The organism is Enterobacter cloacae complex sp. IR5384 (genome assembly GCF_049237265.1).
GTDB classification, from domain to species: Bacteria; Pseudomonadota; Gammaproteobacteria; order Enterobacterales; family Enterobacteriaceae; genus Enterobacter; species Enterobacter cloacae.
The window spans coordinates 1-85116 of sequence record NZ_JBMKHJ010000019.1 but is presented as its reverse complement, the minus strand read 5'-3'; the positions used below and the strand labels follow the sequence as shown (position 1 = coordinate 85116).

Sequence of the window (85116 nt, the reverse complement as noted above, 5' to 3'; positions counted from 1 at the left end):
CAGACACCGTCTGAATTTGCAGCGGGCTGGAGAAAGGGTCATTCTGAGAATGAAGATTCCGACGTTACTAACTGAGTGTTGTATCTAATCGTGGGGGCAGGTCAGTATACCTAATTAATGTGTTTTTTTGTGGCCTTACGTTATCTCCTGGCAATAAAAAAGCCCGAAATAATCGGGCTTTAAGATATACATGATAGTTAGTGATTCATCATGAAAACTTATTTGCTTTTCTTAATGTGCTTAATCAAACGCTTACGCTTACGCATCTGGTTTGGCGTCAGGGTGTTACGCTTGTTAGCAAACGGGTTATCCCCTTCCTTGAACTGGATACGGATAGGGGTGCCCATCACGTCCAGCGATTTACGGAAGTAGTTCATCAGATAACGCTTGTAGGAATCCGGCAGGTCTTTCACCTGGTTGCCATGAATCACCACGATTGGCGGGTTATAGCCACCGGCGTGGGCGTATTTGAGCTTCACGCGACGGCCACGTACCAGCGGCGGCTGATGGTCTTCTGCTGCCATGTTCATGATGCGGGTCAGCATAGCGGTGCTCTGACGACGGGTGGAGCTGTCATACGCTTCACGCACGGAGTCGAACAGGTTACCCACACCGCTGCCGTGCAGCGCAGAGATAAAGTGCACGCGAGCAAAGTCGATGAAGCCCAGACGGAAGTCCAGCGTCTCTTTCACCTGCTCACGAACTTCATTGCTCAGGCCATCCCATTTGTTCACCACGATAACCAGTGAGCGCCCACTATTGAGGATAAAGCCGAGCAGCGACAAGTCCTGATCGGAGATACCTTCACGCGCATCGATAACCAGCAGCACAACGTTGGCATCTTCAATCGCCTGCAGGGTTTTAATGACGGAGAATTTCTCCACCACATCGGTGATTTTTCCGCGCTTACGCACGCCCGCGGTGTCGATGAGTACATACTCACGCTCATCACGCTCCATCGGGATGTAGATGCTGTCACGGGTGGTGCCCGGCATGTCGTATACCACCACACGCTCTTCGCCCAGAATACGGTTAGTGAGCGTAGACTTACCTACGTTTGGACGCCCCACAATGGCCAGTTTAATCGGCAGATCCTGCGGGTTGAATGTCTCTTCAGGCTCTTCTTCTTCGCCTTCTTCACCGTCTTCAAACTGCGCCCAGTATGCCGCGTCTTCGTCCACCTCTTCCGGCGGGTTCACTTCGTCAACCCACGGCAGCAGAACGGTTTCCAGCAGGCTGGTCACGCCGCGGCCATGCGATGCGGCGATCGGGTAGATATCACCCAGACCTAAAGACCAGAAATCGGCGATCGCCTGATCGGCATCGATACCATCAGTTTTGTTCGCCACCAGGAAGGTCGGTTTTTCACGCGAACGCAGAAGTTTAGCAATGGCGGAATCCGCAGGCATCAGGCCAGCACGGGCATCCACCATAAACAGCACGACGTCTGCCTCTTCGATGGCCAGCAGAGACTGCTCCGCCATGCGGGTTTCAACGCCGTCTTCTGTCCCGTCGATACCACCGGTATCAATACAGATGAACTCGCGTCCTTCCACCTCTGCACGACCGTACTTACGGTCACGCGTCAGCCCCGGGAAATCCGCAACCAGCGCATCACGGGTGCGTGTTAAACGGTTAAAAAGAGTGGATTTTCCAACGTTAGGGCGCCCGACAAGCGCGACCACAGGTACCATGTTTGAAGCCTCATAAAATTCAAAATAACGTCGCTTTCGCAGCGTTTTTAAAAATGTCAAAACGGCTCCTGAGTGAACAGGAGCCGTTTAGTATACTACAACCGCCGGGTAATTAACGCGTGATCGCGTACAGCGTGCCGTCTTTTGCCTGAATCAGCAGTTTACCGTCAGCCACAACCGGGTCGGTGAGGAAGCCAGAGCTGTCGACTTTTTGCTGCGCAGTAAAGCGGCCCGTCTCCGGATCGATCCAGTGCATGTAGCCTTCGCTATCACCCACCACCAGGCTACCGTTGTACAGCGCCGGTGCGGTCAGCAGACGGTGCAGCAGATCGCTTTGCGTCCACAGCGTCACGCCGCCATCGGTGCTCAGCGCCAGCAGACGGTCGTTCTGGTCAACCATATAGATACGGTTACCATCAACAATGAAATCATTCACTGAGCCCAGTTCACGTTTCCACATGATCTGGCCACTGCGCAGATCGAGCGCGGTCAGGTTGCCGTTGTACGCCAGCGCATAAACCACACCGTTGACGATAACAGGCGTCGTGTCGACGTCGTTCAGACGGTCGATTTCAGTTGACCCCGTCGCCTGAGATATACGCTGCTGCCAGATCATCTGACCTTGCTGCATCAGCACCGCGCTCACGCGACCGTTATCACCACCCACAATGGCAGCACCAAAGGCTGTCGCCGGGGCAGATTCGCCGCGCAGGGAGAGTGATGGCATATCCAGGTTGACGGTCCACTTCACCAGACCATCGGCTTCGTTCAGCGCCTGCAGCTGGCCGTTGCTGGTGTGGATCAGCACCAGGCCGTCGCTCACCACCGGACGAGACAGAGACTCACCGGCAACCGTGGTTTGCCAGGCAACAGAACCGTCGCTGGTGTTCAGGGCATAGACCTGTGCTTTTTCGCTTCCCACGTATACATGACCACCGGCAACGGTCAGGCCGCCAGACAGCAGTGCAGGTTTACGGGAGAACCAGCCGTCTTTTTCTGCCAGGTTAACGGACCACACTTCTTTTCCGTCATCGGCGTTAAGCGCTTTTACGGTACCTTTACGGTCAGCCGCATAGATAACGCTGTCAGCAAAAGCCGGGTGCAGGTTGGAATAGAAATCACCAATTCCATCCCCCACGGAAGTACTCCACGCGGTTGACGGGGTAAACTGGTTTTCAACCGTCGGCAGCGGGGACATTTTCACAACGTCTTCTTCGCCACTGAACAGTGAACAGCCACTCAATAACGTAACAGAAAGCAGTCCTGGCAGAAGTAATTTACGCAATTGCATCGGGTCCCTCTCAGACGGACAAATTATTTATTTTCATCTGCATCATTTCGCTCAGCGCAGGGGATGCATTGCTATCTACACCGGCTTGCCACGCTTTACGCGCGCCCGCTTTATCACCTTTGCTCAGCAGTGCTTCACCGCGCAGATCGGCAACGATGGCAGCAAAACCTTCGCCTTTGATGGTATCGAGCGTTTTCAGCGCTTCATCAGCTTTTTTCTGCTGAACCTGGATACGGGCCAGGCGCAGATTGATAACCGCTTTCAGGTTGTCATCGCTGGCAGCCGCAAGCCCCTGCGACAGCTGGGCAGCCGCTTTATCCAGTTCGTTCTTGTCGATGTACTGCTGAGCCACTTCCAGCGCGGCCAGCGCACCGTAGGTGTTTTTGTTGTCAGCGGCAAATTTCTCTGCTGCCGTCAGCGTTTGCGGCTGATCGGCACGAATGGCGCTCACGGTATTTTCATAGGACAGAGACGCGCCGCGCGCGGAATCCGCCTGATGATTGTTCCAGTAGCGCCAGCCAATCAATGCACCTACACCTAAAATCACCCCAACAACCAGCGCTTTGCCGTTTTCAGCAAAGAAGCGTTTGATCGCGTCGACCTGGTCGTGTTCGTTCTCGTAAATTTCCACGCAGTCCTTCTCCTTAGCCCAATAGAGTGCGCAAGTGCGCCGCAACGCCGTCCTGCGTTACCGTTGTCTGCTCACCAGAGCGCAGGTCTTTCACTACCACTTCGCCGTTGGCCACTTCGGACTCACCCAGCACCAGTGCAATACTTGCGCCCCACTTATCGGCACGAGCAAACTGTTTTTTGAAGTTGCCGCCGCCATGGTTGGTCATCAGTTTAACCTCCGGCAGTGCATCGCGCACGCGTTCAGCAAGCTGCATCGCCGCAGACTGCGTTTCCGCGCCTGAGGCCACCAGGTATATATCGACAACGGAATCTGCTTTAAATTCCGGATTAACTGCCTGAACCAGCAAAACAAGTCGCTCAAGGCCCATTGCGAAGCCAACCGCAGGCGCGGCACGGCCGCCAAGCTGCTCAACCAGACCGTCATAACGGCCGCCAGCACACACGGTGCCCTGCGAACCGAGGCTGGTAGTAACCCACTCAAACACGGTACGGTTATAGTAGTCCAGACCGCGCACCAGGCGCTGATTAACGGTATAGGCAATGCCTGCTGCTTCGAGCAGTTTGCAAAGACCAGCAAAGTGTTCGCGAGACTCGTCGTCCAGGTAATCGCCTAATGCAGGCGCATCGTTCAGCAGCGCCTGCACGTCCGGATTTTTGGAATCAAGCACGCGCAGCGGGTTGCTGTACATGCGACGTTTGCAGTCTTCGTCCAGCTTCTCTTTGTGCTCTTCAAGGAACGCCACCAGCGCATCGCGGTAGTTGGCACGCGCTTCCAGAGAGCCGATAGAGTTCAGCTCCAGAGAGACGTGCTCAGAGATGCCCAGCGCGCGCCACCAGCGGGCGGTCAGCATGATCAGCTCAGCGTCAATGTCGGGTCCTTGCAGGCCAAACACTTCCACACCCAGCTGGTTGAACTGGCGATAACGACCTTTCTGCGGACGTTCGTGGCGGAACATCGGGCCGATATACCACAGGCGCTGCTCCTGATTGTACAGGAGACCATGTTCGATGCCGGCGCGTACGCAGCCCGCCGTACCTTCAGGACGCAGTGTCAGGCTGTCGCCGTTGCGGTCCTCAAAGGTGTACATCTCTTTTTCAACCACGTCGGTCACTTCGCCGATCGCGCGTTTGAATAACGGGGTCTGCTCTACAATCGGCAAACGGATTTCGCTGTAACCGTAGCTGCCGAGCACCTGTTTCAGTGTGCCTTCAATGCGCTGCCAGATGGCGGTTTCGCCAGGCAGATAATCGTTCATGCCGCGGATGGCTTGAATGTTTTTTGCCACGTTTATTCTCTTTCTATATACAAAAAAGAACCCAAAGAATGGGTTCAATCATACATGGGAAGCACTTCGCTTCCCATCACGTTATTTTTCAACCTGCTGAACGCTGATGCGCTGCGCTTCGTCCATCATCGACGCTTTGGCACGAATGCGCGCTTCAAGCTGATCGATCATATCACTATTATCCAGACGATCTTTACGAACGCCATCTTCATAGAGACCACTTTTCTTGTTACCGCCGGTGACGCCCAGCGTTGACACCAGCGCTTCACCCGGGCCATTCACCACACAACCGATGATGGAGACGTCCATTGGGGTGATGATGTCTTCAAGACGTTGCTCCAGGGCATTCACGGTTCCGATGACGTCAAACTCCTGACGTGAACAGGTTGGACAGGCAATGAAGTTGATCCCACGGGCGCGGATACGCAGTGATTTCAGGATGTCGAAGCCAACTTTGATCTCTTCGACCGGATCGGCCGCCAGCGAAACGCGCAGGGTGTCGCCGATCCCTTCCGAGAGCAGCAGGCCCAGGCCAATGGCTGATTTGACAGAGCCACTGCGCAGGCCACCTGCCTCGGTGATCCCAAGGTGCAGGGGCTGATCGATCTGCTTCGCCAGCAGACGATAGGACTCTACCGCCAGGAAGACATCGGAGGCTTTTACGCTGACCTTGAACTGATCGAAGTTAAGACGATCCAGATGATCAACGTGGCGCATCGCGGATTCAAGCAGCGCCTGCGGCGTGGGTTCGCCGTACTTTTCCTGCAGATCTTTTTCCAGAGAACCGGCGTTCACGCCGATACGGATGGGGATGTTCTTATCGCGTGCGCAGTCCACCACCATGCGGATACGCTCTTCGTTACCGATGTTGCCTGGGTTGATACGCAGGCAGTCGACGCCGTATTCGGCAACTTTAAGCGCAATGCGGTAGTCGAAGTGGATGTCTGCAACCAGCGGCACACTGACCTGCTGTTTGATCAGTTTGAACGCCTCTGCGGCGTCCATGGTCGGCACGGAGACGCGAACAATGTCCGCGCCTACGCGTTCTAAGGCTTTGATTTGGTTGACCGTCGCTTCCACATCCGTGGTGCGCGTATTGGTCATCGACTGGACGGCGATAGGCGCCCCATCGCCGATTGGCACATTCCCAACGTAAATCCGTTTTGATTTTCTACGTTGAATCGGAGCCTGGTTATGCATGAAAAATCTCCCGCGTAGCCCGTCTGTTACTGTGCTGCTGATTGTTCGGCATTAACGGTAAGACGTGCAACCTGGTTAGTTCTGATAAAGCGGCTCAGATCGACAGGTTTTCCTTGATACTGGATCTGTACCGCTGCCGGTGCGCCGATTTTAAGTTTATACGGTGCCTGACCGGTTAGGTTTAACGTGCCATCTTTACGCTGCAGGCCGCTGAACAGTTTTTTACCTGTTGCGTCAGTGACTTCTAACCAGCAGTCAGCAGTGAAATTCATCACCAGCGCGTTAGGGTCAACCGCGGGCGTTGCGACACCGGCCTGATCGGTCGGCAGAGGTGCAGCGGTGTTCGCCGCCGGTGCGTTCGTTGCGGTATCCACAGGAGCCTGAGAAGGTGCAACCACCGCGTTTTGATCCTGCGCTGGAGCCTGCGTCTGAGGCGCTGGCGTGTTAGCTGTTGCCGCTGGGGTCTGCGCAGCGTCGGTAGCTGGCGTATCGGTCGTCGCGGTTTGTGGCTCGCTGGTCGTTGCCGCGCTGTCGGTGCTCAGTGGAACGCTCTGCGCGTTACCGTTTCCGGCCTGGTTAAGTTCGGCAGAGGATTGATCGGCCATCGTGGTGATCTCTTCCTGCTGCGCCTTGTGGTTTTGCCACCACCATGCGCCGGTCAGGCCGACCACCACAAACAGCACCAGCCAGGTGAAGCTCATCAGCCAGCCATCACGTTTTTTACGACGTTTGCCCAAAGAGAAGCTCTGCATCGGTGCAACTTTGGCTGCACGAACCGGTGCCTGCTTCTCCATCATTGGCAGTAATTCGTCTTCGGGGATGTGCACCAGTTTTGCGTAAGAGCGGATATACCCGCGCAAGAATGTTGAAGCCAGATCGGCAGGTGCCTTATCTTCTTCAATATCGCGAACCGTGGAAACCTTCAGGCACAAGCGTTCTGCAACAGCTTGCTGGCTGAGTCCGAGTTGTTCACGGGCGTTGCGAAGACGAACGCCAGTGGAGAGTGCTTCATGTTGGTCGTGAGTGGCTTCAGTATTCATTCGCTACAACTACTGGTACGTGAAAAATAAGGGTTCAGGTGCCGGTGAGTCACAATGCCACCCGCACCGCGAAACTTCTGGTCAGTTAACCTTGAACAGTCAGTATAAGACTGTCAGCCCGGAGATGACAGTACGCCCTGCCCGTGAAGCTAAACTGTTGTTACGTCGTTACATACTGCCCGAAAGTCGTATGAAACGCACCGTAATTATTACTCAGTCATCACGAATCTGACTGATTATTCAGTAAGATTATGCTTCACGGCGCAATAATGCGCCGTGATTGCATAATAATCAAACAGCTTTGACCGCAATCGTCTCGCCCTGCATGCGTTTACGCAGGGTACGTTTGGTTCGGTCAATCACATCACCCGCCAGCTGACCGCATGCGGCATCGATATCATCACCACGGGTTTTACGCACGATGGTGGTGAAACCGTACTCCATCAACACCTTCGAGAAACGGTCGATACGGCTGTTCGAGCTGCGGCCATACGGCGCTCCCGGGAACGGGTTCCATGGGATCAGGTTAATTTTGCACGGCGTATCTTTCAGCAGTGCAGCCAGTTCATGCGCATGCTCGGTACCGTCGTTCACGTGGTCGAGCATCACGTACTCGATGGTTACGCGGCCCTGGTTGGCGTTGGATTTTTCCAGGTAGCGACGCACCGCCGCAAGGAAGGTTTCGATATTGTACTTTTTGTTGATCGGCACAATTTCGTCGCGGATTTCATCGTTTGGCGCATGCAGAGAGATGGCCAGCGCCACGTCAATCATGTCGCCCAGCTTATCCAGAGCCGGAACCACGCCTGACGTAGAGAGCGTCACGCGACGTTTGGAGAGGCCAAAACCGAAATCGTCCAGCATAATTTCCATTGCCGGAACCACGTTAGTCAGGTTCAGCAGCGGTTCACCCATCCCCATCATCACCACGTTGGTAATTGGGCGGGTTCCGGTCACTTTCGCCGCGCCAACGATTTTCGCGGCACGCCAGACCTGGCCAATGATTTCCGATACACGCAGGTTACGGTTAAAACCTTGCTGCGCGGTTGAGCAGAATTTGCACTCCAGCGCACAGCCAACCTGAGAAGAGACGCACAGCGTGGCGCGATCGTCTTCCGGGATATACACGGTTTCAACACGCTGATCGCCAACGGCAATCGCCCATTTGATGGTGCCATCTGAAGAGCGTTGTTCTTCCACCACTTCCGGTGCGCGGATTTCAGCCACTTCTTTGAGCTTGTTGCGCAGCACTTTGTTGATGTCAGTCATGTCATCAAAGTTGTCGCTGCAATAGTGGTACATCCATTTCATGACCTGATCGGCACGAAACGGCTTCTCGCCCAACTCTTTAAAGAACTCGCGCATCTGCTGACGGTTCAGATCCAGCAGGTTAATTTTTCCATTTTTATTTGGAACCGCAGGCGTGGCGACTTCGGAGGTATTCACTAATTCAGACATAATATTTTCCGGCCTCGTTGTTACACGTTATGGCCCATGGAGGGTTGAAAAGAAACGCCCCGGAAAGCGTTCTGCTCGTCCGGGGCGTTGCATTGTACAAAGTCTGGCGCAGGGATGCCACGTTTGCACGTGGCATTTACGAAAATAATGTGTAAACGAAACCGTTAAATTAACGGGTACGTGGACACACTTCGCCTTCTGCGAAGAAGAAAGCGATTTCGCGCGCTGCAGATTCAACAGAGTCAGAACCGTGGGTGCCGTTCTCGGTGAAGCTGTCAGCGTAGTCAGCGCGCAGCGTACCTGCCAGCGCGTTATCCGGGTTGGTTGCACCCAGCAGGTCACGGTGACGCTGTACCGCATTTTCGCCTTCCAGCACGGATACCACGATCGGGCCAGAGGTCATGAACTCAACCAGACCGTCAAAGAATGGGCGACCTTCATGCTCAGCGTAGAAACCGCGAGCCTGCTCAACGGTCAGATGCAGCATTTTGGTGCCAACGATCTTAAACCCTGCTGATTCAAAGCGAGCGAAGATGCTGCCAATAACGTTTTTTGCCACCGCGTTTGGTTTGATGATGGAAAAAGTACGTTCAATAGCCATTGATAACCTCTGTAAAATGTTCTGTTGTTTTTGCATACCTGAGTATGGTGTGGCGCGGATTATAAAGAGCAATAGCGCCATTGCCTATGGTTATACATAACATTTTTTTAAAATGAGACGAAGATTAGCAACAGGACAGATTTCGCATCCCGTAGTGATGGTGGAAACAGAGAGGGCACTGCTTTTCTTCAGGCGTAAATGACCAGAACTGACGGCGGCACGTCTGGCAAATGGCCTCATATGCGGGCATGGTTACCGTTTTCGCTGTTCCCTCTGTTTGTGTCACTTTTATCGCCGCATGCTGGCAAACCGCTTCACAACCACCGCAACCGGTGCAATATTCGGTTTCCACCCTCAGACTGGCGTTCTCAAAACGAATCGCCTTTTCCTGACAGCTTCGCCAGCACGCCCCGCACAGCACGCACTTTCCGGCGTCGAGAGCGATCTCTGCCTCGCTAAACGCGGGAAAAGCCCTTCGCAACTCACGCAGGCCAGGCATGACGCGACAGGCACGAACATCCTCGCGGGGAACGTGCATTAGCGCACGGCGGGCGAGATTCACCTCGTTGTGCGGGATGAGCTTAAATGCCCACGCCGCTTCACCGCGTCGGCGAAGCGTAAGATTAAGCCGGGCAAGCGCCAGCAGCCAGTCAGGATGGTGCTCCACCTCAATACTGATAAAACGAACGCGGTATTGCGCGTGCCACAGTAGCAGCTCATTCACTCCAGGTGCGCGCTCCGCAAACGGCCCGACAAGCGTATCTCCACGCAAAAAGCGTTTTCGCGGTACGATGCCGGTAATGGCTCCGGCTGGGCAGACAAACAGGCAGTCACCGCATTCAATACATCGGCTGTCATCAATCAGAACGCCCGAGTCCGTAAAAGAGAACGCCTGCACAGGGCAAGCGTCCGCACAGGCGTGGCAGGAGGTATGGCGGAAACGGCGACGAACGCACGCATGCGTCACGTCCATCGCCGGGATAAGCGTTAATCCGGCCATCAGCCAATACTGAAGAAAACGAAGCGCAGCATTAGCTCACCCACAATCAGTAATGCGCTGCCCAGCAGCACCGGGCCTCGCGCGGCCTTCAGACCGCCCGCGGCAAAACACAGCATGCCCGCAACGGAAACGCACCAGCTCAGCAGATGCACCGTGCGCAGTTGCTCCAGCATCCGTAACGGAGCGTGAGGGAATGTCACCACGGTGTTGTCCATGGCTGTAATGTCGGCCAGCCAGACGGGCTGCATCACCAGACGCACAAGCACCAGCAGCGTAATAATCACAACCGCCGCGCGCAGGTTAATCCGGGAAGGCGCCCCAACGGCCACGCAGGCTGAGCCAATGATTCCCACCGAGCCGATGAACAGCACCAGCGTGTTGATGTGCTGCCAGGTGACAACCGACGTATGGATATAAATCTGCGCCATGCAGAACACGTCCACCAGCCCGACAAGACCCGCCACCGCCAGAAGCGGCTTCCAGCCTGGTTTTTTCGCGAACATCAGCAGCGTCGCAAGACCAAGCGCCGCAAGGTAAAGGCTGGCAAATACGATCTCACGGCTCAGCCAGGAGCTGGATACGTGGCGCAGCGCGTTGAGAGCATTGAGCGGGTAGCCCATATGCAGCGTCGAGGCGAGCAGCCCCAGGCAGGCCAGCACGAATGCCCCGGCAGCAGGCAGCAGCGCGTTACGCGGCAAAGCCTGCGCGCCTCCGAGCGCCAGCCAGAGCGTAACGCCTACCGATCCCTGAAGAAACAGGGTAAAAATCAGCAACGGTAACTCATGCATGACGTGTCCCCTCTTTCTCTGCGCCCTGATGTGCTTTGATCACCAGGTTCGGTTTGGTGATGGAGGAATCAGGCAATCCCTTCACGTCACAGACCATTCCGTATTTCGCCCGAAGTTCATCAATCGGCCCGAATTTGATCGCTTCAAGGGGACAGGTTGCCACGCAGACAGGTTGTTCGCCTTTCGCCTGCAGATCCACGCAAAAATCGCATTTGGACATCTGCCCGGTCTGCTCGTTGAGCTGCGGCGCGCCATAGGGGCATGACCACGCACAATATCCACAGCCGACGCACTTATCCGTATCGACGCGCACGATGCCGTCACCCGGACGCTTATGCATCGCGGTGGTCGGGCAGTTTTTGGTGCAGACAGGATCCGCACAGTGGTTGCAGGAGACAGAAAGTGTGTAGGCAAAAACGTTATTGCTGACGCCGCCCTGGCCGGTTGGGATGAAATTCCCGCCGTTGATTTCGTACACACGACGGAAACGACGCCCGGGTTCAAGGTTGTTTTTATCTTTGCACGCCACCTGGCAGGCCTTGCAGCCCGAGCAGCGGGATGAGTCGATATAGAAGCCCAGCTGTTTGTCGCTCACCGGCGCGTAGTGTTTAAACTGACTCATGCTTTTGCTACCTCCACCAGCATGGTTTGATGAGAATTCCCTTTCGCAAGTGCGGTAATACGGGCGGAGCTGAGCACGTTCGCGCAGCCACCTTTATCAATGCCCCGCTCGTCCGGCTGCCACCAGGCGCCAGCCTGCATGGCAACAACGCCAGGCATGATGCGCGGCGTGACTTCGGCCGGGATTTCACAAATGCCCCGAGCATTGTGAATACGCACGGTATCTCCCTGCGCAATACCGCGTTTTTGCGCGTCTTGTGGGTTAATCCATAACTTTTGCTGCTGAACCTCAATCAGCCATGGGTTGGCATACTGAGTGGAGTTGGCGCGGTTTTTCCCCTTCCAGGTAATGAGCTGTAGCGGGAACGTCTTCGCCAGTTCATCCTCCGGTCCTTCATGGGCTGGCACGTAATGCGACAGCGCAGGGATTTCCGGGTGATGCATGTCGTAAAGACGCTTCGAGAAGATCTCAATTTTTCCGGAGGGCGTCGGGAAGGGATGATTTTGCGGGTCGCGAATATTGTCCTCAAAAGCGACATACGGGGCGCTTTTGAAGAGATGTTGCCGCGTCTTTTGCAACGTCGTGAAGTCAGGCAAGTTTTCCTCTGGCATCGCCAGGCGTGTCTGCTCCCATATGTGTTCAATCCACGCCTTTTCATCCCGCCCCTGACTGAAGGCCGGTTCGATACCCAGCTTAGCGGCTACTTCGCGCAGCCAGTCATAGTCTGAACGGCGTTCAAATTCGGGTTTGATCAGCTTTTCCGAGAGGATCAGATAGCTTGCGGTCCCCCAGGTTTCACCGATATTCCAGCGTTCCATAAAGCTGGTTTCCGGCAGCAGAAGATCGGCATAGCGGGCGCTCGGCGTCATGAAGAGATCGCTTGCCACGATGAACTGAATTTTCGACTCGTCTTCCAGTACCCGTGTCGCCTGATGCAGATCGGGGTTCTGGTTAGCAAGATAGTTACCCGCCAGAGAAAACAGAATGCGGATATTACTGTCGAGCTTTTCAGCATCCTTCAGGCCGACATCCGGTGTGACCTGTGAGGCATCGTCAGCGGCCTGAACCCAGTTCATCACCGATATTTTTGCTTTGACCGGGTTATCCGGCATGTCAGGACCGACCGCAAATTTCCGGTTGGCACAACCACCATATCCTGCAGCCCACCCACCTTTTACGCCAACATTGCCCGTCAGCGTTGCCAGCAGCGTAGAGCCACGCGCGGTGCGTTCGCCGCAGTTGTGGCGCTGTGGACCCCAGCCCTGAATTAACGCGGCAGGTTTTGTTGTGGCATAGTCGCGTGCCAGCTGCCGGATGGTCTGCGCTGGCACATGGGTAATTTGCTCTGCCCATTCGGGAGTTTTCACCACTCCATCTTTCGCACCGGTCAGATAGGCGACAAGAGACTCGTTGGCGGGTACACCTTCAGGCATTGAGGCTTCATCGAAGCCCAGCGTATAGCGCTGAATAAATTCACGATCGTGCAGGTTTTCCGTGACGATAACGTACATCATCGCGTCCATCAGCGCGTTATCGGTCGTCGGTAATAAGGGGATCCATTGATCGGCAAGGGATGAAACGGTATCTGAGTAGCGTGGATCAACCACGATAAAACGCGTGCCGTTTTGCTTCATCCTCTGGAAATAGTGGTTGCTGTGACCAAAAATGGTCTCCGTTGGGTTATGACCCCAGAGGATCACCAGCCGGGTATCCTGCAGTGTATCCAGCGAACTGCCGCTGGCGGCGGTGCCGTAGGTGTAAGGCGTCGCGGCAGCTGTATTGCCCATACTGACCGAATGATAGCTTTCAAGGTATCCGCCGGTTAAGTTGAGCAAACGACGGACCATCTTATCCCCGGAAAAGGTGCCCCCGGAAACCGCCGTACCCACATGAACATAGCGCGAGGCTGCGCCATATTGTTGCGTGATCGTTTTTAACCGTTCGGCAATAAGCGTGGTAGCTTCATCCCACGAAATACGTTCAAATTTACCTTCACCGCGCTTACCCACGCGTTTCATCGGATATTTTAAACGGTCAGGATGGTAAACAAATTTCCGGTAAGCCCGGCCACGAACGCAGGCGCGCATCACCGGCATTTGCGGATCCAGCTCATTATCCGGGCGCGTGGAAATTCGGGTCACCACGCCATCGTTGACGTGGGCCCGAATATCACACTTTCCCCCGCAGTCAAATGTGCTGCAGGTCTGAATAATGTTTTCCGCAGGCTCGTCTTGTGCGGCGGTGCCTTCACTCGCTTCTGCTTTGCCAACGCGGGCGACAAACGGCAGGGCAGCAAGCGCCGACCCGGCCTGGATAAACTGACGTCGGGATACAGCGGGTAAAAGGCCGTCTCCCTGGCTTTTTATTTTTGTCATTGCTCATTCCTTCAAATAAAAACGCATTCTCGTTTTTTCGCAGGAACGAACATTGATTATTATCAAGCTAATTAATAGGGAGTAGGGGTTAGCGGCTTAATTCAAAATTAAGCGTAGCCAATTTCCCGGCCTCATCCATTGCAACTAATTGATATTTACCGGGCAAAGATAACTGCATTGAAAAATTCCGATTTTTATGTTCAAGAGGCTCGCCATTTAAAAACCACCATCGCTGCCCTTCTCCCCCGCTGGTCGTGACGGAAATTGTCACATTGTCCTCACCCGGAAGACGTTTAATGACCGCCCCCTCTCTGACACCCGAAATCATTAGCGGTGCCGCATTGTTATCATCCAGCGGTGGACAAACCGTTGAAGGTGCCGGAAGACGTGCCGCTCTTTTTTCCGCTGCCGGTAGCCAGGGCTCCAAGGGTAGCGGCCAGACGTCCAGCACTTTCTCTGTGTCATCCGGGCAATCTGCCGCCACACGTTTGCCGGTTTTATCCAGCCAGATCGGGAAACGGATCCCGCGGATGCCCTCCTGCTCCGGCAGCAACAGCGTCGGCGGCTCACTACCTTCCAGCAGCCAGGTCGACAGGCGTCGACGGCAGTTTTCACTGCCCTCCGGCAACGATTGCCCGCCAGGCCAGCAGATCACGCCTCGCCCGACGCTTTCCGGGCGCGGATCGCGTGGCAGGCGCGCTTCGTCTATCGTTGAGCGCGACTGAAGCAGGTTATTCACCTGATTTAACAGCGGCACGGCACTGGCAAAACCAAACTGTCCCGCCACGGGCGTGCCGTCCGGCCTTCCGGTCCAGATGCCAATCACGTAACGCGCATTCAGGCCAATGGCCCAGGCATCGCGATAGCCGTAGCTGGTGCCCGTTTTCCATGCCAGCGGCGCAACCTGCGGCAGTGCGTTATCCGGTAACGGTTGGGCTTCATTCGCCAGAATACGGCGAATAATCCAGGCCGAGCCGGGTGACAACAGCGGACGTTCAACCAGCGCATCACCTGGCTGTAAGCGCAGCCTTCCCGCTTTACCGTGGCGGGCAAAAGCGCTGTAGGCAGCAGTAATATCTGCCAGCCGCGCTCCCGCCCCGCCCAGGATCAACGACAGATTTGGCTGCGCCCCCGCAGGCAAAATAAGCGGCAACCCTGCGTTGCTGAGCATGCCGGCAAAACGCTTAGGCCCGTACGCCTCCAGCACCTGCACGGCAGGCAGATTAAGGGAGCGCACCAGCGCTTCGCTCATGCTCACCGGCCCATGGAATCCGCTGTCAAAGTTACCGGGACGATAATCACCGGTTTTCCTGGGGACATCCTGAAGCAGCGAAGCGGGATGAATCAGCCCATCGTCGAGCGCCATACCGTAGATAAAAGGTTTCAGTACCGATCCCGGGGATCGGATCGCATTCACCATATCCACATGGCTGAAGCGGGTGTCATCGTTAATATCCACCGAACCGACCCAGCCGCGCACTTTCATATTGGTATGATCCACGACGATCATCGCCAGTGAACTGCGCGCCGGCAGGCGGGATTTCCAGTTCATTGCCAGCTCTTCCAGCTGCCGTTGTAAGGCGGCATCCAGAGTGGTGACAATTTTGGTATCACGGCTTTTTCCCAGCATCATGCGTGCGAAGAGCGGCGCCAGCTGGGGCATCTGCCGGGGAGCCAGCCATACCGGCTCTTCACGGGATTCGTTAACCTGTCGGGCTGACCAGACACCCTGCGTTACCATCCGGTCGAGCACTTTGTTGCGCGCCGCTTCCGCCCGCGCCGGCCAGCGGTCCGGGCGTAAACGGCTGGGGGCCTGAGGTAGCACCGCCAGCAGGGCCGCTTCGGAATAGCTGAGCTGTGATGGCGGTTTACCCAGATAGGTCCAGCTTGCGGCACCTATTCCCTGGAGCGTCCCGCCAAACGGGGCGCGGTTGAGGTAGAGGGTGAGGATCTCGCGCTTGGAGAGATGCCATTCAAGCTGCATCGCCCGCCAGAGTTGACGAATTTTACCGCCAAAGGTGCGCGGATGCGGATCCAGCAGACGCGCAACCTGCATGGTCAGTGTACTGCCGCCGGAGACAACCTTACCGGACGTCAGATCCTGCCAGGCAGCGCGCAGCACAGAGAAAGGATTCACGCCTGGATGCTCCCAGAACCAGCGATCTTCATACTGGATCAGGGCCTCAAGATAGCGAGGAGAGACCTCTTCAATCGTGACCGGATAACGCCAGATCCCTTCGCTGTCGGCAAAACGCCAGAGCGGCGTGCCCTTCTCATCCACCACCACCCGGGCGGGGTTAACCTCTTTCAGCGGCAACGGCCAGAGGCGGTCGGCGGCAACGATCAGCCCCCATAAAATGAGAAGCGCCCCCGCCAGCCACAGCCAGCGGGAGCGTATCAGACGTGCAACTGACATATTACGGTACAACAATCAGCGGGCCACTGGCCGCACCCGTTGCCCGCCACTGCGGAACATACATGGACTCCACCAGCGGCACCGGTACCTGGTACGTTCCCGGCGTCACGGCGCGCGCCAGATAAACCAGCGTAACCGGCTGCCCTTCGTTTACCGGCACTGCGGCCACAAAGCGGTCGTCGCGAAACTCCATATGCTGAATATCCGCCTGCTGCATCTGGCTAAGCAGGTTCTGCACTTCGCTGCCGCTGTCCTGCAGGCTGGCGCTGCTGCTCGCCAGGTTCTGGTTCTCCAGCTCCAGACCCGCCGGGAGGAGATCCACCACCAGCGCATCCGGCACGTCCTGGCTGGCCTTCACTTTCAGCCATACCAGCACCAGCTCACCGCTCTTCAGCGAAGAGAGCGATTTCGAACTGCCGTCGGTTGCCAGAATATGGCGTTCAATCTGCAGAACATTCGAGGATGGCTGAGGGGCTGAGTCCGGGTAACCGGTGCTATCCAGACGCACCCACAGCGGTGTCGTGCCGGTGTTGGTCACCTGCAGCGCACCAAGCTGATCGCCATTCATATTCTGCACCAGCGCCTTGTCACCGCTCAATGCGGTACCCGAGAGTGAGGTTTCCGCCTGCCATGCTCCGGACAGAGTTTGTAGCGAACGTCCGGCCAGGAATAGCGCGTTACTCTCCTGCGTAGACAGCCAGCGCTGGCTGAAGGCCTGTTCAGACAGGGCATTCAGCAGCGTATTTTGCGCATCCGGCAGCAGCTTGTACTCCTCCAGAAGGGAGAGCATCAGCGCGTTATCACGAAGCGCGCTGCCATAATCCGCCATCCAGTGTCTGCTGTCGTTGCGCGGTGTTTTGAGGGCAAGATCCAGCGCCTGCTGGCTGCGCGGGGCATCCCCCATCAGTTTGAGTGCCATACCGAGCTGCATCAGCGGCAGACCGGAAGCCGCCTGCCCGTGACGATCCCAGACTTCACGCAACGCACCCAGCGGGGCTTTTTGCTGGCGCGCCAGTACCAGTGCGGCATAGGCCTGCACGGCAAATTTGCTGGCCTGAGTATCGTCGCTGTAGCGGATGGACATCATGCCCGGATCCTGCAGGTAGCGGAGCAGTCGGCTATTGGCATTATTGACCGCATCCGTCGGCACGCTGTAGCCCTGCTCACCGGCACGCACCAGGAAGTCCGTGACATAGGCAGTCAGCCAGTACTCTTCCGGACCGTTTTTATCCCAGAGCGCAAAACCACCGTCATCACGCTGCATCTGCAGAAGGCGGGAGATGCCAATATCAATGGCAGCACGACGTTTGTCGTCCGTGTCGCCTTTAATGCCAAGCGCCTTCAGCTGTGACGCGTTGGTATAGAGCGACGGGAACAGGCCACTGGTGGTTTGTTCAAGACAGCCATAAGGATATGCCTGCAGCTCACGGATATAGCGCGCCAGATTAAGCGGCGGTTTGCCGCTAAGCAGCAGTTGTCCCTGCAATGTAGCGGGAGAGAAGCCGTTGATATGCTGCCCTGGCGCAGTCCAGGACTCACCCGGGTTCAGCATGGCCCCGGTATTCACCGTCTGCGCCGGGAACGCAGGACGGACGCCGATTTTCCAGCTCTTCTGCTGCGGAGCGAAGGTCTCGCCAGGCAGCTGAAGTCCTGTTACCTGCGCCGTCACTTCGCCGTCACCGTAACCTTCCAGTGCACGCACCGGAATAAACAGCGTGCTGCGCGCACCCGGTGGCAGTTTGACAGGCTGCGGCTGCGCCCCTTCCAGCAACAGCTTGCCGGTCGCGGTTAAGGCCACATTTAGCGTTTGCGGCTGATCGGTCAGGTTAGTGAGATCCAGTGTCAACCGTGAGGTATCGCCGCTTGCCAGGAAGCGCGGCGTATTAAGCTCGGTAATGACCGGCGCGGCCACAATCACTTTGCTTTCGCTGCTGCCGAAATCCTCTTCCGTCCAGGCCTGCGCCATCAGACGCAGCTCACCGTTGAAGTCTCCAATTGGCAGGGTGATGGACCCTTCACCATTCGCATCAAGCGTCACTGGCTGTGCCTGCTGGGCGATAATGGTGACATGGTTCACCGGCGGCTTACCGCCGCGTTTAAGCTCATCGCCGTCACCACCAAAACGCAGTGCGGCCATACGTCCCTGGCCTTCAATCACCTGGCCGTAGATATCGTAGATATCCGCGCCATAGCGCTTCTGACCAAAGAAGGCCTGCCACGGATCCGGCGTGACGTAATCGGTAATGTTCAGCACGCCGCTGTCCACCGCGGAGACCAACACGTTCACTTTTTGTGGTACCGGGCCCTCTTTCACGCTGGCTTTTACCTTCACGGAAAGCGTCTGGTTAGGTCGCATTTTTTGCGGGATATCCAGCGCGATATTCAGACGGCGATTTTCATCCCCCATCGGCAGATGCAGCAGGCCAACCGCCCGCTTCGGCGTGGCGGATTTGGATTTATCGCCAGGGCGAACCACCAGCGTGCTGAGATAGAGGTCGTGGCGTTTCCAGGCTTTGTCTACCGGAATAGCAAGATCCAGTCCGTTGGCCGGGACGTCGATCTCTTTCCACCACAGTGGCCCTTCGCTGGATTCGATCATCGCATAGCCTTTACCCGCGGCAGGTGCGGCGATATGCAACTGGATGGTGTCACCCGGCTGGTAAGAAGGCTTATCCAGTTTCAGGGTCACGCGGTCGGGGCGCGCGGCTCCCGTGCCGTCACTGTTATCCTGCCAGCTGTACCCGGCCCAGAAACGTACGCTGCTGACCATGTCATCAGGCGCTTTCACTTCCAGACGATAGGAGCCCCACTCTACCGGGAACGTCACTTTACCCGTTTCATCGGCCTTGAGGGTCAGCTCCTGCTCGCCTTCAATGAGATCTTTTTGATCAAACTGGGACTGCCAGCCATCGCTTTCTGACCAGTTCCAGTAGTAGTCGCGGCGTTCGCGGATCAGGCGCACCTGTAATCCGGAAACAGCCTTTTTCGCCCCACTGGCATCGGCATAGACAATGTCGAAACTGGCGTTGCCGTTTTCATCGACGATAGGCTGGTTAACGGTGGTATCGGTGCGGTAATCATACACCGCCTTGCTGGCGAACTGAGGACGAATACCCGGTAATTCGGCTGCTGGCCAGATAGCCTGTTCAGCACGACGCGTCACCGGACGACCGCCTGATTCCAGCAGGCTGGCCTGCAGGATCAGCTGAAGCGGAGAGTGCACCTCTTTCCACTGGCTTTCTGTAGAGACCTGCCCACGCCCATGTTCATCAAGCGTAAGCTGCACTTCATCCAGGCTGCGACTCAGGTTGTCTTCGGCGATATCGCCAAACTGGAAGCCAGGCAGCGCCGGAACCGCTTCACGCAGTGGACGCAAAAAGAGCTGCCCCTGCAGGGCATTACCGTTGGCCGGTGCGCCGTACAGGTAATATCCCACCACGTTAAAGTCGACGTTATCCTGCGGCGAAACCGGCGTTTTTTGTCCGCTCAGATTCAGCGCCATACGCTCTGGCATAAAATCTTCGACATGGAAGTCCCACAGACGCTGCTGGTTATCGCCCGTATTGGCGCGGATATGCCACATGCCGGTTTGCGCCCCGCTGTCCAGCAGATAGTTAAAGCGATAGAGACCATTCTCCGGCTGGACGACGACGGTACGCGCTACCTGCCCGTCCGGGCGAAGCACATCCAGCTTCACCGGCTGCGCAGGCAGCGGTTTACCGTCGCTGTCGCGCAGTAAGCCGTTCAGGATCACCGTTTCGCCTGGGCGATAGAGGTCACGCGGGCCAAACATAAAGAATTGTTTGCTGTAGCCCGGGCTACCAGCAATGTCGAACTCCGCCAGATCGAGCGCCGGCAGCTTGAGGTCAAGTAGCGTAGTCTGGCCATCTTTACTGGCAAGGATCAGCGCGGCTTCTTTGTCAGTTTCGACCTTTGCATGGCCGTCGGCATCGCTGTTCGCCTCAGCCAGGGTCTGCCCTTTATCGTTTAACAGCGTGACGGTTACACCGGATTGCGCCGCACCGTTTTCCAGGCTCTGGGTGAAGATATCGAGACGGTTATGATAACGGTGAGCGGACAGCCCAATATCGCTTAAGGTGAAGAGCGTGGCGGCATTGCTGTAGTTGTAGTGCCCTGCCTGATTCATCACTGCGATATAGACGCCCGACTGCTGGAGCGGCTTGATATCTTTCAGCGGCAGCAGCAGTTTTTCACGCGTGTTACGTGCCGGGTTAAGATCGAAACGACCGGTATAAACCAACTCGGCCATCTTCAGCAGATTGTCAGATTCCCAGTTGGTCAGCGAGTTACGGTACTCCCACTGGCTGACGAATGAAGCCAGCGACTCCGGTTTCACGCGATAGAAGTTCACGTCCACGTTATTGACGTTGAGCGCCATGACAGGCAAGCCTTCCACGACTTTCCCCGGCAGCAGTGACCCGCGGCTGGCGAATCCGACCGTCGGCTCGACATCCCGGGTGGTCAGGGCTTTTTCGTAGTCGATGCCAAAAGTCGCTTTGTTTAACGCCTGCAGATCGCGTTCCACGGTGACGACCAGATTGCGGTTAGGCTCCAGATGGCGCAGACGAAGCTCTTTCAGGTTCGGCGCCAGTTCCCACGCCCCGTCAACCTTGCCGCTTTTCTTATCCACGACATGCACGGTTTTCGAGAAATCCTGATCCGGATTCAGTGGAACAGAAAATGTCAGCACCAGCGTGGCGGCGCCGTCCAGCTGCACTTCAGAGGCATCAAGCAGAGTGAACGCTTTGCCCTGACTTTGTGCCGCCAGTTTTGCCAGCTTGTCAGCGTCTGGCTTTTCCGCCGCTTTTGGTGTGGTTGCTGTAGATGCCGCGGGAGCCGCAGCCTGAGGTTTATCGTCGCTGTTATCACAGCCGACAAGCGTAAACGTGGTGAGCAGCGCAAGAGAGAGCGCGGCTAAGCGAAACGGTTTCATCCTTTGTCCCTGGCCCATGGAGCCTGTTGGTCGTCTTCCGGATAAGTATTATCCGCAAGTTTCGTTAATACAAAAAGTCCATTTTTAGGATCTGGAAGGCGGCTCGCATCGTCAGCGTGGTGATGTTACGCCGATCACAACGTCAAACGTCACATGTTACCTTTCACGTCATTTGTTTTTAAAACAATTAGATAGCTGGATAAGCTCGCCGGGAGCCTGCTAGTTTTAAGCTCAAGACGCACCCCGAGTGCGCGGTTCAATAAGAGAGAAAGCCATGAAACGAGCCGTGAACGCCCTACAAAATTTCGGAAAATCATTGTACGGACCGGTACTTATTTTACCGATCGTCGGTCTGTTTATCGCCTTTGGCAATGTGCTGGGCAATGGCAACCTGGCCGAGTATCTGCCGTTTCTCGGCCATCCGCTGATCCAGAATATCGGCCAGCTGATCGCCAAATCTGCCGTGTCGGTGCTGGTTAACCTGGCCCTGGTGTTTGCCGTCGGCATCCCGATTGGTCTGGCAACACGGGACAAAGGCTACGCGGCGCTGATTGGGCTGGTGACGTTTGTGGTGTTTATCAACGCCATGAACGTCACGCTACAGCTTCAGGGCGAACTGGCAAACGCAGCACAGATGAAAGTCGCCGGGCAGACCATGGTGCTGGGCGTTCAGGTGCTGGAGATGGGTGTGTTCGCCGGGATCCTGACCGGCGCGCTTTCCGGATACCTGTACAACAAATACTCCGGCGTACAGTTTAACGGCGCGATGGCGATTTACTCTGGTCACTGTTTTGTCGCCATTGTGATACTGCCCGTTTCCATGCTGCTCGGCGTAGTAATGAGCGAGCTGTGGCCGTTTGCCCAGCACGGCATTAGCGCAATGGCGCTTGCCATCAAAGGTTCTGGTCCGTTCGGCGTGGCGATCTACGGCTTCCTTGAGCGCATTCTGGTGCCCACCGGCCTGCATCATCTGGTCTATACCCCGTTCCTGTATACCGAACTGGGCGGCACGCAAGAGGTGTGCGGTACGGTTTATCAGGGCGCGCGCAACATTTACTTCGCGGAAATGGCCTGCCCGGAGGTGAAACAGCTCAGCAGCACGGTGGTATGGGATGCGCGCGGCATCAGCAAGATGTTTGGCCTGCCGGCGGCGGCGCTGGCGATGTACATGACCGCAAAGCCGGAGCGTAAAGCGGCAGCAAAAGCGATTCTGATCCCGGCGGCGCTCACTTCGCTGCTGGTCGGCGTCACCGAGCCCATCGAGTTCTCCTTCCTGTTTGTCGCCCCGCTGCTGTTCGTGGTGCACGCGGTGCTGACGGGTATCGGGATGATGCTGTTCTCCCTGCTGGGTGTTCACGCCATCGGCGCTAACGGGATTATCGATTTTATTCTCTACAACCTGCCGCTCGGTACGGAAAAGTCCAACTGGCCGATGTACATCGTGGTCGGGCTGATCATGTTTGTCCTCTACTTCGTGGTGTTCCGCTTCCTGATCCTGCGTTTCAACATGAAAACGCCAGGCCGTGAAGATGAGGACCAGGAGACGCGCCTTTACAGCAAACAGGAGTACCAGGCGAAGGGCAATAACGACGGGCTGGGTGAATCCATCGTCGTCGGTCTGGGCGGCCGGGAAAATATTGAAGTGGTGGATAACTGCTACACCCGCTTACGTGTGACGGTGAAGGATGTCGCCATCATTGATGAGCCGCGCCTGAAAGCGACCGGCGCAAAAGGGATTATCAAACAAGGTAACAACGTTCAGGTGGTCTACGGGCTGCATGTCAAAAAAATGCGAGAAGCCGTTGAGACGTTTCTCTGAAAGGAGCTAAAGATGTTTACACCCCCATTCATTCTGTCGATTGCTGGCGGCGGTAGCACCTACACGCCAGGTATTGTGAAAAGCCTGATGGTGCGTCTGCAGGACTTCCCACTGGCCGAAATCCGCCTCTACGACATCGACGAGGCGCGTCAGAACACGATTGCCCCGGTGGTGGAAAAAGTGATCCGCGACCACAGCCAGAGCATCAAATTTACCGTCACCAATGACCCGGAAGTGGCCTTCAGCGGCGCACACTTCGTCTTCGCCCAGATGCGCGTTGGCCAGTATAAAATGCGCGAGCAGGATGAGAAGATCCCGCTGCGCCACGGCGTGGTTGGTCAGGAGACCTGCGGCCCCGGCGGGCTGGCTTATGGGCTGCGTACGATCCTGCCAATGGTCGAGCTTATCGATCTGGTGGATCGCTACGCGCATGAAAAAGCATGGATCGTAAACTACTCCAACCCGGCGGCAATCGTCGCAGAGGGGGTGCGTCGCCTGCGACCGAACGCCCGCGTGCTGAATATTTGCGATATGCCGGTTGCTGCAATGCGTAACATGGGAGCCATTCTGGGGGTCGATCGCCGCAAGCTGGAGGTGGACTACTTTGGGCTGAATCACTTCGGCTGGTTTACCCGTGTGTTGGTGGACGGCGAGGACAAGCTGCCGGAGCTGCGTAAACATATCGCGAAGTTTGGTCTGCTGACGGAAGATGCCGCCAAAACCGACCCGCAGCACTCCGATCCGTCGTGGGTGAAAACCTGGCGCAACATCAAGCCGATCATGGATAACTTCCCGGAGTATCTGCCGAACCCGTATCTGCAGTACTACCTGATGCCGAACCAGATTGTCGAGCATCAGAAGCCGGACTACACCCGCGCTAACGAAGTGATGAACGGACGTGAGAAAAAGCTGTTTGCCGCAGCCGAAGAATATAAGCGTACCGGGATCCTGCCGGACGCCTTCCACGTTGGCGTTCACGGCGAGTTTATCGTCGATGTCGCCTGCTCGCTGGCCTTCAACCTGCGGAGCCGTCATCTGGTGATGGTGGAAAACCGCGGGGCAATTACCAATGTGCCGTACGATGCGGTCGTCGAGGTTCCCGCTTATATCACATCCGAGGGGCCAGAGCCTGTCCGCGTGGGCCAGGTGCCGCTGTTCCATCAGACGCTGCTACAACAGCAGCTCGCCTCTGAACAGCTGCTGGTGGAAGCAACCATTGAAGGGAGCTATGAGAAAGCGCTGCAGGCATTTACCCTGAATCGCACCGTGCCGACCATGGAGCACGCGAAAGCGATTCTGGATGAGATGATCGAGGCTAACCGTGAGTACTGGCCTGCGCTGCAAAAAGCCTGGCTGAACGGCGAAGCGGTGAAAAAATAGGGGCTTGCTCGCGAGTTGAACGTGGTTTGCTTGTCGGTGTCAGAAAAAACATCGACAATCCTTTTTTACGGAAAAGAATGGAGGCAACCCATGTCCACCTCATATTTTGTCGCCGCCGACTGGCTGATTGAGCACGGCGACGATCCTGAAGTGCAGATTATTGACGCGCGTATGGCTCCTCCGGGCCAGGAGCATCGTGACGTTCCCGGTGAATACCGCGCAGGGCACCTGCCGGGCGCGGTATTTTTTGATATCGAAGCCCTCTCCGATCACACCTCCCCTCTGCCGCACATGCTGCCGCGCCCGGAAGCCTTCTCCGTGGCGATGCGCGAGCTGGGCATCAGCAAAGACAAACACCTCGTTGTTTATGATGAAGGTAACCTCTTCTCTGCCCCGCGCGCGTGGTGGATGCTGAAAAACTTCGGCGTCGAGAAAGTCTCGATTCTGGCGGGGGGTCTGGCTGGCTGGAAGCGCAACGAACTGCCGCTGCAGCAGGGGGACGTGACGCTGCCGGAGGGGGATTTTGACGCGACGTTTGACGCAAATGTGGTGAAACGCCTGACCGACGTGCTGGTCGTCAGCCATGAAAACACTGCTCAAATCGTCGATGCGCGTCCTGCCGCACGTTTTAACGCTGAAGCGGACGAACCTCGCCCTGGCCTGAAACGCGGACACATTCCGGGGGCGTTGAACGTGCCGTGGGGCGATCTGGTGTTTGAGGGCGAACTGAAAACCACCGATGAGCTACGCGCGATTTTTGATCGTCAGGGCGTGGATTTACACCGTCCGATTATTGCCAGCTGCGGTTCCGGCGTAACGGCCTGCGTGGTGATCCTGGCGCTCGCCACGCTCGGCGTAAACGACGTCACGCTGTACGATGGCGCCTGGAGTGAGTGGGGTGCGCGGGACGACCTGCCGGTTGAACCCGCGAAATAATGGATAACCGCCTGGCCACGCTGTTAACGCGCGGGGAATCGCTGACCCGCGCGGAATATCGCGTACTCGCCCACCTCACGGAGCATCCACTGCTGGTGGGTAACATCACGGTGCGGGAACTGGCGCAGGCGACATTTGTCTCTACCGCGACGATTATGCGGCTGTGTCAGAAGCTGGGGTTCAGCGGGTTTAGCGAGTTTATCTGGCACTGCAAACAGCTCCTCACCGACACGCCGCATATTACGACTCAAGGAAACGCCCTTCCGCAGTTGCCCGCGCTGTTCAGCCAGTTTATTGCCAACTATCAGCAGACATTCCAGTGGGTGACCGATGAGAAGCGTCTGCAGTTTGCCGACCTGCTGCGTCACAAAGAGAGCTTCTTTCTCTACGGTGCCGGGTTTTCCTATCTGTTTGCCGAATACCTGACCAAAAAACTGCAGGTGCTGGGGAAAACGGCGTTTATCTCCGGGCCGGGTGACAGCCGGAACATTTTCCTCAGCAACGCCGCCCGTTATCAGGTATTTATTGCCGTCTCGCGCAGCGGCGAAACAGAGCAGGTGCTGGATAAAGCGCGGATCGCCAAAAACGTCGGGATGACGATTGTCGCGTTTACCCGCGCCTCGGCCAATACGCTGGCGGGCATGGCGGACGTGCACTTCGCTCTCTATGACGAGGCGGTGCATTACGCCGCGGAAGCCGCAGGGGTGACGTCGTTTGAGTCGAATCTGGTACTGCTGATGGATTTACTGCTGCTGGAAGCAACGGGGTGACAGTCACCCCGCTGTAATCAGATGATGCGGTTGGTTTTGAGATCGCGCAGGAAACCGCCCCAGCGACGCTCATAGAACGGTGTGATGTGCTCGGTAATAAAGTGACTGATGCCCTTCTCACCGTTCTTCACCTGGCAGATATCAATTGGCTCATCGCCCGGCAACGTATCAGTGGCCACACTGCCCGCCGCCTGGATGATCTCATCAATATCACCGTCAGCTTCAATACCAATCAACAGTACCGGCTGTTCATCCGCTTGCTCTTTAATCGAACAGAGGAACGCGCGTCTTACCGGCTTCAGGGTTTTGAACAACGTGGTCAGGGAATCGATCATCTGCGCTGGCGGTTCGGCCACTTCAGAGAGCAGCAGCGTTTCGCCCCCTTCCAGCACTTCCTGGGTGCTGAGCGGGTTACCCTCTTCACCAATCAGATGGCTGATTTCACGCGGCGTGAATTCTTTCCCGGTCGGCAGTTTCGCATTAAGGAACAGCGTCTGGCCCAGCGTCATTTCGAACAGCGTGCGTACCGGCATCACCACGAACGCCTGTTCATCTTCAACGGCGGTCTGCAGCGCTTCCAGCGAGGTAAAGAACGGGATCACCGAGGTGCCGTCGTCTTTCTCCCAGTGCAGCAGATCCAGCGCGCTGTCTTCAACAACCTGCTCACCTTCCGCCGCGGTTCCTGGCACCCAGACGGTGGATTCCAGCAACGTGCGGAAAAATGCCGGACGGTGGGCGGGCTCGGTCGCCGCCTGTTCCAGCAGGGTTTCTAATTCGTTTTTGGTTTCGGACATAACAATTCCAGATGTCGAATTTCCCCCTCACCCCGGCCCTCTCCCTCAAGGGAGAGGGTTAGGGTGAGGGCAAAAAGCATTACTCAGCCGTCAGCAGGTTCGCCACGGTACGCACGCCCAGGCCGGTCGCGCCCGCAGACCACTGCTCAACTGCCGCTTTACGGTAGGTTGCGGAGCAGTCGATATGCAGCCAGCCTTCGTGATAGTTCTCAACGAAGTGGGACAGGAAGCCTGCTGCGGTGCTTGCACCCGCCGGGTATGCCGCGCTCGCGGTGTTATTCAGTTCGGCAAAATTAGACGGCAGCTGGCTGCGGTGGAACTCCGCCAGCGGCAGACGCCAGAACGGTTCGTTTTCTGCCGCGGCGCTTGCCAGCAGGCGGGCCGCCAGCTTGTCATCAAAGCTGAACAGCGCATGGTAGTCGTTACCCAGCGCCGTTTTTGCCGCGCCGGTCAGGGTGGCCATATCGATAATCAACTCTGGCTTCTGGGCAGAAGCGTCGATCAGGCCATCGGCCAGCACCAGACGGCCTTCTGCATCGGTGTTCATCACTTCAACATTTTTGCCGTTGCGGTAGCGAATGATGTCGCCGAGCTTGAAGGCATTACCGCTTACCATGTTGTCCGCGCAGCACAGGTACAGCTTCACGCGTTTTTTCAGGCCACGGGTAATCGCAAACGCCAGCGCACCGGTGATGGTTGCCGCCCCGCCCATGTCGGATTTCATGGAGTCCATGAACGCGCTCTGCTTCAGGCTGTAGCCACCGGTGTCGAAGGTGATACCTTTCCCGACCAGGCAGGCAAACACTGGCGCGTCTTTATCGCCGGTTGGGTTGTAGTCCAGCGCCAGCAGCACCGGTGGACGCTCAGAGCCACGACCCACGGTGTGAATGCCCATGTAGTTCTGCTCGCGCAGGTCTTCACCTTTGGTGATGCGATAAGACATGTTGTCGCCGGCCACGCCGCACAGCAGGTCAACGGCGCGCTGTGCCAGCTGTTCCGGCCCCAGCTCTTCAGCCGGTGCGTTAATAGTGTCACGTACCCAGTCGATAATGGTCAGGCGGCTTTCCAGCTCTTTTTGACCGGCTTCGTCAAGGTTGGCCCACTCAATTTTGCGGGTGCCTTTTGGCCCTTTATAACCGGCCCAGAACGCCCAGCTGCGGTCGGTGTCCCAGCCCTCGCCTGCCAGAGAGACATGCTTAATGCCGAGCCCATCAATTTTACGCGCGGCGCGCTGGATCAGGCCCAGATCGTCGTTGCCCGTCAGGTGCAGGGTAATACCGTCGTTGTTGATACTGTAAGTGGCTTTTTCGCCCCAACGCGCATCGGCGGGTTGCGTAGAGAGCGTAATCTTCATCGCTTCGGTCATTTTATTTATCCTTATTAGCAAACGGGCCGCCTGAAGGCAGCCCGTTACGTGATTTACTCTGCTTCATCTAACCAGACTAACAGAATCGCCTCCAGAATTTTTTCATTGGATGCGTTGGGATCGTCGTCAAAATCCTCTAAATCGCAGATCCACTGATGCATATCGGTGAAGCGTACGGTTTTTGGATCGAGATCCGGGTTAGCGTCGTAGAGCGCTTCGCCGATTTCACGGCTGTCTGTCCATTTCAGTCCCATATTAATGCTCGCGTGCGTGGTTGATGGTGTAGCGTGGGAACTCCACGACCAGATCCTCGTCGGTCACCGCTGCCTGGCAGCTTAAGCGGCTGTCGGGCTCCAGACCCCATGCTTTATCCAGCATGTCATCTTCGTCTTCTGTGCTCTCGGCAAGCGAGTCGAAACCTTCACGCACGATACAGTGGCACGTCGTGCAGGCACAGGATTTTTCACAGGCGTGTTCCACTTCGATACCTGCACGCAGGGCAACATCGAGAATGGTTTCACCGGTCTTCGCTTCCAGAACAGCGCCATCCGGACAGAGGTCCGCATGAGGCAAAATAACAATCTTTGGCATATTAAACCTCGTCCACGGACTGGCCTTTCAGCGCGACGCGGACAGATTTGTCCATGCGGCGAGCAGCAAAGTCCTGGGTTTGTTTATCAACGTTTTTAATGGCTTCTTCTATTGTGTCAGCGTCATTGCCCTGGGCGACCACGCTTAAGTGCGCAGCAGCCTCGTCAATCACCTGACGCTCAGCGGCGCTTAACAGCGCGGCATCGGCAGCGAGCGCGCCGTTCAGGCTTTCCAGCACGCGTGCGGCTTCCACTTTTTGTTCGGCCAGCATACGCGCCTTCACATCCTGCTCGGCGTAGCTCATTGAGTCCTGAATCATGGAGGCGATTTCGCCATCGGTCAGACCGTAGGACGGCTTCACCTGAATGGACGATTCGACACCAGTCGATTTTTCCATCGCCGTGACGCTCAGCAGGCCGTCTGCATCCACCTGGAAGGTGACGCGAATATGCGCCCCGCCCGCAGGCAGCGCCGGAATGCCCCGCAGCGCAAAGCGCGCCAGAGAACGGCAGTCCTGCACCAGTTCGCGTTCGCCCTGCATCACGTGAATGGACATGGCCGTCTGACCGTCTTTAAAGGTAGTGAACTCCTGCGCACGTGCCACCGGAATGGTGGTGTTGCGCGGAATGACTTTCTCCACCAGTCCGCCCATGGTCTCTAAACCCAGCGACAGCGGGATAACGTCCAGTAGCAGCATTTCACTGTCCGGCTTGTTGCCTACCAGAATATCCGCCTGAATCGCCGCGCCCACGGCAACCACTTTGTCCGGGTCAATGGAGGTCAGCGGCGTGCGGCCAAAGAATTCACCTACACGCTCACGCACCAGCGGTACGCGGGTGGAACCACCCACCATGACCACTTCCAGCACCTCATTCGCCTCAACGCCGGCATCTTTCAGCGCACGACGGCAGGCTAACAGTGTGCGTTTCACCAGGGGGGCGATCAGATCGTTAAACTGTTCACGGGCGATCTCACCCTGCCAGCCCGCCACGTTCACACTGACTGACCCAGCATCGCTTAGCGCAATTTTGGCCTCGATGGCCGCATCCAGCAGTTCACGCTGTACGCGGGCATCGCTGCGATCGCTGATGCCCGCCTGCTCGCGAATGTAATCCGCCAGCAGATGGTCAAAGTCATCGCCGCCCAGCGCGGAGTCCCCGCCGGTCGCCAGCACTTCAAACACCCCACGGCTTAAGCGCAGGATCGAGATATCAAAGGTACCGCCGCCGAGATCGTAAACCGCAATCACCCCTTCCTGACCGGAGTCGAGGCCGTAGGCAATCGCTGCCGCTGTCGGTTCGTTCAGCAGGCGCAGCACGTGCAGGCCCGCCAGACGCGCGGCGTCTTTGGTGCCCTGACGCTGTGCGTCATCAAAGTAGGCCGGAACGGTAATCACCACACCGTCTAAATCGCCGCCGAGCGTTGCCGTGGCACGCTCCGCCAGCGCTTTAAGGATGTCAGCGGATACGCGAATCGGGTTCAGCAGCCCGGCCGCAGTCGCAATCATCGGCAGGCCGTTTTCACTGGCCTGCAGCTGATACGGCAGATGCGGGTAACGGGTCTGAATATCGGCCAGCGAGCGGCCCATCATCCGCTTAACGGAGCTGATGGTATTCGCCGGATCGCGCGCGGCGTTAGTGCGGGCATCAAAGCCCACCGCGTGGCCCTGCTGCTGGTAGTGGACCACGGAAGGCAGCAGATGGCGGCCCTGCTCGTCAGCCAGCGTCTCCGCCTGGCCGCTACGCACGGTTGCCACGAGGGAATTGGTGGTGCCGAGATCAATACCCACCGCCAGACGACGCTGGTGCGGTGCGGCACTTAAGCCAGGCTCACTAATTTGTAATAAGGCCATAATTGCTTCCGAAATTAAAAATCGAGCAGCTTTTCTTCGAGTTGTTCAGCACTGCTTCGCAGTTTATCGAGAAAACGGAGTTTGCGCACAGTGTCTGCCGCCACGTCCCAGGTCTCATTGTTCAGTTGCGCCACCATCTGCTGATGGCGGGTATCAAACATGCCCTTCACGCGCGTGATGAACCTTTCCAGACGCGCTTCGTCTTTGGCCTGTTCAATCTCATCCAGCTCTTCGCGAAGCGTAAGCTGTTCCATCAGAAACGCCGTGTCGCGTACGGTGTGTTGTTCGCTCGCCAGATCAAAGCCGTGGAGCGAAAGCAGATATTCAGCACGCGCCAGCGGATGGCGCAGCGTCTGCCAGGCCTGGTTGATGGTCGCGGATTGCGACACCGCAGCCAGTTGTTCAGCCTGAGTACCGCTGGCGAATTTGTCCGGATGATACTGACGCTGCAGGTCCTGAAAACGGATCGTCAGCGCCTGGAGATCAATCGGGTATTGAGCGGGTAAACCGAAGAGAGTGAAGTAATCCATAACAATCTCAGGGGTAGCCTGTTAGAACAAACCCCACGCGTAGCAAATAAAGCCACGGTGGGGTTTCGGATGACGCGCGATTAAACGTGGAAGCTTTCGCCGCAACCACACTCGTCTTTGACGTTCGGGTTCGTGAATTTGAACCCTTCGTTCAGGCCTTCTTTTACAAAGTCCAGCTGAGTGCCGTTGAGGAATTGCAGGCTTTTGCCATCGACCACCACCTTCACGCCCTTGTCTTCAAACACAGTGTCATCGGACGCTGGTTCGTCAACAAACTCCAGTACGTAAGCCATACCAGAACAGCCGGAGGTACGTACGCCCAGTCGCAGGCCAAAGCCTTTACCACGGTTCGCCAGAAAAGAGCTTACTCGCGCGGCAGCGCTGTCGCTAAGGGTAATCGACATACTCAAACCTCAATTATTTTGCTTCACGTTTGCTTTTGTAATCCGCAATGGCGGCTTTGATCGCGTCTTCTGCCAGGATAGAACAGTGAATTTTCACCGGTGGCAGTTCGAGTTCTTCAGCAATATCCGTGTTCTTGATTGCCTGTGCTTCGTCCAGAGACTTGCCCTTCACCCACTCGGTGACCAGGGAGCTGGACGCGATAGCAGAACCGCAGCCGTAGGTCTTGAAGCGCGCGTCTTCAATGATACCTTCATTGTTGACTTTAATCTGCAACTTCATCACGTCGCCACAGGCTGGCGCGCCAACCATACCGCTACCTACGCTCTCGTCGCTGTTGTCAAAAGAGCCAACGTTGCGCGGGTTCTCGTAATGATCGATGACTTTTTCGCTGTATGCCATGATTGAATTCTCCTTATGTACCGATTAGTGATGTGACCATTCAATGCTGTTCAGATCCACGCCCTGCTTGAACATTTCCCACAGTGGAGAAAGGTCACGCAGACGGCCGATGGAGTTGCGAACCAGCTTGATGGTGTAGTCAATCTCTTCTTCGGTAGTGAAACGACCTAAAGAGAAACGGATAGAGCTGTGTGCCAGCTCGTCAGTCATACCCAACGCGCGCAGCACGTAGGATGGCTCCAGGCTTGCAGACGTACAGGCAGAACCGGAAGAGACCGCCAGGTCTTTCAGCGCCATGATCAGCGATTCGCCTTCAACATAGTTGAAGCTCACGTTGAGGATGTTGGGTGCGCCCTGCTCGAGATCGCCGTTCAGATACACTTCTTCCATATCTTTCACGCCGTCCCACAGACGGTTACGGAGCGTGCGCAGGCGCGCCATCTCGGTTTCCATCTCTTCTTTCGCAATACGGTAAGCTTCGCCCATGCCCACGATCTGGTGAACAGGCAGCGTACCGGAACGCATGCCGCGCTCGTGTCCACCACCGTGCATCTGCGCTTCAATGCGGATACGTGGCTTACGACGAACGTACAGCGCGCCAATGCCTTTCGGGCCATAGATTTTGTGGCCGGAGAAGGACATCAGGTCGACTTTCAGCTGGCTCAGGTCGATAGGCAGTTTGCCCACGCTCTGGGTCGCATCAACGTGATAGATGATGCCGCGCGCACGGCACATTTCGCCGATGGTCGCAATATCCTGCACCACGCCGATTTCGTTGTTTACATGCATGATGGAAACCAGGATGGTGTCATCACGCATCGCCGCTTCGAGCTCTTTCAGGTCAATAATACCGTTGCTCTGTGGCGCCAGGTAAGTGACTTCAAAGCCTTCACGCTCGAGCTGACGGCAGGTGTCCAGCACAGCTTTATGTTCGGTTTTGCTGGTGATGATGTGCTTGCCTTTTTTCTGATAAAAGTTGGCTGCACCTTTGATCGCCAGGTTGTCGGATTCGGTCGCACCGGAGGTGAACACAATCTCACGCGGGTCGGCACCCACCAGGTCAGCAATCTGATTACGGGCGATATCCACCGCCTCTTCAGCATGCCAGCCAAAACGGTGTGAACGGGAAGCTGGGTTACCAAAGTTTCCGTCCAGGGTCAGACACTGCATCATTTTCTCGGCAACACGCGGGTCCACCGGCGTGGTTGCGGAGTAGTCGAGATAAATCGGTAATTTCATTGCTCTATAAACTCCGTACATCGCTTCAATGCAAGGAATCAGGCAACCGGCTGGATGTACGACCGAGTACACGGGGCAGCTTCGCCCCGGCCTGATTCTGAAATACTTATCTTTTTATTACGCGCGTAATTTAACGTCGATAGCGTCCTGCGCGCGGGTGCTGCGTTGAGATTCCTGGCTGTGCTGACGGCCCGATACATCCAGAACTTCCTGGTTATTCACCAGTTCACCAAGGGTGATGTTGTTCAGGAAGCCGGTCAGGCGGTCGCTCAGATCGCGCCACAGCGCGTGGGTCAGGCACTTATCGCCGCCCTGGCAGCCACCTTTCCCCTGGCAACGGGTCGCGTCAACGGATTCGTCAACCGCACTAATGACTTCGCCAACCGCAATACTGCCCGCGTCTTTACCCAGCAGATAACCGCCGCCTGGGCCACGAACGCTGGAAACCAGTCCATTTTTACGCAGTCTGGAGAACAGCTGTTCCAGATAAGAGAGGGAGATCCCTTGTCGTTCAGAAATATCAGCCAACGGAACCGGGCCCGCTTCGGAGTTGAGCGCAACGTCCAGCATCGCGGTTACGGCATAACGCCCTTTAGATGTCAGTCTCATGTCTTACTTAACCTCAAACTCGCCCCTGCCCGGGGTTTTTTATAGTAAAATGGGGTATTGCATAGCAGGGCCAAGTCTGACATTCCTGACTAAATTGGTCAACTATTTACTTGACTGTTTTAGTCAGGTATTTAACCTTCCGTGCTCTCATTGTTTTTGTCGGGTGGCGCTACGCTTACCCGACCTACAAAACCGTAGGCCTGTGCAAGCGCAGCGCCGCCAGGCAACAACGCGCACCGTTATTCTTTATTCTTCTGCTCAATCGACGCCAGAATTCCACGCAGGATGTTCAGCTCCTGGCTTTCCGGACGCGCACGGGTGAACAGACGACGCAGCTTATTCATCACCTGCCCCGGATGGCCTTCGCGGATAAAACCGGTAGAGAGCAGCGTCTGCTCCAGGTGACCATAGAAGCGCTCCAGATCGTCCACCAGCGGATAGGCGGTCTCTTCTTTCGGTTCTGCCACTTTCTCCTGGGTCGCCAGCCAGGCCATCCGCACTTCGTAGGCAATGACCTGTACCGCCATCGCCAGGTTCAGCGAGCTGTATTCCGGGTTCGCCGCAATCGCGACGTGGTAATGGCACTTCTGCAGTTCGTCATTGGTCAGGCCGACGCGCTCACGCCCAAACACCAGCGCCACAGGCGCCTGTTCCGCTTCTGAGACACTTTTCAGGCCGCATTCGCGCGGGTCCAGCATTGGCCACGGCAGCGTACGGGAACGCGCGCTGGTACCGACGACCAGGCTGCAACCCGCCAGCGCTTCGTCCAGGGTATCAACAATTTGCGCGTTGCCAATCACGTCGCTGGCACCGGCGGCCAGTGCGATGGCCTGAGAGTCCGGTTTCACCAGCGGATTAACCAGCCATAGATTCGTTAAGCCCATGGTTTTCATAGCGCGGGCAACGGAGCCCATATTGCCGGTATGCGATGTTTCGACCAGCACGATTCGAATGTTTTGCAGCATAGTTTTGGATGTCTGAATTCAGTGTCTAAAGAATATTCGGGCATATTATCATAAACGAGAGACATATTCCGATCCCGCTGCTATACTCTGCGCCGATTTTCCTGTTCTTTAACATCCAGTGAGAGAGACCGATGCATCCGATGCTGACCATCGCCGTGCGCGCAGCGCGCAAGGCGGGTAATGTAATTGCCAAACACTACGAAACGCCAGACTCCGTAGAAACCAGCCAGAAAGGCAGCAATGATTTCGTGACTAACGTCGATAAAGCCGCAGAAGCGATTATTATCGAAACGATCCGCAAATCTTACCCACAGCACACCATCATCACCGAAGAAAGCGGTGAACATGAAGGTACCGATCAGGATGTTCAATGGGTTATCGATCCACTGGATGGCACCACCAACTTCGTTAAACGCCTGCCACACTTCTCTGTGTCTATCGCAGTACGCATTAAAGGCCGTACTGAAGTTGCCGTTGTTTATGATCCAATGCGTAACGAACTGTTCACCGCTACCCGCGGTCAGGGCGCGCAGTTGAACGGTTACCGTCTGCGCTGCAGCAATGCACGCGATCTGGACGGCACCATTCTGGCGACCGGTTTCCCGTTCAAGGCGAAACAGCACGCAACCACCTACATGAATATCCTCGGCAAACTGTTCACCGAATGCGCGGACTTCCGTCGCACCGGCTCAGCCGCGTTGGATCTGGCCTACGTGGCGACCGGCCGCGTTGACGGTTACTTCGAACTGGCGCTGAAGCCGTGGGACTTTGCTGCGGGCGAGCTGATCGCGCGTGAAGCAGGCGCACTGGTATGCGATTTCACCGGCGGCCATAACTATATGTCTACCGGCAACATCGTTGCAGGTAACCCACGCGTTGTTAAAGCCATGCTGGCAAACATGCGTGATGAACTGAGCGATGCGCTGAAGCGTTAATCCCGGTAACTGCGCTCAGCGGTTATTTCCCCAATGCTGTTTGTACATAAATCCCCGATATTGATCATCGGGGATTTTTTATTAGCCGTTCCTTTTACGCCTAAATAATCATCAGTATTTACTCTGTAATTTGATTTATAGCAGATTGCCTTTTCAATTTTTTCATTACGATACTTTCTGACTAAACGCCCCACTCAGGAAAAATAAATGAGCAACCTTATTTATTTAACGCTTGAGGGCGATATTCAGGGACGGATTTCTGCTGGCTGTGGTTCTCTGACTTCAGTCGGCAACCGCTACCAGCTGGGGCATGAAGATGAAATCTTTGTTTTCAGCCTGATGCAGGAAGCGAGCGGTACCGGTGGTCGGCTTCACCATCGCGGACTGCAATTCTGTAAGCTCCTGGATAAAAGCTCTCCGTTATTCAGTAACGCCATCAATAATAATGAACGTCTTAAGCTTACCTTTGATATTTACCGCACTAATCGATACGGTCATATGGAAAAGTATTATCTTATCGAATTACGTGGTGCATCAATACGGTCCATTCAGCTTCATTCAAAGATGAATGATATGGACTATGAATATATTTCGATTAACTATGATTATATTCTGAGTCGCCATCTTATCACCGGTACCGAATTTGATTATCTGCTGACGCCGGAAAATTACAGCCGTCTTTTTCCGGTGGTGCAGAAGACTCTCCTCCCCGAAGAGCAGCCTGAACGGAGAGTAACGCTGGTGCTGGGGATATTTTTCGATGGCACCGGCAATAATGCGGTGAACACCCGGAACATGCTTGAGGCTCTGACGGCACAGCACTTTGATATTAACAGCCCGGATGCGGCAACCATTCTCGCCAGAAATGCATCGGAGAAGATGGGGATTAGTGGGGTCGGGGCGGGCAGCTATCTGGGGTGTTACACGAATATTCACTGGTTGAATGAACTGTATGAAATAACTTTTCCCCCAGAGAGTAGTTACATTCAAAATACTGTTTATGTCGAAGGCATTGGAACTCGAGCTGGAGAACCCGATAATCCGATAGGGCTTGGATTGGGTACGGCAGAGACTGGGATTATCGCCAAAACTGATGATGCGGTAGCGCAGCTGGCGACAGCCATAGATGCAGCGCTTGGTTTACTGAAAGGGAAGTTTGTCGTCGATACCCTGCTGTTTGATATTTTCGGCTTCAGCCGTGGTGCGGCGGCGGCTCGTCACTTCGCCAACCGCGTCCAGTCAGAAGACCGTACCATTATCAAGGCAATTCAGACTGGGATGGACGAATATATATACCGTGGAGCTCCCGCAGGTAAAACCCGCTTCCTTGGCATTATGGACACCGTGGCAGCCGTCGGTACGGTAATGAATGGCCTAAATCCACACAGTGCGAATACCGGTAGCGTCGACATACGCCTGCGTCCCGGCGTGGCGGAAAAAGTATTCCACATCACAGCCCAGCACGAATGCCGCTATAACTTTGCCCTCAACAGCGTCGCCCCTGCCTGGCCGGAGCTCACGCTTCCCGGCGCTCATTCTGATATCGGCGGCGGCTATCTGCCCCAGTTGCGGGAAGACCTCTTTCTCACCCGCCCGCTGGTGGAAACCCTGCCTCACAAGCAGCCCGGTCCGCAATCGCATGTTTACAAGCAGACGATGGCGCAGCTACGCGTGCTTGAGCATTCACCGGCCATCATGCCCGTCATTCGAACCAATGCCATCACTCCGGACGTCTGGGAAGATGATTTCGCCCCGCCAGATCGCTACAGCCAGCCGCAAAAACGGACCTTTTCCGCCCTGACGCTGCGTCATCGCACGGTCTTTTTTGACTGGTCAAAGGTGGTGCTACGGGTCATGGTTGATGCAGCGATTGAGGCCGGGGCGTTATTTGCTGACGTAGACAATATCAAAACACACGCCTTACCAGATGAACTGAAGCCGTTGAGCGAACGCGCCCGGCAGATGGGTAAAGCGGCCCGTCAGCACCGATGTGTAACCGGTTTTACGCCTGAAGACGTGGACGTGATTGCCAGAAGATACATCCACTGCTCAGCTCACTGGAACGCCGTGGAGCTTAAACAGTCCGGTGAATTACAGGGTGGAGCCTCTGCGTCCGAAACCATCGGTTTTGTTAACAGGCCGGACGAGAACTGGATCAGAACGATTTACAACATGGATGGAAACAAACGATGAAAAAACGCAACGTGCTGGCGCTTGCCCTGCTGCTTACGGCTGCAGGCTGCAGCCCACAAAAATTTCATCCTTTACAGTCAAAACAGGCCGCCAGAGGGGACTGGACGCTTCCCTATGACAAGTGGTTTTTTTTATTTATAACCCCCAGAGAATTACCGTCTATGGTAAATCACGCCAGAGTCATCGACACGGATGGTTATCTGTATACGTTCAATACTCTTGATCCGACGTCCAGGGATCCTGGCTCTGTTGATAGATGGCCTGAGAATGCACATGGCTTTGGCGGTCAATTTAACAAAGCCAAAGCCCCCCCGCAGTATATTGTCTTCTGCTGGGAATCCTATATTGACCAGCAAACTTACGAAACCAGTGCCGTGTTCGGACCGGAAACCTGGCTGCGAATGAAAACACCCGCCGAACATACCCGCCCATCTGGCGCTCCAGTCTGGTACAACAGAATGGTGTTTGGCCTCTCCCCCGGAGGCAAAGTCAAAATCTGGTTTTCAGATTTCGCCGGACGCCCCAGCCTGCCCGTCAAACCCTTGAAGATGTGGACCCGCTCCGGCAACGCTCTAACCCTGTGCAAAGACTACATCGTTCCCGGCGGTACGTTTAACGTCATCCAGTCAACGCAGGATTTCATCAAAGGTAAAACCTACCCCTATGGTAACTGGGATTAACAATAAGCGACAGCACCCGTGGTTGAGGAGGATCAGACCGTACGTCGCTAAAACGGCCGCAATCCCCTTCCCACCGGCACCGCACTCATCCACATCGTCACCGCCGCTACCAGCAGAATCACCCCGCCCGCCAGCGCGAGCGTCGTCCAGCCAACCTGTCGCCACAGCACCGGCGTCTTATTGCCGCTGAGTTTTACCGCCAGTTGACGGAAGCTGTGAACCAGTAATGCCAGTGACGAAATGGTCAGGGACGTTCCTGCCGCCATAGCCAGCGCAGAGAGCATGCCCCAGCCGAATACGCCAATCACTTTGCTGAACAGCAGCACCATGATCGCGCCTGAACATGGTCGCATCCCCATTGAAAGAACAATCATCACCCGCGCACGCCAGTCGTCGCCGCTCTGCAACTGCGCCTGCGTAGGCAGATGCTGATGTCCGCAGCCGCAGTGGGCATCATGGACATGATGTGGCGTAAAGGATTTGAAGGTTGGCTTTTGCAGCAGTACGCGCAGTTTTTTCAGCGCCCGCCAGCAGAGGATCCCCCCCAGCACGCCCACCAGCGCATAACTTCCCTTCTCCAGCCAGAAACTGCTCAGGTGCAGCTGACGAGCGGGAAGCTGTAACAGCGAGAGGACGACCACTACCAGCCCGATAGCGACGCCGCCCTGCAGCAGCGAAGAGGCCAGCGTCAGACCGATGCTCGATTTCAGCTTCGAGGGATGCGTGGCAAGCCAGGTAGCGATCACAATCTTGCCATGCCCCGGCCCCAGCGCATGCAGCACCCCGTAGACAAAACTGAATGCCAGCAGGGAACCACCTGCTTTTGTCGGGTTATCCGCCACCGCCTTGAGTAACCCGCTCATCTGCTGGTTAACGTCACGCTGCCAGAGAATGCTTTTCATCATAACCTGCGGCCAGGCCTGCCATAACCACAGCGCGCCGCACACGGCCAGCAATAAAAAGAGCGCCAGCGGCCAGAGATGAAGCCAGCGACGTGGTTTGCGGGCGGAAGAGGCGATCACTGACATTGTAACGTCACCTGCTGTGCAAACTGTTTACCCAGTTCCATATCTTCAGGAGGGGCATCCTCTTTATCCAGAGAGACGGCGAAGTTGAGCGTCTCTTCGCTGGGTTTTGGCGTATGAACAGCGAGTTTGCAGGATTTTTGCAGGGTAGTCGGTAGCGTCACGTCACTCTCCTTCGCATAGCTCATATCGACGTAATAGGTGGGGTCGAAGGTGGAAAAGGTATACGTCTGTCCTGCCAGCGGCTGAGGATGCGCCAGCGGGAGAACAAACGTCAGCACCGCCTGATGACCGTCGCGCGACATGCCGTACTCCGTCGGGCGATTCATAAACTTCACCTTTTGTCCGTTATGCCAGAACTCGGTGAAGTAGTGCTGTCCCAGCACGTTGGCCATGACCTCCGCCGCCAGCTTTTTCCAGATCTCATCGCCTGGCTTTGCATTTCCCGCGTCATACAGGAGATCGGCCGAGGTGATTTCATCCATCGTCCAGCGCATTTTCAGGCCACTCAAGTGGGTTCCGTCAGTCACCAGCTCGGTTTTGAGACTGATAAAACTGTGAGGATGCGCGCCGGCGGTGAAAGTGATAACCGCCAAAAATAACGCCATCGCGCTGTGTTTAACTGTTTGCATCAATTCCTCACGTCAAAAATTCTGTGATGTTCGCCAGCAATCCTGAGTGAAAGGGCTGCCGGTACGCTTTTCAGCGTCGATCCTTTAGCTATTCTTACCAGACATTCACACTGGATACCCAACAGATGATGACAACGCTTGAAATTCCATCTGTGCTTTCCAGTTCGCAGCGCCGCTGCCAGGTGCTTTTGATGCTTTACCTGCCCGATGCTGCCGTCACCGCACAGAGCATAATCGCAACCAACGGCGTGGACGACGCCATGGCACGGCAAGATATAGCCGAGACGCGCGATGAAATCCAGCGCTATCACCGGCTGGACATTGTCACGCACCATGACGGCAGCTACCGGATTGAAGGCACGGTCCTGAATCAGCGTTTATGTCTGCTGCACTGGCTGCGCAGGGCGCTCCGCCTGTGCCCACATTTTGTTTCGCAACAGTTTACCCCGGCGCTTAAAACCGCGCTTAAACAGCAGGGCATCGCGCGTCCGCTTTATGACGATACGAATCTGCGGGCGTTGATCAGCTTCTGTTCCCGAAAGCTACAGCGCCCCTTTGACTGCCGTGACGTGCAGTTTTTACAGCTCTTCTTGCAGTATTGTCTGATCCAGCATCACCTGGGCAATACGCCGCAGTTTTCCCCCGTTCAGCGCAACTGGACACAGTCGCGAGGGGAATACTTTACGGCGCAGGAAATTGTGCGTCACTGGAAACGCCGCGTGCCGCAGGGAACCCACAGCGACGAACAACTGTTCCTCGCGCTGCTGTTTATGATGCTGCGCACGCCCGATCCGGTGCTCGATAAACATCAGCAGGATCAGCGTCTGCGCCGGGCCATCGTGCGGATGATTGCCCGTTTTCGCGCCCAGACAGGAATGAACTTCAGCGATGAACAAGGGCTGACCGATCAGCTCTACGTTCATCTGGCACAGGCGCTGGACCGGTCGCTGTTTGAGATCGGCATCGACAACAGCCTGCCAGAAGAGATCCATCGCCTTTACCCCCGTCTGTTACGCACCACCAAGGAGGCGTTGTTTGAGCTGGAAGCGGAGTTTGGCCTGCGTTTTTCTGATGAAGAGATGAGTCTGGTGGCGGTGATTTTTGGCGCCTGGCTGATGCAGGAGACCGATCTGCACGAAAAACAGGTGGTGTTATTAACCGGAGAGGACAAATCCTGTGAAGAGGTGATTGAACAACAGCTGCGCGAACTAACGCTGCTGCCGCTCAATATTCGTTATCTGACGCTGCAGGCTTTTCAGAAAGAGGGGGCTCCGCGCGAAGCGGCGCTGGTCATTACCCCTTACCCCACCGCCCTGCCCCTGTTCTCACCGCCGCTGATCCACGCTGTGGAATCGCTGAACGCACAGCAGCAAGAACATATTCGCGCCATGCTGGAATCGTAGTCAGGCGCGCGCGGCCACTTTCGGGCGAATAAACATCGCCGGTAGCGCGACCAGTGCCATTACCCAGAACACGCCGTGTCCCAGATGTTGATACAGGAAGCCCGCAAAGACCGTCATCACGGCAATGCTGCCGCCCATCGCCACCGCAGAATAGACCGCCTGCAAGCGAATCACATCCCCGCCTTCACGCGCGGCGATATAGCGCATGGCCGCCAGATGGCAGACGGTAAAGGTGCCGCAGTGCAGAATTTGCGCCACGATCAGCCAGGGCAGTTCGGTCGTCCAGCCCATAATGCCCCACCGCGCCACGCCACACACGGCGGAGAGCAGCAGCAGGTCGCGCGCGCCGAAGCGGCGGAACAGTTTCTTGCTGAGCGCAAAGATAATCACTTCGGCCACCACGCCAAGCGACCACAGGTAGCCCACGGCAGAGGCAGAGTAACCGGCGCCCTGCCAGTAAATGGCGCTGAAGCCGTAATACGCCGCGTGCGCCCCCTGAAGCAGGCAGACGCAGGCCAGAAAACGCCAGCTTTGCTCCACCAGGCTTCGCCAGGCGGGCCAGCCTGCGCTTTCCTGATGGCGACTTTCGCCTTGCGGCATGACTGACGGTCGCAGCAGCATGCCCAGCAACATCGAGGCGATACCGATGCTTAGCAGGGCCAGAATGGCGTGGTAATCGTAAAGGCTGACCAGTTTCCCCACCAGCGCAGAGCCAATCACAAACGCAATGGAGCCCCACAGGCGCACGCGACCGTAGTCCATGGTGATCTGCTTTTGCCAGGTGTTTGCCAGGGCATCCGTCAGGGGAACCAGCGGGGAGAAGAACAGGTTAAAGCCGACCATCACCACCATCAGCCAGGCAAACTGATGGCTGACCCAGAAGCAGGCCACAAAGACCAGCGTTAACAAGGCAAGAATACGCACCGCTTTGATGAGTAAGGAGGGATCGCTGACGCGCGGTGCAATCAGCAGGCTGCCAAGGAAACGCGCCACCAGCCCCGCCCCCAGCAGGACACCGATGGTTTCCGGAGTAAGGCCAATTCCCTTGAGCCAGACGCTCCAGAAAGGCAGAAAAATACCGTAACTAAAGAAATAGGTGAAATAGCTGAGCGCCAGCCAGCGCGTGGAATGCAAGACCATGAATCCCTCCCGAAATGGAGGCCATAGTCTGGCGAGAATATAAAAATTAAGCAAGTAGATAGCCTGCTATAAATTAACGAAAAATTAACATTCAGTGCAGTCGTCTGGCTTATGGCAGGGAACGAAAATGTGTATTACGTTTAAATTACTCCACTTGCAGAGGTTTTCTGCCATGAACTCACTTCGCTATTTCGATTTCGGTCAGTCACGCCACCTGTTGTTGTTGATTGCCCGTATCGCGCTTGTCGTACTCTTTATTATCTTCGGCTATCCAAAACTGACGGGGTTTAACGGCACCGTACAATATATGACGTCGCTTGGCGCGCCAATGCCCATGCTGGCGGCCATTATCGCCGTGGTGATGGAAGTTCCTGCCGCCATCCTGATCGTGCTGGGCTTTTTCACCCGACCTCTCGCCGTACTGTTTGTGTTCTACACGCTGGGCACGGCAGTTATTGGTCACCATTACTGGGACATGACCGGGGATGCGGTTGTGCCGAATATGATTAATTTCTACAAGAACGTCAGTATTGCTGGCGCATTTATCCTGCTGGCCATTGTGGGACCGGGAGCAATATCCCTCGACCGACGCTAAGACATAAAAAAAGGCCGCGAACGCGGCCTTTTTTAGTTCTGCTAAGCAGAAGAATTATGCGTATACCGGGAAGCGTGCGCAGATATCCAGAACTTTCGCTTTTACGCGCTCAATAACCGCTTCGTCATTGATATTGTCCAGAACGTCACACATCCAGCCAGCCAGCTCTTTCACTTCCGCTTCTTTGAAACCGCGGCGAGTAACAGCCGGAGAACCGATACGGATACCGGAGGTCACGAACGGACTCTTCGGATCGTTTGGTACGCTGTTTTTGTTCACGGTGATGTTGGCGCGGCCCAGAGCGGCGTCAGCTTCTTTACCGGTCAGGTTCTTATCAACCAGATCCAGCAGGAACAGGTGGTTTTCAGTACCGCCGGACACCACTTTGTAACCACGGTTCAGGAACACTTCCACCATCGCTTTGGCGTTTTTGGCAACCTGCTGCTGGTAGACTTTGAACTCTGGCTCCATCGCTTCTTTCAGCGCGACGGCTTTTGCCGCGATCACGTGCATCAGCGGGCCGCCCTGTGCGCTTGGGAACACAGCGGAGTTCAGTTTTTTGTACAGCTCTTCATCGCCGCCTTTCGCCAGGATCAGGCCACCGCGTGGACCCGCCAGGGTTTTGTGCGTGGTGGTGGTCACAACGTGAGCATGAGGTACCGGGTTCGGGTAAACGCCCGCGGCGATAAGACCGGCAACGTGCGCCATATCCACGAACAGGTAAGCACCGATGCTGTCTGCGATTTCACGCATTTTTGCCCAGTCAACGATACCGGAGTAAGCAGAGAAACCACCGATGATCATCTTCGGCTTGTGCTCTTTAGCCTGCTTCGCCATGTCTTCGTAGTCAATTTTGCCTGACTCATCAATACCGTAAGGGATGATGTTGTACAGTTTGCCAGAGAAGTTTACCGGGGAGCCGTGAGTCAGGTGACCGCCCTGCGCCAGGTTCATACCCAGAACGGTATCGCCCGGCTGCAGCAGCGCGGTGTAGACCGCGAAGTTTGCCTGAGAGCCGGAGTGCGGCTGGACGTTAGCGTAGTCAGCGCCAAAGAGTTCTTTCGCACGGTCAATCGCCAGTTGCTCAACGATATCAACGTACTCGCAACCGCCGTAGTAGCGCTTGCCCGGGTAACCTTCAGCATATTTGTTGGTCAGCTGAGAACCCTGCGCCTGCATGACGCGCGGGCTGGTGTAGTTCTCGGAGGCGATCAGTTCGATGTGCTCTTCCTGACGTACTTTTTCCTGCTCCATAGCCTGCCACAGTTCGGCATCATAATCGGCAATGTTCATTTCACGCTTTAACATCCGCATCTCCTGACTCAGCTAACAAGTAAAATTTGGCCTGAAAAGGCAGTCCTGTTGGACGACGGGCAACAGTATAACTGAATAGTTCTGTGATAACAGGTCTTGACAAACGAATTTACGCAAACGTTTTCCTTTACGCCACACAAGGGTTTGAGGAATAAAGCCCTCGTCATTTTCAACGGATTTCTTTTCAGGTTTGTGATGCATATATTTCATCTTGCAAAGAACCATTTACATCGCAGGGTTATTTTTATAAGATGCATTTAAAATACATCATTAAGTTCACATCAGAAGGACGCGCTCATGCTCGACGCTCAAACCATCGCTACCGTTAAAGCCACCATTCCCCTGCTGGTGGAGACAGGCCCTAAGCTCACCGCTCATTTCTACGACCGCATGTTCGCGCACAACCCGGAGTTGAAAGAGATTTTCAACATGAGTAACCAGCGTAACGGCGATCAGCGGGAAGCGCTTTTCAATGCCATCGCGGCCTACGCCAGCAACATAGAAAATCTGCCAGCCCTGCTGCCTGCGGTGGAGAAAATCGCGCAGAAGCATACCAGTTTCCAGATCAAACCCGAGCAGTACAACATTGTGGGCGGTCACCTGCTGGCGACGCTGGACGAGATGTTCAGCCCGGGCCAGGAGGTACTGGACGCCTGGGGCAAAGCTTACGGCGTGCTGGCAAACGTCTTTATCAACCGAGAAGCGCAGATCTACAGCGAAAACGCCAGCAAGAACGGTGGCTGGGAAGGGACCCGTGCCTTCCGCATTGTTGAGAAAACGCCGCGTAGCGCGCTGATTACCAGTTTTGAGTTCGAGCCGGTGGATGGTCAACCCGTTGCCGATTATCAGCCGGGGCAGTATCTCGGCGTCTGGCTGAAGCCTGAAGGTTTCCCGCATCAGGAGATCCGCCAGTACTCCCTCACCCGTAAGCCAAACGGCAAAGGCTACCGTATTGCTGTGAAACGCGAGGACGGCGGTCAGGTTTCCAGCTGGCTGCATAACGAAGCCAGCGTGGGCGACGTGGTTCATCTGGCTGCGCCGGCGGGCGATTTCTTTATGGCCGTTGAGGTAAATACCCCGGTGACGCTGATCTCTGCGGGTGTGGGTCAAACGCCAATGCTGGCGATGCTGGACACGCTGGCGAAATCCAGCCACAGCGCGCAGGTTAACTGGTTCCACGCCGCTGAAAACGGGGATGTGCACGCCTTTGCTGATGAGGTGAAAACGCTGGGTGCTACCCTGCCGCGTTTCACCGCGCACACCTGGTATCGTCTGCCAACGGATGCCGATCGTACAGCGGCCCGCTTTGACAGCGAAGGGTTGATGGATTTACGCCAGCATGAAGGCGCGTTCAGCGCGCCGGAGATGCAATTCTACGTCTGCGGTCCGGTGGCGTTTATGCAGTATGCCGCGAAACAGCTGGTTGAACTGGGCGTCAATAAAGACAACATCCATTACGAATGTTTTGGACCGCATAAAGTGCTGTAATACAAAAGCCCCTCGTTCGAGGGGCTTTTTTTTTACCAGATGGCGGTTGCGCCTGACCCGGTCTGCAAAACTGCTGGCAATGTTAAATCGCGGCGTCGTCTTCTTCGCCGGTACGGATACGGATGACACGCGCCACGTCAAAGACGAAGATTTTACCGTCGCCAATTTTACCCGTTTGCGCCGTACGGATAATGGTATCCACACAGGTATCGACAATATCGTCGCTTACCACGATTTCAATTTTCACTTTCGGCAGAAAGTCCACCATGTACTCTGCACCACGGTAAAGCTCGGTGTGGCCCTTCTGACGACCAAAACCTTTCACCTCGGTCACGGTCATACCGGTGATGCCCACTTCCGCCAGCGCTTCACGTACATCATCCAGTTTGAAAGGTTTAATAATCGCATCAATCTTTTTCATGGTGGGTCCTTAAACTCTTGCCTGTAAGCTGCGTCGTAATCGATTGCTCACAGTATCATATTCATTCGAAGTTTGCGGTACTACTCTTTAAAATCGTTGGCTTCCAGTTCATGGCGTGACAGCAGCTTATAGAACTCGGTGCGGTTGCGTCCGGCCATGCGTGCCGCGTGGGTCACGTTACCTTTGGTGATCTGCAACAGCTTACGCAGATAGTTTAGCTCGAACTGGTTACGCGCTTCGGCAAACGTCGGCAGTGCCGTGTTCTCGCCTTCCAGCGCCTGCTCCACCAGCGCGTCACTGATGACAGGTGACGACGTCAGCGCCACGCACTGCTCTATCACGTTGACCAGCTGACGCACGTTTCCCGGCCAGCTTGCGGCCATCAGCCGCTTCATCGCATCGGTGGAAAACGCCCGCACAAACGGTTTGTGGCGATCCGCAGACTGGCGCAGCAGGTGATTCGCCAGCAAAGGGATATCTTCCGCACGTTCGGCCAGCGCCGGAATTTTCAGGTTCACGACGTTCAGGCGGTAGTAAAGATCTTCACGAAACTCATTGCGCGCCATTACCTTTGGTAAATCACGGTGCGTGGCGGAGATGATGCGCACGTTAATGTCGATATCGCGGTTGCTGCCCAACGGGCGCACTTTTCGCTCCTGCAGCACGCGCAGTAATTTGACCTGCAGCGGCGCAGGCATGTCGCCAATCTCGTCCAGGAAAAGCGTACCGCCTTCCGCCGCCTGGAATAGGCCTTCCCGGCTGCTGACTGCACCGGTGAACGCACCGCGGGCGTGGCCGAACAGTTCAGATTCGAGCAGTTGTTCAGGCAGTGCGCCGCAGTTAATGGCAATAAAGGCGTTTTTGCTGCGCGGGCTGGCATTATGGATGGCCTGTGCCAGGATCTCTTTCCCGGTGCCACTCTGCCCGTTAATCAGGACGCTGACGTCAGACTGCGCCACCATCCTGGCCTGTTCCAGCAGACGCAGCATGATGGGGCTACGCGTGACAATCGGCTCCCGCCACGCCTCATCGCTCGACGGGGCAGCATGTTCCAGCGCACTGTCGATGGCCTTATACAGCGCGTCTTTGTCCACCGGCTTGGTCAGGAAGCTGAATACCCCCTGCTGTGTCGCCGCGACGGCATCCGGGATCGAGCCATGCGCCGTCAGGATAATCACCGGCATGCCCGGCTGCTGCTTCTGGATCTCTGCGAACAGCTGCAGGCCATCCATTTCATCCATCCGCAGGTCGCTTATCACCAGGTCAATTTTCTCCCGGGCGAGAATTTTCAGCCCCTCCAGCCCGCTTTCAGCCGTCACGACGCTGTAGCCTTCACTGACCAGACGCATTCCCAACAGCTTGAGCAAACCGGGATCGTCATCCACCAGCAGGAGATGGGCAGGTTTACGGCTCGTCATGCTTCACATCCTCTTGTTTCGGTGTATCGCTGTCCGGTGCAGCAGATGAACTCCCAGGCTGATATTTACGCGACGAGAGCTGTCTTTCGATATCGGTCAGGTTCTCCAGCTTACGGGTCGTGGTATCCAGTTGCGTACGCAAATGTTGTTGCTGTTGACGCAGGGTATCCAGCTCGCTGTCGGTTGACTGTTGCAGCTTGCTGTAACGGGAGCGCTCTTCAGACAGCTGAAGTTGTAATGTCTGCCCATCGCGCCAGAGCTGGTAAATCGGGCGTACCTGAGCGGGAAGCGTTGCGACAAAGGTGTCGAGCCGCGTGACGTTCGTGCGTCGTTCGACAGGGGTAATTTTGGCATCTCCAAGCAATATTCCGCGCTTGAAGGCGTCCTGCCAGGTATCGTCGTCCAGCATCGCCGCTTTTGAGCGGGCTTCAACCGGAGCCAGACGCTGCGCGCAGTCTATTCCGCGTAGCCAGAACAGAGGATTGGTTTCGACGTCATGCCCCGACAGGTTCCAGATGTCGTCGCAGCGGGTTGAGAGAAAATCTGCCAGCTGATTCTCTGGCCATTTATCTTCCTGTTTATCGCTAATGGCACTTTTTGGCACATGGGAAACACACCCCGCCAGCAATAAACAAGGCAGACTCAGGCGCAACGTTTTACGGGAAAACACCGCGCGTATGGCGCGGAAAAAGACGTGTGACATACTCACCAGACATAGCTTCATTTTATTGGTTTTTCCGGCTCAGGGGCAGTTCGATACGGAAGCAAACATCGGAACGTTCATCCGTGACAATGTTTAGCTCCCCCTGCATGCGTCGTATACAGTCCCGGGCGATACTTAACCCCAGACCGCTTCCTTTAACCGCACCTTTTCGCTGATGACTTCCCTGGAAGAAGGGTTCAAATATCATCTCTCTTTCGTCATCGGGGATCGGGGTGCCGGTGTTGGCGACATCAATAAAGACCCGTGAACCATTCGTATAGCTTCGGATATAAATGTTACCGGATTCAGTACCATAGTGCACCGCATTGGAATAAAGATTATCCAGAACGCTCATCAATAACATCGGTTCAGCCAGGCAGGTTGGCTCATTCAGCGTCACCCCGGTATGCATCATTTTAGCTCTTGCAGGCAAGCTGTGGGCAGAGATCACCATATCCACCAGCGGCTCAATCTCGACATTTTCGAGGACGACCGCCCCATCCGCCAGCTTGCGGTTGTAATCGAGCAGTTGCTCAATTAATTTCTGCAGATTGCGGCTACTGGCGTCGAGGATCTCAACAATCTCTTTCTGCTCCACCGTCAGCGGCCCCGCCACTTCGTCTGCCAGCAATTCCGTGCCTTCGCGCATGCTGGCCAGCGGCGTTTTGAGCTCGTGGGAAATATGACGTAAAAACTGATGACGCTGGGATTCCAGCCACGACAGGCGCTCCGAAAGCCAGATAATCCGCTGCCCCACGGAACGCAACTCGCGCGGGCCTTTAAAGGCCACCGTATCGCCCAGTGATTTCCCCTCCCCCAGACGATTGATCATCCGCTGGATGCCCTTCACCGGGCCGATGATCATTCGGGTAAAAAGTAACACCAGCGCGAGGCTGACCAGGAACAGCACCAGCGCCTGCCAGCCAAAGAACTGACCGCGTTCGGCAATCTCCTGCTGCAGTTGCTGACCGCGAGAGAAAATCACCGCACGGGTAGACTGCACCATCTCAGCATTGGCATTGGCAAAGGCTTCAAGGCGAGCGGCTGCGGCGGCATCAGGGCCACTGTTCTTACACTGCAACTGGGCCAGATCGTTCAAATCCTGACGTAATGCCTGGTAGAGCTTATCGTCCGGCAACACGCCGGCATGCGCATCCAGCATCTCGCTATAGCGTTTACGCTGATTCTGGTAGACCTTTTCCAGCGTGCGATCGTCAAGCACGCAATACTGACGATAGCTACGCTCCATCTCCAGCGCGGCGTTGGTCATCGCCTCACTGCGTCTGGCGTCAATGAGCGTCGTGCGGTTAGTCAGTGCCGCCTGAGCACTGAGCGCGTTCAGGCTTTGCCACGCCTGCCAGGCCAGGATCAGTAAAGGCAGCAGGATCAGCAAAAAGGCCATCATTACGAGTTGACGCAGGGAACGGGGGAAAACGGGCCAGCGTTTCAACGCATTACTCTCTTTGAATGGGTTTGAGGAGAGCGTAACTGAGTCTGCCCTTCAGATACAACAAAGCCGGGTAAAAACCCGGCTTTGTCATGGAATGAGGCGGTGCCTAACTCGACGTTTCGCCCTGTCCTGATAAAGCAACGCTATGATCAGTAGTTGGACGGCAGGCACCTTTTTGTGCGTCATTCGAAGTTTATGTAGCACGTCCCGAAGGGGCTGACATAAGAAGGTGAATGAGCCACTGATTAATATTATGCAATAGATGTGCCAGAATGCAAATAAATATATTATCGCATTGATATTTATATAATTTATGGGTTTCCACCGTTAATTGCTCGCTGAATGATTTCCAGGCTAAGTGTCGCTAATCAGCAACACCTTAACGGGAACCGCCCCTGCCATATATAAATCAATGAGTTAAATGTCTCCTTTTGGAGACAGTGGCATGACGGGTCTGTCGCGAAATTGCGACACACATAAAAAAGCCCGGTAGCGCTTTCGCGTACCGGGCTTTAAAGGGCAATATCGATTAACCCAACTGTTTACGTGCGTTGCGGAAGATACGCATCCACGGGCTGTCCTCACCCCAGTTTTCCGGGTGCCAGGAGTTGCTCACGGTGCGGAACACGCGCTCAGGGTGTGGCATCATGATGGTCGCACGGCCACTTTCGCTGGTGACCGCCGTGATCCCGTTCACCGAGCCGTTCGGGTTAGCCGGATAGGTTTCCGTCACCTTGCCGAAGTTATCGACAAAGCGCAGCGCCACCAGTCCTTCGCTCTCAAGCTGAGCCAGATGGGCAGCATCACGCACTTCTACCTGACCTTCACCGTGAGAAACGGCGATTGGCATCTGCGACCCTACCATTCCCTGCAGCAGCAGAGACGGGCTCTGAGTCACTTCTACCAGGCTGAAACGTGCTTCAAAGCGGTCGGACTGGTTACGCACAAAGCGTGGCCACGCTTCACTGCCCGGGATCAGCTCGCGCAGGTTAGACATCATCTGGCAGCCGTTACACACGCCAAGCGCCAGGGTTTGCGGACGATGGAAGAAGCTTTCGAACTCATCGCGCACGCGGTTGTTGAAGAGAATGGACTTCGCCCAGCCTTCACCGGCACCCAGCACGTCACCGTAGGAGAAACCGCCGCACGCCACCAGCGCATGGAAATCTTCCAGACCGGTGCGACCTGCCAGCAGGTCACTCATATGAACGTCGATGGCATCAAAGCCCGCACGGTGGAAGGCCGCAGCCATCTCAACGTGGGAGTTGACGCCCTGCTCACGCAGCACGGCGACTTTCGGACGCGCGCCGGTCGCAATGTACGGTGCAGCGATGTCTTCGTTGATGTCGAAGGAGAGCTTCACGTTCAGGCCAGGATCGTTGTCGTTGGCCTTGGCGTTGTGTTCCTGATCGGCACAGTCCGGGTTATCACGCAGGTGCTGCATCTGCCAGGTGGTTTCGGCCCACCACATACGCAGCGTGGTGCGGCTTTCGCTGAACACCGCATGGCCATCCGCTTCAATGACGAAACGGTCACCCTGAACGGCTTTACCCAGGTAGTGTACGCAGTCTGCCAGGCCGTGCTGAGCCAGCAGGGCTTCAACCGCGTCACGATCGGCCGCGCGCACCTGAATCACCGCGCCGAGTTCTTCGTTAAACAGTACCGCCAGACGATCTTCGCCAAGCGTCGCGATGTTCGCTTCAACACCGCAATGTCCGGTGAAGGCCATCTCCGCCAGGGTCACCAGCAGGCCGCCGTCGGAACGGTCGTGGTAGGCCAGCAGTTTACGCTGCGCCACCAGCGCCTGAATGGCATCGTAGAAACCTTTTAACTGTGCCACATCACGCACGTCCGCCGGTTTATCACCCAGCTGACGGTAAACCTGTGCCAGCGCGGTGGCACCCAGCGCGTTGTGACCTTTACCCAGGTCAATCAGCAGCAGGGCGTTGTCTTCGGTCGAGAGCTGTGGGGTCACGGTATGGCGCACGTCTTCCACACGGGCAAACGCGGAGATGATCAGCGACAGCGGCGAAGTCATTTCGCGCTGCTCGTTGCCTTCCTGCCAGCGGGTTTTCATCGACATGGAGTCTTTACCCACTGGAATGGTCAGGCCGAGCGCAGGACAGAGCTCTTCACCCACCGCTTTCACAGCTTCATACAGGCCCGCGTCTTCGCCCGGGTGACCGGCAGCGGCCATCCAGTTCGCGGACAATTTGATACGTTTGATATCGCCAATCTGGGTCGCGGCGATGTTGGTCAGTGCTTCACCGACGGCCAGACGAGCAGAGGCCGCGAAGTCCAGCAGCGCTACCGGTGTACGTTCGCCCAGCGCCATCGCTTCACCGTAGTAGCTGTCGAGGCTCGCGGTGGTCACGGCGCAGTTCGCCACCGGGATCTGCCATGGCCCCACCATCTGATCGCGCGAGACCATACCGGTCACGGTACGGTCGCCGATGGTGACCAGGAAGGTTTTCTCCGCCACCGCAGGCAGGTGCAATACGCGATTCACCGCGTCTGCTACGGTAATGCCCTGACGATCCAGCGCGTTGCCCGCCGCTTTGCGAGTCTGCACGTCGCGGGTCATCTTCGGCGTTTTGCCGAGCAGCACGTCCAGCGGCAGATCGATTGGCTGGTTGTCGAAATGGGTATCGCTCAGGGTCAGGTGTTTCTCTTCGGTCGCTTCACCGATTACCGCGTACGGCGCGCGCTCGCGGCGGCACAGCTCGTCAAACAGCGGCAGTTGATCGGCTGCGACGGCCAGCACATAACGCTCCTGAGATTCGTTACACCAGATCTCCAGCGGGCTCATGCCCGGCTCATCGCTCAGAATGTCGCGCAGGTTGAAACGACCACCGCGACCACCGTCACTCACCAGCTCCGGCATGGCGTTGGACAGGCCGCCCGCGCCAACGTCGTGGATAAAGAGGATTGGGTTTGCATCACCCAGCTGCCAGCAGCGGTCGATCACTTCCTGGCAACGACGCTCCATTTCCGGGTTGTCACGCTGAACGGAGGCAAAGTCGAGATCGGCGTCAGACTGACCGGATGTCATTGAAGAGGCCGCACCGCCGCCCAGGCCGATGTTCATCGCCGGTCCACCGAGGACGATCAGCTTCGCACCGACGACGATCTCACCTTTCTGCACGTGATCGGCGCGAATGTTGCCGATCCCACCCGCCAGCATGATCGGTTTGTGGTAGCCGCGCAGCTCTTCGCCGTTGTGGCTGTCCACTTTCTCTTCATAGGTACGGAAGTAACCGTTCAGCGCCGGACGACCAAATTCGTTGTTGAATGCCGCGCCGCCCAGTGGACCTTCGGTCATGATGTCCAGCGCGGTCACGATACGCTCTGGCTTGCCGAAATCTTCTTCCCACGGCTGTTCAAAGCCCGGGATACGCAGGTTAGAAACAGAGAAACCGACCAGGCCCGCTTTTGGTTTCGCACCACGGCCCGTCGCCCCTTCGTCACGGATTTCACCGCCGGAACCGGTCGCCGCACCCGGCCACGGAGAGATCGCCGTCGGGTGGTTGTGAGTTTCCACCTTCATCAGGATATGCGCCGGCTCCTGATGGAAGTCATAGCGCCCCGCTTCGCGATCGGCGAAGAAGCGGCCCACCTCGGAACCTTCCATCACCGCGGCGTTGTCTTTATAAGCAGACAGCACGTGGTCAGGGGTTTTCTCCATGGTGTTTTTGATCATTTTGAACAGCGACTTCGGCTGCTGTTCGCCGTCAATAATCCAGTCGGCGTTGAAAATCTTGTGGCGGCAGTGCTCAGAGTTAGCCTGCGCGAACATATAGAGTTCGATGTCGTTTGGATTGCGGTTCAGCTTAACGAACGCATCCTGCAGGTAGTCAATCTCATCTTCTGCCAGTGCCAGGCCGAGACGCAGGTTAGCGTCAATCAGCGCCTGACGGCCCTGCCCCAGCAAATCCACGCTCTGTACTGGCGCAGGCTGATGGTGGGAGAAAAGTTTCTGCGCATCATCCAGAGAAGCAAATACGCTCTCCATCATGCGGTCATGCAGCTCTGCGGCCACCGCCTGCCACTGGGCGTCGCTCAGGGTGGAGGCTTCAACGTAATACGCCACGCCGCGTTCCAGACGGTTAATCTGGTTCAGACCACAGTTGTGAGCGATGTCGGTCGCTTTGGAAGACCAGGGGGAGATGGTGCCTGGACGAGGCGTCGCAAGGATCAGTTTACCGGTTGGGGTATGGCTGCTCAGACTTGGGCCATACTTGAGCAGGCGTTCCAGCTGTACGCGCTCCTCTGCATTCAGGGGGGCATTCAGGTCAGCAAAATGGACATACTCAGCGTAAATATTGCTTACCGGAAGGTCGGCTGCCTGAAAACGTGCCAGCAGTTTGTTAATACGGAAGGCAGACAGTGCAGGCGAACCACGCAGAATTTCCATCATAAGTCTCTCGTCTTCGAAGCGCCGGGGCGCTTACAGTGTGCGCAAGGGGGGAAAACGGGCGTCATTATAGAGAATCCTGAGCGTCGACGAAACCGTTTGCGTCGAAATAAAATCGACGGCGTCGTTTAACAATAGATGTGACCTCTCTCTCTAATTTGTTGCCAAGTGGCGTAACTTTACGCAAAATGCCGCTCAATCAATGGCAAACCTTATTTTTAACATGGCTACAGCATACTAAGGCAACCGGCGTCGCAGAGAATTAACTAATTGAAAAAATTAAAGATTAATTATCTGCTCATCGGCATTGTAACGTTGCTGTTGGCAGTGGCCCTCTGGCCTTCCATCCCCTGGTTCGGCAAAGCCGAAAACCGTATCGCCGCCATTCAGGAGCGGGGGGAGTTGCGTGTAAGCACGCTTAACTCTCCGCTGATTTACAGCGACATCAACGGCAAAACCATCGGTCTGGACTATGAGCTGGCTCAGCAGTTTGCCGATTACCTCGGCGTGAAGCTCAAAATCACCGTACGCCAGAACATCAGCCAGTTGTTTGATGACCTGGATAACAACGATGCCGATATCCTCGCCGCCGGGCTGGTGTACAACAGCGAGCGCAGCAAGAATTACCAGCCGGGCCCGACCTATTACTCCGTTTCACAGCAGCTGGTCTATCGCGTCGGTAGCCTGCGCCCGCGTACGCTGGCCTCGATCAACGCTCAACAGCTGACGATTGCCCCTGGCCATGTGGTGATTGACGATCTGCGTGAGCTGAAGGAGAAGAAATACCCTGACCTGAGCTGGACCGTTGACCCTAAACTCGGCACAACGGAGCTGCTGGACCAGGTCAAAGATCAGAAATTGCCTTACACCATCGCCGACTCCGTGGCGATCAGTCTGTTCCAGCGCGTGCATCCTGAAATCGCCGTGGCGCTGGACGTGACGGACGAACAGCCCGTGACCTGGTTTACTCATCTTGATGACGATCAGACCCTCTCTGCGGCCATGCTCGATTTTTATAACACCATTAATGAAGACGGTACCCTGGCACGCCTGGAAGAGAAGTACCTCGGCCATGGTGATGACTTTGACTACGTTGACACCCGCAGCTTCCTGCGCGCGGTAGACAGCGTCCTGCCTGACCTGCAGCCTCTGTTCGAAAAATATGCGCAGGAGATTGACTGGAAACTGCTGGCGGCTATCTCGTATCAGGAGTCCCACTGGGACACCCAGGCCACTTCCCCCACCGGTGTGCGCGGCCTGATGATGCTGACTAAAAATACCGCGCAGAGCCTCGGGCTGACCGACCGTACCGATGCGGAACAGAGCATCAGCGGCGGCGCGCGCTACCTGCAGGATATGATGGCCAAAGTGCCCGAGACGGTGCCGGAAGAAGAGCGTATCTGGTTCGCGCTGGCCGCCTATAACATGGGCTATGCCCACATGCTCGACGCCCGGGCCCTGACGGCAAAAACAAAAGGCAACCCCGACAGCTGGTCTGACGTAAAACAGCGTCTGCCGCTCCTGAGCCAGAAGCCGTGGTACAACAAGCTCACCTACGGCTATGCGCGCGGGCATGAGGCTTATGCCTACGTGGAAAATATTCGTAAATATCAGATTAGCCTGGTGGGGTATCTGCTGGAGAAGGAAAAAGAGGCGACAGAGGCGAAACAGCTGGCGCAAAGCTATCCGGTTGTGGCACCGGACGAAATTAATCGCCCGACGACTTCAATTCTGCCTTTTGTTGCTTTTTCTGCTGACGGCGCATTCGAAAGAAATCACTTAATAGCCCCGAACACTCTGGTGCAAGCACCCCACCGATAGTCTTCACCTGATGGTTCATTCCCGGGTGTCCAAGCACGTCCATCAGCGAGCCCGCAGCACCGGTTTTTTCATCCCGCGCGCCAAAGACCAGCGTACCGATACGGCTGTGCACCATCGCGCCGGAACACATGACGCATGGCTCAAGCGTGACGTACAGCGTGGTGTCGAGCAGACGGTAGTTTTGCAGTACCAGCCCACCCTGACGAAGCGCCATGATTTCTGCGTGAGCGGTAGGATCGTGGCGACCAATCGGGCGGTTCCACCCCTCTCCAATCACCTGGTTGTTATGGACAAGCACCGCACCCACGGGCACTTCTCCCTCGTCCCAGGCGCGCCGGGCAAGGATGAGCGCATGGCGCATCCAGTATTCGTGTGAGAATTCGGGGTTGGACAACGGTTGATACTCCAGTCGAAAAGCGGGCGGCATTATACACACCCGCTATGGATAAAACTATTCGAGTTGCTGAAGTTCACCCGCAGGCGTGACGCGCCAGCGGTGCTGGCAAAAATAGAGCAGCGGGTTGTCCTGCTTACTGTCACTGTAACCGCTGTACAGGCGCAGCGGCGTGCCAATGCGCATCTCCAGCTGGGCCACCTTTTCATGCCCCAGACAGCGCATGCTCAATACCCACCCGCCGTAACCACGAGAGATCTGCGTGGCGATCAGGTTCACTCTCGGCAACCACGGCGTATCAAAATAGACCTGCTCTACCAGCGACTGCGGCGAGCCGGTAATCAACCAGATATCGGCGTCGTTCGCATCGAGGTAGCTGGTCAGCCGCGCCTGCACAACCGGAAACGCCGTCACATGATCGCGAAACCAGTGCGCAAAGTCTTGCTCAAGCTGTTTGAGCCGGGCTTCACTGTGGCCAAAGGTACAGCCCCAGAGCAGCAGGCTCATTGGCCAGCGCGCTGCCCGGCCTTTCACCAGCAGCGCAAGGCCAATCACGGGTAACAAAGGTAAGACGAGCAGTGCGTTCAGGGGCTGACGCCGCAACAGGTAGCGCATAAACGTACCGAACATATCCTGCTGATGCAGCGTTCCATCCAGGTCGAAAAAGACAACACGACGCTCGTGATTAGCCAAACCTTACTCCTCTGGGTCGTTGAATCCTGCCAGCCAGGTAAACAGGAACCCGGCGATCACCGCTACCAGATAGCCTAACAGATAGAGCATGACTTTTCCGGTCACGATGGTGAGCGCCAGCGGTAAACCGGAGAGACCAAAGGTGATAACAGTGGCAACCTTCCAGTAGCTGATAAGCGCCCCGCCCACCGCCCCGCCCAGACAGGCCGCGAGGAAAGGCTTACCGAGTGGCAGCGTGACACCAAAAATCAGCGGCTCGCCAATGCCCAGCAATCCGACCGGTAGCGCCCCTTTAATCACTTTTTTCAGGCGCGCGTTACGGGTTTTCATCAGCACGGCAATCGCCGCACCAACCTGACCTACCCCCGCCATCGACAGAATGGGCAGTAGCGCGTTATAACCATGAGCCTGCACCAGCTCCACGTGGATCGGCACCAGCCCCTGATGCAGGCCGGTCAGCACCAGCGGCAGGAAGGTCCCTGACAGCACAGCGCCCACTAATAACCCGCCGCGATCGATAGCCAGAGAAGCGCCGTGGGCAATCACCTCAGAGATCCAGCCGCCCAGCGGCTGCAGGGCCACAATCGCCACACAGCCGGTGATAAGCGTGGTCAGCAGCGGATTGAGGATCAGCTCAATGGAACCGGGCAGAACGGCGCGCAGCTTTTTCTCAATCCAGCACATCAGGATGACCACCAACAGCACCGCAATCACCCCGCCGCGCCCGGGCTGGAGAGCCTCACCAAACAGGGTTATCTGCGCAAGCTGCGGGCTGGAGAGAATACCGGCCATCACCCCGCCCATCGCCATTGAGCCGCCAAACACTTTGGCGGTGTTAACCCCAACCAGAATGTTCATGATGGCGAAGACAGCGCTACCAAAGATCCCCAGAATGCCGAGCAGGTTCGGATAGTGCGTGGCAAAATCGCCGACAATATCCGGCCGCTTGAGGATATTGATGATCCCGGTGATCAACCCGGAGGCAATAAACGCCGGAATAAGTGGAATAAAGACGTTTGCCAGCTGTCGCAGCGCATCGCTCATGGGGGCTTTGTATTTGGCCTTTGCCTGCGCTTTGGTGCGCTCGGCATCGTCAACCGGCACGGCCGCCCCTCCGCCCATCAATGCGCGCATGGCATCAACGACCTGCGCCGCTTTTCCCGGCCCGACGATCAGCTGATGCTGCTGCCCCTGCTTTACGTATCCGCTGACGCCAGGAAGCTGCTTAAGGTGCGCGATATCAAGCTGGTCTTCGTCATGCACCTCGACACGCACACGCGTCATGCAGTTTTCCAGACGCTGAATGTTCTTCTCTCCGCCGATCCCCTGCAAAATATGGCTGGCGAGCGCTGCTGTTTTTTCCATACACGCCTCTGTGTTAGTTTTCTAATGCCGCCCGTAAGAATCCATTATGCTCGGCAAGCCTGGCTCGCGCGGCGGCGGCATCCAGCCCGCTCAGGATCATCAGAATGGCCGGTTTCACATCGTGATCGGTTTGTTTGAGTACGGCTTCCGCCTCTTCGCGGCTCGCACCGGTCGCTTCCATTACCATGCGACAGGCCCGGTCCACCAGCTTGACGTTGGTGGCCTGCATATCCACCATCAGGTTCTGATACACCTTACCGAACTTCACCATCGCGCCGGTGGAGATCATATTGAGCACCAGTTTTTGCGCGGTCCCGGATTTAAGGCGCGTGGAGCCGGTGAGCGCTTCGGGCCCGACAACCGGCGAAATAGCGATGTGGGCCACCTGCGCAATGGGCGAGCCTGGATTACAGGAGATAGCCACGGTAGTGCAGCCCGTCTGATTGGCATATTCCAGGCCACCAATGACGTAAGGTGTGCGCCCGGAAGCGGCCACTCCGACCACCAGGTCGTTTGCGTTGAGGTTAAGCCCTTTCAGGTCATCTTCACCGAGCTGTTTGTTGTCTTCCGCCCCTTCTACCGCCTTCAGCAGTGCGCCAGGCCCACCGGCAATGAGACCGACCACCAGCCCGTGCGGAACGCCGAACGTTGGCGGACATTCAGAGGCATCCAGCACGCCGAGTCGTCCGCTGGTTCCGGCACCCATATAAATAATGCGGCCCCCCGCCTTGAGCGCCTGTGCCGCAGCATCGACGGCCTTTGCCACCTCTGGTAATGTCTCTTTCACTGCCAGTGCGACCAGCGTATCCTGTTGATTAAAACGGTTAACCAGCTCAAGGGTGGAAAGAGCATCCAGATCCATGGTTTGCGGGTTACGCGTTTCTGATACAAGTGAGCCAAGATTCATCTTTTTTACCTCTGGAATTTTTAATTCATAATAATCGCACTATAATGGAATATAAAATTCATTCAGGCGAGCAAAATTCGTATTTGCGCAGACAATCACATTTTCGCCAGGAGAACGTATGAACTGTTTAATTCGCATTCGCCAGCGTTATGCAGGCTTTGCTCAAAGCGACAAAAAGCTGGCGGATTTTTTGCTTTCTCAGCCCGACCATGCCCGCCATCTCAGCTCTCAGCAGCTGGCAAGTGAAGCGGGTGTGAGCCAGTCCAGCGTGGTGAAGTTTGCCCAGAAGATTGGCTTTAAGGGCTTCCCGGCACTGAAACTGGCAATCAGCGAAGCCCTGGTGAGTAACCCCAATCCGCAATCCATGCCAGTGCATAATCAGATCCGTGGCGATGATCCCATGCGTCTGGTGGGCGAGAAGTTGATCAAAGAGAACGTCGCGGCCATGCACGCCACTCTCGATGTCAACACTGAAGAAAAATTACTGGAAAGCGTGGCAATGCTGCGTGCGGCACGACGGATCATTTTGACCGGCATCGGCGCGTCCGGGCTGGTGGCGCGTAATTTTGGCTGGAAGCTGACGAAAATCGGGTATAACGCCATCGTCGAACAGGATATGCATGCCCTGCTGGCGACAGTGCAGGCCATGGATCCGGACGATCTGCTGCTGGCGATCTCCTATACCGGGGAACGCCGTGAAATCAACATGGCCACCGACGAGGCCCTGCGTGTGGGTGGTAAAATTCTGGCTATTACCGGTTTTACGCCCAATGCACTGCAACAGCGGGCAACGCGCTGTTTGTATACCATTGCCGAGGAGCAGGCCACGCGCAGCGCGGCTATTTCGTCCACCAGCGCGCAAATGATGCTGACGGATCTGCTGTTTATGGCGCTGGTGCAGCAGGATCTGGAGCATGCGCCTGAGCGGATTCGTCACAGCGAAGAGCTGGTAAAAAAACTGGTTTGAACAACGAATGAGCGTATAATGCCCGCCCTGTTTGTGTTGTTTCTGAGAATTTCCTGATGGCGCTGTTAATCACCAAAAAATGCATCAACTGCGATATGTGCGAACCGGAATGCCCTAACCAGGCCATTTCGATGGGCGACAGCATTTATGAGATTAACAGCGACCGTTGCACCGAGTGCATTGGCCACTATGAAACGCCGACCTGCCAGAAGGTGTGCCCGATCCCCAATACCATCCTGAAGGATCCGGCACACGTCGAAAGCGAAGAGCAGCTGTGGGATAAGTTTGTCCTGATGCATCACGCGGACAAACTTTAACTCTCGATAATCACCGTTGCGCTGGCATAGTGCCGTTCATCCGCGATTGTCACGTGCATGTGCGCCACGCCGAGTTTCTCTGCCAGCTTCAAGGCCTCGCCCCATAAACGCAGGCGCGGCTTACCCAGCTCATCGTTAAACACTTCAAACTGGTTAAACGCCAGACCGTTACGAATACCGGTGCCAAAGGCTTTGGCCGCTGCCTCTTTAACGGCAAAGCGCTTGGCCAGGAAACGTACCGGCTGCTGATGCGCTTCCCAGATGGCCCATTCGGTATCGCTCAGCACGCGCCTTGCCAGACGATCGCCACTACGGGCGATCACCGCTTCAATGCGGGCTATCTCGACGATGTCGGTACCTAAGCCCAGAATAGCCATTACTGACGCGCTTCCAGCATCAGGCGTTTCATTTCCGAAACCGCCTCTTTCAGGCCACTCATCACCGCACGGCCAATAATGGCGTGGCCGATGTTCAGCTCATGCATTTCCGGCAGGGCGGCGATGGCTTTAACGTTGTGGTAGGTCAGCCCATGCCCTGCGTTAACCTTCAGACCCAGGCTCGCGGCGTAAGTAGCCGCTTTCGCGATACGCTCCAGCTCTTTAGCCTGCTCGGCATCGTTTTTGGCATCGGCGTAGCAGCCGGTGTGAATTTCAATATACGGCGCGCCCACGTCAGCCGCCGCTTTGATCTGCTCCGCATCAGCGTCAATGAACAGAGAAACCAGGATACCCGCGTCCGCCAGGCGTTTGCAGGCATCGCGCATTTTGTCACGCTGCCCCGCCACGTCCAGACCGCCTTCGGTGGTCACTTCCTGACGCTTTTCCGGTACCAGGCAGCAGAAATGCGGTTTGGTGTCACAGGCAATCGTCAGCATCTCTTCCGTGACCGCCATCTCCAGGTTCATCCGGGTATCCAGCGTCTGTCGCAGAATACGCACGTCACGGTCAGTGATGTGGCGGCGGTCTTCGCGCAGATGAACGGTAATGCCATCGGCGCCAGCCTGCTCAGCAATAAACGCCGCCTGAACCGGATCGGGATAAGCCGTACCGCGAGCATTACGCAGCGTGGCGATGTGATCGATGTTGACGCCTAACAGTAATTCAGCCATGACAATCCTCGGTATTTTGATTCATTTTCCTTCCCTCTCTCCCTCCGGAAGAGGGCTGGGGTGAGGGATAAAACGTTAACGTTTCGGCATAAACTGCCTGAACAATTCGCGGCTCTTCAGGGGTTTGCCCCCAAGATACGGCTTGAGCGCAATCCGGGTAAAGCGTTTTGCTGCACGAAGGGTATCCTGGTCCGGAAATTCGCGCTCATACAGCGCCCGGAGCTGGCGTCCGGTAAAGGTGTTGTTATCAATCACGACGCTGGCGATAAACCCTTTTTCTTCCCGATACCGGTAGGTCATCCCGTCTTCGACCTCGTCTCCACTCCCCGCACAATGCAGAAAATCGACGCCATATCCCAGGTGACCCAGCAGCGCCAGCTCGAAACGGCGCAGGGCGGGTTCAGGCGAACCGGTTGCGCCAGCAAGGGCCTGGATACAATGCAGATAATCGAAGAAAAGTTCAGAGAAGCGAGTCTCATGTTCAAGAACGCGTGAAATGAGTTCATTGACGTACAGACCGCTGTAAAGCGTGATGCCAGAAAGGGGAAGCGCCAGAGAGACGGCTTCAGCGCTGCGCAGGGTTTTGACTTCCCCTCGCCCGCCAAAGCGGACCAGCAGCGGCGTAAAGGGCTGTAAGGCGCCTTTGAGGTTGGAACGTTTGGAACGTGCGCCTTTTGCAACAAGGCGCACGCGACCCGACTCTTCCGTGAAGACGTCCAGCATCAGGCTGGTTTCGCTCCAGGGACGACTATGCAGAACAAAAGCGCGCTGCCAGCCTTCCATTCGTGCGTCGTCTTGGTTTACTGATCTTCGCCGTAACCGAGGCTGCGCAGAGCACGCTCATCATCGGCCCAGCCAGATTTCACTTTCACCCACAGCTCCAGGTGAACCGGTGCTTCAAACATCTCCTGCATGTCTTTACGGGCTTCGATACCGATGGTTTTGATCTTGGCGCCTTTGTTGCCAATGACCATCTTCTTCTGCCCTTCACGCTCAACGAGGATCAGGCCATTGATGTCGTAACCGCCACGCTCGTTACTCTGGAAACGCTCGATCTCGACCGTCACGGAGTACGGCAGTTCTGCGCCAAGGAAACGCATCAGCTTTTCGCGGATGATTTCAGAAGCCATAAAGCGCTGAGAACGATCGGTGATGTAATCTTCCGGGAAGTGGTGAGTCGCTTCCGGCAGATGCTTACGCACGATACCGGCGATGGTATCCACGTTCAGACCGGTCTCTGCAGACAGCGGAACGATGTCGAGGAAGTTCATCTGGCTACCCAGCCACTGCAGGTGCGGCAGCAGATCGGCTTTTTCCTGTACGTTATCCACTTTGTTGACCGCGAGGATCACCGGCGTTTTACCGTCGCGCAGCTTGTTCAGGACCATTTCGTCGTCCGGCGTCCAGCGGGTGCCTTCCACAACGAAAATAACCAGCTCCACGTCACCAATCGAGCTGCTCGCCGCTTTGTTCATCAGGCGGTTAATGGCACGCTTCTCTTCCATGTGCAGGCCTGGGGTATCGACGTAGATCGCCTGATACGCGCCTTTAGTATGGATACCGACAATGCGGTGACGCGTGGTCTGTGCCTTACGCGAGGTGATCGAAATCTTCTGCCCAAGCAGATTATTCAGCAGGGTGGATTTACCCACGTTCGGACGTCCGACGATGGCAATAAATCCGCAATAGGTTTTTTCTTCGCTCATTCCAGCTCCAGCATTTTTAACGCCTGTTCGGCGGCAGCCTGTTCAGCCTTACGACGGCTTGAACCTGTGCCCACCACCGGTTCACTCAGGCCACTGACCTGGCAATGGATGGTAAATTCCTGATCGTGCGCTTCACCACGCACCTGCACCACCAGATAAGATGGCAGCGGGAGGTGACGACCCTGCAAATATTCCTGCAAACGCGTTTTCGGATCTTTTTGTTTATCGCCCGGACTGATTTCATCCAGACGGGTCTGATACCAGTTCAGGATCAGTTTTTCTACGGTCTGGATATCGCTGTCCAGGAACACGCCACCGATTAATGCTTCAACCGTATCGGCAAGAATAGATTCACGACGGAAGCCGCCGCTTTTCAGTTCACCCGGCCCAAGACGCAGACATTCGCCCAGTTCAAATTCGCGTGCGATTTCCGCAAGGGTGTTACCCCTTACCAGCGTGGCGCGCATGCGGCTCATGTCACCTTCATCCACACGCGGGAAACGATGATAAAGCGCATTAGCAATCACGAAACTCAAAATAGAGTCACCTAAAAATTCGAGGCGCTCATTGTGTTTGCTGCTGGCACTGCGATGGGTTAATGCCTGTTGCAACAGCTCCTGATGATGAAAAGTGTAGCCCAGCTTCCGTTGAAGCCGATTAATTACGATGGGGTTCATGCGATACCAATAAATGAATGCGTCAAAAATGCAGCACACGAAACCGACCTGAGAAAACCAACGCGGTTTCGTGTGCCGTGGCACCCTTGCAGGGCCAACCTTAAACTTCGGGGGAATATTCTATACACAACGACAGGGGATGTCGTTAGTTCGAAGAGATTTATCGCTGAAATAATTCACGTAGCCGCTAATTAAAGCGACTACGTGTTCAATTATTGAGAATTAATGGATCCCGCCAATACGATTCAGGCGTACCCCGGTCGGCCATTCGCCTTCCTGTTTCTCGAAACTCATCCAGATTGCGGTTGCTTTACCCACCAGATTCGCTTCCGGCACAAAGCCCCAGTAACGGCTGTCCGCGGAGTTATCGCGGTTATCGCCCATCATGAAGTACTGTCCCGGCGGTACGATCCAGGTGGCCAGCTGCTGACCTGGCTGTTTGTAATACATCCCGACCTGATCCTGCGCAATTGGCACGGTCAGGATCCGGTGCGTCACATCACCCAGCGTCTCTTTACGTTCGACCAGACGAATACCGTTCTCTTTGGTTTCATCTTTCGGCACCTGGAAGAAACCGTTGGTCGCTTCGCCGCCGTTACGACGGGCAAAGGTCTGCACAAAATCACTTGGCTCAACGTTTGAGTAGGTGATTGGCAGCGCGTTTTCACAGGCGGTACCGGAGCTGCAGCCAGGCTGAACGGTCACTTCTTTGGCAACCGGATCGTAGGTGACTTTATCACCCGGCAGACCCACCGCGCGCTTGATGTAGTCAAGGCGTGGATCGTCCGGGTATTTAAACACCACAATGTCGCCACGTTTCGGATGGCCCGTTTCGATCAGCGTTTTCTGGTAGATCGGATCTTTAATGCCATAGGCAAACTTCTCGACCAGAATAAAATCACCAATCAGCAGCGTTGGCATCATGGAGCCTGACGGGATCTGGAAGGGCTCGTAAATAAACGAACGCACCACCAGCACAATCGCCAGCACCGGGAATACCGATGCCCCGGTCTCCAGCCAGCCCGGTTTCGGGCCAACTTTCTTCAGGGTTTTCGCATCAAGCCCATCACCTGTGGCTGCCTGCGCGGCAGCCTGACGTTCACGGCGTTTTGGGGCGAAAATAAACTTATCCAGACACCACAACAGACCTGTCACCAGGGTAGCGATGACCAGGATCAGGGCAAACATGTTCGCCATGCCAACTCCTTAGGGTTATTTGCCGTCTTTACCAACATGCAGAATGGCAAGGAATGCTTCCTGCGGCAGTTCGACGTTACCGACCTGCTTCATACGCTTCTTACCTTCTTTCTGCTTCTGGAGCAGCTTTTTCTTACGGCTGACGTCACCGCCATAGCATTTCGCCAGAACGTTTTTACGCAGCTGTTTCACGGTAGAGCGGGCGATAATGTGGTTGCCGATGGCCGCCTGAATCGCGATATCAAACTGCTGACGCGGGATCAGATCTTTCATCTTCTCAACCAGCTCACGGCCACGGTACGGTGCATTGTCGTTGTGGGTGATCAGGGCCAGCGCATCAACACGTTCGCCGTTGATCAGCACGTCCACACGTACCATGTTCGAAGCCTGGAAGCGTTTGAAGTTGTAATCCAGTGACGCATAGCCACGAGACGTAGACTTCAGACGGTCGAAGAAGTCGAGAACCACTTCCGCCATTGGGATTTCGTAGGTCAGCGCGACCTGGTTACCGTGGTAAACCATGTTGGTCTGAACGCCACGTTTCTCCACGCACAGCGTGATAACGTTACCCAGATATTCCTGCGGCAGCAGCATATGACACTCTGCGATTGGCTCACGCAACTCATCGATGTTGTTCAGCGGCGGCAGCTTGGACGGGCTGTCGACGTAGACAATCTCTTTGTTGGTGGTCTGCACTTCGTACACTACGGTCGGCGCGGTGGTGATCAGATCCAGATCGTATTCACGCTCCAGACGTTCCTGAATGATCTCCATGTGCAGCAGACCAAGGAAGCCGCAGCGGAAGCCGAAGCCGAGCGCCGTGGAGCTTTCTGGCTCGTAGAACAGCGAGGCATCGTTCAGGCTCAGCTTGCCGAGCGCATCACGGAAGTTCTCGTAGTCGTCAGAGCTGACCGGGAACAGGCCGGCATAAACCTGTGGTTTCACCTTTTTAAAGCCTGGCAGCGCTTTTTCTGCCGGGTTACGCGCGCCGGTCAGGGTATCGCCCACTGGCGCACCGAGAATGTCTTTAATGGCACAAACCAGCCAACCCACCTCGCCGCATTTCAGCTCGGTACGGTCAACCTGTTTTGGTGTGAAGATCCCGAGACGGTCTGCGTTATAGACCTGGCCGGTACTCATCACCTTAATTTTGTCGCCTTTACGCATGGTGCCGTTTTTAATACGCACCAGCGAGACAACGCCCAGATAGTTATCGAACCAGGAGTCGATAATCAGCGCCTGCAGTGGGGCATCCGGGTCACCTTCTGGTGGCGGAATATCACGCACCAGACGTTCCAGCACATCGGTAACGCCCACGCCGGTTTTGGCCGAGCAACGCACGGCATCGGTCGCGTCAATTCCGACGATATCTTCAATCTCTTCCGCCACGCGCTCAGGGTCAGCGGCTGGAAGGTCGATCTTGTTCAGAACCGGCACCACCTCGAGATCCATTTCCATCGCCGTGTAGCAGTTTGCCAGGGTCTGGGCTTCTACGCCCTGCCCCGCATCCACCACCAGCAGCGCGCCTTCACAGGCTGCCAGCGAGCGAGAAACTTCATAGGAGAAGTCAACGTGGCCTGGGGTGTCGATAAAGTTCAGTTGGTAGGTTTCACCATCAGCCGCCTTGTAATCGAGCGTGACGCTCTGCGCTTTAATGGTGATACCACGTTCGCGTTCCAGGTCCATGGAGTCCAGAACCTGGGCTTCCATTTCACGATCAGACAGGCCACCGCAAATCTGGATAATACGGTCAGACAGCGTCGACTTACCGTGGTCAATGTGAGCAATGATCGAAAAGTTACGTATGTTCTTCATATAGTTAAATAATTATGCCTTACGAATTCCTGGAGGCCGCTGTTCTTAGCCTGACGTTTTTCAGTGCGAAAACGCAGCATTCTACACTACATCTCCGTTACCTGGAAATGCACTTAGCGCCAGGTATAGCGTGAAGAAATGGCGTTTTCTTTTTTAAGATGTAAATGATGATAAAGCCCGATGGATCACCGGGCCTCAGAGGAGAGCGTCTCAACACGAAGTTGGTCTGGTGCCAGCCCTACGCTGAGAATAACAGGCTGCCACGCTTCGCGGGCTGCGAGCCTTGGGGAGAAACCTTTGGCAAGCCAGAAACCACCCATACCTCCCAATGCAGCGCCGCACATGGCCGCCGCATCGGTACCAAACAGCATCTGAAACACGCCGCCCATCACAAAGAGCCCCACCAGCGGGGAGAGATAAACCAGCATTGCGGAACCCAGCAGGCTGCCTTCGGCAATGCCCAGTTCCACCTTCTGTCCTGCCACCAGCGGTTGCTCACTTGGCACGGAAAGCGTGTGCGAGGTTTGCGGCCCGAGCTTATTTAGCACGCGGCTGCCGCAACCCGCCCGGGATGCACAACTGTTACAGGAGGCCTTTACATCACAGCTTACCAGCGCAACACCGTCCTGCCATGATACAACCGTAGCCCACTCTTTAATCATTGTGCAGCCCTGAATTTGATGCTGTCAGAAATACGCTTCGCCGTTTGCGGGGGTAATTCGCCGACGATGGTGATCTCCGCGTTGTCGCGTACCGTGGTACTGACTGTTCGACGTCCGGTACGCAGCATTTGTTCGGCACTGTTTGCCGTCGCGCGATTGATGTTCACCGAGAAGCTGAACAAGCCATCGGAGTAGAGGCGCGATTCAACCGGCGTTTCAATGGTAGGCAGTTGTCGGCGGCTGCTTGATACTTCCGTAAAGCCTTGCGGGATCCAGGAAGGAACCCAGTTGAAATTCACGGAATCTCCCGCCGGAACAGAAAGCAGCGGCGGCAGGCTGGCTTTCGCCAGATTCTGCATGCTATTACCCACCTGATTATTAACGCTAAAGGAGATAACGCGGAACTGTTCCAGCGTTTCGCCATCGCGATCAAGCAGGTCTACACGCATAGGGAGCTTGGTTTCGGCATCAATCCAGACAATGTAGCTGTAACGCGTCCCGTCGCGGGCGACAACGCGGATCACTTCACACAATCTGTCAGCGATGCGCGTACGCCCTACCGAAATAAAATCGTAGTAAGGGGCAAGGCGCTTGAAGTCGGTGTAGATGAGCGATGGCAGAGAATCAACGATATAGTCGCCATTGAGGGTAAAAGGCTCCAGGCCTGGCTCGAAATAGCTGATTTCGTTACCACGCTGAACCACTTCCCGACGCGGGCCATCCATCTGTAAAAGTTGCGCGAGCGGCTGATTATCAAGACGGGCATGGCGATAGCGTAACGACTCGACGCCCTGCTTATTGATGCTGATAAATGCCAACTCGTAATTGAGTGACTGGCTGGCCAGATTCATTTGCTGCAACAACGCCCCGGATGAAACATCAGCCGAGGCGTTGGCAGAGAAGAACAGGCTACCCGCCATCAGAGACATGGCGAACCAAAGTTGCTTCATTACTGCGATTGCGTTCCTAAAGTTTGGTTTCCTGGCACCTGCACAGCAGCCTGCTGGGTTTGTGCCTGCTCAAACTGAAGCTGTTCTGAGTGCAGACGACGCTGCAACTCATAATCCTGCAACATCGCATTAATGCGACGGCGCTGCTCCTGAACCTGCTGTTGCTGACCGCCACTGGCGGAGGCATCAGCCGGTACACCCAAACTTACCGGGCTGGCTTTGCCCATCATCGGCAGTGTATTGAACACTGGCGCTTCTGGCTGCTGATTAGTTTCAGACTGAGTATTATAGTGCTGGACGCCAACGATAACTGCAAGCGATACGCATGCCGCCACACCCATTTGGGTAAGTTGACTGGCCCACGGACGCACCTTCTGCCAGAACGGCATTTTCTGCCACTGGTGTGGTGCAGGTTGAGCTTCAGGAATCAGCGGAGTGGTCTGATGAACAGGCTCATTCTCAATAGCCGCCATCACGCGGGCTGAGATATCGAAATGGATAACCTCGCTGGTGTCACCACGAAGGGTGTCACGGATGAGATGGTAACTCTCCCAGGTCTCTTGCATTTCGGGAGAATGAGACAACTCATTGAGCAGCTCACTATCCAGCGTTTCACCATCCATTAAAGCGGAAAGTTTTTCTTTCTGCATGCCTAATACCTTTTCCAGTATCCCGCTATCGTCAACGCCTGATAAGCGGTTGAACTTTATTATCAATAGCTTCTCGCGCACGGAAAATTCGTGAACGTACCGTGCCGACCGGACAATCCATGATAGCGGCTATCTCTTCATAGCTCAGACCATCAAGCTCCCGTAACGTAATTGCCATGCGTAAATCTTCCGGGAGCGACTCGATCGTGCGAAAAACAATTTGTCTCAGTTCTTCTGACAACATTAAGTTCTCAGGGTTCGAAATTTCTTTCAGCGCACCGCCACTTTCGAAGTTTTCGGCGTCGATTGCGTCCACATCACTTGAAGGCGGACGACGGCCCTGAGCGACCAGATAATTCTTTGCCGTATTGACCGCAATACGGTACAGCCAGGTATAAAAAGCACTATCTCCCCGGAACGAGTCCAGCGCGCGATAGGCCTTAATAAAAGACTCTTGTACAACATCAGGCACATCACCTGACGGTACATAGCGGGAAACCAGACTCGCCACCTTATGCTGGTAGCGCACCACCAGTAGGTTAAAGGCTTTCTGATCTCCCTTCTGGACCCGTTCAACCAGGACCTGGTCCGTTAACTGCTCGCTCATCCGAGGTAATGTCTCCCCAAACCAAAATTCCACGCGTTATCGAAACGCCACTCTACAAATCCCGCACTTTTGAGCAAGCACCGAGTTGGAGTGTCTATTCTTCAATAAGTTCCGTAACGCCTTTGTTTTTGTTCATCGCGTCACAGACTGTTTATTTTCTCTCATTATAAGTCTGTTCACGATACATACCCACTTTCTGACTTCAAACATCTCTTATCCGGTCAGAAGAGTAACGCAACCCAGGCTTTATTTCACCACAAAATCTGACGCTAACGACCTGCTTCGCAAAATATTTTCCTTCTTTTACATGCCGGAAATCCGCGCATGCGCGTTTAGTCACTGCAACTGAGAATAAAAAAAACGTGCGATATCTCGCACTGAGGTGCTATTCTGCCCAAACACTGTTTAGTAAATTAAACAAAAATCATGAACACAACACCTGAACTACATTGTGATGTACTGATCATCGGTAGCGGTGCGGCAGGACTCTCGCTGGCGCTGCGTCTGGCTGAGCATCAGAGCGTAATTGTTCTGAGTAAAGGACCGATGAGCGAAGGCTCCACATTTTATGCCCAGGGCGGAATTGCCGCCGTGTTTGATGAAACAGACAGCATTGCGTCACACGTCGAAGATACGTTGATTGCCGGAGCCGGGATCGTCGATGAACATGCTGCGGAATTTGTCGCCAGCAATGCGCGTCACTGCGTCCAGTGGCTTATTGACCAGGGTGTACTGTTTGATACTCAGGTTCAGCCAAACGGCGAAGAGAGTTACCACCTTACCCGCGAAGGCGGACACAGCCATCGCGGGATCCTGCACGCTGCAGATGCCACCGGTAAAGCGGTGGAAACCACCCTGGTCAGCAAGGCGCTCAGCCATCCTAATATTCGGGTGCTTGAGCGCAGTAATGCCGTTGACCTGATTATTTCTGACAAAATCGGCCTGCCAGGCACGCGCCGGGTGGTGGGAGCCTGGGTCTGGAATCGTAACAAAGAAAAGGTCGAAACCTGTCAGGCGAAAGCCGTGGTGCTGGCAACAGGTGGCGCCTCCAAAGTATATCAATACACCACCAACCCGGACATTGCCTCTGGTGATGGTATCGCCATGGCCTGGCGCGCCGGGTGTCGTGTTGCCAATCTTGAGTTCAACCAGTTTCATCCAACCGCACTGTTCCATCCGCAGGCGCGCAATTTCCTGCTGACGGAAGCCCTGCGTGGTGAAGGCGCGTATCTGAAACGACCGGACGGCTCACGTTTTATGCCGGACTTTGACCCGCGAGGCGAGCTCGCGCCGCGTGATATCGTCGCCCGCGCTATCGATCACGAGATGAAACGTCTTGGCGTGGATTGCATGTATCTGGATATCAGCCACAAACCGGCTGAGTTTGTCCGTCAGCATTTCCCGATGATTTATGAAAAGCTGCTCAGCCTTGGGATTGATCTGACGCGCGACGCGGTACCGATTGTGCCAGCCGCTCACTATACCTGTGGTGGCGTCATGGTTGACGATCATGGCCGTACGGACGTGGATGGTCTGTATGCCATCGGCGAGGTGAGCTATACCGGGCTGCATGGCGCGAACCGCATGGCATCCAACTCGTTGCTGGAGTGTCTGGTTTACGGCTGGTCCGCGGCGGTGGATATAACCAAACGCATGCCGTATGCCCGCCACGCTGAGCACTTACCGGCCTGGGATGAGAGCCGCGTGGAAAACCCGGATGAGCTGGTTGTGATCCAGCATAACTGGCATGAGCTTCGGCTATTTATGTGGGACTACGTTGGCATTGTACGCACTACGAAGCGTCTTGAGCGAGCCTTACGCCGTATCACCATGCTGCAGCAGGAAATTGATGAGTATTATGCCAATTTCCGCGTTTCCAACAATCTGCTGGAGCTGCGTAACCTGGTGCAGGTTGCCGAGTTGATTGTTCGCTGCGCGATGATGCGTAAAGAGAGTCGGGGTTTACATTACACCCTGGACTATCCCGACACGCTGCCTGAATCCGGCCCGTCGGTTCTCTCCCCGCAGCGTCACATAAACAGATAAAATGCCTGGGTCAGCGCAGTGTAATCTTCGGAGTAACGCTGGTCTGGCCCACGGATAACCATCCTGTCGTTAAAACATTCACCCTCTTTTGGTGAAAGCGCCAGCAAGACCCGGTGTGGTAACCGCCCTTCCGTATCCGAGATATCGGTTCGCAGCCGTAAGTTCCAGCCCATCTCACGTGCGATCTCAATAAAGGTATTACCGGTACTTTCGGGAAGAACCACGCAGAAGAACCCTTCTTCGGAAATTAAATTCGCCGCGCTGGTTAACAGGGCTTTATGATTGAGCGAACCGGTATAGCGAGCCTGTTCGCGCTCAGGCGTACCGCACTCCACGCCGGGCGCGTAGTAGGGAGGGTTACTGACAATCAAATCATAACGCGCCGTTTGCTCTGGTGCCCAGGCCAGTACGTCCGCGCATTCAACTTTTATTCGGGTTGCCCAGGGGGATTCGAGCGCATTTTCACTCGCCTGCCCTGCTGCCTGTGCATCCAGTTCAACCGCATCAATGGTGACATGTTCATCCGTGCGCTGAGCCAGCATTAATGCCAGCAGACCACTGCCGGTGCCAATATCCAGAATGCGCTTAACCCCTGCGACAGGCGCCCACGCTCCCAGTAGAATACCGTCTGTACCGACTTTCATGGCACAGCGATCGTGAGCAACAAAAAATTGTTTAAACGTAAAACCATCGCGGCGCAATTGCGCTTTGAGTTGAGACATGTCAGAGCAACCTTCTAAGTGAAACTGGAGTAGCATAGGGGAAAGCGAAGTGGCCGAAAAGCGATATCCATACAAACAGATGAAGATTACAGCCGTAACGTCTATAATCAGCGCCCCACACAGAGGTAGAACATGACTGTAACGACTTTTTCCGAACTTGAACTCGATGAAAGCCTGCTCAATGCACTTGAGAGCAAAGGCTTTACACGCCCGACCGCCATTCAGGCAGCGGCCATTCCGCCTGCGCTTGAGGGCCGCGATGTGCTCGGTTCTGCGCCAACCGGCACGGGGAAAACAGCAGCCTACTTGCTGCCTGTGTTGCAGCACCTGCTCGATTTTCCTCGTAAAAAATCAGGCCCGCCGCGTATTTTGATCCTGACGCCTACCCGTGAACTGGCTATGCAGGTTGCCGATCACGCACGCGAGCTGGCAGCGAATACCCATCTGGATATCGCCACAATCACCGGCGGCGTTGCGTATATGAACCACGCCGAAGTGTTCAGCGAAAACCAGGATATCGTCGTTGCGACGACAGGCCGTCTGCTGCAATACATTAAAGAAGAGAACTTTGACTGCCGCGCGGTAGAAACCCTGATTCTGGACGAAGCCGACCGTATGCTGGACATGGGCTTCGCGCAGGATATCGAACACATCGCCGGTGAAACGCGCTGGCGCAACCAGACAATGCTCTTCTCTGCCACCCTCGAAGGGGACGCGATCAAAGACTTCGCAGAGCGCCTGCTGGAAGATCCGGTGGAAGTGTCGGCAACGCCTTCTACCCGTGAACGCAAGAAGATCCACCAGTGGTACTATCGCGCGGACAACCTTGAGCACAAGGTTGAATTGCTCAAGCACCTGCTGAAGCAGGAAGAGGCCACCCGCACTATCGTCTTTGTGCGTAAGCGCGAGCGTGTGCATGAGCTGGCTGAAATGCTGCGTAATGCCGGGATTAACAACTGCTACCTCGAAGGCGAGATGGCACAGATCAAACGTACCGAAGGCATTAAGCGTCTGACCGATGGCCGCGTTAACGTGCTGGTGGCAACAGATGTTGCTGCTCGCGGGATTGACATTCCGGACGTCAGCCACGTGATCAACTTCGATATGCCGCGCAGCGGTGATACCTATCTGCACCGCATCGGCCGTACCGGCCGCGCCGGGCGTAAAGGTACAGCGATCTCCCTGGTTGAAGCGCACGACCATCTGCTGCTGCAGAAAATTGGTCGCTATATCGACGAGCCGCTGAAATCCCGCGTTGTCGATGGCCTGCGCCCAAGCACGCGTGCACCGAGTGAAAAAATGACGGGCAAACCGTCTAAAAAAGCACTGGCGAAACGTGCGGAGAGAAAAGAGAAAGAAAAAGAGAAGCCGCGCGTGAAGCAGCGTCATCGCGATACCAAGAATATTGGTAAACGCCGTAAGCCAAGCGGTACTGCGTCAGAAGCGAAAACTGAAGAGTAAAAAAAAGCCGGGAAATATCCCGGCTTTTTGTTCCACCCCCGTGGCTAAAAACCTTACAGGCTTTCAGTAAAGGTACGCGCGATAACGTCGCGCTGCTGTTCCGGGGTCAAGGAGTTGAAACGCACCGCGTAGCCAGACACACGAATAGTCAGCTGTGGGTATTTTTCAGGATGCTTAACCGCATCTTCCAGCGTTTCGCGACGCAGTACGTTCACGTTCAGATGCTGACCACCTTCAACACGCACTTCTGGTTTCACTTCCATTGGGATTTCGCGGTATTCAATTTCGCCCAGCTTATTAACTGGAACGATTTCATCTTCCGCAAAACCCGCTTTTGCTACCACACAGCGTGCTTCGTTTTTCTCGCTGTCCAGCAGCCAGAAAGAGTTGAGCAGATCGTCGTTTGCAGCTTTAGTAATCTGGATACCTGTAATCATGTGTTGCCTCCCTTAGGCTACATTAACTGGTGTCGGCCTTTCGCGGCCAATTGGTAAAACCATTGTTTCTTGTGTGTATATATATCATTCACACCCCAGTGATTTATTGATTTAAATCAACAAAATCACCAACCACACAAAGAGTGTGGTCTGGTTTTATTGTTTCAGATCAATTTCCCAGCCTTACCAATTCAAATCAATCTGTAATTTTTCAACCATATTTTAAGGAGTTAGGGCTAATTTCCGCATGGAATTTTGCACCGCAGGATTTAGCGGTTAAGCTAGGCGCAGAATGAGATTCGCAGGAGAGCGAGATGACGACACCGCTGACATGGCACGATGTGCTGGCAGAAGAGAAACAGCAGCCCTATTTTATCAACACTCTCAGTACCGTTGCGGCAGAGCGGCAGTCTGGCCAGACGATTTATCCGCCCCAGAAAGACGTATTTAACGCGTTTCGCTATACCGAACTGAGCGATGTCAAAGTCGTGATCCTGGGTCAGGATCCTTACCACGGCCCTGGTCAGGCTCATGGGCTGGCCTTCTCCGTGCGCCCGGGCGTGGCTATCCCCCCTTCTCTGCTGAACATGTATAAAGAGCTTGAAGGAACGATCCCCGGTTTTACCCGGCCCAATCATGGTTATCTGGAAAGCTGGGCGCGCCAGGGCGTGCTGTTACTGAATACTGTCTTAACCGTACGAGCAGGTCAGGCGCACTCTCACGCCAGCCTTGGGTGGGAAACCTTTACGGATAAAGTCATCAGCCTTATCAATGAACATCGTGAGGGGGTAGTGTTTTTACTCTGGGGATCGCATGCGCAGAAGAAAGGGGCGATTATTGACCGTCAGCGTCATCACGTGTTGAAAGCACCACACCCGTCTCCGCTGTCAGCCCATCGTGGTTTCTTTGGCTGTAATCATTTTGTTCTGGCGAATGAGTGGCTGGAAAAACGTGGCGAAACGCCGATTGACTGGATGCCCGTGTTACCGGCAGAAAGCGAGTAAGAAATGAATGTGCCGGGCTGGCCCGGCACATAAAGAGCTTATGCTTTGTTCTGACGCCACCACTCCGCCAGCAGTACGCCGGTCGCGACGGAAACGTTCAGACTTTCCACATTGCCCGTCCCGTCAATAGAGACGCTCAGATCCGCACTTGAGAGTGCCGCGTCTGACAGACCATCACGTTCCTGACCTAACACCAGCACCATCTTGCGCGGCAGCGTCGCTTTAAACAGCGGCGTACCGGCATGGCTGGAGGTCGTCACAATGGAATAGCCAGCTTTACGGAACTGCTCGATGGCATCCAGAACGCTGTCGCCGGTGATCGGCTGAACGTGCTCGGCACCGCCTTCCGCAGTACGGATCGCAGCACCGGATTCCAGCAGCGCAGCATCCTGCAGCAGTACTCCTTTAACGCCGAAGTGCGCGCAGCTGCGCATCATCGCACCCAGGTTGTGCGGGTTACCCACATCTTCCAGCGCCAGCACGCAGTCATCGGCACCGGCCTGGCTGACCCACTGTTGCACCGTTGTGCCGTTGCGTTTTTTGATCAGGAAGCAGACACCACCGTGGTGTTCGGTGCCTGACGCTTTCGTCAACTCAGCATCATCAACCACATGGTAGGCTTTACGGTTTGCCGCCATCCAGCGCAGGGCTTCTTTGAAGCGAGGGGTGACGCTCTGGATAAACCATGCACGAACGATACACTCAGGGCGGCTCTGGAACAGAGCCTGACAGGCGTTTTCGCCATACACGCGTGTCTCTTCCGCACGCTGACGGCGCAGCACTTCCGGATCGATAAAGCTTTTACCGCTGATGCCGCCATGATCGGCTTTTTCAGGCGTCTCATCGCCAGGCGCGCGGGACACGGTACGCCATGGTGACGAACCCTCACGTGCAAAATCATCGCGTTTGCGATCGTCACGCTTGCGGTCATCACGTTTGCGGTCATCGCCGCGGTTGTTTCTGTCATCGCGGGCGGGGCGACGGCCACCGTCTGCACGAGAGGACGCCGGACGCCCGCCACCTTTTCCGGTACGCGGATTTTGGGTGCGTTTATCAGAGTCATCATCACTGCGGACATACATCACTTTGACCTTGCCGCTTTTATTTTTCATTTCGTCGTTCATGCTTTTCTCCACCAGCGCTGCGCGAAGCGCGCAGATTACCCGATGTGCAAGCGCATAGCCATAATTTCGTACAAAAGCCTGTGACTATTGTTCTCATTGAATAAAACGCATTGTCGTTTCAAACAGGCTCATTGATAATATGTAACATATTAGAAACATTATCGGCATACTGCCGCTGTCCCATGGTTCTATCAGAGGTTAGTTATGAATACCGTATGTGCCAACTGTCAGGCTCTTAACCGCATTCCGGACGCTCGGATCGAGGATGGTGCGAAATGCGGGCGTTGTGGCCATGAGTTGTTTGATGGCGATGTGATTAACGCTACAGGTGCTACGCTGGACAAACTCCTCAAGGACGATCTCCCGGTGGTTGTCGATTTCTGGGCACCATGGTGTGGCCCGTGCCGTAACTTCGCGCCAATCTTCGAAGATGTCGCCGAAGAGCGCAGCGGGAAGATGCGTTTTGTGAAGGTGAATACGGAGGCAGAACGCGAGCTCAGCGCCCGTTTTCGTATTCGTAGCATTCCGACCATCATGATTTTCAAAAATGGTGAAGTCATCGACATGCTCAACGGCGCAGTACCCAAAGCGCCTTTCGAGAGCTGGTTGAACGAGTCGCTGTAACATTCACGGGGCACATCTTGTGCCCCGTTCCCGCCTCTGCGAAAATGGGGTTTTTCCTGCCCTTTCGCCCATGACTGATAACGCTGTACTTCAATTACGCGCCGAACGCCTTGCCCGCGCGACTCGCCCTTTTCTCGCTCGTGGCAACCGCATCCGTCGCTGCCAGCGCTGCCTGCTGCCGTTAAAAGTGTGCCTGTGCGACACGCTGGAACCGGCCACGGCGGAAAGCCGTTTTTGCCTGGTCATGTTTGATACCGAACCGATGAAACCCAGCAATACGGGCCGTCTGATCGCCGATATTCTGCCTGATACGGCCGCGTTTCAGTGGTCGCGAACGGAGCCTCCTCAGGCCCTGCTCGACTTAGTGGCAAGCCCGGACTATCAGCCGATGGTCGTTTTCCCCGCCTCCTATGCAGGCGCCGATCGTCAGGTACTGTCAGCCCCACCATCCGGAAAACCACCGCTGTTTATTATGCTGGATGGCACCTGGACAGAAGCGCGGAAAATGTTCCGTAAAAGTCCTTACCTTGACGCGCTGCCGATCATTTCTGTCGACCTCTCTCGCGTATCGGCCTACCGCTTACGTGAAGCCCATGCCGAGGGACAATACTGCACCGCCGAAGTGGCGATCGCACTGCTGGATTTAGCGGGTGATACCGAGGCGGCTGCCGCGCTGGGCAGCCATTTCTCCCGTTTTCGCGAACGCTATCTGGCGGGAAAAACCGTTCATAAGGGCAGTGTCACAGCAACCGGGACAGAAAACGTTTAAAATCATCAGGTCGCTTGCATTCACAGGAGGCCTGCATGAGCCAGCGAGGGTTAGAAGCGCTACTACGTCCTAAATCCATAGCCGTTATCGGCGCATCAATGAAACCGGATCGCGCTGGCTATCTGATGATGCGCAACCTGCTGGCTGGCGGATTTAATGGCCCCGTTATGCCCGTTACACCGGCCTATAAGGCCGTTCAGGGGGTGCTTGCGTGGCCTGATGTGCAGAGCCTGCCTTTCGTACCCGATTTGGCCGTACTTTGTACAAATGCGAAACGTAACCCGGAACTGCTGGAATCGCTCGGCAAGAAAGGGTGTAAGACCTGCATTATCCTCTCATCTCCTCCTGAACAGCAGCCTGAGCTTCTGGCGTGCGCCAGCCGCTATCAAATGCGTATTCTCGGGCCGAACAGTCTGGGGCTGCTCGCCCCCTGGCAAGGACTGAATGCCAGCTTTTCTCCAGTGCCGATCCGTAAAGGCAAACTTGCTTTTATTTCGCAGTCGGCTGCGGTATCCAACACGATCCTTGACTGGGCGCAGCAGCGTGAGATGGGGTTCTCCTACTTCATCGCCCTGGGTGACAGCCTGGATATCGACGTGGATGAACTGCTGGATTTTCTGGCGCGTGACAGCAAAACCAGTGCGATCCTGCTTTATCTTGAACACCTTAGCGACGCCCGTCGTTTTGTGTCGGCATCGCGCAGTGCGTCACGTAATAAACCCATCCTAGTCATCAAGAGCGGACGCAGCCCTGCAGCACAGAGCCTGCTGCATTCCCACTCCGGGATGGATCCCGCCTGGGATGCGGCTATCCAGCGCGCGGGTTTACTGCGGGTACAGGACACGCACGAACTTTTTTCCGCCGTCGAGACGTTGAGTCATATGCGTCCGTTGCGTGGAGAGAAATTAATGATCGTCAGTAACGGCGCAGCTCCGGCGGCGCTGGCGCTGGACGAACTGTGGTTACGTAATGGCAAGCTGGCCACGCTCGGTGAAGAGACGCTTCAGCGCCTGAGAGAGGCTTTACCCATCAGCGTTGCCCCCGGGAACCCCCTTGATTTACGCGATGATGCCAGTAGCGATCGCTATATCAAAGCCATTTCTATTTTGCTGGATAGTCAGGATTTCGATGCGCTGATGATTATCCACTCCCCCAGCGCGGTCGCTCCTGGCAGTGAGAGCGCGCGAGCCCTCATTGAAGCAGTGCGTAACCATCCGCGTGGTAAATACGTCACTCTGCTCACCAACTGGTGCGGTGAGTTCTCCTCTCAGGAGGCACGGAGACTGTTCAGCGAAGCGGTGTTGCCAACGTACCGTACCCCGGAAGGGACTATTACCGCCTTTATGCATATGGTGGAGTACCGTCGTAACCAGAAACAGTTACGTGAAACTCCAGCATTGCCCGGCAATCTGACGGCAAATTCCGTCGACGTTCACCGGCTGTTGCAACAGGCTATCGATGAAGGAGCGACATCGCTGGACACTCACGAAGTGCAACCCATTCTTGGTAGCTATGGGATGCAGACGCTGCCAACCTGGATCGCCAGCGACAGCGCGGAAGCAGTACATATTGCCGAACAGATAGGCTATCCAGTCGCCCTTAAGCTTCGCTCACCGGATATTCCCCACAAGTCCGATGTGCAGGGGGTAATGCTGTATCTTCGAACCGCGGCTGAAGTTCAGCAAGCGGCAGATGCTATTTTCGACCGCGTAAAAATGGCCTGGCCTCAGGCCAGAATCCACGGACTGCTGGTGCAAAGCATGGCGAACCGCGCGGGCGCACAGGAATTGCGGGTGGTTGTTGAGCACGATCCGGTTTTTGGCCCGCTCATCATGCTGGGAGAAGGTGGCGTGGAATGGCGCCCTGAAGAACAAGCCGTGGTGGCCTTACCGCCGCTGAACATGAACCTTGCTCGCTATCTGATTATTCAGGCCATCAAAAGCAAAAAAATCCGTGGCCGGAGCGCCCTGCGTCCGCTCGACATTGCGGGGTTAAGCCAGTTCCTGGTACAGGTCTCAAACCTGATAGTCGATTGCGCGGAGATCCAGCGGCTGGACATTCATCCTCTGCTCGCCTCCGGCAATGAGTTCACGGCGCTGGACGTCACGCTGGATATCGCGCCATTCGAAGGCGACAGAGAGAGCCGCCTGGCGATCCGTCCTTATCCTCTGCAACTGGAAGAGTGGGTGGAGATGAAGAACGGTGAGCGTTCGCTGTTTCGCCCCATTTTGCCGGAAGACGAACCGCAACTGCGGACGTTTATCTCTCAGGTCACGAAAGAGGATCTTTACTATCGCTACTTCAGCGAAATCAACGAATTTACCCATGATGATTTAGCCAATATGACCCAGATCGACTACGATCGTGAAATGGCCTTTGTCGCCGTTCGTCGTTCCGAAAACGGTGATGAGATCCTTGGCGTGACGCGTGCGATATCAGATCCGGATAACGTCGATGCGGAGTTTGCCGTACTGGTGCGCTCCGATCTTAAAGGCCTGGGCCTTGGGCGGCGGCTACTGGAAAAACTCATCAGTTATACGCGCGATCACGGATTGTTACGCCTGAATGGCATTACTATGCCAAACAATCGCGGTATGGTGACCCTGGCGCGAAAACTCGGTTTTGATGTTGATATTCAGCTGGACGAGGGGATTGTTGCCCTCTCCCTCACTCTGAAATCGCCGGATAAACCCGAGTAAGCTACTGGAAATGTTACCCACTTTGGACGGGACTGGTGGTATCATTGTCCGCTTATGTTGTTTGCATGGTACAGACAACCCTTCAATGAACAGAGAAGAAACGCACTGTGATGTTGTCAAAATTTAAGCGTAATAAACATCAACAACACCTTGCTCAACTACCGAAGATTTCTCAGTCAGTTGATGATGTAGAGTTCTTTTACGCTCCCGCTCATTTTCGGGAGACGCTTCTGGAAAAGATTGCCAGCGCCACACGACGCATTTGCATTGTGGCACTCTATCTTGAACAAGATGAAGGTGGCCGCGCGATCCTGAATGCGCTCTACGAAGCCAAGCGTCAGCGTCCTGAACTGGATGTTCGCGTGCTGGTTGACTGGCACCGCGCTCAGCGTGGCCGTATTGGCGCTGCTGCTTCAAATACAAACGCAGACTGGTATTGCCGCACGGCGCAGGAAAATCCTGGCGTTGATGTCCCTGTTTACGGGGTGCCGGTGAATACCCGTGAAGCGCTTGGCGTACTCCATTTCAAAGGGTTCATCATCGATGACAGCGTGCTTTATAGTGGCGCGAGTCTGAATGATGTTTACCTTCATCAGCTCGATAAGTATCGCTACGACCGCTACCATCTGATCCGTAATTCGCAGATGGCCGACATCATGTTTAACTGGGTGGATAAGCATCTGGTACATGGCCGTGGTGCGAATCGCCTTGACGATCCTCATCGCCCGAAAAGCCCGGAAATCAAAAACGACGTTCGCGCGTTCCGCCAGGAGCTACGCGATGCGGTTTATCATTTCCAGGGCGATGCAAACAACGAAGAGCTGTCCGTTACACCTCTGGTGGGCTTAGGCAAATCCAGCCTGCTGAACAAAACGATTTTCCATCTGATGCCGTGCGCAGAGCAGAAGCTCACTATCTGTACGCCGTACTTTAACCTTCCCGCCGTGCTGGTGCGCAATATCATTCAGCTGCTGCGCGACGGTAAAAAAGTGGAAATTATTGTCGGTGATAAAACGGCTAATGACTTTTTCATTCCTGAAGATCAACCCTTCAAAATCATCGGCGCCCTGCCCTACCTTTATGAGATTAACCTGCGTCGTTTCCTCAGTCGCTTACAGTATTACGTAAACACCGACCAGCTGGTGGTGCGTCTCTGGAAAGATGAAGATAACAGCTATCATCTCAAAGGAATGTGGGTTGATGATGAATGGATGCTGCTGACCGGCAACAACCTGAACCCTCGTGCCTGGCGTCTGGATCTGGAAAACGCAATTCTGATCCACGATCCACAACATGAACTGGCCGCGCAGCGTGAACGTGAACTGGAACTTATTCGTACACATACGACGGTTGTTCGTCATTACCGCGAGCTTCAGAGCATTGCCGATTATCCGGTGAAGGTTCGTAAGCTTATTCGCCGTTTGCGTCGCATCCGTATCGATCGTCTTATCAGCCGTATTCTGTAATATCCAGGCCCTGCCACCCGCAGGGCTTTTTTATGGAGCTGTTGATGCGTCTTCCTCTGTTAGTCATGACCCTCTGTTTAACCGGCTGTAGCCATATGGCGAACGATAGTTGGTCCGGCCAGGATAAAGCGCAACACTTCCTCGCATCCGCGATGTTGTCCGCTGCCGGTAATGAGTACGCCCAGCACCAGGGGTATAGCCGGGATCGTAGTGCGGCAATCGGCCTGATGTTCTCAGTCAGTCTTGGGGCATCTAAAGAATTATGGGATAGCCGCCCCTCAGGGAGCGGCTGGAGCTGGAAAGATTTTGCCTGGGATGTTGCCGGTGCCACGACCGGCTATGCCGTGTGGCAGATGGCGCATTATTAAAGACGAATACCTTTCCCTTTGCGATGCAGCATCAGGGATACGATAAAGGCCAGCGCACCCATGATCGTCACATACCAGAAGAATGTCGTTTCGCTTCCCCATGATTTCAGGGACAGCGCAACGTACTCCGCCGAACCACCAAACAGGGCATTGGCGACCGCATAAGAAAGCCCTACTCCCAAAGCACGCACCTGTGCCGGAAACATCTCGGCCTTGAGTATTCCGCTGATCGAGGTGTAGAAACTCACAATCACCATCGCCAGCATCACCAGTGCAAATGCGGCATAAGGTGATGAGACATGCTGAAGCGCGGTTAAAATGGGGACGGTACATAAGGCGGACATGCCACCAAAAATCAACATTGATGTGCGACGGCCGATCTTATCTGAGAGCGCACCAATTAGCGGCTGTATCAGCATAAAGACGAACAGCGCGGCGGTCATGATGACGCTGGCGACGTTGGCGTGCATTCCCGTAGTATTCACCAGATACTTTTGCATGTAGGTGGTAAAAGTATAAAAACTGAGTGAACCACCGGCGGTGAAACCGAGAACCATCAGGAAAGCTTTGCGGTTTCGCCACAGTCCTTTAAACGATCCCGCTTCCTTCAGCGCCCTGACCTCTTTTTGCGAGGTTTCGTCTAACTGACGGCGCAGCCAAAGCGCCACGATCGCCAGTGCAGCCCCCATCGCGAAAGGAATTCGCCATCCCCATTCATGAAGCTGGCTGTCTGTGAGGATCTGCTGCAGGATCACGACAACCAGAATGGCCAGCAGTTGACCGCCGATGAGCGTGACATACTGGAAAGAGGCGTAAAAACCCTTCCGACCTTCAAGTGCAATTTCACTCATGTACGTGGCGCTGGTGCCGTACTCTCCCCCAACGGAGAGTCCCTGGAATAAACGAGCCAGCAATAAAAGGGCGGGCGCCCAGGTTCCGATAGCGTCATACCCCGGCAGACAGGCGATGATAAGGGAACCAAAACACATCATGCAGACCGAGATCAGCATGGAGGTTTTACGCCCGCGACGGTCTGCGATACGGCCAAATAACCAGCCACCAATCGGCCGCATTAAGAATCCTGCTGCAAATACACCTGCCGTTTGCAGTAGCTGCGTTGTGGTGTTTCCTGACGGGAAGAAAATATGTGCGAAGTAAAGTGAACAGAATGAGTAGACGTAAAAGTCGAACCATTCAACCAGGTTACCGGATGAGGCACTAACAATTGCCCATACCCTTCTTCGGGTATCACTGGCAACCAGCGTCCCGTTCGATGTAATGCTTTCGGTCATTATGATTATACTCCTGCCATAAACAACGGCATGTTGAGCTCTGAAGGAACTCAATACCTTGTAAATTAAATGTTATTATTTTGTTATAAATAACATTGCGAGGGAGATCACAAATTTCGTTAGTAAGGTAAGTTCCGGAGAAAGCCCAGGAGGGGAATAGTGCGGTCTGATGCCCTCTCCCGCAGGGCTGAGGGATCCCCAGTAATATGGTCATGCCACCATGACCATATTACTGTACTCTTTTCCCAGCTTTTTCATCTCGTTAACTATTTTCAGCCGTCTTACTTTCCCGGGCTCATGCCGGATGACTTCTTCTGCCAGACTCAGGTATGACAGAACCCGTCTGTGCCTGATGCTGCTTGCCTGATAGTGCCAGTGTAAACACTGCCTTTCTGCCCTGTAACCTGCCAGCCACATCACCAGGCTTGCCATTGCCGCGACCAT

General features: G+C 55.4%; 75 protein-coding genes and 1 pseudogene. 21 read left to right on the top strand and 55 right to left on the bottom strand.

Translation table 11 applies throughout. From position 1 onward, the window contains the following. Positions 1-218 precede the first annotated feature (218 nt). The 14 genes from der to ACOTX3_RS16040 form a co-directional block, all read right to left on the bottom strand. Positions 219-1694 (bottom strand): ribosome biogenesis GTPase Der, encoded by a 1476-nt coding sequence (gene der, locus ACOTX3_RS16105; RefSeq protein ID WP_127869052.1) that lies wholly within the window; start codon positions 1692-1694, stop codon positions 219-221. 112 nt (positions 1695-1806) lie between these two features. Beyond that, positions 1807-2985, bottom strand: a complete 1179-nt coding sequence (gene bamB, locus ACOTX3_RS16100; protein ID WP_029882244.1) for an outer membrane protein assembly factor BamB — start codon at positions 2983-2985, stop codon at positions 1807-1809. 10 nt (positions 2986-2995) lie between these two features. Next, entirely contained in the window at positions 2996-3616 is a 621-nt protein-coding gene (locus ACOTX3_RS16095) for a YfgM family protein (RefSeq protein WP_013098275.1), read from the bottom strand. 13 nt (positions 3617-3629) lie between these two features. Then, the gene (gene hisS, locus ACOTX3_RS16090; protein ID WP_013098276.1) at positions 3630-4904 is read right to left on the bottom strand and encodes a histidine--tRNA ligase; all 1275 of its coding nucleotides are present in this window, start codon (positions 4902-4904) and stop codon (positions 3630-3632) included. Positions 4905-4985: 81 nt separating this feature from the next. Next, a complete protein-coding gene (gene ispG / locus ACOTX3_RS16085; protein WP_013098277.1) occupies positions 4986-6104 on the bottom strand; it encodes a flavodoxin-dependent (E)-4-hydroxy-3-methylbut-2-enyl-diphosphate synthase in 1119 nt (372 codons plus the stop codon). 26 nt (positions 6105-6130) lie between these two features. Beyond that, positions 6131-7144 (bottom strand): cytoskeleton protein RodZ, encoded by a 1014-nt coding sequence (gene rodZ, locus ACOTX3_RS16080; protein WP_047023259.1) that lies wholly within the window; start codon positions 7142-7144, stop codon positions 6131-6133. 291 nt (positions 7145-7435) lie between these two features. Beyond that, on the bottom strand, positions 7436-8602 hold the full coding sequence (locus ACOTX3_RS16075) for a bifunctional tRNA (adenosine(37)-C2)-methyltransferase TrmG/ribosomal RNA large subunit methyltransferase RlmN (RefSeq protein ID WP_013098279.1): 1167 nt from the start codon (positions 8600-8602) through the stop codon (positions 7436-7438). A 169-nt stretch (positions 8603-8771) separates the two neighbouring features. Then, entirely contained in the window at positions 8772-9203 is a 432-nt protein-coding gene (gene ndk, locus ACOTX3_RS16070) for a nucleoside-diphosphate kinase (protein ID WP_003860625.1), read from the bottom strand. Positions 9204-9327: 124 nt separating this feature from the next. Continuing rightward, the gene (locus ACOTX3_RS16065) at positions 9328-10203 is read right to left on the bottom strand and encodes a 4Fe-4S binding protein (protein ID WP_058678266.1); all 876 of its coding nucleotides are present in this window, start codon (positions 10201-10203) and stop codon (positions 9328-9330) included. Continuing rightward, positions 10203-10991, bottom strand: a complete 789-nt coding sequence (locus ACOTX3_RS16060) for a dimethyl sulfoxide reductase anchor subunit family protein (RefSeq protein ID WP_020690024.1) — start codon at positions 10989-10991, stop codon at positions 10203-10205. The genes ACOTX3_RS16065 and ACOTX3_RS16060 overlap by 1 nt, the downstream gene beginning before the upstream one ends. Continuing rightward, positions 10984-11613, bottom strand: coding sequence for a DMSO/selenate family reductase complex B subunit (locus ACOTX3_RS16055; RefSeq protein WP_047023263.1), 630 nt, complete (start codon positions 11611-11613; stop codon positions 10984-10986). Before ACOTX3_RS16055 ends, ACOTX3_RS16060 begins: the two co-directional genes overlap by 8 nt. Continuing rightward, positions 11610-13988: a DMSO/selenate family reductase complex A subunit gene (locus tag ACOTX3_RS16050; RefSeq protein ID WP_058678267.1), complete on the bottom strand. Its 2379-nt coding sequence runs from the start codon at positions 13986-13988 to the stop codon at positions 11610-11612. Before ACOTX3_RS16050 ends, ACOTX3_RS16055 begins: the two co-directional genes overlap by 4 nt. 88 nt (positions 13989-14076) lie before the next feature. Continuing rightward, the gene (gene pbpC / locus ACOTX3_RS16045) at positions 14077-16404 is read right to left on the bottom strand and encodes a peptidoglycan glycosyltransferase PbpC (protein WP_058678268.1); all 2328 of its coding nucleotides are present in this window, start codon (positions 16402-16404) and stop codon (positions 14077-14079) included. Between the two features lies 1 nt (position 16405). Beyond that, on the bottom strand, positions 16406-21358 hold the full coding sequence (locus tag ACOTX3_RS16040; RefSeq protein ID WP_058678269.1) for an alpha-2-macroglobulin family protein: 4953 nt from the start codon (positions 21356-21358) through the stop codon (positions 16406-16408). Between the two features lie 274 nt (positions 21359-21632). On the opposite strand from ACOTX3_RS16040, the gene ACOTX3_RS16035 reads away from it, so the two are divergent. From ACOTX3_RS16035 to ACOTX3_RS16020, 4 genes are all read left to right on the top strand, one after another. Then, complete coding sequence (locus ACOTX3_RS16035) at positions 21633-23177, top strand: PTS transporter subunit EIIC (protein ID WP_127869051.1); 1545 nt, start codon at positions 21633-21635, stop codon at positions 23175-23177. 12 nt (positions 23178-23189) lie between these two features. After that, the gene (locus ACOTX3_RS16030; RefSeq protein ID WP_058678271.1) at positions 23190-24557 is read left to right on the top strand and encodes a 6-phospho-alpha-glucosidase; all 1368 of its coding nucleotides are present in this window, start codon (positions 23190-23192) and stop codon (positions 24555-24557) included. Between the two features lie 90 nt (positions 24558-24647). Then, positions 24648-25493 carry a 3-mercaptopyruvate sulfurtransferase gene (gene sseA / locus ACOTX3_RS16025; protein ID WP_058678272.1) on the top strand — a complete coding sequence of 282 codons (846 nt, stop codon included), beginning with the start codon at positions 24648-24650 and terminating at the stop codon, positions 25491-25493. Then, complete coding sequence (locus tag ACOTX3_RS16020) at positions 25493-26263, top strand: MurR/RpiR family transcriptional regulator (protein ID WP_013098289.1); 771 nt, start codon at positions 25493-25495, stop codon at positions 26261-26263. The genes sseA and ACOTX3_RS16020 overlap by 1 nt, the downstream gene beginning before the upstream one ends. Positions 26264-26280: 17 nt before the next feature. Here the strand turns inward: ACOTX3_RS16020 and sseB are convergent, their stop codons facing one another. The 11 genes from sseB to trmJ form a co-directional block, all read right to left on the bottom strand. Further along, on the bottom strand, positions 26281-27057 hold the full coding sequence (sseB, locus tag ACOTX3_RS16015) for an enhanced serine sensitivity protein SseB (RefSeq protein ID WP_020690031.1): 777 nt from the start codon (positions 27055-27057) through the stop codon (positions 26281-26283). A 79-nt stretch (positions 27058-27136) separates the two neighbouring features. Next, a complete protein-coding gene (gene pepB, locus ACOTX3_RS16010) occupies positions 27137-28423 on the bottom strand; it encodes an aminopeptidase PepB (protein WP_013098291.1) in 1287 nt (428 codons plus the stop codon). A gap of 53 nt (positions 28424-28476) precedes the next feature. Further along, positions 28477-28677: a Fe-S cluster assembly protein IscX gene (gene iscX, locus ACOTX3_RS16005; protein ID WP_003860650.1), complete on the bottom strand. Its 201-nt coding sequence runs from the start codon at positions 28675-28677 to the stop codon at positions 28477-28479. Position 28678: 1 nt separating this feature from the next. Then, complete coding sequence (gene fdx, locus ACOTX3_RS16000) at positions 28679-29014, bottom strand: ISC system 2Fe-2S type ferredoxin (RefSeq protein WP_003860652.1); 336 nt, start codon at positions 29012-29014, stop codon at positions 28679-28681. Position 29015: 1 nt separating this feature from the next. Next, positions 29016-30866: a Fe-S protein assembly chaperone HscA gene (gene hscA, locus ACOTX3_RS15995; RefSeq protein ID WP_058678273.1), complete on the bottom strand. Its 1851-nt coding sequence runs from the start codon at positions 30864-30866 to the stop codon at positions 29016-29018. 14 nt (positions 30867-30880) lie between these two features. Beyond that, positions 30881-31396, bottom strand: coding sequence for a co-chaperone HscB (gene hscB, locus ACOTX3_RS15990; protein ID WP_045293494.1), 516 nt, complete (start codon positions 31394-31396; stop codon positions 30881-30883). A gap of 80 nt (positions 31397-31476) precedes the next feature. Further along, a complete protein-coding gene (iscA, locus tag ACOTX3_RS15985) occupies positions 31477-31800 on the bottom strand; it encodes an iron-sulfur cluster assembly protein IscA (RefSeq protein WP_003860659.1) in 324 nt (107 codons plus the stop codon). Positions 31801-31813: 13 nt separating this feature from the next. Continuing rightward, positions 31814-32200 carry a Fe-S cluster assembly scaffold IscU gene (gene iscU, locus ACOTX3_RS15980; RefSeq protein WP_003860661.1) on the bottom strand — a complete coding sequence of 129 codons (387 nt, stop codon included), beginning with the start codon at positions 32198-32200 and terminating at the stop codon, positions 31814-31816. 24 nt (positions 32201-32224) lie between these two features. Next, entirely contained in the window at positions 32225-33439 is a 1215-nt protein-coding gene (gene iscS, locus ACOTX3_RS15975; protein WP_003860663.1) for a cysteine desulfurase, read from the bottom strand. Between the two features lie 117 nt (positions 33440-33556). Beyond that, positions 33557-34048 carry a Fe-S cluster assembly transcriptional regulator IscR gene (gene iscR, locus ACOTX3_RS15970; protein ID WP_013098294.1) on the bottom strand — a complete coding sequence of 164 codons (492 nt, stop codon included), beginning with the start codon at positions 34046-34048 and terminating at the stop codon, positions 33557-33559. 239 nt (positions 34049-34287) lie between these two features. Next, positions 34288-35013 carry a tRNA (cytosine(32)/uridine(32)-2'-O)-methyltransferase TrmJ gene (gene trmJ, locus ACOTX3_RS15965; RefSeq protein WP_013098295.1) on the bottom strand — a complete coding sequence of 242 codons (726 nt, stop codon included), beginning with the start codon at positions 35011-35013 and terminating at the stop codon, positions 34288-34290. Between the two features lie 131 nt (positions 35014-35144). Here trmJ and suhB point away from each other — a divergent pair, with 131 nt between their 5' ends. The 3 genes from suhB (at position 35145) to ACOTX3_RS15950 (ending at position 38821) form a co-directional block, all read left to right on the top strand. Beyond that, positions 35145-35948, top strand: coding sequence for an inositol-1-monophosphatase (gene suhB / locus ACOTX3_RS15960; protein WP_013098296.1), 804 nt, complete (start codon positions 35145-35147; stop codon positions 35946-35948). Positions 35949-36155: 207 nt separating this feature from the next. Continuing rightward, on the top strand, positions 36156-38141 hold the full coding sequence (gene tssD, locus ACOTX3_RS15955; protein ID WP_250116813.1) for a type VI secretion system tube protein TssD: 1986 nt from the start codon (positions 36156-36158) through the stop codon (positions 38139-38141). After that, positions 38138-38821, top strand: coding sequence for a DUF2931 family protein (locus tag ACOTX3_RS15950; protein ID WP_058678274.1), 684 nt, complete (start codon positions 38138-38140; stop codon positions 38819-38821). The genes tssD and ACOTX3_RS15950 overlap by 4 nt, the downstream gene beginning before the upstream one ends. 47 nt (positions 38822-38868) lie before the next feature. On the opposite strand, the gene ACOTX3_RS15945 is transcribed toward ACOTX3_RS15950, so the two are convergent. Together ACOTX3_RS15945 and ACOTX3_RS15940 are read right to left on the bottom strand one after the other, a co-directional pair. Then, the gene (locus ACOTX3_RS15945) at positions 38869-39849 is read right to left on the bottom strand and encodes a nickel/cobalt transporter (RefSeq protein ID WP_048972594.1); all 981 of its coding nucleotides are present in this window, start codon (positions 39847-39849) and stop codon (positions 38869-38871) included. Continuing rightward, positions 39840-40478, bottom strand: coding sequence for a DUF1007 family protein (locus ACOTX3_RS15940; protein WP_127869096.1), 639 nt, complete (start codon positions 40476-40478; stop codon positions 39840-39842). The genes ACOTX3_RS15945 and ACOTX3_RS15940 overlap by 10 nt, the downstream gene beginning before the upstream one ends. 125 nt (positions 40479-40603) lie before the next feature. Here ACOTX3_RS15940 and csiE point away from each other — a divergent pair, with 125 nt between their 5' ends. Beyond that, positions 40604-41881, top strand: a complete 1278-nt coding sequence (csiE, locus tag ACOTX3_RS15935; RefSeq protein ID WP_045293500.1) for a stationary phase inducible protein CsiE — start codon at positions 40604-40606, stop codon at positions 41879-41881. On the opposite strand, the gene ACOTX3_RS15930 is transcribed toward csiE, so the two are convergent. Next, positions 41882-43021, bottom strand: coding sequence for a 3-phenylpropionate MFS transporter (locus ACOTX3_RS15930; protein WP_058678275.1), 1140 nt, complete (start codon positions 43019-43021; stop codon positions 41882-41884). Positions 43022-43193: 172 nt separating this feature from the next. Here ACOTX3_RS15930 and ACOTX3_RS15925 point away from each other — a divergent pair, with 172 nt between their 5' ends. After that, positions 43194-43616 carry a DoxX family protein gene (locus ACOTX3_RS15925; protein ID WP_013098301.1) on the top strand — a complete coding sequence of 141 codons (423 nt, stop codon included), beginning with the start codon at positions 43194-43196 and terminating at the stop codon, positions 43614-43616. Between the two features lie 54 nt (positions 43617-43670). On the opposite strand, the gene glyA is transcribed toward ACOTX3_RS15925, so the two are convergent. Next, a complete protein-coding gene (glyA, locus tag ACOTX3_RS15920; RefSeq protein WP_013098302.1) occupies positions 43671-44924 on the bottom strand; it encodes a serine hydroxymethyltransferase in 1254 nt (417 codons plus the stop codon). Between the two features lie 303 nt (positions 44925-45227). Here glyA and hmpA point away from each other — a divergent pair, with 303 nt between their 5' ends. Then, positions 45228-46418 (top strand): NO-inducible flavohemoprotein, encoded by a 1191-nt coding sequence (gene hmpA / locus ACOTX3_RS15915; RefSeq protein ID WP_058678276.1) that lies wholly within the window; start codon positions 45228-45230, stop codon positions 46416-46418. A gap of 82 nt (positions 46419-46500) precedes the next feature. Here the strand turns inward: hmpA and glnB are convergent, their stop codons facing one another. The 5 genes from glnB to purL form a co-directional block, all read right to left on the bottom strand. Next, complete coding sequence (glnB, locus tag ACOTX3_RS15910; protein WP_003860685.1) at positions 46501-46839, bottom strand: nitrogen regulatory protein P-II; 339 nt, start codon at positions 46837-46839, stop codon at positions 46501-46503. 80 nt (positions 46840-46919) lie between these two features. Further along, entirely contained in the window at positions 46920-48257 is a 1338-nt protein-coding gene (gene glrR, locus ACOTX3_RS15905) for a two-component system response regulator GlrR (protein ID WP_013098304.1), read from the bottom strand. Further along, positions 48244-48981: a two-component system QseEF-associated lipoprotein QseG gene (qseG, locus tag ACOTX3_RS15900; protein WP_013098305.1), complete on the bottom strand. Its 738-nt coding sequence runs from the start codon at positions 48979-48981 to the stop codon at positions 48244-48246. The genes glrR and qseG overlap by 14 nt, the downstream gene beginning before the upstream one ends. A gap of 1 nt (position 48982) precedes the next feature. Next, a complete protein-coding gene (qseE, locus tag ACOTX3_RS15895) occupies positions 48983-50410 on the bottom strand; it encodes a two component system sensor histidine kinase QseE/GlrK (protein ID WP_029882227.1) in 1428 nt (475 codons plus the stop codon). A gap of 529 nt (positions 50411-50939) precedes the next feature. Further along, on the bottom strand, positions 50940-54827 hold the full coding sequence (purL, locus tag ACOTX3_RS15890) for a phosphoribosylformylglycinamidine synthase (RefSeq protein ID WP_421631624.1): 3888 nt from the start codon (positions 54825-54827) through the stop codon (positions 50940-50942). A 267-nt stretch (positions 54828-55094) separates the two neighbouring features. Here purL and mltF point away from each other — a divergent pair, with 267 nt between their 5' ends. Then, complete coding sequence (gene mltF / locus ACOTX3_RS15885; protein ID WP_013098308.1) at positions 55095-56645, top strand: membrane-bound lytic murein transglycosylase MltF; 1551 nt, start codon at positions 55095-55097, stop codon at positions 56643-56645. On the opposite strand, the gene tadA is transcribed toward mltF, so the two are convergent. The 4 genes from tadA to murQ are packed head-to-tail and all read right to left on the bottom strand — an operon-like array spanning position 56533 to position 60004. After that, a complete protein-coding gene (gene tadA, locus ACOTX3_RS15880; RefSeq protein WP_048338963.1) occupies positions 56533-57072 on the bottom strand; it encodes a tRNA adenosine(34) deaminase TadA in 540 nt (179 codons plus the stop codon). The genes mltF and tadA overlap by 113 nt on opposite strands. A 24-nt stretch (positions 57073-57096) precedes the next feature. Beyond that, positions 57097-57732, bottom strand: a complete 636-nt coding sequence (gene yfhb / locus ACOTX3_RS15875) for a phosphatidylglycerophosphatase C (protein ID WP_013098310.1) — start codon at positions 57730-57732, stop codon at positions 57097-57099. A 3-nt stretch (positions 57733-57735) separates the two neighbouring features. Next, the gene (locus ACOTX3_RS15870) at positions 57736-59097 is read right to left on the bottom strand and encodes a PTS transporter subunit EIIC (protein ID WP_127869097.1); all 1362 of its coding nucleotides are present in this window, start codon (positions 59095-59097) and stop codon (positions 57736-57738) included. Positions 59098-59110: 13 nt separating this feature from the next. Continuing rightward, the gene (murQ, locus tag ACOTX3_RS15865; RefSeq protein ID WP_045293507.1) at positions 59111-60004 is read right to left on the bottom strand and encodes an N-acetylmuramic acid 6-phosphate etherase; all 894 of its coding nucleotides are present in this window, start codon (positions 60002-60004) and stop codon (positions 59111-59113) included. 118 nt (positions 60005-60122) lie between these two features. Here murQ and ACOTX3_RS15860 point away from each other — a divergent pair, with 118 nt between their 5' ends. Together ACOTX3_RS15860 and ACOTX3_RS15855 are read left to right on the top strand one after the other, a co-directional pair. Beyond that, positions 60123-60971 carry a MurR/RpiR family transcriptional regulator gene (locus ACOTX3_RS15860; protein ID WP_013098313.1) on the top strand — a complete coding sequence of 283 codons (849 nt, stop codon included), beginning with the start codon at positions 60123-60125 and terminating at the stop codon, positions 60969-60971. 56 nt (positions 60972-61027) lie between these two features. Then, a complete protein-coding gene (locus ACOTX3_RS15855; protein WP_008502177.1) occupies positions 61028-61288 on the top strand; it encodes a YfhL family 4Fe-4S dicluster ferredoxin in 261 nt (86 codons plus the stop codon). On the opposite strand, the gene acpS is transcribed toward ACOTX3_RS15855, so the two are convergent. The 12 genes from acpS to rseD all read right to left on the bottom strand — a co-directional run bounded on the left by acpS (position 61285) and on the right by rseD (position 70737). Next, complete coding sequence (gene acpS / locus ACOTX3_RS15850) at positions 61285-61665, bottom strand: holo-ACP synthase (protein WP_045293509.1); 381 nt, start codon at positions 61663-61665, stop codon at positions 61285-61287. The two genes, ACOTX3_RS15855 and acpS, sit on opposite strands and share 4 nt — an antisense overlap. After that, a complete protein-coding gene (gene pdxJ, locus ACOTX3_RS15845; RefSeq protein WP_013098315.1) occupies positions 61665-62396 on the bottom strand; it encodes a pyridoxine 5'-phosphate synthase in 732 nt (243 codons plus the stop codon). The genes acpS and pdxJ overlap by 1 nt, the downstream gene beginning before the upstream one ends. A 75-nt stretch (positions 62397-62471) precedes the next feature. After that, entirely contained in the window at positions 62472-63179 is a 708-nt protein-coding gene (gene recO / locus ACOTX3_RS15840; RefSeq protein WP_013098316.1) for a DNA repair protein RecO, read from the bottom strand. 17 nt (positions 63180-63196) lie between these two features. Then, complete coding sequence (gene era / locus ACOTX3_RS15835) at positions 63197-64102, bottom strand: GTPase Era (RefSeq protein ID WP_058678278.1); 906 nt, start codon at positions 64100-64102, stop codon at positions 63197-63199. Continuing rightward, positions 64099-64779 carry a ribonuclease III gene (gene rnc, locus ACOTX3_RS15830; protein ID WP_003860711.1) on the bottom strand — a complete coding sequence of 227 codons (681 nt, stop codon included), beginning with the start codon at positions 64777-64779 and terminating at the stop codon, positions 64099-64101. The genes era and rnc overlap by 4 nt, the downstream gene beginning before the upstream one ends. 222 nt (positions 64780-65001) lie before the next feature. After that, positions 65002-65976, bottom strand: a complete 975-nt coding sequence (gene lepB / locus ACOTX3_RS15825; RefSeq protein ID WP_013098319.1) for a signal peptidase I — start codon at positions 65974-65976, stop codon at positions 65002-65004. Positions 65977-65991: 15 nt separating this feature from the next. After that, on the bottom strand, positions 65992-67791 hold the full coding sequence (gene lepA / locus ACOTX3_RS15820) for a translation elongation factor 4 (protein ID WP_013098320.1): 1800 nt from the start codon (positions 67789-67791) through the stop codon (positions 65992-65994). A gap of 185 nt (positions 67792-67976) precedes the next feature. Then, positions 67977-68453, bottom strand: a complete 477-nt coding sequence (rseC, locus tag ACOTX3_RS15815) for a SoxR-reducing system protein RseC (protein WP_040023394.1) — start codon at positions 68451-68453, stop codon at positions 67977-67979. Continuing rightward, complete coding sequence (gene rseB, locus ACOTX3_RS15810; RefSeq protein WP_013098322.1) at positions 68450-69403, bottom strand: sigma-E factor regulatory protein RseB; 954 nt, start codon at positions 69401-69403, stop codon at positions 68450-68452. Before rseB ends, rseC begins: the two co-directional genes overlap by 4 nt. Continuing rightward, positions 69403-70053, bottom strand: coding sequence for an anti-sigma-E factor RseA (gene rseA / locus ACOTX3_RS15805; RefSeq protein ID WP_023620106.1), 651 nt, complete (start codon positions 70051-70053; stop codon positions 69403-69405). Before rseA ends, rseB begins: the two co-directional genes overlap by 1 nt. 31 nt (positions 70054-70084) lie before the next feature. Beyond that, complete coding sequence (gene rpoE, locus ACOTX3_RS15800) at positions 70085-70660, bottom strand: RNA polymerase sigma factor RpoE (RefSeq protein WP_006176728.1); 576 nt, start codon at positions 70658-70660, stop codon at positions 70085-70087. Beyond that, positions 70657-70737, bottom strand: coding sequence for a rpoE leader peptide RseD (gene rseD / locus ACOTX3_RS15795; RefSeq protein ID WP_225368419.1), 81 nt, complete (start codon positions 70735-70737; stop codon positions 70657-70659). The genes rpoE and rseD overlap by 4 nt, the downstream gene beginning before the upstream one ends. Positions 70738-71086: 349 nt before the next feature. Here rseD and nadB point away from each other — a divergent pair, with 349 nt between their 5' ends. Next, on the top strand, positions 71087-72706 hold the full coding sequence (gene nadB / locus ACOTX3_RS15790) for an L-aspartate oxidase (protein WP_421631623.1): 1620 nt from the start codon (positions 71087-71089) through the stop codon (positions 72704-72706). Here nadB and trmN read toward each other — a convergent pair. Further along, positions 72691-73428: a tRNA(1)(Val) (adenine(37)-N(6))-methyltransferase TrmN gene (trmN, locus tag ACOTX3_RS15785; protein ID WP_058678280.1), complete on the bottom strand. Its 738-nt coding sequence runs from the start codon at positions 73426-73428 to the stop codon at positions 72691-72693. The two genes, nadB and trmN, sit on opposite strands and share 16 nt — an antisense overlap. A 132-nt stretch (positions 73429-73560) precedes the next feature. Between trmN and srmB the strand changes: the two genes are divergently transcribed. Continuing rightward, complete coding sequence (gene srmB, locus ACOTX3_RS15780) at positions 73561-74889, top strand: ATP-dependent RNA helicase SrmB (RefSeq protein WP_058678281.1); 1329 nt, start codon at positions 73561-73563, stop codon at positions 74887-74889. A gap of 53 nt (positions 74890-74942) precedes the next feature. Here srmB and grcA read toward each other — a convergent pair whose 3' ends face one another. Continuing rightward, on the bottom strand, positions 74943-75326 hold the full coding sequence (gene grcA, locus ACOTX3_RS15775; protein WP_013098327.1) for an autonomous glycyl radical cofactor GrcA: 384 nt from the start codon (positions 75324-75326) through the stop codon (positions 74943-74945). Positions 75327-75640: 314 nt separating this feature from the next. Between grcA and ung the strand changes: the two genes are divergently transcribed. Continuing rightward, a complete protein-coding gene (gene ung, locus ACOTX3_RS15770) occupies positions 75641-76330 on the top strand; it encodes a uracil-DNA glycosylase (RefSeq protein WP_029882221.1) in 690 nt (229 codons plus the stop codon). A 38-nt stretch (positions 76331-76368) separates the two neighbouring features. Here the strand turns inward: ung and ACOTX3_RS15765 are convergent, their stop codons facing one another. Further along, complete coding sequence (locus ACOTX3_RS15765) at positions 76369-77454, bottom strand: tRNA/rRNA methyltransferase (protein WP_023620103.1); 1086 nt, start codon at positions 77452-77454, stop codon at positions 76369-76371. A 204-nt stretch (positions 77455-77658) separates the two neighbouring features. Here ACOTX3_RS15765 and trxC point away from each other — a divergent pair, with 204 nt between their 5' ends. The 5 genes from trxC (at position 77659) to ACOTX3_RS15740 (ending at position 83380) form a co-directional block, all read left to right on the top strand. Further along, positions 77659-78078, top strand: coding sequence for a thioredoxin TrxC (trxC, locus tag ACOTX3_RS15760; RefSeq protein ID WP_058678282.1), 420 nt, complete (start codon positions 77659-77661; stop codon positions 78076-78078). Positions 78079-78148: 70 nt separating this feature from the next. Then, positions 78149-78847, top strand: a complete 699-nt coding sequence (tapT, locus tag ACOTX3_RS15755) for a tRNA-uridine aminocarboxypropyltransferase (protein ID WP_058678283.1) — start codon at positions 78149-78151, stop codon at positions 78845-78847. A 35-nt stretch (positions 78848-78882) separates the two neighbouring features. Further along, entirely contained in the window at positions 78883-81546 is a 2664-nt protein-coding gene (locus tag ACOTX3_RS15750; protein ID WP_127869098.1) for a bifunctional acetate--CoA ligase family protein/GNAT family N-acetyltransferase, read from the top strand. A 110-nt stretch (positions 81547-81656) separates the two neighbouring features. Then, positions 81657-83012: a CDP-diacylglycerol--serine O-phosphatidyltransferase gene (gene pssA / locus ACOTX3_RS15745; RefSeq protein ID WP_058678284.1), complete on the top strand. Its 1356-nt coding sequence runs from the start codon at positions 81657-81659 to the stop codon at positions 83010-83012. A gap of 44 nt (positions 83013-83056) precedes the next feature. Next, complete coding sequence (locus ACOTX3_RS15740) at positions 83057-83380, top strand: YfiM family lipoprotein (RefSeq protein WP_040023403.1); 324 nt, start codon at positions 83057-83059, stop codon at positions 83378-83380. Here the strand turns inward: ACOTX3_RS15740 and ACOTX3_RS15735 are convergent. Next, entirely contained in the window at positions 83377-84672 is a 1296-nt protein-coding gene (locus tag ACOTX3_RS15735) for an MFS transporter (protein WP_013098335.1), read from the bottom strand. The two genes, ACOTX3_RS15740 and ACOTX3_RS15735, sit on opposite strands and share 4 nt — an antisense overlap. Positions 84673-84882: 210 nt before the next feature. Beyond that, positions 84883-85116 (bottom strand): annotated as a pseudogene (locus ACOTX3_RS15730) (IS4 family transposase); the annotation flags it as partial.

Coding starts and splice junctions, on each gene's coding strand:
- der (WP_127869052.1), bottom strand. CDS start 1,694: ATGGTACCTGTGGTCGCGCTTGTCGGGCGCCCTAACGTTGGAAAATCC.
- bamB (WP_029882244.1), bottom strand. CDS start 2,985: ATGCAATTGCGTAAATTACTTCTGCCAGGACTGCTTTCTGTTACGTTA.
- ispG (WP_013098277.1), bottom strand. CDS start 6,104: ATGCATAACCAGGCTCCGATTCAACGTAGAAAATCAAAACGGATTTAC.
- rodZ (WP_047023259.1), bottom strand. CDS start 7,144: ATGAATACTGAAGCCACTCACGACCAACATGAAGCACTCTCCACTGGC.
- ACOTX3_RS16075 (WP_013098279.1), bottom strand. CDS start 8,602: ATGTCTGAATTAGTGAATACCTCCGAAGTCGCCACGCCTGCGGTTCCA.
- ndk (WP_003860625.1), bottom strand. CDS start 9,203: ATGGCTATTGAACGTACTTTTTCCATCATCAAACCAAACGCGGTGGCA.
- ACOTX3_RS16065 (WP_058678266.1), bottom strand. CDS start 10,203: ATGGCCGGATTAACGCTTATCCCGGCGATGGACGTGACGCATGCGTGC.
- ACOTX3_RS16060 (WP_020690024.1), bottom strand. CDS start 10,991: ATGCATGAGTTACCGTTGCTGATTTTTACCCTGTTTCTTCAGGGATCG.
- ACOTX3_RS16055 (WP_047023263.1), bottom strand. CDS start 11,613: ATGAGTCAGTTTAAACACTACGCGCCGGTGAGCGACAAACAGCTGGGC.
- ACOTX3_RS16050 (WP_058678267.1), bottom strand. CDS start 13,988: ATGACAAAAATAAAAAGCCAGGGAGACGGCCTTTTACCCGCTGTATCC.
- pbpC (WP_058678268.1), bottom strand. CDS start 16,404: ATGTCAGTTGCACGTCTGATACGCTCCCGCTGGCTGTGGCTGGCGGGG.
- ACOTX3_RS16040 (WP_058678269.1), bottom strand. CDS start 21,358: ATGAAACCGTTTCGCTTAGCCGCGCTCTCTCTTGCGCTGCTCACCACG.
- ACOTX3_RS16035 (WP_127869051.1), top strand. CDS start 21,633: ATGAAACGAGCCGTGAACGCCCTACAAAATTTCGGAAAATCATTGTAC.
- ACOTX3_RS16030 (WP_058678271.1), top strand. CDS start 23,190: ATGTTTACACCCCCATTCATTCTGTCGATTGCTGGCGGCGGTAGCACC.
- sseA (WP_058678272.1), top strand. CDS start 24,648: ATGTCCACCTCATATTTTGTCGCCGCCGACTGGCTGATTGAGCACGGC.
- ACOTX3_RS16020 (WP_013098289.1), top strand. CDS start 25,493: ATGGATAACCGCCTGGCCACGCTGTTAACGCGCGGGGAATCGCTGACC.
- sseB (WP_020690031.1), bottom strand. CDS start 27,057: ATGTCCGAAACCAAAAACGAATTAGAAACCCTGCTGGAACAGGCGGCG.
- pepB (WP_013098291.1), bottom strand. CDS start 28,423: ATGACCGAAGCGATGAAGATTACGCTCTCTACGCAACCCGCCGATGCG.
- iscX (WP_003860650.1), bottom strand. CDS start 28,677: ATGGGACTGAAATGGACAGACAGCCGTGAAATCGGCGAAGCGCTCTAC.
- fdx (WP_003860652.1), bottom strand. CDS start 29,014: ATGCCAAAGATTGTTATTTTGCCTCATGCGGACCTCTGTCCGGATGGC.
- hscA (WP_058678273.1), bottom strand. CDS start 30,866: ATGGCCTTATTACAAATTAGTGAGCCTGGCTTAAGTGCCGCACCGCAC.
- hscB (WP_045293494.1), bottom strand. CDS start 31,396: ATGGATTACTTCACTCTCTTCGGTTTACCCGCTCAATACCCGATTGAT.
- iscA (WP_003860659.1), bottom strand. CDS start 31,800: ATGTCGATTACCCTTAGCGACAGCGCTGCCGCGCGAGTAAGCTCTTTT.
- iscU (WP_003860661.1), bottom strand. CDS start 32,200: ATGGCATACAGCGAAAAAGTCATCGATCATTACGAGAACCCGCGCAAC.
- iscS (WP_003860663.1), bottom strand. CDS start 33,439: ATGAAATTACCGATTTATCTCGACTACTCCGCAACCACGCCGGTGGAC.
- iscR (WP_013098294.1), bottom strand. CDS start 34,048: ATGAGACTGACATCTAAAGGGCGTTATGCCGTAACCGCGATGCTGGAC.
- trmJ (WP_013098295.1), bottom strand. CDS start 35,013: ATGCTGCAAAACATTCGAATCGTGCTGGTCGAAACATCGCATACCGGC.
- suhB (WP_013098296.1), top strand. CDS start 35,145: ATGCATCCGATGCTGACCATCGCCGTGCGCGCAGCGCGCAAGGCGGGT.
- tssD (WP_250116813.1), top strand. CDS start 36,156: ATGAGCAACCTTATTTATTTAACGCTTGAGGGCGATATTCAGGGACGG.
- ACOTX3_RS15950 (WP_058678274.1), top strand. CDS start 38,138: ATGAAAAAACGCAACGTGCTGGCGCTTGCCCTGCTGCTTACGGCTGCA.
- ACOTX3_RS15945 (WP_048972594.1), bottom strand. CDS start 39,849: ATGTCAGTGATCGCCTCTTCCGCCCGCAAACCACGTCGCTGGCTTCAT.
- ACOTX3_RS15940 (WP_127869096.1), bottom strand. CDS start 40,478: ATGCAAACAGTTAAACACAGCGCGATGGCGTTATTTTTGGCGGTTATC.
- csiE (WP_045293500.1), top strand. CDS start 40,604: ATGATGACAACGCTTGAAATTCCATCTGTGCTTTCCAGTTCGCAGCGC.
- ACOTX3_RS15930 (WP_058678275.1), bottom strand. CDS start 43,021: ATGGTCTTGCATTCCACGCGCTGGCTGGCGCTCAGCTATTTCACCTAT.
- ACOTX3_RS15925 (WP_013098301.1), top strand. CDS start 43,194: ATGAACTCACTTCGCTATTTCGATTTCGGTCAGTCACGCCACCTGTTG.
- glyA (WP_013098302.1), bottom strand. CDS start 44,924: ATGTTAAAGCGTGAAATGAACATTGCCGATTATGATGCCGAACTGTGG.
- hmpA (WP_058678276.1), top strand. CDS start 45,228: ATGCTCGACGCTCAAACCATCGCTACCGTTAAAGCCACCATTCCCCTG.
- glnB (WP_003860685.1), bottom strand. CDS start 46,839: ATGAAAAAGATTGATGCGATTATTAAACCTTTCAAACTGGATGATGTA.
- glrR (WP_013098304.1), bottom strand. CDS start 48,257: ATGACGAGCCGTAAACCTGCCCATCTCCTGCTGGTGGATGACGATCCC.
- qseG (WP_013098305.1), bottom strand. CDS start 48,981: ATGAAGCTATGTCTGGTGAGTATGTCACACGTCTTTTTCCGCGCCATA.
- purL (WP_421631624.1), bottom strand. CDS start 54,827: ATGATGGAAATTCTGCGTGGTTCGCCTGCACTGTCTGCCTTCCGTATT.
- tadA (WP_048338963.1), bottom strand. CDS start 57,072: ATGCCGCCCGCTTTTCGACTGGAGTATCAACCGTTGTCCAACCCCGAA.
- ACOTX3_RS15870 (WP_127869097.1), bottom strand. CDS start 59,097: ATGGAAAAAACAGCAGCGCTCGCCAGCCATATTTTGCAGGGGATCGGC.
- murQ (WP_045293507.1), bottom strand. CDS start 60,004: ATGAATCTTGGCTCACTTGTATCAGAAACGCGTAACCCGCAAACCATG.
- ACOTX3_RS15860 (WP_013098313.1), top strand. CDS start 60,123: ATGAACTGTTTAATTCGCATTCGCCAGCGTTATGCAGGCTTTGCTCAA.
- ACOTX3_RS15855 (WP_008502177.1), top strand. CDS start 61,028: ATGGCGCTGTTAATCACCAAAAAATGCATCAACTGCGATATGTGCGAA.
- acpS (WP_045293509.1), bottom strand. CDS start 61,665: ATGGCTATTCTGGGCTTAGGTACCGACATCGTCGAGATAGCCCGCATT.
- pdxJ (WP_013098315.1), bottom strand. CDS start 62,396: ATGGCTGAATTACTGTTAGGCGTCAACATCGATCACATCGCCACGCTG.
- recO (WP_013098316.1), bottom strand. CDS start 63,179: ATGGAAGGCTGGCAGCGCGCTTTTGTTCTGCATAGTCGTCCCTGGAGC.
- era (WP_058678278.1), bottom strand. CDS start 64,102: ATGAGCGAAGAAAAAACCTATTGCGGATTTATTGCCATCGTCGGACGT.
- rnc (WP_003860711.1), bottom strand. CDS start 64,779: ATGAACCCCATCGTAATTAATCGGCTTCAACGGAAGCTGGGCTACACT.
- lepB (WP_013098319.1), bottom strand. CDS start 65,976: ATGGCGAACATGTTTGCCCTGATCCTGGTCATCGCTACCCTGGTGACA.
- lepA (WP_013098320.1), bottom strand. CDS start 67,791: ATGAAGAACATACGTAACTTTTCGATCATTGCTCACATTGACCACGGT.
- rseC (WP_040023394.1), bottom strand. CDS start 68,453: ATGATTAAAGAGTGGGCTACGGTTGTATCATGGCAGGACGGTGTTGCG.
- rseB (WP_013098322.1), bottom strand. CDS start 69,403: ATGAAGCAACTTTGGTTCGCCATGTCTCTGATGGCGGGTAGCCTGTTC.
- rseA (WP_023620106.1), bottom strand. CDS start 70,053: ATGCAGAAAGAAAAACTTTCCGCTTTAATGGATGGTGAAACGCTGGAT.
- rpoE (WP_006176728.1), bottom strand. CDS start 70,660: ATGAGCGAGCAGTTAACGGACCAGGTCCTGGTTGAACGGGTCCAGAAG.
- nadB (WP_421631623.1), top strand. CDS start 71,087: ATGAACACAACACCTGAACTACATTGTGATGTACTGATCATCGGTAGC.
- trmN (WP_058678280.1), bottom strand. CDS start 73,428: ATGTCTCAACTCAAAGCGCAATTGCGCCGCGATGGTTTTACGTTTAAA.
- srmB (WP_058678281.1), top strand. CDS start 73,561: ATGACTGTAACGACTTTTTCCGAACTTGAACTCGATGAAAGCCTGCTC.
- grcA (WP_013098327.1), bottom strand. CDS start 75,326: ATGATTACAGGTATCCAGATTACTAAAGCTGCAAACGACGATCTGCTC.
- ung (WP_029882221.1), top strand. CDS start 75,641: ATGACGACACCGCTGACATGGCACGATGTGCTGGCAGAAGAGAAACAG.
- ACOTX3_RS15765 (WP_023620103.1), bottom strand. CDS start 77,454: ATGAACGACGAAATGAAAAATAAAAGCGGCAAGGTCAAAGTGATGTAT.
- trxC (WP_058678282.1), top strand. CDS start 77,659: ATGAATACCGTATGTGCCAACTGTCAGGCTCTTAACCGCATTCCGGAC.
- tapT (WP_058678283.1), top strand. CDS start 78,149: ATGACTGATAACGCTGTACTTCAATTACGCGCCGAACGCCTTGCCCGC.
- ACOTX3_RS15750 (WP_127869098.1), top strand. CDS start 78,883: ATGAGCCAGCGAGGGTTAGAAGCGCTACTACGTCCTAAATCCATAGCC.
- pssA (WP_058678284.1), top strand. CDS start 81,657: ATGTTGTCAAAATTTAAGCGTAATAAACATCAACAACACCTTGCTCAA.
- ACOTX3_RS15740 (WP_040023403.1), top strand. CDS start 83,057: ATGCGTCTTCCTCTGTTAGTCATGACCCTCTGTTTAACCGGCTGTAGC.
- ACOTX3_RS15735 (WP_013098335.1), bottom strand. CDS start 84,672: ATGACCGAAAGCATTACATCGAACGGGACGCTGGTTGCCAGTGATACC.